General features: G+C 66.6%; 96 protein-coding genes and 2 pseudogenes (1 of these 98 running past the window's edge). 43 read left to right on the forward strand and 55 right to left on the reverse strand.

All coding sequences use genetic code 11. The features are described 5' to 3' along the window. Window positions 1-92 precede the first annotated feature (92 nt). From rpoD to U5805_RS05110, 3 genes are all read right to left on the reverse strand, one after another. A complete protein-coding gene (rpoD, locus tag U5805_RS05100; protein WP_322102364.1) occupies window positions 93-2,072 on the reverse strand; it encodes an RNA polymerase sigma factor RpoD in 1,980 nt (659 codons plus the stop codon). Window positions 2,073-2,765: 693 nt separating this feature from the next. Further along, complete coding sequence (locus U5805_RS05105) at window positions 2,766-3,212, reverse strand: GFA family protein (RefSeq protein WP_322102365.1); 447 nt, start codon at window positions 3,210-3,212, stop codon at window positions 2,766-2,768. Between the two features lie 274 nt (window positions 3,213-3,486). Next, the gene (locus U5805_RS05110) at window positions 3,487-3,840 is read right to left on the reverse strand and encodes an ArsR family transcriptional regulator (RefSeq protein ID WP_415914538.1); all 354 of its coding nucleotides are present in this window, start codon (window positions 3,838-3,840) and stop codon (window positions 3,487-3,489) included. A 79-nt stretch (window positions 3,841-3,919) separates the two neighbouring features. On the opposite strand from U5805_RS05110, the gene U5805_RS05115 reads away from it, so the two are divergent. From U5805_RS05115 to U5805_RS05125, 3 genes are all read left to right on the forward strand, one after another. After that, window positions 3,920-4,804 (forward strand): hypothetical protein, encoded by an 885-nt coding sequence (locus U5805_RS05115; protein ID WP_322102367.1) that lies wholly within the window; start codon window positions 3,920-3,922, stop codon window positions 4,802-4,804. Then, window positions 4,752-5,036, forward strand: a complete 285-nt coding sequence (locus tag U5805_RS05120; RefSeq protein ID WP_322102368.1) for a hypothetical protein — start codon at window positions 4,752-4,754, stop codon at window positions 5,034-5,036. The genes U5805_RS05115 and U5805_RS05120 overlap by 53 nt, the downstream gene beginning before the upstream one ends. A 192-nt stretch (window positions 5,037-5,228) precedes the next feature. Then, the gene (locus U5805_RS05125) at window positions 5,229-7,421 is read left to right on the forward strand and encodes a tetratricopeptide repeat protein (protein WP_322102369.1); all 2,193 of its coding nucleotides are present in this window, start codon (window positions 5,229-5,231) and stop codon (window positions 7,419-7,421) included. 67 nt (window positions 7,422-7,488) lie between these two features. Here the strand turns inward: U5805_RS05125 and U5805_RS05130 are convergent, their stop codons facing one another. After that, window positions 7,489-8,118 (reverse strand): TetR/AcrR family transcriptional regulator, encoded by a 630-nt coding sequence (locus U5805_RS05130; protein WP_322102370.1) that lies wholly within the window; start codon window positions 8,116-8,118, stop codon window positions 7,489-7,491. 424 nt (window positions 8,119-8,542) lie between these two features. Then, window positions 8,543-9,802 (reverse strand): LysR family transcriptional regulator, encoded by a 1,260-nt coding sequence (locus tag U5805_RS05135; protein ID WP_322102371.1) that lies wholly within the window; start codon window positions 9,800-9,802, stop codon window positions 8,543-8,545. A 192-nt stretch (window positions 9,803-9,994) separates the two neighbouring features. Here U5805_RS05135 and U5805_RS05140 point away from each other — a divergent pair, with 192 nt between their 5' ends. From U5805_RS05140 to U5805_RS05165, 6 genes are all read left to right on the forward strand, one after another. Continuing rightward, the gene (locus U5805_RS05140) at window positions 9,995-11,089 is read left to right on the forward strand and encodes an NAD(P)/FAD-dependent oxidoreductase (RefSeq protein WP_322102372.1); all 1,095 of its coding nucleotides are present in this window, start codon (window positions 9,995-9,997) and stop codon (window positions 11,087-11,089) included. Window positions 11,090-11,134: 45 nt separating this feature from the next. Further along, the gene (locus U5805_RS05145) at window positions 11,135-11,428 is read left to right on the forward strand and encodes an antibiotic biosynthesis monooxygenase (protein ID WP_322102373.1); all 294 of its coding nucleotides are present in this window, start codon (window positions 11,135-11,137) and stop codon (window positions 11,426-11,428) included. Between the two features lie 279 nt (window positions 11,429-11,707). Then, window positions 11,708-12,217, forward strand: coding sequence for a formaldehyde-activating enzyme (fae, locus tag U5805_RS05150; protein ID WP_322102374.1), 510 nt, complete (start codon window positions 11,708-11,710; stop codon window positions 12,215-12,217). A gap of 12 nt (window positions 12,218-12,229) precedes the next feature. Continuing rightward, on the forward strand, window positions 12,230-13,264 hold the full coding sequence (locus tag U5805_RS05155) for an aldo/keto reductase (RefSeq protein WP_322102375.1): 1,035 nt from the start codon (window positions 12,230-12,232) through the stop codon (window positions 13,262-13,264). Next, on the forward strand, window positions 13,261-14,700 hold the full coding sequence (locus U5805_RS05160; RefSeq protein ID WP_322102376.1) for an NAD-dependent succinate-semialdehyde dehydrogenase: 1,440 nt from the start codon (window positions 13,261-13,263) through the stop codon (window positions 14,698-14,700). The genes U5805_RS05155 and U5805_RS05160 overlap by 4 nt, the downstream gene beginning before the upstream one ends. A gap of 109 nt (window positions 14,701-14,809) precedes the next feature. Continuing rightward, complete coding sequence (locus tag U5805_RS05165) at window positions 14,810-16,216, forward strand: MFS transporter (RefSeq protein ID WP_322102377.1); 1,407 nt, start codon at window positions 14,810-14,812, stop codon at window positions 16,214-16,216. 157 nt (window positions 16,217-16,373) lie between these two features. Here U5805_RS05165 and U5805_RS05170 read toward each other — a convergent pair whose 3' ends face one another. The 7 genes from U5805_RS05170 to U5805_RS05200 form a co-directional block, all read right to left on the reverse strand. Continuing rightward, window positions 16,374-17,252: a LysR substrate-binding domain-containing protein gene (locus tag U5805_RS05170; RefSeq protein WP_322102624.1), complete on the reverse strand. Its 879-nt coding sequence runs from the start codon at window positions 17,250-17,252 to the stop codon at window positions 16,374-16,376. A 213-nt stretch (window positions 17,253-17,465) separates the two neighbouring features. Beyond that, a complete protein-coding gene (locus tag U5805_RS05175) occupies window positions 17,466-18,584 on the reverse strand; it encodes a CmpA/NrtA family ABC transporter substrate-binding protein (RefSeq protein ID WP_322102378.1) in 1,119 nt (372 codons plus the stop codon). 97 nt (window positions 18,585-18,681) lie between these two features. Beyond that, the gene (locus U5805_RS05180; RefSeq protein ID WP_322102379.1) at window positions 18,682-19,266 is read right to left on the reverse strand and encodes an ANTAR domain-containing response regulator; all 585 of its coding nucleotides are present in this window, start codon (window positions 19,264-19,266) and stop codon (window positions 18,682-18,684) included. A 427-nt stretch (window positions 19,267-19,693) separates the two neighbouring features. After that, a complete protein-coding gene (locus U5805_RS05185) occupies window positions 19,694-21,502 on the reverse strand; it encodes a chloride channel protein (RefSeq protein ID WP_322102380.1) in 1,809 nt (602 codons plus the stop codon). 3 nt (window positions 21,503-21,505) lie between these two features. After that, window positions 21,506-21,919: a helix-turn-helix domain-containing protein gene (locus tag U5805_RS05190; RefSeq protein ID WP_322102381.1), complete on the reverse strand. Its 414-nt coding sequence runs from the start codon at window positions 21,917-21,919 to the stop codon at window positions 21,506-21,508. Between the two features lie 107 nt (window positions 21,920-22,026). After that, window positions 22,027-23,202 (reverse strand): HPP family protein, encoded by a 1,176-nt coding sequence (locus tag U5805_RS05195; RefSeq protein ID WP_415914543.1) that lies wholly within the window; start codon window positions 23,200-23,202, stop codon window positions 22,027-22,029. 315 nt (window positions 23,203-23,517) lie between these two features. Further along, entirely contained in the window at window positions 23,518-24,228 is a 711-nt protein-coding gene (locus U5805_RS05200; protein ID WP_322102383.1) for a hypothetical protein, read from the reverse strand. Window positions 24,229-24,702: 474 nt separating this feature from the next. On the opposite strand from U5805_RS05200, the gene U5805_RS05205 reads away from it, so the two are divergent. Next, window positions 24,703-27,066: an EAL domain-containing protein gene (locus U5805_RS05205; protein WP_322102384.1), complete on the forward strand. Its 2,364-nt coding sequence runs from the start codon at window positions 24,703-24,705 to the stop codon at window positions 27,064-27,066. A 133-nt stretch (window positions 27,067-27,199) separates the two neighbouring features. After that, on the forward strand, window positions 27,200-28,165 hold the full coding sequence (locus U5805_RS05210; RefSeq protein ID WP_322102385.1) for a chemotaxis protein: 966 nt from the start codon (window positions 27,200-27,202) through the stop codon (window positions 28,163-28,165). Window positions 28,166-28,195: 30 nt separating this feature from the next. On the opposite strand, the gene U5805_RS05215 is transcribed toward U5805_RS05210, so the two are convergent. From U5805_RS05215 to U5805_RS05245, 7 genes are read right to left on the reverse strand one after another with little or no spacing between them, the layout of a single operon-like run. Next, complete coding sequence (locus tag U5805_RS05215) at window positions 28,196-28,657, reverse strand: GNAT family N-acetyltransferase (protein ID WP_322102386.1); 462 nt, start codon at window positions 28,655-28,657, stop codon at window positions 28,196-28,198. A 55-nt stretch (window positions 28,658-28,712) separates the two neighbouring features. Next, on the reverse strand, window positions 28,713-30,290 hold the full coding sequence (locus U5805_RS05220; protein ID WP_322102387.1) for a response regulator: 1,578 nt from the start codon (window positions 30,288-30,290) through the stop codon (window positions 28,713-28,715). Beyond that, window positions 30,287-31,675, reverse strand: coding sequence for a sensor histidine kinase (locus U5805_RS05225; protein WP_322102388.1), 1,389 nt, complete (start codon window positions 31,673-31,675; stop codon window positions 30,287-30,289). Before U5805_RS05225 ends, U5805_RS05220 begins: the two co-directional genes overlap by 4 nt. Then, complete coding sequence (locus U5805_RS05230; RefSeq protein WP_322102389.1) at window positions 31,644-32,813, reverse strand: ATP-binding protein; 1,170 nt, start codon at window positions 32,811-32,813, stop codon at window positions 31,644-31,646. The genes U5805_RS05225 and U5805_RS05230 overlap by 32 nt, the downstream gene beginning before the upstream one ends. Further along, complete coding sequence (locus U5805_RS05235; protein WP_322102625.1) at window positions 32,798-33,223, reverse strand: anti-sigma regulatory factor; 426 nt, start codon at window positions 33,221-33,223, stop codon at window positions 32,798-32,800. Before U5805_RS05235 ends, U5805_RS05230 begins: the two co-directional genes overlap by 16 nt. Window positions 33,224-33,243: 20 nt before the next feature. After that, window positions 33,244-33,606: an STAS domain-containing protein gene (locus tag U5805_RS05240; RefSeq protein ID WP_322102390.1), complete on the reverse strand. Its 363-nt coding sequence runs from the start codon at window positions 33,604-33,606 to the stop codon at window positions 33,244-33,246. 19 nt (window positions 33,607-33,625) lie between these two features. Further along, the gene (locus U5805_RS05245) at window positions 33,626-34,492 is read right to left on the reverse strand and encodes an STAS domain-containing protein (protein ID WP_322102391.1); all 867 of its coding nucleotides are present in this window, start codon (window positions 34,490-34,492) and stop codon (window positions 33,626-33,628) included. Between the two features lie 350 nt (window positions 34,493-34,842). Here U5805_RS05245 and U5805_RS05250 point away from each other — a divergent pair, with 350 nt between their 5' ends. The 5 genes from U5805_RS05250 to U5805_RS05270 all read left to right on the forward strand — a co-directional run bounded on the left by U5805_RS05250 (window position 34,843) and on the right by U5805_RS05270 (window position 39,794). Continuing rightward, window positions 34,843-35,091 (forward strand): hypothetical protein, encoded by a 249-nt coding sequence (locus U5805_RS05250; RefSeq protein ID WP_322102392.1) that lies wholly within the window; start codon window positions 34,843-34,845, stop codon window positions 35,089-35,091. Between the two features lie 137 nt (window positions 35,092-35,228). Next, complete coding sequence (locus U5805_RS05255; RefSeq protein ID WP_322102626.1) at window positions 35,229-35,876, forward strand: ABC transporter substrate-binding protein; 648 nt, start codon at window positions 35,229-35,231, stop codon at window positions 35,874-35,876. A 249-nt stretch (window positions 35,877-36,125) separates the two neighbouring features. Continuing rightward, the gene (locus U5805_RS05260; protein ID WP_322102393.1) at window positions 36,126-38,273 is read left to right on the forward strand and encodes an AI-2E family transporter; all 2,148 of its coding nucleotides are present in this window, start codon (window positions 36,126-36,128) and stop codon (window positions 38,271-38,273) included. A gap of 83 nt (window positions 38,274-38,356) precedes the next feature. Next, window positions 38,357-38,605, forward strand: a complete 249-nt coding sequence (locus tag U5805_RS05265; RefSeq protein WP_322102394.1) for a hypothetical protein — start codon at window positions 38,357-38,359, stop codon at window positions 38,603-38,605. Window positions 38,606-39,053: 448 nt separating this feature from the next. Continuing rightward, window positions 39,054-39,794 carry a 3-ketoacyl-ACP reductase gene (locus tag U5805_RS05270; RefSeq protein ID WP_322102395.1) on the forward strand — a complete coding sequence of 247 codons (741 nt, stop codon included), beginning with the start codon at window positions 39,054-39,056 and terminating at the stop codon, window positions 39,792-39,794. A gap of 514 nt (window positions 39,795-40,308) precedes the next feature. Here U5805_RS05270 and U5805_RS05275 read toward each other — a convergent pair. Beyond that, window positions 40,309-41,307: a LysR substrate-binding domain-containing protein gene (locus tag U5805_RS05275; protein ID WP_322102627.1), complete on the reverse strand. Its 999-nt coding sequence runs from the start codon at window positions 41,305-41,307 to the stop codon at window positions 40,309-40,311. A 132-nt stretch (window positions 41,308-41,439) separates the two neighbouring features. Between U5805_RS05275 and U5805_RS05280 the strand changes: the two genes are divergently transcribed. From U5805_RS05280 to araH, 7 genes are all read left to right on the forward strand, one after another. Next, the gene (locus tag U5805_RS05280; RefSeq protein WP_322102396.1) at window positions 41,440-43,191 is read left to right on the forward strand and encodes an IlvD/Edd family dehydratase; all 1,752 of its coding nucleotides are present in this window, start codon (window positions 41,440-41,442) and stop codon (window positions 43,189-43,191) included. 64 nt (window positions 43,192-43,255) lie between these two features. Then, complete coding sequence (locus tag U5805_RS05285; RefSeq protein WP_415914539.1) at window positions 43,256-44,710, forward strand: MFS transporter; 1,455 nt, start codon at window positions 43,256-43,258, stop codon at window positions 44,708-44,710. Window positions 44,711-44,765: 55 nt separating this feature from the next. Continuing rightward, window positions 44,766-45,695, forward strand: a complete 930-nt coding sequence (locus tag U5805_RS05290) for a dihydrodipicolinate synthase family protein (protein ID WP_322102397.1) — start codon at window positions 44,766-44,768, stop codon at window positions 45,693-45,695. Window positions 45,696-45,715: 20 nt separating this feature from the next. Next, window positions 45,716-46,645: a Gfo/Idh/MocA family oxidoreductase gene (locus U5805_RS05295; RefSeq protein WP_322102398.1), complete on the forward strand. Its 930-nt coding sequence runs from the start codon at window positions 45,716-45,718 to the stop codon at window positions 46,643-46,645. Window positions 46,646-46,703: 58 nt separating this feature from the next. Beyond that, complete coding sequence (locus U5805_RS05300; protein WP_322102399.1) at window positions 46,704-47,708, forward strand: arabinose ABC transporter substrate-binding protein; 1,005 nt, start codon at window positions 46,704-46,706, stop codon at window positions 47,706-47,708. A 43-nt stretch (window positions 47,709-47,751) separates the two neighbouring features. Next, window positions 47,752-49,344: an L-arabinose ABC transporter ATP-binding protein AraG gene (gene araG, locus U5805_RS05305; RefSeq protein ID WP_322102400.1), complete on the forward strand. Its 1,593-nt coding sequence runs from the start codon at window positions 47,752-47,754 to the stop codon at window positions 49,342-49,344. Window positions 49,345-49,411: 67 nt separating this feature from the next. After that, a complete protein-coding gene (gene araH / locus U5805_RS05310) occupies window positions 49,412-50,431 on the forward strand; it encodes an L-arabinose ABC transporter permease AraH (protein WP_322102401.1) in 1,020 nt (339 codons plus the stop codon). A gap of 43 nt (window positions 50,432-50,474) precedes the next feature. On the opposite strand, the gene U5805_RS05315 is transcribed toward araH, so the two are convergent. From U5805_RS05315 to U5805_RS05350, 8 genes are all read right to left on the reverse strand, one after another. Then, window positions 50,475-51,200 (reverse strand): FadR/GntR family transcriptional regulator, encoded by a 726-nt coding sequence (locus U5805_RS05315; protein WP_322102402.1) that lies wholly within the window; start codon window positions 51,198-51,200, stop codon window positions 50,475-50,477. Window positions 51,201-51,271: 71 nt separating this feature from the next. Beyond that, window positions 51,272-52,087: an ATP-binding cassette domain-containing protein gene (locus tag U5805_RS05320; RefSeq protein ID WP_322102403.1), complete on the reverse strand. Its 816-nt coding sequence runs from the start codon at window positions 52,085-52,087 to the stop codon at window positions 51,272-51,274. After that, window positions 52,087-53,097, reverse strand: coding sequence for an ABC transporter permease (locus tag U5805_RS05325; RefSeq protein WP_322102404.1), 1,011 nt, complete (start codon window positions 53,095-53,097; stop codon window positions 52,087-52,089). Before U5805_RS05325 ends, U5805_RS05320 begins: the two co-directional genes overlap by 1 nt. Before the next feature lie 50 nt (window positions 53,098-53,147). Beyond that, window positions 53,148-54,251 carry a sugar ABC transporter substrate-binding protein gene (locus tag U5805_RS05330; RefSeq protein WP_322102405.1) on the reverse strand — a complete coding sequence of 368 codons (1,104 nt, stop codon included), beginning with the start codon at window positions 54,249-54,251 and terminating at the stop codon, window positions 53,148-53,150. Window positions 54,252-54,567: 316 nt separating this feature from the next. Then, complete coding sequence (yjfF, locus tag U5805_RS05335) at window positions 54,568-55,710, reverse strand: galactofuranose ABC transporter, permease protein YjfF (RefSeq protein ID WP_322102406.1); 1,143 nt, start codon at window positions 55,708-55,710, stop codon at window positions 54,568-54,570. Window positions 55,711-55,731: 21 nt separating this feature from the next. Then, window positions 55,732-56,778 carry an ABC transporter permease gene (locus tag U5805_RS05340; RefSeq protein ID WP_322102407.1) on the reverse strand — a complete coding sequence of 349 codons (1,047 nt, stop codon included), beginning with the start codon at window positions 56,776-56,778 and terminating at the stop codon, window positions 55,732-55,734. Then, on the reverse strand, window positions 56,775-58,292 hold the full coding sequence (locus tag U5805_RS05345; RefSeq protein ID WP_322102408.1) for a sugar ABC transporter ATP-binding protein: 1,518 nt from the start codon (window positions 58,290-58,292) through the stop codon (window positions 56,775-56,777). Before U5805_RS05345 ends, U5805_RS05340 begins: the two co-directional genes overlap by 4 nt. 85 nt (window positions 58,293-58,377) lie before the next feature. Beyond that, window positions 58,378-59,346 (reverse strand): ABC transporter substrate-binding protein, encoded by a 969-nt coding sequence (locus U5805_RS05350; protein ID WP_322102409.1) that lies wholly within the window; start codon window positions 59,344-59,346, stop codon window positions 58,378-58,380. Window positions 59,347-59,613: 267 nt separating this feature from the next. Between U5805_RS05350 and U5805_RS05355 the strand changes: the two genes are divergently transcribed. Beyond that, window positions 59,614-61,353 carry an IlvD/Edd family dehydratase gene (locus tag U5805_RS05355; protein ID WP_322102410.1) on the forward strand — a complete coding sequence of 580 codons (1,740 nt, stop codon included), beginning with the start codon at window positions 59,614-59,616 and terminating at the stop codon, window positions 61,351-61,353. A gap of 294 nt (window positions 61,354-61,647) precedes the next feature. After that, window positions 61,648-62,403: a peptidoglycan DD-metalloendopeptidase family protein gene (locus tag U5805_RS05360; protein ID WP_322102411.1), complete on the forward strand. Its 756-nt coding sequence runs from the start codon at window positions 61,648-61,650 to the stop codon at window positions 62,401-62,403. Between the two features lie 369 nt (window positions 62,404-62,772). On the opposite strand, the gene U5805_RS05365 is transcribed toward U5805_RS05360, so the two are convergent. The 5 genes and pseudogenes from U5805_RS05365 to U5805_RS05385 all read right to left on the reverse strand — a co-directional run bounded on the left by U5805_RS05365 (window position 62,773) and on the right by U5805_RS05385 (window position 68,214). Then, window positions 62,773-63,774, reverse strand: a complete 1,002-nt coding sequence (locus U5805_RS05365; protein ID WP_322102412.1) for a response regulator — start codon at window positions 63,772-63,774, stop codon at window positions 62,773-62,775. Window positions 63,775-63,812: 38 nt separating this feature from the next. Beyond that, window positions 63,813-64,211 (reverse strand): annotated as a pseudogene (locus tag U5805_RS05370) (response regulator); the annotation flags it as partial. Window positions 64,212-64,219: 8 nt separating this feature from the next. Continuing rightward, window positions 64,220-65,554 carry a sensor histidine kinase gene (locus tag U5805_RS05375; RefSeq protein ID WP_322102413.1) on the reverse strand — a complete coding sequence of 445 codons (1,335 nt, stop codon included), beginning with the start codon at window positions 65,552-65,554 and terminating at the stop codon, window positions 64,220-64,222. Between the two features lie 21 nt (window positions 65,555-65,575). Further along, window positions 65,576-66,964 carry a class I SAM-dependent methyltransferase gene (locus U5805_RS05380; protein ID WP_322102414.1) on the reverse strand — a complete coding sequence of 463 codons (1,389 nt, stop codon included), beginning with the start codon at window positions 66,962-66,964 and terminating at the stop codon, window positions 65,576-65,578. Window positions 66,965-67,290: 326 nt separating this feature from the next. Next, a complete protein-coding gene (locus U5805_RS05385) occupies window positions 67,291-68,214 on the reverse strand; it encodes a LysR family transcriptional regulator (RefSeq protein WP_322102415.1) in 924 nt (307 codons plus the stop codon). Between the two features lie 139 nt (window positions 68,215-68,353). Between U5805_RS05385 and U5805_RS05390 the strand changes: the two genes are divergently transcribed. Continuing rightward, entirely contained in the window at window positions 68,354-69,073 is a 720-nt protein-coding gene (locus U5805_RS05390; protein ID WP_322102416.1) for an SDR family NAD(P)-dependent oxidoreductase, read from the forward strand. Between the two features lie 42 nt (window positions 69,074-69,115). On the opposite strand, the gene U5805_RS05395 is transcribed toward U5805_RS05390, so the two are convergent. From U5805_RS05395 to U5805_RS05410, 4 genes are all read right to left on the reverse strand, one after another. Continuing rightward, window positions 69,116-70,528 carry a serine hydrolase gene (locus U5805_RS05395; RefSeq protein ID WP_322102417.1) on the reverse strand — a complete coding sequence of 471 codons (1,413 nt, stop codon included), beginning with the start codon at window positions 70,526-70,528 and terminating at the stop codon, window positions 69,116-69,118. 367 nt (window positions 70,529-70,895) lie between these two features. Beyond that, the gene (locus tag U5805_RS05400; RefSeq protein WP_322102418.1) at window positions 70,896-71,768 is read right to left on the reverse strand and encodes a helix-turn-helix transcriptional regulator; all 873 of its coding nucleotides are present in this window, start codon (window positions 71,766-71,768) and stop codon (window positions 70,896-70,898) included. A 30-nt stretch (window positions 71,769-71,798) separates the two neighbouring features. Then, the gene (locus U5805_RS05405) at window positions 71,799-72,281 is read right to left on the reverse strand and encodes an OsmC family protein (RefSeq protein ID WP_322102419.1); all 483 of its coding nucleotides are present in this window, start codon (window positions 72,279-72,281) and stop codon (window positions 71,799-71,801) included. Window positions 72,282-72,428: 147 nt separating this feature from the next. Then, window positions 72,429-73,070 (reverse strand): HD domain-containing protein, encoded by a 642-nt coding sequence (locus tag U5805_RS05410; protein ID WP_322102420.1) that lies wholly within the window; start codon window positions 73,068-73,070, stop codon window positions 72,429-72,431. A 194-nt stretch (window positions 73,071-73,264) separates the two neighbouring features. Here U5805_RS05410 and U5805_RS05415 point away from each other — a divergent pair, with 194 nt between their 5' ends. Beyond that, window positions 73,265-74,257: a GlxA family transcriptional regulator gene (locus U5805_RS05415; RefSeq protein WP_322102421.1), complete on the forward strand. Its 993-nt coding sequence runs from the start codon at window positions 73,265-73,267 to the stop codon at window positions 74,255-74,257. A gap of 4 nt (window positions 74,258-74,261) precedes the next feature. Here U5805_RS05415 and U5805_RS05420 read toward each other — a convergent pair whose 3' ends face one another. Continuing rightward, window positions 74,262-74,570 carry a hypothetical protein gene (locus U5805_RS05420; protein ID WP_322102422.1) on the reverse strand — a complete coding sequence of 103 codons (309 nt, stop codon included), beginning with the start codon at window positions 74,568-74,570 and terminating at the stop codon, window positions 74,262-74,264. Between U5805_RS05420 and U5805_RS05425 the strand changes: the two genes are divergently transcribed. Continuing rightward, window positions 74,569-76,038, forward strand: coding sequence for an ATP-binding protein (locus U5805_RS05425; protein ID WP_322102423.1), 1,470 nt, complete (start codon window positions 74,569-74,571; stop codon window positions 76,036-76,038). The genes U5805_RS05420 and U5805_RS05425 overlap by 2 nt on opposite strands. A gap of 78 nt (window positions 76,039-76,116) precedes the next feature. On the opposite strand, the gene U5805_RS05430 is transcribed toward U5805_RS05425, so the two are convergent. After that, window positions 76,117-76,614 (reverse strand): acyl-CoA thioesterase, encoded by a 498-nt coding sequence (locus U5805_RS05430; RefSeq protein WP_322102424.1) that lies wholly within the window; start codon window positions 76,612-76,614, stop codon window positions 76,117-76,119. A 432-nt stretch (window positions 76,615-77,046) separates the two neighbouring features. Between U5805_RS05430 and U5805_RS05435 the strand changes: the two genes are divergently transcribed. Both U5805_RS05435 and U5805_RS05440 read left to right on the forward strand, forming a co-directional pair. Next, the gene (locus U5805_RS05435; RefSeq protein WP_322102425.1) at window positions 77,047-78,030 is read left to right on the forward strand and encodes a response regulator; all 984 of its coding nucleotides are present in this window, start codon (window positions 77,047-77,049) and stop codon (window positions 78,028-78,030) included. Between the two features lie 193 nt (window positions 78,031-78,223). Continuing rightward, entirely contained in the window at window positions 78,224-79,012 is a 789-nt protein-coding gene (locus U5805_RS05440) for an FRG domain-containing protein (protein WP_322102426.1), read from the forward strand. Window positions 79,013-79,034: 22 nt separating this feature from the next. Here U5805_RS05440 and U5805_RS05445 read toward each other — a convergent pair whose 3' ends face one another. Both U5805_RS05445 and U5805_RS05450 read right to left on the reverse strand, forming a co-directional pair. After that, on the reverse strand, window positions 79,035-79,331 hold the full coding sequence (locus U5805_RS05445) for a YciI family protein (RefSeq protein WP_322102427.1): 297 nt from the start codon (window positions 79,329-79,331) through the stop codon (window positions 79,035-79,037). Between the two features lie 67 nt (window positions 79,332-79,398). Continuing rightward, the gene (locus tag U5805_RS05450) at window positions 79,399-79,980 is read right to left on the reverse strand and encodes an NUDIX domain-containing protein (RefSeq protein ID WP_322102428.1); all 582 of its coding nucleotides are present in this window, start codon (window positions 79,978-79,980) and stop codon (window positions 79,399-79,401) included. 121 nt (window positions 79,981-80,101) lie between these two features. Between U5805_RS05450 and U5805_RS05455 the strand changes: the two genes are divergently transcribed. From U5805_RS05455 to ligK, 3 genes are all read left to right on the forward strand, one after another. Further along, window positions 80,102-80,857, forward strand: coding sequence for a DeoR/GlpR family DNA-binding transcription regulator (locus U5805_RS05455; protein ID WP_322102429.1), 756 nt, complete (start codon window positions 80,102-80,104; stop codon window positions 80,855-80,857). 310 nt (window positions 80,858-81,167) lie between these two features. Next, entirely contained in the window at window positions 81,168-82,193 is a 1,026-nt protein-coding gene (locus U5805_RS05460; protein WP_322102430.1) for an amidohydrolase family protein, read from the forward strand. Window positions 82,194-82,195: 2 nt separating this feature from the next. After that, window positions 82,196-82,879, forward strand: coding sequence for a 4-carboxy-4-hydroxy-2-oxoadipate aldolase/oxaloacetate decarboxylase (gene ligK / locus U5805_RS05465; protein WP_322102431.1), 684 nt, complete (start codon window positions 82,196-82,198; stop codon window positions 82,877-82,879). A 464-nt stretch (window positions 82,880-83,343) separates the two neighbouring features. Here ligK and U5805_RS05470 read toward each other — a convergent pair whose 3' ends face one another. After that, a complete protein-coding gene (locus U5805_RS05470) occupies window positions 83,344-83,796 on the reverse strand; it encodes a PRC-barrel domain-containing protein (protein WP_322102628.1) in 453 nt (150 codons plus the stop codon). Between the two features lie 1,099 nt (window positions 83,797-84,895). Between U5805_RS05470 and U5805_RS05475 the strand changes: the two genes are divergently transcribed. The 3 genes from U5805_RS05475 to U5805_RS05485 all read left to right on the forward strand — a co-directional run bounded on the left by U5805_RS05475 (window position 84,896) and on the right by U5805_RS05485 (window position 89,808). Next, complete coding sequence (locus U5805_RS05475) at window positions 84,896-86,800, forward strand: PAS domain S-box protein (protein ID WP_322102432.1); 1,905 nt, start codon at window positions 84,896-84,898, stop codon at window positions 86,798-86,800. A gap of 531 nt (window positions 86,801-87,331) precedes the next feature. Further along, window positions 87,332-88,081: a biliverdin-producing heme oxygenase gene (locus tag U5805_RS05480; RefSeq protein ID WP_322102433.1), complete on the forward strand. Its 750-nt coding sequence runs from the start codon at window positions 87,332-87,334 to the stop codon at window positions 88,079-88,081. A 14-nt stretch (window positions 88,082-88,095) separates the two neighbouring features. After that, window positions 88,096-89,808: a sensor histidine kinase gene (locus U5805_RS05485; protein WP_322102434.1), complete on the forward strand. Its 1,713-nt coding sequence runs from the start codon at window positions 88,096-88,098 to the stop codon at window positions 89,806-89,808. Between the two features lie 114 nt (window positions 89,809-89,922). Here the strand turns inward: U5805_RS05485 and U5805_RS05490 are convergent, their stop codons facing one another. The 8 genes from U5805_RS05490 to U5805_RS05525 all read right to left on the reverse strand — a co-directional run bounded on the left by U5805_RS05490 (window position 89,923) and on the right by U5805_RS05525 (window position 99,795). Next, window positions 89,923-90,360, reverse strand: a complete 438-nt coding sequence (locus tag U5805_RS05490; protein ID WP_322102435.1) for a response regulator — start codon at window positions 90,358-90,360, stop codon at window positions 89,923-89,925. Between the two features lie 32 nt (window positions 90,361-90,392). Further along, window positions 90,393-92,816 (reverse strand): ATP-binding protein, encoded by a 2,424-nt coding sequence (locus U5805_RS05495; RefSeq protein ID WP_322102436.1) that lies wholly within the window; start codon window positions 92,814-92,816, stop codon window positions 90,393-90,395. 405 nt (window positions 92,817-93,221) lie between these two features. Further along, entirely contained in the window at window positions 93,222-95,399 is a 2,178-nt protein-coding gene (glgX, locus tag U5805_RS05500) for a glycogen debranching protein GlgX (protein ID WP_322102437.1), read from the reverse strand. Window positions 95,400-95,801: 402 nt separating this feature from the next. Continuing rightward, window positions 95,802-96,122, reverse strand: a complete 321-nt coding sequence (locus U5805_RS05505) for an antibiotic biosynthesis monooxygenase (protein WP_322102438.1) — start codon at window positions 96,120-96,122, stop codon at window positions 95,802-95,804. A 201-nt stretch (window positions 96,123-96,323) separates the two neighbouring features. Then, window positions 96,324-97,505: an ABC transporter ATP-binding protein gene (locus U5805_RS05510; protein ID WP_322102439.1), complete on the reverse strand. Its 1,182-nt coding sequence runs from the start codon at window positions 97,503-97,505 to the stop codon at window positions 96,324-96,326. Next, window positions 97,502-98,155, reverse strand: coding sequence for an ABC transporter permease (locus U5805_RS05515; RefSeq protein ID WP_322102440.1), 654 nt, complete (start codon window positions 98,153-98,155; stop codon window positions 97,502-97,504). Before U5805_RS05515 ends, U5805_RS05510 begins: the two co-directional genes overlap by 4 nt. Before the next feature lie 9 nt (window positions 98,156-98,164). After that, window positions 98,165-99,079, reverse strand: coding sequence for a glycine betaine ABC transporter substrate-binding protein (locus U5805_RS05520; RefSeq protein ID WP_322102629.1), 915 nt, complete (start codon window positions 99,077-99,079; stop codon window positions 98,165-98,167). After that, window positions 99,079-99,795: an ABC transporter permease gene (locus tag U5805_RS05525; protein ID WP_322102441.1), complete on the reverse strand. Its 717-nt coding sequence runs from the start codon at window positions 99,793-99,795 to the stop codon at window positions 99,079-99,081. Before U5805_RS05525 ends, U5805_RS05520 begins: the two co-directional genes overlap by 1 nt. Window positions 99,796-100,597: 802 nt before the next feature. Between U5805_RS05525 and U5805_RS05530 the strand changes: the two genes are divergently transcribed. The 4 genes and pseudogenes from U5805_RS05530 (at window position 100,598) to eutC (ending at window position 104,425) form a co-directional block, all read left to right on the forward strand. Continuing rightward, window positions 100,598-101,692, forward strand: a complete 1,095-nt coding sequence (locus tag U5805_RS05530; protein WP_322102442.1) for a peptidoglycan DD-metalloendopeptidase family protein — start codon at window positions 100,598-100,600, stop codon at window positions 101,690-101,692. Window positions 101,693-101,696: 4 nt separating this feature from the next. Then, window positions 101,697-102,223 (forward strand): annotated as a pseudogene (locus U5805_RS05535) (ethanolamine permease); the annotation flags it as partial. 22 nt (window positions 102,224-102,245) lie between these two features. Then, window positions 102,246-103,643 carry an ethanolamine ammonia-lyase subunit EutB gene (locus tag U5805_RS05540; RefSeq protein WP_322102443.1) on the forward strand — a complete coding sequence of 466 codons (1,398 nt, stop codon included), beginning with the start codon at window positions 102,246-102,248 and terminating at the stop codon, window positions 103,641-103,643. Next, entirely contained in the window at window positions 103,640-104,425 is a 786-nt protein-coding gene (gene eutC / locus U5805_RS05545) for an ethanolamine ammonia-lyase subunit EutC (protein WP_322102444.1), read from the forward strand. The genes U5805_RS05540 and eutC overlap by 4 nt, the downstream gene beginning before the upstream one ends. Window positions 104,426-104,656: 231 nt before the next feature. Here eutC and U5805_RS05550 read toward each other — a convergent pair whose 3' ends face one another. Both U5805_RS05550 and U5805_RS05555 read right to left on the reverse strand, forming a co-directional pair. Beyond that, window positions 104,657-105,226, reverse strand: coding sequence for a GNAT family N-acetyltransferase (locus tag U5805_RS05550; protein WP_322102445.1), 570 nt, complete (start codon window positions 105,224-105,226; stop codon window positions 104,657-104,659). 13 nt (window positions 105,227-105,239) lie between these two features. After that, a complete protein-coding gene (locus tag U5805_RS05555) occupies window positions 105,240-105,812 on the reverse strand; it encodes an XRE family transcriptional regulator (RefSeq protein ID WP_322102446.1) in 573 nt (190 codons plus the stop codon). Window positions 105,813-106,091: 279 nt separating this feature from the next. Here U5805_RS05555 and U5805_RS05560 point away from each other — a divergent pair, with 279 nt between their 5' ends. The 3 genes from U5805_RS05560 (at window position 106,092) to U5805_RS05570 (ending at window position 110,897) form a co-directional block, all read left to right on the forward strand. After that, window positions 106,092-108,629, forward strand: coding sequence for an EAL domain-containing protein (locus U5805_RS05560; RefSeq protein WP_322102447.1), 2,538 nt, complete (start codon window positions 106,092-106,094; stop codon window positions 108,627-108,629). Between the two features lie 68 nt (window positions 108,630-108,697). Further along, the gene (locus U5805_RS05565) at window positions 108,698-109,030 is read left to right on the forward strand and encodes a hypothetical protein (protein ID WP_322102448.1); all 333 of its coding nucleotides are present in this window, start codon (window positions 108,698-108,700) and stop codon (window positions 109,028-109,030) included. Between the two features lie 13 nt (window positions 109,031-109,043). Continuing rightward, entirely contained in the window at window positions 109,044-110,897 is a 1,854-nt protein-coding gene (locus U5805_RS05570; RefSeq protein ID WP_322102449.1) for a methyl-accepting chemotaxis protein, read from the forward strand. A 437-nt stretch (window positions 110,898-111,334) separates the two neighbouring features. Here the strand turns inward: U5805_RS05570 and U5805_RS05575 are convergent, their stop codons facing one another. The 3 genes from U5805_RS05575 to U5805_RS05585 form a co-directional block, all read right to left on the reverse strand. Then, window positions 111,335-112,777, reverse strand: a complete 1,443-nt coding sequence (locus U5805_RS05575; protein ID WP_322102450.1) for a cytochrome-c peroxidase — start codon at window positions 112,775-112,777, stop codon at window positions 111,335-111,337. A 174-nt stretch (window positions 112,778-112,951) separates the two neighbouring features. Continuing rightward, the gene (locus U5805_RS05580; protein ID WP_322102451.1) at window positions 112,952-114,820 is read right to left on the reverse strand and encodes an alkaline phosphatase family protein; all 1,869 of its coding nucleotides are present in this window, start codon (window positions 114,818-114,820) and stop codon (window positions 112,952-112,954) included. Between the two features lie 411 nt (window positions 114,821-115,231). After that, a protein-coding gene (locus tag U5805_RS05585; protein WP_322102452.1) for a hypothetical protein crosses the window boundary here: on the reverse strand, window positions 115,232-115,343 show its final stretch. Its footprint extends 248 nt past the window's final position; only the last 112 of its 360 coding nucleotides appear in the window; its start codon lies off the right edge, out of view; its stop codon occupies window positions 115,232-115,234.

A 115,343-nucleotide genomic window follows, 5' to 3' on the forward strand; every position in this document is an offset into this window, starting at 1 on the left:
TCATCGAATAAGCGCACATAAAAAAACAGCCGCCCCTTAGGGCGGCTGTTCCAAAACCAAGGCTGCACAAAACTGCGTGCAATCCGCGCGAATCAACGCTCCAGGAACGGCCGCAGCTTGTCGGCGCGACTCGGGTGCATCAGCTTGCGCATTGCCTTGCTTTCGATCTGGCGAATACGTTCGCGCGTCACGTCGAACTGCTTGCCCACTTCTTCAAGCGTATGGTCCGAAGTCGTGTCGATGCCGTAACGCATGCGCAGCACCTTCGCCTCGCGCGGCGAAAGCGCCTTGAGCGCCTCGTCGATCGCGGCGCGCATGTTCGCATGGATTGCCGCGTCGGCCGGCGACGCCGAACCCGCGTCCTCGATCATGTCGCCGAGCGTCGCGTCACCGTCGTCGCCCACCGGGCTTTCGAGCGAAACCGGCTGCTTGGCGATCTTGAGGATGCCGCGCACTTTCTCTTCGGTCATGCCCATGCGCGCGGCGAGATCGGCCGGGTGCGCTTCCATGCCCGTCTGTTGCAGAATCTCGCGCGAAATGCGGTTGAGCTTGTTGATCGTTTCGATCATGTGTACCGGCACGCGAATCGTGCGCGCCTGGTCGGCGAGCGCCCGCGTCACGGCCTGACGCACCCACCACGTCGCATACGTCGAGAACTTCCAGCCACGGCGATATTCGAACTTGTCCACCGCCTTCATCAGGCCGATGTTGCCTTCCTGGATCAGGTCGAGGAACTGCATGCCGCGGTTCACGTACTTCTTCGCGATCGAAATCACAAGACGCAGGTTGGCCTTGACCATCTCGCCCTTCGCCTGGCGCATCTTCGATTCGGCGACGGTCATGCGGCGGTTGATCGCCTTGATCTGCTGTAGGGAAAGCGAAGCGGCCGCTTCGATTTCGGCGAGCTTGCGCTGCTCGGCTTGAACCGCCGGCAACGCGCGCTCGAGCGACGCACCGTATTTGTTCGACGCGGCGGCGGCGCGCACGCCCCATTCGAGGTCCGTTTCGTGGCCCGGGAACTGTTCGACGAACGCTTCGCGCGGCATGCCGCAGCGGTCCACGACGATGTGCAGCACGTTGCGCTCAATCGCGCGAATCTGCGTGACCTGCTCGTGCAGCAGCGAGCACAGGCGGTCAATCGTGCGAGCCGTGAAGCGGATCGGCGCGAGTTCCTTCTGGATTTCCGCGCAAATCTTCATTTCGGCGGCCGAGGCGCGCGCGTTGTCGTCCGTTATGCACGACATCTGTTCGAACAGCGTGCGCACGCGCGCGAAGATCCCGAGGCTATCCGCCTTGAGCTGCGCGAGCAGCGCTTCGTTCGCCTTGCTGTTGTCGCCGTCGCTGTCTTCGTCGTCGTCCGATTCGTCGTCGTCCGATTCGTCCGAGGCTTGCGCTTCGACTTCTTCGCTTGCGTCGGCGTCGGCCAGCGCGGGTTCCTGCGCGGCTTCGTCGCTGCCGATGCCATCGACGAGTTCGTCGATGCGCATTTCGTCGGCGGCAACGCGGTCGGCGTCGGCGAGAATGGTCGCGACGATCGACGGGCACGCCGCGATCGCCTGGATCATTTCCTGGAGGCCGTCTTCGATGCGCTTGGCAACTTCGATTTCGCCGGCGCGCGTGAGCAGCTCGCTCGAACCCATTTCGCGCATATACATGCGCACGGGGTCGGTCGTACGGCCGAATTCCGAGTCGACGGTCGAGAGCGCGACTTCGACTTCCTCGTCGGCTTCGTCGTCGGCTTGCTGGTCGGCGCGGGAATCTTCGTTCAGCAGCAGCGTGTCGGCGTCGGGCGCCTGCTCGTACACCTGCACGCCCATGTCGTTGAACGTCGCGACGATGGTTTCGAGCGCGGCCGTCTGCGCGAAGTTGTCGGGCAGATGGTCGTTAATGTCGGCGTGCGTCAAATAGCCGCGTTCACGGCCGAGCTTGATCAGCGCGCGCATTTGATGCTGGCGCTTTTCGAGTTGCGAGCTTGCGTCCATTGGAGTCGCATCGCTGCTCTTGTCTTTCGCCGAGCGGCGTGCGGGGCGGGCAGACGAGGTCACCGTGTCGTCCCGGTCATGGCTTGTCAATACAATCTCCTCGAAGGGATAGCCCGACAAGGGCAAAAAGGGTCACGCGCCAGCGGCGTGGCGTCCTGGCGATGACGAAATTGCAGGGGAGTGGGCGGGGGCGCATGCCGGTCCCGCCAAGCGAGCGCCGCACGAGCGGCAGCCTGGATTTTCGTGCAATGCAGAAAGATCGCGTATGGTAGTGCGTTACGGCATGAGAGGCAACCCGAATCGTGGTGTTTGCGGCACATTGGCGCCCTTATTGGCGCCTTCCCAGGGTCGGACCATACCGAAAAGACGCATAAGCCGTTCGCGAATTTTCTGTGAGGCCAATTGGACGTTTCACGCTTGCGATGGTTCGCGTAAAACCTGTCTTTTTCGATATGGTGACGATGGCCTCGTATTCAATTGTTCCCCGTCGTGAATGCGGCGCTGGTGCGCTCCGCATCGCAATTGCATATCCGTTGAACGCACCGCGTCGACGCCGCGTTGACGGCACCCGCGCGCAAAGCTTGCGTGCTGCGTTTCGGCGGACCGGTCGCTAGCGCTGGGACTTGAACCGGGGCGCAAACGCGCTACAAAGCAGCCCAGCCCCGTCGCGCGCCATTTTCAGCCCTCGTGCGTCAGTCAGACGCAGCACGCCGCCGCAATGGCCGGAGCGCGGACCAGGCCCGATTCTTTGTGCAAAGTCGCCGAACCGAACCGGCGAGGGCGTTACGGCGGAAATTCATCGTATTGCGGCAACGTATCGGTGATCTCGAACCACGCCGCTTTCGAGCCGACGAAGATGTGCGCCGTCGGCCGGATGCCGGGCGTATCGACGAGCGTGCCGAGCGTCACATGCACCCACTTGCCTTCACGCACTACGGAATAAAGGCGCGAGCCGCATCGGCCGCAAATCGCGTCGTGCGCCGCCATTGGATCGCCATAAAGCCGTAATTCGGCTTCGCCTTGCGTGAGTCGCAACGCGTCGCGCTCGATGCCGGCCAGAGGCTTGAACGCGGAACCCGTGGCCCGGCGGCAGTTCGAGCAGTGGCAATTGAACGAATAGCGAAACGCGTTCTTGACGGCGTAGCGCACGGCGCCGCACAGGCATTGTCCGCGCAGCACAGCGGCCGACGGTGCGGGAGGGTCAGAAGCGGCGTGAAGATCGGCGGTCATGGTCGGGAGGAGCCAATGTAAAACTTCGCGACGCGACGGCCGGAGCGCCAGGCGTCATCGCATATTTCCTCTGGATTCGCCCATCTTACGCAAGCGCTGCGGGTGCCGCCGCGAGAGTCGAAGGTGAAATTCAAAGGTCACCGTTTATGGGGATTTCGCGTTCTTCTTGCGCCGTCCGACGCGCTTCGGCGCGCTCGCAGGCCGCTACAGGCCGTCCCGGCGCAGAGTCGGTCCCATAAGCGGTTACCTTTTGCGCTTTTTTTCCCGCTACGGGTTACCCCGGCCGCTCCCGCAATTCCTTCAAGCCGTTGATGACGACGAGCAGCGCGCGCCCGTGTTCCTCCGATCCGTCCCACGCCTCGACGATCGCATTGCGCAGCAATTCGTTATAGGCGGTTGCCGGCCGCGCCGCCGCAGGCGCCCTCACACCGTAGAAATTGCATAGCTTATTGAATGACGCGCTGCGTCTCACGCGTTTCCCGCTGGACGCACGCAGACGCGAAACCGTGGGTTGACTCACCCCGGCGAGACGCGCTATTTCACTGGCAGAGCGCGAATCGTCCGCGAGCTGCCGCAGCAGTTCCTGGACCGGAAAACGCGCTGATAAAGAAGTGTCTGGGGCTTCCATGTCATGCATTATACCTATACAGTAACGGTTATTGAATTGCTCGCGAATGGAGCGAGCGGCAGCAACTCCGAGGAAGTCGATGGCACTGAAACACCTACCGCCCACGTTTTGCTGGTCCCGTATCGGGGCCGAGGCAGGCGCTGATCTCCCCACCCTCGTCCTGCGCAAGGAGTGGGAGCGCCGGCTGGGCGGCGGGCGTTTTCTGTGGGGGATCGGTCAGTCGCTCGGCAGCAGCGCGCAGGTCGCGGCGCTGCGCACCGGTTCGCTGCTCGCGCTTTTCTCGGCGGCGGCCGGCCGCCCGCGCAGGGAAGCCGGCAAGCGCGCACCGCAGCCGGACGCGCTGGTCTGGAACGCCTGGGTGGACGCGGGCGGCCAGGTGCGCCAGCTTCCCCGCCACGTATTCGTCACGAGTTCGGCCACGTTGCCGTCGGGCGCCCCGCGCGAGCATTACTACGCGCTCGTATGCGTTTCGCCCACGGAGTTGAGCGTCGGCAGTTCGCTGCGCGTGCATCCGGAGCGGCTGCGCAGCGTGAACACGGGCAAGGCGCCCAGCCCGTCGCAAGGCACGGTCGTGGTCGACTGCATCGAGCGCGACGGCGAGGCGGGCGGCAAGCGTCATCCGCTCGTGTTTTCGGCGGAGCTGGAAGCGCCGTATTTCGTGCGCCTCACGCAGCCCTCGCTCGTCACGGCGCGGGAACTTGCGGCCATTCACGAGGCGTCGCGCATGGGCGACTTCGACACTTATGCCGATCTCACCCGGCGCCTGCGCACCCGGCCGCCGGCGCAGCAAGGGCGCGGTTACACGCAAGATCTGTTCGATGTGCCGCCGGCCGACCACGCCTCGGCGCGGCATGGCGTGCGCAAGGTTTCCCTCGCGGGAGACTGGACCCAGCTCACGATGGAACTGCTCCATGGCGATACACACCCGTTCGCGCGAAGCCGAGGCTGCGCAACGCTTTTTTGAGGCCAGCCGCAATGTCGACCGCGCCTTTCGCGCGCTGCGCGGGGACGCCGGCGCGGGTTCCGGTTCCAGTGCGATTTCGGCCGCCTCCACGCACGGCGCGGCGCAATCCCGGCTCGATCGCGCGCTCGACGAACTCGCGCGGGCGCAGGCCTGGTTCGATTCGGTGACGTTCGGTGATCGCGCGGTGGCGTGTCTGAAATCGCGCTGGGGCGCCGACCATAAGGATCACTAACGCCCTGGTTGCGCCCTGGTTGCGCCCCGGTGGCGTCCCGGTTGCGCGCCCGACGGCCCTCGCCGGCCGCCGCGCTGAGGCGGCTCGCGCACGTTTCGATCCGCGCTTTTGAGACGCGGCGATAATCGGCTGTTATGCGTTTATCGCTCCTCCGTGCGCGGCTCGATGGCGCGAGCGGAAGCGTTTCCGATCATGTCCACTCCCCCCAACATCGACGGCGCGCAAGCGTCGTTCGCCGCCGCCGAGGCGGCCTGGCAGCGCGGTGACACGGCAACGGCCCGCGCGCTGTGCGAGCGCCTTATCGCCGTCAATCCCGATCACGCCGAAGCGCTGAATCTCGCGGGTCTCGTCGAACTCGCGCGCGACCGACAGGCCGCCCGCGCGCTCATTACGCGTGCGCTCTCGGTGCGCGAAGATCCGTCGTTTCTCATGAATTTCGCGATGACCTGCGAGGCCGCCGATCGCGATCTCGCCATTCGCGCGCTACGTCGCGCCGTCGAGTTGCAGCCCGATTCCCCGATCGCGCTCAACAACCTCGGCCATCTCCATGGCGAAGCGGGAGATTGCGAACAGGCGACGCTCTGCTTCGAACGCGCGATCGCGCTGGCGCCGGCGCACGCGGCCATCCACTTCAACTTCGGCACCATGTTGTACAAGGCGGGCGAATTCGCGCGCGCGGAAGCCGTGCTGCGCCATACGCTCGAACTCGCGCCTGGCCACGCGGGCGCCTGCAACAATCTCGCGCAGGTGCTGCTCGCCACGCGTCGCGACGCCGAAGCGCTCGCCATGCTCGAACACGCGCGCACGCTCGCGCCCGATTCCGCGGAGGTGCTCACGAATCTCGGTTGCGTGCTGCTGGGCGCCGGCCGTATCGACGAGGCACAGGCGGCGCTCGAACGCGCGCTCGCGCGCGAACCCGGCCGCGTGTCGGCGTGGAACAACCTCGGCAATCTGAAGATGCAGTTGGGCCGTATCGACGAAGCGCGCGCCGCGTTCCTGCGCGCCATCGAACTGAAGCCCGATTTTGCCGATGCGCTCCTCAATCTCGGCAACGCAAGCAGCAAGGCCGGCCGCATCGAAGAAGCCATCGCGTGCTACCGGCGGGCGATGGCGGCGAATCCCGCGCATCTCGGCGCGCACAGCAATCTGCTCTGGTCGCTGATGTTCGCCACCGACGACGGTCACGCGCTGCGCGCCGAAGCCGAGCAATTCGCGGCGCGCCACGAGCAGGCGCTGCTGACCGCGAGCGTCGCGCGGCGCCACGACAACGCGTGCGAGCCCGAACGGCGGCTGCGCATCGGCTACGTGTCGCCGGATTTTCGCAATCACTGCCAGTCGCTGTTTACCACGCCGCTGCTGAGCCATCACGATCACGCGGCGTTCGAGATCGTCTGCTATTCGCTCGGCGCGCAGACCGACGACGTGACGGCGCAGCTCAAGCGTCACGCCGACCTCTGGCGCGACGCGCACCAACTAGACGACGAACGCCTCGCGCAGCAGATTCGCGACGATCGCATCGACGTGCTCGTCGATCTCACGATGCACATGGACGGTGCGCGGCGCCTGCTGTTCGCGCGCCGCCCCGCGCCCGTGCAGCTTGCATGGCTCGCGTATCCGGGCACGACCGGCAGCCCGTCGATCGGCTGGCGTCTCACGGACCCGTGGATCGATCCCGTGGACGTGCCGCATATCGACGATCAATACACCGAGCGTTCGCTGCGCCTGCCCGACACGTTCTGGTGTTACGACTCGCTGGCGCAGGACATGCCGGTGAATGCGCTCCCCGCGCTTCGCGCCGGGCACATAACGTTCGGATGCCTGAATAATCCCTGCAAGTTGACCGACGCCACGCTGGCGCTATGGTCCGGCGTATTTGCCGCGTTGCCCGATGCGCAACTTCTGCTGATGGCGCCCGAAGGCACGGCGCGCGAGCACCTGACGCAGCGTTTCGCGGCGCACGGCGTCGATGCCGCACGCTTGCGCTTCGTGGGTTTTCAGGCGCGCGCCGATTATCTGCGTACTTATGGGCAGATCGACATCGCGCTCGACACGTTTCCGGCCAACGGCCACACCACGAGCCTCGACGCGTTGTGGATGGGCGTGCCCGTACCCACGCGCTACGGGCGTTCGGCGGTGAGCCGCGCCGGGCTTTGCCTGCTCGCGAATCTCGGCTTGCCGGAACTGGCGGCGCAAAGTGACGCGAGCTACGTTGCCGCCACGACCGCGCTCGCGCGCGACTTGCCGCGCCTTGCCGCGTTGCGCGCCGGTTTGCGCGCGCGCATGGAAAGCTCCGCGCTCATGGACGGCGCGCGTTTCGCGCGCAACATGGAAGCCGCGTATCGGCACATGTGGAAGACGTGGTGCGCCGAGTCCGCGTCAGCATGACGCCATGTCATGCTAAGGATGCCGAAGCAATGAGCCGGTTTCCTCGGCTTGCCTTATTGCATTCGAATTACGCCGATAAATCGACAAGACGCGCCACGGCCTCGCGCGCTTTCGCGGCGACTTCGGCCATGTCGGGCGCTTCGCGATAGCTGCTGATGGCCGCGATCAGATGCGTGCCGATCACGGCGCCGAACAGCATGTCGGCGGTGCGATCGACGTTGATCGGCGCGATGCGCCGTTGCGCGACCAACGCCTCAAGGCGCGCTTCGAGCCACAGCTTGCTGCGGTGAATGCCTTGCTCGTAGTAGTGCTCACGAATCTCGGGAAAGAGATTCGACTCGGCGATCACGAGACGGCACACCGTGACATGACGCTCGCGCAGCACGTAATGAGCGATGGCCTTGAGCGCGGCTTCGAGCGTGTCGTGCGCGCTCGCATTGCCGTTGGTTTCGTCTGATGTTTCGGGCGACGTTTTGTCCGATGTTTCCTCGACAGTCGCCGGGAACGATTCCACGTCGGCAACCAGCGCGCGAAAAAGCGCTTCCTTGGTGGCGAAAACTTCGTAGAGCGTGCGCTTCGAGGTTTCGCACGCGCGCGCGATGTCGGCCATGCTCGTGTTCGCATAACCCGCCTGCCTGAAGAGACGTTCCGCGGCTTTGAGAATCTGGCAGCGGCGTGCCTCGCGCGAAATCGTCACCGGACGGCCACGTCCGCGCGGGGTGGGAACGTCATTGCGCGCTGCGTTGGACGCGCTGTCTGGATCGTTTTCTGGATCGGGAGCGTCGGACGTAGAGGAAACCAAGGAGCACCTTGTGATGGAATCGACCGTTCGCGCGGCTACGCCGGAATGCATGGCGGCGCATGCCACGAGGAAATGTCAGCGAACGCATACTATCAAACTATGCGGATTGCATAAATCAGGGTGCGCGATGGCTGCATCGCCGCGGGGCGCGCGGCGACAAAAGAAAAGCCCGGCGTGAAACTGCCGGGCCCGGCTCATGGCGATGCAACAGGTCGATTCCGCAGGCGAAACGTCGGACTGAAACGTCGAATCGAAACGTCGAGAACGAGTCGGAGGCGTGCCGAATCAGCCGCCGACCCTCGTCACGAATCTCGTCCGCTCAGTGCGTGCGTCCGCTTTCGATCACGCGTGTCGCGGGCGCGACGTCGGCGACCGCGAGGCGCAGCGCGTCGATCAACGCGCGCGCGGCCGGCGAGGGCGTGCCTTGCGCGCGCAGCGTGAGACCGATGTCGCGCCGCGTGTGCTGCAACGGCACGTCGAGGATCGCGAGCTGGCCCGATTCGATCTCGTAATGCAATTGCTGCGCGGAAAGCGCGGCGACCATGTCGGTGCCGAGCAGCAGGCCGCGAATCACGGCGAGATCGGCGGTTTCCACGGTCGGCATCGGCGGCTTGAGCTTGAAGCGCCGGAATTGCGCCTCGAGCAGCCCGCGCTGGGGCGAGTGCGCGCGCGAGAGTATCCACTGCGCGTCGCGCAAGTCGTTCAGCGTGAGGTCGCGCGCGTTCGCGAGAGGATGATCGCGCCGCGCGAGCACGACCATGTCCTCCGACATCAACCGCTCGTTGGCGAGGCCGCTTGCGGCGTCGTTTTCGCGCAGCGCGCCGAGCACGAAGTCGATGTCGCCCGCGCGCAAACCGGCCACGAGCAATTCATAGGCGCTTTCGTCGGTCACGACGCGCACGCCGGGATGCCGCGCCGAAAGCCGCGCGATGGCGGCGGGCAGAATCAGCGTGCGGCCGAGCGGCAGCGCGCCCACCGTCACCGCGCCCTGGATATTGCCGTGCAGCGCGGCGATATCGTCGGGAATATGGCGCAGTTCGTTGAGCGCGCGGCGTACGTGCAGCAAAAAGGTTTCGCCTTCGGCCGTGAGCAGCACGCCGCGCGGCCCGCGATGGAACAGCGTGATGCCCGAGCCGCTTTCGAGCACGCGCATCGCGCTGCTCACGGCGGGCTGGCTGATGCCGAACGCGTTGGCCGTGCTCGGCATGTGACGGTGCCGCGCGAGCGCGACGAACAGTTGCAGCCGCCGCGTGTTGAGCAGATACGCGGGCAGCGTGCCTTCGCCGAGCGCGCGCCGCCGCGCCTGGCGCGCCGCGCACCACTGGGCCAGTTCCTCGAGTTCGCCGAAGATGCGCGCGCAGCGGTCGAGCACGACGCGGCCCACGGCCGTCGGCAGCATGCCCGAAGGCTTGCGCTCGAACAGCGGCGCGCCGAGCGCGGTTTCGAGTTCCTGCACCGAGCGCGTGACGGCCGATTGCGCGCGATACAGGGCCGACGCGGCGCGGGTGGCGCTGCCGGTGTCGGCCACGAGGCGAAAGGCGCGCAAATGCGCGAGGTTCAGAAGTTCGGGCTGGCTCACGGCTCGATGATGTCGTTATGGTGTGAAATCGCTCCGGCTCTCAGTGCCGGCTCGTGTGCTGCCATCGCGCGGTCGATTGCGCAAGTCGATCATGGGTTCGATCACGCAGTCGATCATACGACGCGCGCGGCGCGACACGGCACAATATCGCCATCGACAACACGACTCGCGCGGGCGGGAAAGGGGCAAGGCATGACGGACACGATCGATTGCGTCGTGATCGGCGCGGGCGTGGTCGGTCTCGCGGTGGCGCGCGCGTGCGCCCGGCAAGGCTGGGAAACCGTGCTCGTGGAGGCCGAAAACGCCATCGGCACGGGCACCAGTTCGCGCAACAGCGAAGTGATCCACGCGGGCATCTACTACGCGAGGGATTCGCTGAAAGCGCGCCTGTGCGTGGAAGGCAAACGCAAGCTGTACGCGTACTGCGAGGAAAAAGGCGTGGCGTATCGCCGATGCGGCAAGCTCATCGTCGCGACCGGCGAATCGCAGCTCGACGCACTGCGGGCGATTCGCGCGGCGGCCGCGGCCAACGGCGTCGACGACCTCGCGTGGCTCACGCGCGAGGAAGCGCTCGCGAAGGAGCCCGCGCTGGATTGCGTGGCCGCGCTCGAATCGCCGTCGACAGGCATTGTGGACAGCCACGGCCTCATGCTCGCGCTGCAAGGCGACTTCGAGGCGGCGGGCGGCATGATCGCGTTCTGCTCGCCGGTCGTGGGCGGCGCGGTTCGAGCCGGCCAGCCGATCTTGCTCGAGGTGGGCGGCGCCGAGCCCACGCAACTGCTCGCCACGCGCGTGGTGAACAGCGCGGGCCTCTACGCGCAGCAGGTCGCGCAAACCCTTCGCGGCATTCGCGCCGCGTCGATCCTGCCGTGGCGCTATGCGAAGGGCAACTACTATTCGCTCGCGGGCGCGGCGCCGTTTTCGCGGCTGGTGTATCCCGTGCCGGAGCCGGGCGGCCTGGGCGTGCATCTCACGCTCGACCTGGGCGGCCAGGCGCGCTTCGGCCCGGATGTCGAATGGATCGACGCCATCGACTACACCGTCGACCCGCGCCGCGCCGAGCATTTCTACGCCGCGATCCGCAACTACTGGCCCGCGCTGCCTGACGGCGCGCTCCTGCCGGGTTATGCTGGCATCCGCCCGAAGTTGGCGCAGTCCGGCGACTTTGTGATCCAGGACGCCGGCGAGCATGGCGCGAACGGGCTCGTGAACCTGTACGGTATCGAATCGCCGGGGCTGACCGCCTCGCTCGCCATCGCCGACGAAGTGGTCGAGCGGCTCCGGTGAGCCGCCCGGCAAGCTCAACGTTTAACCGATCGAAAGGATATGCAGATGGTCTACGAAATGGCGCACATCACCGTGAGCGCGGGCAAGAACGCCGAATTCGAGGCGAACGTCGCCAAAGCGCTGCCGCTGTTCCATCGCGCGCGCGGCTGCCGCGCCGTGGAATTGCAGCGCAGCGTGGAGGAGCCGAATCAGTACGTGCTCGTCGTGCAATGGGATAGCGTGGAAGACCACATGGTCCACTTCCGCGAATCGCCCGACTTCCAGGAATGGCGCGCGCTGGTCGGCCCGTTCTTCGAGAAGCCGCCCGCCGTCGGGCATACGGAAGTCGTGGTGAAGTAAGGCGCAATCCAGCGCCGTAACCCCAGGCCGTAACCAACGCCGTAACCGAAGGCCGCACCGAAGGCCGCACCGCAGGCCGAAAAAAGCCTCGATCCAGCGCCGCCGCTCGCCGCCGCCCTTGCGCCGCCAGGGCGCGCGGCGAGCGCTCCCATCAGCAATAACCCGGATATGAGTTAATCTCACGCCCCGCCGAGAAATCATCGATTCATCCGCCGCGCGGCGCCCGCGCACAATCCGTCCACGATTTTTCCTCAAGAAAGACAGGACAGGAGCAGACGGATGGACAAGCAGCTTTTCATCGGCGAAGGTTTCGAAGGCCCGGGCGTCAATCTCGCTCATATCAACGTGCTGGTCGGCCCGCGCAACGGCCCGGCCGGTCAGGCGTTCGCCACCGCGCTCGCCACGCCCTCGGCCGGTCACGCGCCGTTCGTCGTGATCGCGCAGCCGGGCGTGCCGACCAAGCCGCTCACGCTTTACGTGAACAAGGCGCAGATCGAAGGCGACTTCCACGGCAACGCCACCTGGGGCGCCTCGCAGGCCGGCATCGCCAAGGCCGTTGCCGAATCGCTCGAAAACGGCACGCTGCCGCCCGAAGCCGAGAACGACTGGGTGGTCGTGTCCGCGAACTGGGTCAACCCCAGGACCGACGACCTCGACGCCGTGTTCGAGAACAACTACCGCGCCTGCAAGAACGCCATCGTCGCCGCAATGGAAGGGCTGCCGCGCAAGGCGGACGTGTTCGCCGCCGCGCGCGACGTCTCGAACCCGTTCTACACGCCGAAAAAGTAAGGAGACCGCCAAATGGAATACGTGCGTCTCGGCCAGTCGGGCCTGAAGGTTTCGCGTTTGTGCCTCGGCACGATGAACATGGGCACGCCGGACTGGAAGCCCTGGATTTTCGACGAAGCGCAGAGCGAGCCGATCGTGCGCCACGCGCTCGAAGCGGGCGTGAACTTCATTGATCTCGCCGACTTTTATTCGACCGGCGTGGGCGAGGAGGTCGTCGGCCGCATTCTCAAGCGCCTTGCGCGCCGCGAGGAAATTGTCGTGACCACCAAGGTGGGCTACGACATGGGCGCGTACCAGAACGCGGGCGGCCATTCGCGCAAGCACGTGATGGACGGCATCGACGGTTCGCTCAAGCGCCTCGGCATGGATTACGTCGACATCTTCATGCTCCATTACTTCGACGTGAACACGCCCGTCGAAGAAACCATGGGCGCGCTCGACGACATCGTGCGCTCGGGCAAGGCGCGCTACGTGGGCGTTTCGACCATGTACACGTGGCAGTTCGCGAAGATCATGCAGGCCTGCGAGAAGAACGGCTGGCACAAGCCGATCAACATGCAGTTGCAACTGAACGCCGCGTATCGCGAGGAGGAGCGCGAAATGATTCCGTACTGCGTGGATCAAGGCGTGGGCGTTTCGGTGTTCAGCCCGCTGGCGCGCGGTTTGTTGTCGAGCGATCCGAACTCGACGCGCAACCAGACCGACTTCTTCACCGCGCAGATGTACGGCGATACGGCTTCGCGCGAGATCGCCGCTTCGGTGGCGCGCGTGGCGCGTGCGCGCGGCGTGACGCCCGCGCAGATCGCGCAGGCGTGGGTGCTGGAGCGCGCGGGCGTGTCGAGCATGCTGGTGGGCGCGGATTCGCCGGCGCAGTTCGACAGCGCGCTCGCCGCGCTCGCAACTAAGCTCACCGACGAAGAACACTACGAGATCGACCGCAACTACACGCCGTGCGATCTCATCAACGACTACACGGCGGGCCGCCGCGTGCCGCGCGAGCCGCGCCCGGCGCAGTCGCTCGCGGAACTCGGCCAGGAGGCGGCATGAGCGATTTTCTGCGCACCGGCCATTACATCGACGGCGCCTGGCGCACGGGCGCGGCCACCTACGCGGTTCGCAATCCGGCCACGGGCGAGGTGATCGCGCAGGTCGCGAAGGGCGGCGCGGAAGAAACGAGCGAAGCCATCGCCGCCGCCCAGCGCGCCTTTCCGGCCTGGCGCACGCTCACGGCCAAGGAGCGCGGCGCGCGCGTGAAGCGCTGGGGCGAGCTGATGCTCCAGCATCGCGACGCGCTCGCGGAACTGCTCTCGCGCGAACAAGGCAAGCCGCTCGCCGAAGCGCGCGGCGAAGTGGCCTACGCGGCCAGCTTTCTCGAATGGTTCGCCGAAGAAGCGAAGCGCAGCTACGGCGACGTGATTCCGAGCCCGAAGCCCCATTCGCGCATCGTCGTGACGCGCGAGCCCGTGGGCGTGGTCGCCGCCATCACGCCGTGGAATTTCCCGCTCGCGATGATCACGCGTAAAGCCGGCCCGGCGCTGGCGGCCGGTTGCACGATGGTGCTCAAGCCGTCGGAGGAAACGCCGTTGAGCGCGTTCGCGCTCGCCGTGCTGGCGGAACAGGCCGGCGTGCCCGCGGGCGTGTTCAACGTCGTGTCGGGCGACGCGGTGGCGATCGGCAACGCGCTCACCGAGTCGCCGGTCGTGCGCAAGCTCTCGTTCACAGGCTCGACGCGCGTGGGCAAGCTGCTCGCGCGCCAGTCGGCGGACACGCTCAAGAAGCTCTCGCTCGAACTGGGCGGCAACGCGCCGTTCATCGTGTTCGACGACGCCGATCTCGAAGCGGCCGTGCAAGGCGCCATCGCCTCGAAGTTCCGCAACACCGGGCAGACCTGCGTGTGCGTCAACCGCTTCTACGTGCAGGACGGCATTTACGACGCGTTCACGCAGGCGCTCACGAAAGCCGTGCGCGAACTGCGCGTGGGCAACGCGCTCAAGGGCGAATTCGATCAGGGGCCGCTCATCAACGAGGCCGCGCTCGCCAAGGTCGAAGCGCACGTCGCCGACGCCCAGCGCCACGGCGCGCAAGTGCTCACGGGCGGCAAGCGTCACGCGCTCGGCGGCACGTTCTACGAGCCCACGGTGATCGGCGGCGCGACGCGCGAGATGCTGGTCGCCGACGAGGAAACCTTCGGCCCGGTGGCCGCGTGCTTCCGCTTCGGCACGGAACAGGAAGTGATCGCGCTCGCCAACGACACGCCCTACGGTTTGTCGGCGTACTTCTACACGCGCGATCTCGGCCGCGCGTGGCGCGTCTCCGAGGCGCTGGAGTCGGGCATGGTCGGCGTCAACGACGGCATCATCTCGACCGAGGTCGCGCCGTTCGGCGGCGTGAAGCAGTCGGGCCTCGGCCGCGAAGGCTCGAAGTACGGTCTCGACGAATACCTCGAACTCAAGTACGTGCTGATGGCCGGCCTCGACCGCTAGCCGTCGCGCGCGCCGCCCGCCGCGCCGCCGGCGCGTGCGGCGGCGCGCTTTCATCGATTACGGCCCGGGCTCTCGCGCGCGGCCGACAAGAACATGGCAGGGAGACAGCATGAGCCAACCACAGATCCTTCCGTCCACGCTCGACGAAACGAGCGCCGACGCGCCGCCGCGCGAGCCGGTGCATGAAGCCGGGCGCGCGCACGGCCCGCAGCGCATTGCCTTCGACGACATTCCCGTCAACCGTTTCCACATCAAGATCGCGGGCCTGACTTTCGGCGCGCACTTCACGGAAGGCTATGCGCTCGGCACGATCGGCTACGCGCTCGCGTCGCTCAACCGGCAGATGCCGCTCGACACGTTCTGGACCGGCATGGTGGGCAGCGCCGCGCTGATCGGCGTGTTCCTCGGCAGCCTCGTGTTCGGCCGGCTTTCGGACCGCATGGGGCGCCAGCGCATTTTCATGCTGAGCTTTCTCATCATCACCGTGGCGGCGTTCGCGCAGTTCTACGTGAATTCGCCGGCGATGCTGTGCGCGCTGCGCGTGCTGATCGGCATCGGCATGGGCGGCGACTTCGCCGTGGGCCACACATTCCTCGCCGAATTCTCGCCGCGCAAGCATCGCGGCACGCTGCTCGGTTCGTTCAGCGTGATCTGGACGATCGGCTATGTGGTCGCGAGCGTGCTGGGCATTTATTACGCCGATGCCGCGCCCGACGCGTGGCGCTGGCTGCTCGCCTCGGCCGGCGTGCCCGCGCTTGCCGTGTTGGTCGCGCGCATGGGCACGCCCGAGTCGCCGCGCTGGCTGCAAAACCAGGGGCGCCACGCCGAAGCGAACGCGATCGTGCTCAAGTATTTCGGCCCGAACGCGGTGCTCGACGTGCCCGCGGACACGCCGAAGCACGCCAACGACGGCTTCGCGCGCCTCTTCAGGCCCGACATGCTGCGCCGCACGCTGTTCAACTGCACGTTCTTCGTGTGCCTCGTGATTCCGTATTTCGCGATCTACACGTTCCTGCCGTCCGTGCTGAAAGCCGTGCATCTGAACGAAGGCTCGGGCGCCGACTTCCTGCTCAACGGCTTCCTGATCTTCGGCGCGCTGCTCGGCATCTGGCTGATGGTGCGTCTGCCGCGGCGCACGTTCCTGATCGGCTCGTTCGCGATCTGCGCGGGCTCGCTCGCGATGCTGAGCTGGCTGCCGGACTCCGCGCGCCTCGGCATGATCGTGGCGTTCGCGGTGTTCACGGTGACGATGTCGGCGTTCTCGAATCTCGTGGGCGTGTATCCGCCCGAGTGTTTTCCGACTTCGGTGCGCGCCTGCGGCGTGGGCGTGGCGATCGCGTGCAGCCGGCTCGGCTCGGCCATTGGCACGTTCCTGCTGCCGCTCGGCATCGCGCAGCTCGGCTTTCACGCAACCATGATGGCGCTCGCGGCCGTGTTGATCGTCGGCATGATCGTGTCGATCATGTGGGCGCCGGAAACGAAGCATCTCACGCTCAACCAGGCGAGCCACGGTTAAGCCGCGCTGTTTTCCGGCGCGCTGTTTCGGGCGACAGGAAAGCGCCGCCTCGCGAATGCGGGCGGCGCTTTTTTTTTTCGTCGCCCGCGGTTGTGCCGAGGCGTTTTCTGCGCGTAGTCAGCGCGTTTTCAGCGCGTGCTGCCTCGATCCCGAAGCGTTATTCGGCGACCAGAATCTGCTGCCGCAGCCAGTCGGCGAACGCCTGAACGTGCGCGAGTTGCACGTCCTCGCGCGCGATGTCGAGCCAGTAGCCGTAGGGGCCGTCCACCTGCACGTCGGAGAATGCCACGAGCGTGCCTTCGGCCAGTTCCTCCGTGATCATGTTGCGATCGACGATGGCGAGGCCCGCGCCCTTGCGCGCGGCGTGAATCGCCTGTTCGAGCGTGGAGAATTCGATGCCCTCGCGCGCTTCGTCGTCGTCGAACGGGATGCCCGCGCTCGCGAGCCAGTCGGGCCAGAGATTGAGGCGCTCGCCGTCGTGCAGCACGTGCAGGCGCGGCAGCGTGCGCAGCAGCGTCTCGAGCGGCGCGCCCGCGAGCTTGGGCGCGCCCACGAGCGTGTGGCGCTCCACCGCCATCAGTTCGGAATATGCGCCCGAGAGCGGTTCGCGGCCGAAGCGGATCGTGCAGTCGGCGTCGGCGTGCGGCGCGGTGCGCACCGAAAGATCGGCGTCGGGCAGCGCGGCCGAAAGCAGCGGCAGGCGCGGCGAGAACCATTGCGTGGCGAAGGTGGGCGGCAGCGCGAGCACGAGCCGCCTGCGCGTTTTCTGCGCCGAAGAAAACGCGCGCGTGCCGCGCTCCAGCGTGTCGAACGCCTCCTTCACGCACGGCAGGAGGCGCGCGCCCGCCGCCGTGAGCTTGATGCCGCGATGATCGCGCTCGAACAGCTTTTCGCCGAGCGATTCCTCGAGAATGCGGATCTGGCGGCTCACGGCGCCTTGGGTCACGCACAGCGACGCGGCGGCGCGGTTGAAACTCAGGTGTTGCGCGGTTTCTTCGAAGAAACGCAGCGCAATCAGGGAAGGAAGACGTCGCATAGGCATCACACGCTCAATGCCGGCGCCGCAGGCGCCCTCACGGGGCGCGGCGAGGCTGCGCGCCGGCGACGCGCAACGTACGCCGGAAGCCGGTCAGCGTCAAGCTGCGCGTAGCCCTAAGGCGATTCCGGCCGGGTGCGCCGCGCGCGCCGGGTCGCCATCGCGCGCGTGCCGAGCGGGGGATCGAGCGGAATCAAGCGTGATCAAGCGGCCTCAGGCGCGCACGTCGAAGCCGTCTACGTAGCGCGCGGCGTCGCCGCCGTCCCAGACGCGGCCGTCGACGAAAGGCCGGGCGGCGGCGGCCGGCGGCACCGCGACGTGAATCCGCGCCGCCGCCTCGCGATAGAGCGCCGTCTGGTTGAGCGCCTGCGCGATCTCGCGGTAGTCGCCGCGGCGCGCGAGCATGCCCCATCTTTCGAATTGTGTCAGAAACCAGACGCCTTCCGACTCGTGCGGATAGTTCACGCGCCCCGCCTCGAAGAACTGCATCGAGGCCGGCAAACCGGCGCTCAACCCGCCGGCGATCAGCGCGGCATCGACGTCGAGCATTTCCGGCCGCGCGAGCCATTGCGCGATTTCGTCGCGATTGCCCGCGCCGTCGAGCCAGCGGCACGCTTCGAGCATCGCGCGCACGAGCGCGCGCGCCGTGTTCGGATAACGCGCGACGAAATCGCGCCGGCAGGCGAGCACTTTTTCGGGGTGATCGGGCCAGATTTCGCCGCTGCGGATCGCGGTGCGGCCCACGCCGCGCGCCTGTGCGAGCGACGGCCACGGTTCGCCGGCGCACAGGCCGTCGAGCTTGCCTTCGGCAAGCGCGGCCGCCATTTGCGGCGGCGGAATCACGACGCTTTCGATGTCGCGCAACGGATGCACGCCTTGCGACGCGAGCCAATAGTACAGCCACATCGCATGCGTGCCGGTCGGGAAGGTCTGCGCGAACACGGGCTTGCCGCCGAGCGCGGCGAGCGCGCGCGGCAGCGTGCCGTGCTCGGCGAGCGCCGCGGAAAGACGGTTGGAAAGCGAGATGGCCTGGCCGTTGCGGTTGAGCACCATCAGCACGGCCATGTCGGTTTGCGGCGCGCCGAGGCCGAGCTGCACGCCGTAGACCAGCCCGTAAAGCGAATGCGCGGCGTCGATCTCGCCCGTGATGAGCTTGTCGCGCAACGCGGCCCACGAGGGCTGGCGCGAGAGTTCGAGCGTGAGGCCGTGCGCGTGGCCGAATTCGAGCAGCTTGGCGGCGACGAGCGGCGCGGCGTCGGCGAGCGGCACGAAGCCGATCTTTAGATGCGTCTTTTCGGGCGCGGCGGTTTGCGGTGTGGTGGTGGCGTTCATGGGCGGCTCTCGATGCTGCGCGTTCCCTGGCGTGCGTGCGCTTGCGCATGCTCGCGCGTGCCGCGCGCGGCGGCGTTTCCGTTTCCGTTCGCGTTCGTCATGCGTCGCGCGGCGGCGCCTCGGCCGCGGCGACGATCTGGCGCGCGACTTCGGCGAGCTTCAGGCTCTGGTTCATCGCGCGCTTGCGCAGATGCGCGTAAGCGGCGGGCTCGGTCATTTTCTGCTGCTCCATCAGAATGCGTTTCGCGCGGTCGATCAGCTTGCGTTCGGCGAGTTCGTTTTCGGCCTGCGTGAGACGTTCGCGCAGTTGCGCTTCCTGCGCGAAACGCGCGAGCGCGACTTCGAGAATCGGCGCGATGCGCTCGCCCGCGAGACCTTCCACGAGATACGCCGTCACGCCCGCGCTCACGGCCGAGCGGATCAGTTGCTGATTGGCGTCGTGGCTGAACATCAGCACGGGGCGCGGCGCCGTGGCGTTCATCACCGCGAGCTGTTCGAGCGTGTCGCGCGAGGGCGATTCGGTGTCGATGATGATGACGTCGGGCCGCTCGCGCTCGACGACGCGATGCAGCGCCTGCGGCGTGGCGGGCTCGGGCAGCATGTCGTAGCCGAGTCTGGCGAGCGCGTCGCGCAGGTCGCCGATCGGCTTGTCGGTGTCGGTTACGAGCAGTACGCGCAGCATGGAAATTCTTCGGTCGACGGCATGACGTCTTCGACGGTTATCGGTATCGGTTCGCGGCAGCGGACAAACGGTGCGGCGCGCGTCAGCGTGAACGCAAACGGTATCTGCAAGGTGCGTGCCAGTGCGGTGTGCGAGCGCGCGGCGGCGTGGGCAGGGAAAAGGCGGGGAAAAACGCGGAAAACGCGGGAAAACGCGCGGTATATACGGCCAATACGCGGCCAATACGCGGCCAATGCGCAAGAGCGCGCGACGCAGGCGGCGCAAGGCGCGAGCGGGACGCCGCGTGATGCACTGCAACAGTGCGGGCGAATCGTGACCGCACCAGCGTGGCGCAAGCAGTTGCAAGTCACGCGGAGAAAGTCACGCGGAGAGACAGCGCCGCCGCGCGCCGCGCGCGCAGCGCTGCCTTAGCCGGATCGCGCAAGCCTCAGCCCGCTTTGCGCACCGGCGGAAAACGCCGCTTGTTGCCGCCGCCGATCGCGATGCGCCGAAAGCGCTCCTTCTTGTGCTCTTCCTCGAAATGCGAGAGCGAGAGCTTCACGAGATCGCTGCGCGAGACGATGCCCACGAGCCGCCGCGTCTCGCGATCGGTGACGACGGGCAGGCGCTCCAGCCCGTGGACCGCGAGACGCGTGGCGATCTGGCGGCAGGTCTCCTCGGGCAGCGCCACGTCGGGCGAGCGCTGCGCGAGCAGCGCGCCGAGCGGCGTGTCCAGCGCTTCGGCGGCGCCGCTCGCGCGCGCGGCGTCGAGCAGCGCGCGGTCGACCATGCCCAGCACCGCGCCGTCGTCGCGCACCACGGGCCACGCGCGATGCCGCTGCGCCGGGCCGAAATGGCGCGCGAGCGCGTCGCGCACGCTCACGTCGGCGCCGATGGTGTCGACGTCGGCCGTCATCACTTCGTCGACATAATGGCGCTCCAGCGGATCGACGCCATATTCGCGATAAATGTGATAACCGCGCCGCGCGATCTTCTCCGTCATGATCGAGCGCTTCATGACGATGGTCGCGAAGCCGTGCGCGACCAGCGTGGCCGCGAGCAGCGGCAGCAACGCGTTGCTGTCGTGCGTGAGGCCGAACGCGAACACGATGGCCGTGAGCGGCGCGCCGAGCGTGGCGCCCAGCGTGGCGGCCATGCACACGAGCGGCCACAGCGCGGGGTCGCTGCCGGGCAGCACGTGGCTCAGCACGCAGCCCAGTCCCGCGCCGAGCATCAGCAGCGGCGCGAGCACGCCGCCCGACGTGCCCGAGCCGAGCGCGACGACCCAGATCACGGCTTTCACCACGAGAATGGCGAGCGCCGCCTGCAAGACGATGTGTTGATGCAGCAAGTCGCCGATCACGTCGTAGCCCACGCCGAGCGCGCGCGGCTCGATCAGGCCGCCGACGCCCACCACGAGACCGCCGAGCGCGGGCCACCACGACCAGTGCAGCGGCAAATGGCCGAACAGATCCTCGACCTTGTAGAGCGCGGCCGACAAGCCCGCGGCGAGCGCCCCCGAAAGCAGTCCGGCGATAAGGCACGAAACCAGCGCCAGCGCGTGCGGCGTGCCGGTTTGCAGCGCGAACAACGGCTCGGTGCCGAAGAAGATCGCGCGCGCGAAACCGGCCACGGCGCATGCAAGCGCGACCGGCAGAAAGCTGCGCGGCCGCCATTCGAACAGCAGCAATTCCACCGCGAGCAGCACGGCCGCGACCGGCGTGCCGAACACGGCCGTCATGCCCGCCGCCGCGCCCGCGACGAGCAGCGTCTTGCGCTCGGCCGAAGTGAGGCGCACGCACTGCGCGATCAGCGAGCCGATGGCGCCGCCCGTCATGATGATCGGGCCTTCCGCGCCGAACGGGCCGCCGCTGCCGATCACGATGCCCGACGAGAGCGGCTTGAGCACCGCCACTTTCGGCGACATCCTGCTCTTGCCGAACAGGATCGCTTCGATGGCTTCGGGAATGCCGTGGCCGCGAATTTTTTCGGAGCCGAAGCGCGCCATCATTCCGACGATCAAGCCGCCCGCCACGGGCACGACGATCACCCACGCGCCGAGCGTGTTGAGCGCCGGCGAATGATCGGCGAACGAAAGCCGGCCGAAGAAGAACAGATTCGTGAACCCGTGAATGAGGCTCAGCAGCACGAACGCGGCGAGCGTGGCGAGCGCGCCGATCGCCGCCGCGAGCGCGCTGATGCCGGGCAGCCGCGCCTTGGCGGAGAAGTCGCGTTTGTGTGAATCGTCGGAATGCATGGTCTAGAGATCGATTTGCGGAATGGTGAACGCGCCGTCGAGCGACCTGAGTTCGGCGCGATGCAGTTCGGCGAGGCGCGCAAGCAGCTTTTCCCCGGCGGCGAGCAAATGCACTTCCACCTGGCGGCGGTCGCGCTCGCTCACGCGGCGCTCCACGAGTTCGAGCGCCTCGCAGCGCGAAACCAGCGCCACCACGCCGTGATGCTGCGCTTGCAGGCGTTCGGCCAGCTCGCCGATGGTCGCCCACTCGCGCTTGGGATACCCCTTGATATGCAGCAGCAGCAGATATTGCAGCGGCGTGATGCCTTCGCCTTGCGCGGCCTGTTCGGAAAAGCGCTCGAAACGCCGCATCTGATAGCGGAATTCGGAAAGCTGCTCGAAGTCGGCTTTCACGAGGTTGCGCGCGGGTTTTTTCATCGGAAGTCCAGGATTCGTTTCAGTCTCCTAATATATCACGACATGATATTTATGGCCGTGAAAGCGCGTGGGGCGGCGTTTCCATCCGGCGTGTCGTTACGTCTTTCCTACGCGCTCGCGCGTTGCGGCGGGCGCGCGCGCTGATACAGGCCCGAGATCAGATCGGCTTGCGTGACGATGCCCGCGAGGCGGCGCTCGCGGTCGATGACGGGAACGTGGTGGTGCCCGCGCCCCGCGAAAATGCGCACGAGTTCGACCACGGGCGTGGCGGCTTCCACCGTGCGCACCTGCGTGGTCATCAGCAGCGAAACCTTCACGCCGCCGGCGTGCGGGCGCAGCGTCGGCAACAGCGCGTGCAGCGCCGCGCGCAGCGGATGGCGGTGCGCGCCCTGGTCGGCGAGATCGGCGCGCGTGACGATGCCTTTGACGTGACGCTGCGCGTCCACCACGGGCAGCGCCTTGACGTCGTGCCGCCTGAGAAGCGCGCGCGCTTGTTCCACCGTGGTGGCCGGCGTGATGCTGACGACGTCGCCCGACATCACGTCGGCGCAGGTCAGCTCGCCGAAGCCACGCGCGTAGGCGCGAATTTCGGCGTCGCGCAGGATGGTTTCGAGATCGTCGGTGTCGATGTCGAGCAGTTCGTCGCGATCGCGCAGCACGGCTTCGAGATCGGCGCGCGAGAAGCCGGCTTGCGTGGGCGCGCCGTCGGCGCTGCTGGCGTTTTTGGCGCTCGCGGCTTTCGGCGCGCGCGCCGCGTGCGGATAGCGATGGCCGCTCACGGCGTGCCAGACGAGCGCGCTGCCGAGCAGCAGGAACGACTGCAACGCGACCGGCGCGAGCACGAAGCGGTAGCCGAGCGCATGCACGGCGGGGCCGCCCAGCACGGCCGTGAGCGCGACCGCGCCCGAAGGCGGATGCGCGCAGCGCAGCGTGAACATGGCGCAAATGGCCACGCCCACCGCCACGGCGGCGGCCGTAACGGGATCGGCGATCCACGTGGCGGCGGCCACGCCGACCGTCGCCGAAACCAGATTGCCGCCGATGATGGACCACGGTTGCGCGAGCGGGCTGGACGGCACGCCGAACAGCAGCACGGCGGAAGCGCCCATCGGCGCGATCAGGAACGGCGCGCTGGACGCGCCCGGCAGCCGGTGCGCGACGAAGCCCGTCACCGCGATGCCGGCGAGCGCGCCCAGCCCCGCGCGCACGCGCTCGCGCCAGGTGACGGTGATGCGCGAGGGCACGAAACGGCTGAGCCAGCGGAGCGCCTGGAAACGGGACACGGTCATGCGGTCTGGTATGCGGTCGTCAGGATAGGGTCGTCAGGATAGGTCGATGCGCGGAAGCCGCGATTATATCGCAACGTGATATATATCGCGTCAATATGTCGCGCGCCGCGCAGGGCGGGGCTTTCGAGCCGATGCGGCTGGGTGGCGCAGCGGACGGACGGGGCGCGGCGCCGGACGCGCGCGCCCGGCGGAGTGTGATGTCGATGCCGGGCTATCCGGCGTTAATGCGGGCGTTAATTGGCGCGTTAATGCGGGGCATTAATGCAGGGCGTTAGTGCGGGGCGTTAGTGCGGACCCTTAAACCGGGCGTTAACCCGCATGCGGCGGCGAGCCCGCGAAACGCGGCGAGCCGGGCACGGCGGGAAGCGATCCAGGATGCGATTCAGGATGGCGATGTACGTTGGCGCTGGCGGCGCGCATCGGCGCGGGACCGCCGCGCCGGGCGCCGTCGTGCGCGTCGCGGGCCGCATGGACTTCGCGGGCAGCATGGGTCTTATGGGTCTCATGCACCGCATGAACCTCGTGCGCCGCCTGCTGCGCTCGCGCGCCATGCGGCGGCGTGCCGTGCGCCTGCATCGTCACGTGTACGCGCGGGCCGGGCGGCGTCATGCGCGCATGTTGCATCGGCAAATGGCCGTCGTTGCGCGCCATCACCGTGCGCAGTTCCGCGCGCCGATGCAGGACTTCGCCGCGCAGATCGCCGCGGCCATAAAGATGCCGATGACGATGCCCGTCGGCGTCCGCGATCCACAGATACGTGTAGCCGCCCACGTACACCACGTCGCGATCGAGCACGACCGACACGTAGGCGTCGTTTTGCTGCGGCACGTAGGCCGGTTGCTCGACGATCACGGGCGGCGCGGGCGGCGGCGCGACCACCACGGTCGCGGGGCGCGCGGGCGCGGCAGCGACGCGGGCGTTGGCGGCGCAGCCGGAGAGAAACACCGCGCCCGTAAGCGCGGTGAGAGCGAATGCCGAAGCGAGGATGGGGTGCGGCGCGCGGGTGGTCGCGTTTTTCAAGCGGGCTCCGTCTTGGGTGGCGTGGGTCGGTTGTCCACCGCGTTAACGGCGCGCGCATATTGGGGCTTGAGTCGGAGCTTGAAACGGGGCTTGAAACGGAGCTTGAGTCGGGGCTTGAAAGGGGGCTTGAAACGGGGACTCGAATCGGAGCTTGAGCGGCAAACGCCGGTCTCGTCGGGCCGCACGGCGCATAGCGCCGCGAACACGCACCATCGACACGAGAGGCGCGCGAATCCCGCGCTAACGCCGTGTTTGCATGACGCGGGATCGCGCCGGCCGCCGCATCCCCTTGCGCTTCAGAACCCTCGTCCCTTGCCGTTAACGCGAGGACATACCCAGGGAAATTCGCAGTGAAATTCGCGGTGAAGTACGAAGCGCAGCACGAAGTGAAGCACGCAGGGATATCGACCACACATGCGATCCAACCGCCACGGGCGCGGCACGCGCGCCGTGGCGACAAGAGGGGACGAGAGTATGGCCTGGTCCGAAGCGACGGATGACATCGGCGCAGCGGGATCGCGGGGCGGTCAGGCCGCTTCGCCGCGCGCGAACGGCACGCACGGAACGGACGAAGCGCTAGCCTCCGAGCGCAGCGTATTGCGGCTCGTGTCGCGCAGCATGCCGTTGCCCGAGCTGCTGGCGGAGCTTTGCCGGCGCGCGGAGCGCCTGCTCGGCGCGGGCGCGACCTGCTCCATCCTGCTGCTCGAGAGCGACGCGCGCCATCTGCGCATCGGCAGCGCGCCGTCGTTGCCGGCGCGCTATCACGCGGCCGTGGACGGCACGCCGGTCGGTCCCGGCACGAGCCCGTCGGGCACCGCGATTCACGGGCGGCACACGGTGCTGGTCGAGGACTTCGAGCGCCAGCGCGAGTGGGGCGAATACCGCCGCATCGCGCTGGAAAACGGACTGCGCGCGTGCTGGACCACGCCGCTCCACGACGAGGCCGGCGGCGTGCTCGGCGTGCTGGCCGTGTACCAGGACCGGCCGTGGCGGCCGAATGGCGCCGAAGAAGCGCTGCTTCGCGACATCGCGCTGAGCGTCGCGGCGCTCCTGAACCAGAACACCATCGCCGCCCGGCTTGCGCTCAGCGAGGAGCATCACCGGCTCGTCGTCGATCATCTCAACGAGGGCATCGTGATGCAGGCGCGCGACGGCACCGTGCTCGCCTGCAACCGCAGCGCGCAGCGTATCCTGCGGCTGCCCGACGACGCCGTGGGCCGCGACATCCTGAGCGTGATTCCGTTCGTGCTGGACGAAAACGGCGCGCCGCTGCCGCTGTCGAAGCGGCCCAGCATCGTCTCGCTGGAGACGGGCCAGCCCGTGATCGGCCAGAGCGTCGGGCTCGAACTCGCCGACGGCGGCGTGGTCTGGGTCAGCGAAAACGTGCTGCCGATCTTCCGGCCCGGCGAGAGCGTGGCCGTTTCCGTGGTCGTGTCGTTCACCGACATCGGCCCGGTGCGCGAAGCGCAGCAGCAGTTGCGCTACCTCGCCACGCGCGATGCGCTCACGGGTCTCTACAACCGCACCTTTCTCGCCGACCGCATGCGCGCGCTGCTCGAAAGCGCGAGCGGCGCCGGGCGGCCCGCGCTGCTGTTCGTGGACCTCGACGGCTTCAAGAAGGTCAACGACACGGGCGGCCACGAAGCCGGCGACTCGCTGCTGCGCGACGTGGGCCGCCGCCTCGCCGCCTGCGTGGGCGAGGGCGACACGCTCGCGCGCGTGGGCGGCGACGAATTCGTGATCGTCGTGTGCCACTTTCGGGACGAGAACGAATTGCGCGCGCTCGCGCAGCGCGTGCTGGACGCCATCGGCGCGCCGTTCGCCGTGGCGGGCAACGAGTATTACCTCGGCGCCTCGATCGGCATCGCGGTTTATCCGGACGACGGCCGCAGCGCCGCCGCGCTCATGCGCAACGCCGACTCGGCCATGTACGCGGCCAAGCAGCGCGGCACCAATCACTTCCAGTTCTTCACGAGCGAATTGCGCCAGCGGCTGCAACGGCGCTTCCAGGTCGAGCGCGGGTTGCGCCGCGCGCTCGCCGCGGGCGAATTGCGGCTCGTGTACCAGCCGATCGTCGAAGGCGCGAGCGGTCTCATGATCGGCGCGGAAGCCCTGCTGCGCTGGGAAAGCGAGGAACTGGGCGCGGTTTCGCCGGTCGAGTTCATTCCCGTGGCCGAGGACACCGGCATGATCGTGCCGATGGGCCAATGGGTGCTCGAACACGCGTGCCGCCAGGCCGCGCAATGGCGGCGCCTCTTCGCGCCCGACTTCGTGATGGCCGTGAACTTCTCGCCGCGCCAGATCGGCGAAGGTCTCGTGGAGTGCATCGTGAACTGCCTCGCGCGCACGGGCCTCGCGCCCGACGCGCTCGAAGTCGAAATCACCGAAGGCATTCTCATGAGCGACAGCCAGAGCGTCCTGCCGATCCTGCGCGCGCTCGACGAGATCGGCGTGCGCATTTCCGTCGACGATTTCGGCACCGGCTATTCGTCGCTGTCTTATCTCACGCGCTTTCCGCTGCGTCATTTGAAGGTCGACCGCACCTTCGTCGCGGGTTTGCCCGGCAATCGCGACTGCGTGGCGATCACGCAGGCCGTGGTGGCGATGGCGCATTCGCTCGGCATGCGCGTGACGGCCGAGGGCGTGGAGACGCCCGAGCAGTCGTCGTTCTTGCGCTCGCTCGACTGCGAGCGCCAGCAGGGTTATCTGTTCGGCAAGCCCGTGAGCGCGCAGGCGTGCGCGGCGATGCTGCGCGAGCGCACGCCGCGCTGGTCGTCCGACTGGCCGTCCGACTGGCCGTCCGACTGGCCGTCCAACTGGCCGTCCGACGTCGGCTGACGCGCCGAACCTGCCGAAAGCGCTGACTCAAGATTTTCCGCGCCGCGCCGTAGAACCTTGCGGGGACGGGCGCGGCGCGCCCAGGCATCACCGATCACTTCACCACATCTAACGAAAGCGGCACGAGGAAATCATGGAAAGCGGATTCGCAATCGACGAACGAACCCGCCTCACGAGCACGAACCAGTTCGAGTTGCTGCTGTTCCGGCTGGGCGCGGCGCCGGGGAGCAGTGTCGGTGAAGCGTTCGGCATCAACGTATTCAAGGTGCGTGAGATTCTGAGCATGCCGCCGATCACGCCGATCGCGGCGTCGTCGGAATACGTGCTGGGCGCGGCCAATATTCGCGGCCAGGTGATGCCCGTCATCAACCTGCCGAAGCTCATGGGCTGCGAGCCGGCCACGGGGCTGAACATCCTGCTCGTCACCGAATTCGCGCGCTCCACGCAGGGCTTCGCGCTCGAAAGCGTGGACGAGATCGTGCGGCTCGAATGGAGCCAGGTGCTTACCGCCGACGTCACGCTCGGCAACCGCGTGACCAGCATCGCGCGGCTCGAAGCCGACCCGGAAAGCAAGCAACTCGTGCAGGTCGTGGACGTCGAACAGGTGCTGCGCGACGTGTTCCCGGCGCAGCACAAGGGCGTGCAACCCGACGAAGTGGGCGAGCGCGCGGTGCTGCCCGAAGGCGCGAAGGTGCTCGCCGCCGACGACTCGGGCTTCGCGCGCGAGCTGATCAGCCAGAGCCTCACGGCGCTCGGCGTCGAATACTCGATGGCGAAAACGGGCCTCGACGCCTGGAATCAACTGGACGCCATCGCCAAACTCGCCGAACGCGACGGCGTGCGCGCGAAAGACCGCGTGGCGCTCGTGCTGACCGACCTCGAAATGCCGGAAATGGACGGCTTCACGCTCACGCGCAAGATCAAGGCGGACCCGCGCATGTCGGACATTCCCGTGGTGATTCATTCGTCGCTTTCGGGCTCGGCGAACGAGGCGCATGTGAAGAACGCCGGCGCGAGCGGCTACGTGGCGAAATTCGCGGCCGGAGACCTCGCGGGCGCGATCCGCAAGGCGCTGGCGGGCAAGTCCGCGTACGCGTGAACTAGCGGCGCGAAGCCGGGCGGTGAGGGATCAGGGGCGCGGCACGATGCGCGCCATTTCCGTCGTGCCGCGCCAGCCGAGCGCTTCGTAGAGCGGCCGGCCCTGCGCGGTCGCGTGCAGGATCGCATAGGTCACGCCGCACCGCGCGAATTCCGCGTCGGCGCGTTGCATGAGCGCGTGCGCGAGGCCGCGCCGGCGCGCGCCCGGCTCCACATAGACATTGAGCACATAGCCGCGCCGATCTGTTTCGGGGTGCGAAGGATGCGGCGGCCAGTCGAGCAGCATGAGCCCGATGCCGGCGACGACGGCTTCGCGCTCGCTCGCCAGATAGCCGAAGTAGGTGCCGTCGGTAAGACGCGGCGCGAGCCACGCGCGAAAGTGCGCGGTCATCGTGCGCAGCGTGGCCTCGTCGCGGCCCGCTTCGCGAAACATCGCTTCGCGGTGGCGGCAGACGACGTCGAGGTCGTTCGGGCACAGCGGGCGCACATCCATGCGGTTTTCCTCGGGCGAGGCGCCCAGCTCGGCGCACGAACGGTTTCGAGCGGCGTTAGCCGAGCGGCGCGCTGTCGATTTCCCGCAAGATTTCGTCGAACGGCGCGGGCTTCACGAGATGGCGGTCGAAGCCCGCTTCGCTCGTTGCCTGGCGGTCGCGTTCCTGGCCGTAACCCGTGAGCGCGATGAGTTGCGCATGCGCCGTGTCCGGCTGCGCGCGCAGCGCCTTGGCGACGGCGTGGCCGTCCATGCCCGGCAAGCCGATGTCGAGAATCGCCACATGCGGCAGGAATTCGCGCGCGAGCGCGAGCGCGCTCGGGCCGTCGTGAGCCACGCGCACGTCGTGGCCTTCGAGTTCCAGCAGCATCAGCAGCGAAGCCGCCGAATCCACGTTGTCGTCGGCGATCAGCACGCGGCGGCGCGGCGCGGCGGCCGGCGGTGCCGCCGGCGTGGCCGCTTCGCCTGCGCTTTCGCCCGCACTTTCGGGCGCGCTTTCGGGCACGGGTGAGGCCGGCGCCTCGTTTCGCGGCTGCGGCGTTTGCGCGACCGGCAGGCGCACCGTGAACTCCGAGCCGCGTTCCAGCCCGTCCGAATGCGCGCCCACGGTGCCGCCGTGCAGTTCGGCAAGCTCGCGCACGAGCGCGAGACCGATGCCGAGGCCGCCGTCCGCGCGCTTGATCGCCTCGCGCGACTGCATGAAGAGATCGAACACGTAAGGCAGTTCGTCGGGCGCGATGCCGATGCCGTTGTCGCGCACGCGAATCGACACTTCGCGCGCGTCCGATTCGAGCCGCAGCGCGATCTCGCCGCCTTCGGCCGTGTACTTCGCGGCGTTCGAAAGCAGGTTGCTGATGATCTGCGCGACGCGAATCGCGTCGCCGACCACGTGGCACGGCTCGCACTCGATCTCGACCGCGAGATGCTGCGCCTTCGCTTCGAGGAACGGCCGGCTCGTTTCCACGGCCATTTCGACGATCTGGCGCAGATCGAGCGTGTTCATCTGGAGCGCGATCTTGCCGTGCGAGATGCGCGAGACGTCGAGCAGATCGTCGACGAGACGCCCCAGATGCTCGACCTGGCGGCTTGCGATCTGGCGCGCGTCGGCGCGAATATGGTCGTTCGCGCCGTGACGCGGATCGAGCAGCTCGATGGCGTTGCGGATCGGCGCGAGCGGATTGCGCAATTCGTGCGCGAGCGTGGCGAGAAAGCGGTCCTTGCGGCGGTCGGCGTCGCGCAGCGCTTTTTCGGCGGTGTAAAGGCGCAGCAGCGCACGCACGTTCGCGAGCAGTTCGGCGGGTTCGACGGGCTCGGTGAGATAGCTGTCCGCGCCGCCGTCGAGCGCGAGAATCTTGTCGCGCGTTTCCACGGCCGCGGCCGAGGTTTGCAGCACGAGCGTGGAATTGGTTTGCGCGTCGCCCTTGATGATGCGGCACACTTCGATGCCGCTGATGTCGGGCAGCTTCACGTCGAGCAGCACGAGCGCGGGCTCGTGTTCGCGCACCGCGTCGAGCGCGCCCTGGCCCGTGGCCGCCTCGATCACGGCGAAACCGGCGTGACGCAGCACGCGCGATTTCACGTATCGCGCGCCTTCGTTGTCGTCGACATTGAGAATGAGGGTGGCGACCGCGCTCATGAGGTGGCGTCTCCCGGGGTCGCGCGCGCGTCGATGTCATCGTCGGCCAAACGTACCGGTATGTTCAGGCGAAACGTCGAGCCCACGCCCAACTCGCTTTCCACGCCCACTTCGCCGCCAAGCAGCGTGGCGAGCTTGCGGCACAACGGCAGGCCGAGGCCGGTGCCCTTCACGCGCTGCTGCAATCGGTTCTGCACCTGGCCGAACTCCTCGAAAACAATCTGGTGGTGCTCGGCAGCAATTCCGATGCCTGTATCCGCGACGAAAAACGTGATGCGCTCGCCGCCCGCGTCGCATTGCGCGCCCACGCGAATGTGGCCGCGCTCCGTGTACTTGAGTGCGTTCGAGACGAAGTTGCGCAGGATTTGCGTGAGCTTCGGCTCGTCGGTGTAAAGACGCGGCAAGTGCGCCGTGGACGCGAATTCGAGCGACACGTGCGGCGTGGTGAGCAGCGGCGTGAGCATCGTGCGCAGCGCCGCGAACAGGTCGGCGGGATCGAACCACGCAGGCACGACGTCGGTTTTGCCCGCTTCGATCTTGGCGAGATCGAGCAGATCGTCCACCGTTTCGCCGAGCGTTTCCGCCGACGAAAGGATCAGCTTGACCTGGCGTTCCTGCTCGCCGCTCAGGTCGCCGTCCAGACGATTGAGCAGCAGGTTCGCGAGCGCGCGGATCGAACTGAGCGGCGTGCGCAGCTCGTGGCTCATGTTCGAGAGGAAGCGCGTTTTCATGAGGTCGGCGCGGCGCAGTTCCTCGGCGCGTTCGTCGAGTTCGGCGTACAGCGCCACCACGCCGCGATTGGTCGCCTCCAGTTCCTGCGTGAGCCGCGCGAGTTCGTCCTGGCGCTCGCGCAATTCCTCCAGCGTGGAAAGCAGTTCGCGATTCTGCTGCTGCACTTCGTCGAGCGAATCGGACTGCGAGTTGCGCGCGGCCAGCTCGCTCACGATGCGCTCGATTTCGGGGCCGCGCAGCTCGCCGCGCTCGCTCGGCAAATGGCGCGCCATCGTGACCGTGGTGCCCTCGTTCGTCGACTCGATCTCGAAGCGGTCCATCAGGCGGCGGCTGCCCGTGATGCCCACGCCCATGCCGTGCGGCGAGCGGTAGAGGCCGTCGAGCACGTCTTGCAGATTGCGCACGCCGGGGCCGCGGTCGCGCACTTGGACGGCCAGCGCGAGGCGCGGCCGTTCGCCCTGGAGCGCGAACGTGACTTCGCCGCCGTGGGCGTATTCGTAGGCATTGCGGGCGATTTCGGACACCGCGCTCGCGATGCGCGTCTGGTCGAGCCGCGAGAAGCCGAAACCGGCCGCCAGCTCGCGCGCGCGGCGCCGGGCGATGACGACGTCTTCGGTGATCTCAAGCCGGATGCGCAGCAGTGGGGTATTCATGGTTCAACTGTACTCCCGGTCGCGCGCGCACGACGACGACGGTGGCGTCGTCGCGGCGTCGCGCGAAGTCGCGGTAAAGCACGGCCGCGATGATCGCGGCGGGCTGATTGGCGAGGCCCGGCCACGCGGAGAGATCCCAGCGCGTGCCGATGCCGTCCGAGTGCAGGATGAGGAGCGCGTCGGCGTTCCATTTCAGCTCGAATTCCTGGGCGCCGCGCATGGTGTGGCCGACAATGCCGTTGCGCGAGACGATCTGGTAGCTGTCGCGCTCGGGTTGCGCCTGCGCGGCCTCGGCTTGCCGCGAGGCGATTGCTGGGGACGCCGCCGCGGTCGCTGTCGGGTTGGGCCTGCCCACGCCGAACGCGACCGCCGAAATGTTGCCGGTGCCGCAGAACGTGAGCGCGTTGCGCGCGAGGTCGAGGCGCACGAGCGCGAGCGCCGCGCCGCGGGTGGCGCGCAAGGCCGCGTGCGAGAGTTCCATGAGTTCGGCGGGCGCGAGGCCCGCGCGGCGGCGCAGCACGTCGAGCGCGGCCACGGCGGCCGTGTGGGCTTCGGCGCCGTGGCCCAGCCCGTCGGCGACGGCGAGCGAAATGCCTTTCGCGTCGGCTTGCGCGCGCCAGCCGTCGCCCGAGACTTCCTCGCCGGGATAGGGCACGCACACGCCGCCGATCTCGGGGCCGGCCGGCGCCGCGACGCCCGCGCCGTAATTCGCGCCGCCCTTTTGCACGAGCGCGCGCAGCACGGTGCCCGCGCCCGGCTGCGAGTAGATCGCCACCTGGTTCGAGAGCCGCCGGATCGCGCCGAGTCCCGTGCCGGTCGTGCCGGCGGTGGAGTGGCCGTCGGCGAGCGCCGCGCGCACGTCGGCGATGCCGGGGCCGCGATCGAGCGCGATGATTTCCACGCCGCCGTCGAGCGGGCGCACCAGCAGTTCGCCGTGGCCCGCGTGCTTGAGAATGTTGGTGGCGGCTTCGGTCAGCACGATCGCGACGCGGCCCGCGTCGGTTTCGTTGAGCGCGGCCGCGCGCGCCGCCTCGGCCGCGCCGCGCCGTGCGTAGGCCACACTGCTCGTGTCGCCGATCTCGAACGACCGGTGTGCGCCGCCGGCCGAGCCGGTGGCGCCGTCTAGCGAACTTTCCATTTCGTGATAGTGACTGTGGTGCCGCTGCCCGGCGCCGATTCGATCGTGAATTCGTCGCACAGGCGCCTTGAACCGCCGAGGCCGAGACCGAGACCGTTGCCGCTCGTGAAGCCGTCCGTGAGCGCGCGTTCGATATCGGGAATGCCGGGCCCCTGGTCGATAAACGCGAGCCGCAGGCCCACGCGCACACCGCTCGTGAGCACTTCGAGCCGCGCGTCGCCGCCGCCGCCGTACAGAAGCGTGTTGCGCGCAAGCTCGCTCGCGGCCGTCACGAACTTCGTCTGCTCGATCAGCGAAAAGCCTTGCGCGATGGCGGCGTCGCGTACGATCTGCCGCAACCGGACGATCTCTTCGTCGGAGCGCAGGCTCACTTGCGCCGCGAGCCGCCCTGTCGTGTCGTAGCTATTCATCATTGAATGCAAGCACCGTGCTAACGCAGGCGCGGGCGCTGGTTGAGCAGCGCCATGCCTTTTTCGACGTTCAGCGCGGTGCGCACGCCGTCGAGCGTGAGCCCGAGTTCGACGAGCGTGATCGCCACGGAAGGCTGCATGCCGACGACCACCGTGTGCGCGTCGAGCACCATCGCCATCGCGGCCGTGTTGCTGATCATGCGGCCGATGAACGAGTCGACCACGTCAAGCGCCGAAATGTCGATCAGCACGCCCTTCGCCGACTCCTTGACGATGCGCTCCGTGAGATCGTCCTGTAGCGCGATCGCGAGCCGGTCGTGCATGTCCACCTGGATCGTGACGATCAGGCAGTCGCCGAGACGCAGAATCGGAATGCGTTCCATCGTGCGCGGTCCCCGTTGCTTAAGCCGTAATCTTCGGCGCGACGATGCTCGCGCCGATGCGTTGCAGCGCGATCACGAAGGCGTCGGCGAGCGTGGCCTTCGTGGTGACGTTGGTGAGATCGACGCCCAGATGCACGATGGTCTGCGCGATCTGCGGACGAATGCCGCTGATGATGCAGTCCGCGCCCATCAGGCGCGCGGCAGCCACCGTTTTGAGCAGATGCTGCGCGACCAGCGTGTCGACGGTCGGCACGCCCGTGATGTCGATGATCGCGAGGCCCGCGCCCGTATCCACGATCTTTTGCAGCAGGCTTTCCATCACCACTTGCGTGCGCGCGGAGTCGAGCGTGCCGATGAGCGGCAGCGCGAGAATGCCTTCCCACAACTGCACGACCGGCGTCGAGAGTTCGAGCAGTTCTTCCTGCTGGCGCGCGATGATCGCTTCGCGGCTTCGCTGGAACACCTCGGTCGTGTAGAGGCCGAGGCCGTCGAGCAGCAGGTTGGTTTGCCAGCTCACCTGGCTGAGCGTGGTGGGGTCGCTGGCGAACGCCTCGCGCAGGCGAGAGTAGAGCGGCTCCTTCAGCGAAAACACGAACGTGGCCGTTTCTGCGGGCGTGAAGCCCTGACGCGCACGATGCGCCGACATTTCCGCGAGAAATGCGCGCACCGCCTCCCACTCGGGACGGGTGGCGTCGAACGTATCGGACTTGTTGAGCGTGTCGAGAAAGACGTTGAGGAAAGCCGTGAACTGTTCGCGAATTTCGCCTTCCATTGCAAGACCGCGGCGCAGTGCGATGGGCAGATGCAGGCGCAGCCATTCGGTGAGCAACGTGTCGCGATGCTGGCCGAGGACTTCCACGAGGCGGGCCTGTTCGGGTGTTTTCATGCGATCTCCTGAGCGTGTGGCGCATCCCTTTTCGAGATGAACCGTGGCACCTTACACCATCGCCTTGATTGAAGCTATTACCAAGGTGAAAAAAAGTTTGCGATTGCGCGGGCTCCAGGGACGCGTGAACGATGCGCTCGCGATCGCCGTAAAGCCCCATGCTCACGGCTTTCCAACTTTTTCATGGTGGGCTTGTAATTTTTATACGGTGACGTGCGTTCGAAGCGCGTCGAGCGGGTTCGCCGTTACGTGGGCAAGCGCACAGAAGGATGGCCGAACGGGGTGGTACAGACTTTGCTGTAATGCGTGCGCCAATAACAACGGTGACAAAAAACCGGGGAGATCCAACGATGAAGTCCACTGCCACACGTGCCGCGCGCGCCGCAACGCGCGCCGCTTTTCCGCCGCAAGACCCGACGCTGAATGCAGGCGGCGCATTCGCCGCTCCCGAGCCGTCGCAAGACGAAGCCGGCGCCTGGAGCGCCGCGGTGCTTTCGCGCCTGTCGTTCTGCATTGCCTGGCTGTTCGGCCTGGAGGCGTTCTTCGCCGACTCAGCCAGCGCGGACACGCGCAGCCGCATGCGTGCGCCGCGCCGCTGAATGCCGCAGAGCCGCGCTTTCAGGCCGCGCCGCCGCGCCTTGCCGTCGCGGCGCAACCAGGCCGCAAGCCCGGCTGCAAACCACGCCGCATCACGAAGGCGCGCGCTCACCGGAACACACAGGATAGATAGATGACGATGAAGAAGCTCATCCGCTCGGCTGCGCTTACCGCGTTGGCCGCGTGCAGCCTTGCGTTCGTGCCGGCCACGGGGGCGTTGGCCGCGAACGTCGATCAGTCGGACCCGCAGGCGCTCATCAAGGGCGCCACGCAGCAGGTGCTCGACGAAGTGCGCGCGAAGTCGATCGCGCCCGACGACATTCCGCGCATTCGCGATATCGTCGATCGCGACATCCTGCCTTATGTCGATTTTCGCCGCACCACGCAACTCGCGATGGGCCGCCACTGGCGCACCGCGACGCCCGCGCAGCAACAGCAGATCGAGCAGCAGTTCCAGTTGCTGCTGATCCACCTGTATTCGGGCGCGCTCGCGCAACTCAAGCCCGACCAGCAGATCGACTATCAGCCGATGCGCAACCAGCCCGGCGACACCGACGTGGTGGTGCGCACGCTCGCGCAGACGAGCGGCAAGCCGGTCGAGATCGACTACCGGCTCTACAAGACGGCGCAGGGCTGGCGGCTCTACGACCTCAACGTGCTGGGCGCGTGGCTGATCCAGACCTACCGGCAGCAATTCAACGAAAAGATCCAGGAAGGCGGCGTGGACGGCCTGATCCAGTTTCTCTCCGCGCGCAATCAGGAACTCACGGCGCCGCGACCGCAGTAAGCGCCGCAAGGCAGCGTTGCCTAAAGCCACGTTGAAGCGAACATTGAAAACCGGCGTTGAAACAAGCGCGCACGGCACGAGACCGAGAATCGTCGCACGAGGAAGCATTCCGTTACACGTGTGACTTTTCTTGCGGCTTTTCCACGCCGCGCGCGCTGTAACATTTCCGGGCGCGTTCCCTGCAAGGAATGCTGCGTTGTCCGGCGTCCGCGCTCGTGCGGCTTCCCTCTCTTTTTTGCGATCATCGACATGAATTTCCTGCCGCCGCAGGGCCGCCGCAACCGGGTGTTCGCGCCCGCACCGCCCACGCTGCACAGCCTTGCCTCGATCATCACGGGCGTGATCGTCGTGAGCGGGCTGTACTTTGGCCGCGCGGTGCTCATTCCCATCACGCTTTCGGTGCTGCTGAGCTTTTTGCTCGCGCCGCTCGTGACCACGCTGCGGCGTATTCACGTGCCGCAGTTTCTGGCGATTTGCGTGGCCGTGCTCGCCGCCGTGCTCGCGCTCGCGGGCGTGGGCGCGCTGATCGCCGCGCAGGTCTATCAGCTTTCGGCGGATTTGCCGCAGTATCAGCAGGAAATCGAGCAGAAAGTGCAGACGGTGCAGCAAAAAACCGTGGGCCGCGCCGATTCGCTGATGACGCGCGCCGCCACCGCCTTGCAGCGCGTGACGCCCACCGCGCCGCCCGCGCCGCCGCCGCCGCGCGGCCGCGCGGCGCGCAACCAGCCGCAGCCGCCGATGCCCGTGGAAGTCCACACGCCCGCGCCCACGCCGCTGCAACTCGCGCAGCGCGCGCTCGCGCCGGCCGTCGCGCCGCTCGAAACCGGCTTCATCGTGCTCGTGGTGACGATCTTCATCCTGTTCCAGCGCGAGGATTTGCGCGACCGGCTCATCAGCGTGTTCGGCTCCGACGATCTGCACCGCACGACCACGGCCATCAACGACGCTTCCGAACGGCTCTCGCGCTATTTCGTCGCGCAACTGGGCGTGAACGTGACCGTGGGCGCGGTGATCGCCGTGGGGCTCGCGGGCATCGGCGTGCCCGGCGCGCTGCTGTTCGGCGCGGTGGCGGCGCTCATGCGCTTCGTGCCGTACATCGGCATCTGGATCGCCGCGATCATGGCCACCCTGCTCGCCGCCGCGATCCAGCCGCAGTGGACCATGGCCGTGTGGACGCTGATTTTCTTCATCGTCGTGGACGTGGTGGCGGGCCAGTTCGCCGAGCCGATGCTGTACGGCCGCCGCTCGGGTCTTTCGCCGCTCGCCGTGGTGGTGGCCGCCATCTTCTGGAGCTGGCTCTGGGGACCGATCGGCCTCGTGCTTTCCACGCCGCTCACGCTGTGCATGGTCACGCTCGGGCGTTACGTGGACCGATTGAATTTTTTGACCATCCTGCTCGGCGACCAGCCCGCGCTCACGCCCGCGCAAACCTGCTATCAGCGCCTGCTCGCCGACGACCCGCACGAAGCGCTGCTGCAAGCCGACCGGCTGCTCACGGAGATGCCGCTCATCGACTATTACGAGCAGGTGGTGTTCGAGGGGCTGCGTTTCGCGCGCAACGACGCGCTGCGCGGCGTGCTGCCCGCCGAGCAGATCGCGCGCATCAACCAGGCGCTGCTCGATATCGTCGAAGACCTCGAATCCGTCGACGATTCGCGCCACGCCGCGCGCGAGGACGAAGAAGCGCGCAAGGCCGCGCAAGCGGAAGCCGCCGACGCGGCCCGCGAAAGGCGCGCCGACGCGGCGGCCAACGCCGGCCACGACTCGGTGGGCGAGCGGGTGCGCGGCGCGGTGGGCGACGCGGTCGGCGACATCGTTCGCGGCGCGGGGGACGCCGTGCGCGGAGCCGGCGACGCGGTTCGCAACGTAGTGGGCGAGCGCGCGCCCGAAGGCAGCCGCGCCTTGGCGCCGCCCGCCGCTTTCGAACTCTCGCCCGACGCGGGCGAAGTGCTGTGCATACCGGGGCGCGGCGCGTTCGACGAAGTGGCGGTGGCGATCGTCGGGCAACTGCTCGCGCGCCACAACATTCCGTGCAGCGCCACGACCTACGAGGAAGTGCGCGCGACGCGCGCGGGCATGGTCCATGCTCATCGCTCGCCGGCTCTCTGCGTGGTGTCGCTCGACGCGCCCGAATCGCCGCCGTATCTGCGCAATCTGGTGCGGCGGCTGCGCGAGCGCGCGGCGGACGCGACGATCGTGGTGGGCGTGGGCGCGGCGGAACGCGACGATGGCGCGGGTATCGCCGACGACCCCGAAACGCAATTTCCGGCTTCGCTGCGAGACCTCGTGGAGGCGTGCGGTACGGCGCTCGCCGCGGCGAGCGGCGCGAGCACGCCAAGACCCGAAGTCACGCGCGGGCAGATTTCCGGCCAAACCCGGGCTCGGGTGAAACTGTGACCGTCACGACGGCGTCACACTGGCGCGCCAGGATATGCGCCCCAAGCCCCTGGTTGCGGCATTCCGAGTTACTGGGAGACAACGTGCTAAGCCCCCATGAATTTGCCACATTGATGCTGGTCCGTCATTCGCCGGACCAGATCGACATGAATCGCGAAGAACTCGACACGCTGTTCGAGCGCCAGCTCGTCGCGCTCGAACAATGGAAGGAAGGCCATCGCAAGCTCGCGCTCACGACGGCGGGACGCTCGCTGCTCGAAGCGGTAGGGCGGCTCGACTTCGGCGCGGGCTTGCCCGATTCGTTCGGCGGCGACCGGCTCGCGGTCGGCTGACCGAAAAAAGGAACCGCCCGGCTCGTTGCGTTCGGGCGCGCGGCATCGTCCGCAGGATTACACCGGCAAAGCGGCCCGCTTCGTGCGATGCGGGCCGTTTCTTTTTTGGCCCGACCTCAGCCGGGATTGCTGCCGCGCGGCTTTCTCTCAGCTTGCTTCGCGCGTTCGATTCGCAGCCGGGTGAAAGCCTCGCGTCATGCAGGCGGCATGGTCTTGTTCGACGATTTATTGAGTTATGCCAACTACTTGCCGATGCGGGCATCTTGCCTATGCACGATGGGTGCGGTCGCCTTGTGCCATTTCCGGCCCGCTGCTACGCTCCCACGTTCCAGCAGCCGCAAAACGTTAAGGGTTAATCCCCATCGCTGCGCCTGTTGGCGGTCGTCAAACTGACTCATCCTCCAGAGTCCCGCATCTCCCTACCCCTTCCAAGCAAACAGGAGGATTTATGGCAAAGCGTATTGCTTACGTGACCGGCGGCATGGGCGGCATCGGAACGGCAATCTGCCAGCGTCTTTGCAAAGACGGCTTTACCGTGGTCGCGGGCTGCGGCCCGAACTCGCAGCGCCGCGCGCGCTGGCTCGACGAGCAGAAAGCGCTCGGCCACGAATTCATCGCGTCGGAAGGCAACGTCGCGGACTGGGATTCCACGGCGGCCGCGTTCGAGAAGGTCAAGAAGGAAGTCGGCGAGATCGACGTGCTGGTCAACAACGCGGGCATCACGCGCGACGTCGTGTTCCGCAAGATGACGCACGAAGACTGGACGGCCGTGATCGACACCAATCTCACGAGTCTCTTCAACGTCACCAAGCAGGTGATCGACGGCATGATCGAGCGCGGCTGGGGGCGCGTGATCAATATTTCGTCGGTGAACGGGCAGAAGGGGCAGTTTGGTCAGACGAATTACTCCACCGCCAAGGCCGGCATTCACGGCTTCACGATGGCGCTCGCACAGGAAGTGGCCACCAAGGGCGTGACCGTCAACACGGTGTCGCCGGGGTATATCGGCACGGACATGGTGAAGGCCGTGAAGCCCGAAGTGCTCTCGAAGATCGTCGACAGCATTCCGGTGCGGCGTTTGGGCGAGCCGTACGAGATTGCCTCCATCGTCGCGTGGCTGGCTTCGGACGAAGCCGGTTTCTCCACCGGCGCCGACTTCTCGCTCAACGGCGGCCTGCATATGAGCTGATCGTCGCGCCAGGTGCGTCGCGGCGACGATTGCGCGCGCAACGAACCTGAGCCGCGCGCGAGCGCACCAAAGCGCATGAAAGCGCACGAAGGCGCATGAAAGCGCACTAAAGCGAAACCCAGGCGCGGGAGCGCGGCACGATGCCGGCTCCCGCGTTTTTCATGAGCGCTCGAAAAGCGCGGCCACACCCTTTGCGCGGCAAAAGAAAAATGCGCCGGAAAGCACGCTTTCCGGCGCTCAAGTTCGACTCTGCGTGGTCCCTGCAATGAGGGACAGGGTATGGCGCGCGGCGGCGCATCCGCAAGTCGTCTGGAACTCGCCGCCGTGCTCCATGATTATGTTTACGGCGGAAAAAGCGATTCGTTGAGTGCGGAAAACCCGCGTTTTCGCGGGAATTTTGCGGCGCTGTTGCCCGCCGTTCACCGGCCCGTCACCATTCGATGCGATGGCGCTGCCCGGTTTCGCTGTGGCGGCGGTCGTCGTCGCCGTGAAGATATCGTGTAGACGGCTGCGATTATCGCGCCGCCGCCGACGCCGCCGCGACGGTCTCGCGCTGCCCGCCGTAGATTTGCGCGCTCACCTCGCGCAGCGCGGCGATCATCGCGCTCGCGGCGGGCGTGAGCAAACGGTCCGCGCGCGTGATGATGCCGAAGTCGTCCATCTGGCAATCCATCGGCACCGGCAGGATCGCCACCATGCCGTGCGCCGCGTAATAGCGCGCCACGTCCTCGGTGAGCACCGCGATCATGTCGCTTTGCTCCAGCACGCGCGTGATGAAGAGTAGCGCGGGCGTTTCCACCACGTTCGAGGGCGGCGCGAGGCTCGCGCGCTGGAACATCAGCTCGAAGCGATGGCGCAGCACGCTGCCCACGGGCGGCACGACCCAGGTGGCGCGCGCGACGTCGGCGAGCGCGATGGTTCCGGCGGCGGTTTTGGCGTCGGCGAGCATCGGGTGGCCGGGCCGCACCACGGCGCACACGGGCTCGCCCGCGAGCGGCGCGTAGCTCAACTGAAGCTTGTCGTGTTCGGCGGAAAGCCGGCCCAGCACGATGTCGAGCTTGTCTTGCGCGAGATGTTCGAGCAGCACGTTGCTCGCGTCGATCTCCACGCTCACGCGCAGGTTCGCATGCGTGCGCTTGAGCGCCGCCACGGCGGCGGGCAGCACGCGCACGCCCGGCGAAGTGATCGCGCCCACGCCCACGTGGCCGAGCCGCCCGGCCTTGAGCGCCGTGAGTTCTTCCTGCGCCTGATCGAGACTGCCGAGCACGGCGCGCGCGTGGCGGATCAGCGCGTCGCCGTACAGCGTGGGCCGCATGCCGCGCGGCATGCGCTCGAACAGCACCGCGCCCAGCATCTCTTCGAGTTCGCGCAACAGCTTCGACGCGGCGGGCTGCGTCATGTTGAGCGCCGCCGCCGCGCGATGAATGTTGCCTTCTTCCGCCAGCGCGGCCACCAGCAGCAACTGCCGCGTTTTCAGCCGTGTGCGCACGTACCGGGGGCTTGTCTCGAGCATCATTTCCCAAATAGTTCTAAGCGTTTATACCAATGCCGATTTCGATATTGGAAGCATCCATTTTTTCATTAGAAGGTTATCAGAGATGTCCCTAGACTGTGCCCGAACTCTCGCTCTCCCAGAACGGACACGATGTCGGCAATCAAACCCAAACTGCGCTCGCAACAGTGGTTCGGCACCACGGACAAGAACGGCTTCATGTACCGAAGCTGGATGAAGAATCAGGGCATTCCCGATCACGAATTCGACGGCCGGCCGATCATCGGCATCTGCAACACCTGGTCGGAACTCACGCCGTGCAACGCGCATTTTCGTAAGCTCGCGGAGCACGTGAAGCGCGGCATCTATGAAGCGGGCGGCTTTCCCGTCGAGTTTCCGGTGTTTTCCAACGGCGAATCGAACCTGCGTCCCTCGGCGATGCTCACGCGCAATCTCGCCTCGATGGACGTGGAAGAAGCGATTCGCGGCAATCCGATCGACGCCGTCGTGCTGCTGTGCGGCTGCGACAAGACCACGCCCGCATTGTTGATGGGCGCGGCGAGCGTGGACGTGCCCGCCATCGTCGTGACCGGCGGCCCGATGCTCAACGGCAAGCTCGAAGGCCGCGACATCGGCTCGGGCACGGCGGTCTGGCAACTGCATGAGTCGCTGAAGGCGGGCGAGATCGACCTGCATCATTTTCTTTCGGCCGAGGCGGGCATGTCGCGTTCGGCGGGAACGTGCAACACCATGGGCACCGCCTCGACGATGGCGTGCATGGCCGAGTCGCTGGGCGTTTCGCTGCCGCACAACGCGGCCATTCCGGCCGTGGACGCGCGCCGCTACGTGCTCGCGCACATGTCGGGCATGCGCATCGTGCAGATGGCGCTGGAGGACCTGACGCTCTCGAAGATCCTCACGCGCGAGGCGTTCGAAAACGCCATTCGCACCAACGCGGCCATTGGCGGTTCGACCAACGCCGTGATCCATTTGAAGGCGATCGCGGGGCGCATCGGCGTGCCGCTCGAACTCGAGGACTGGCAGCGCATTGGCCGCGGCACGCCCACGCTCGTCGACTTGCAGCCGTCGGGCCGCTTCCTGATGGAAGAGTTCTACTACGCGGGCGGCTTGCCGGCGGTGCTGCGGCGCCTTGGCGAAGCGAATCTGCTGCCGCACCCGAACGCGCTCACCGTCAACGGCAAGTCGATCTGGGACAACGTGCGCGAAGCGCCGAACTACAACGACGAAGTGATTCGCCGGATCGACAATCCGCTGATCGCGGACGGCGGCATCTGCATCCTGCGCGGCAATCTCGCGCCGCGCGGCGCGGTGCTCAAACCGTCCGCGGCCACGCCCGAACTGCTCAAGCATCGCGGCCGCGCCGTGGTGTTCGAGAACTTCGACCACTACAAGGCCACCATCAACGACGAAGCGCTCGACGTCGACAAGGACTCGATCCTCGTGATGAAGAACTGCGGCCCGCGCGGCTATCCCGGCATGGCCGAAGTGGGCAACATGGGCTTGCCGCCCAAGCTGCTGCGCCAGGGCGTGAAGGACATGGTGCGCATTTCGGACGCGCGCATGAGCGGCACGGCGTACGGCACGGTGGTGCTGCACGTCGCGCCCGAGGCGGCGGCGGGCGGCCCGCTCGCGGCAGTGCGCAACGGCGACTGGATCGAGCTGGACTGCGCGAGCGGCCGCTTGCATCTCGACATCGGCGAGGACGAACTCAAGCGCCGTTTGAGCGACGTCGATCCGGCCGCGGCGCCGGGCGTGGCCGAGCAACGCGGCAAGGGTGGCTACGCGCGGCTGTATGTCGATCACGTATTGCAAGCCGACGAAGGCTGCGACCTCGACTTTCTCGTGGGCAAGCGCGGCGCGGCGGTGCCGAGGCATTCGCACTGAAGCGACGCAGGCCGGAGCACGGGACGTGGCGCTTCGGCAAAAAATAAACAGGAGACGAGACACGATGACGAACCCGCAAGCGCCGGCTCGCGACGCATCGCCGGGCCGCAGCGAAGCCGGCGAGGCCGGCGAGGCCGGCGAGGAAGCGCGCATCGTCGGCCATCTCGCGCGCCGGCTCGTGCCGTTTCTTGCGCTGATCTACGTGGTCGCGTATGTGGACCGCACCGTGGTCGGTTTCGCGAAGCTGCACATGAACGCGGCCATCGGGCTTTCGGACGCCGCCTACGGGCTGGGCGCGGGCCTTTTCTTCGTCGGCTATTTTCTTTGCGAAGTGCCATCCAATCTCGCGCTTTCGCGCTTCGGCGCACGCGTGTGGTTCGCGCGCATCCTGTTCACGTGGGGCGCGATCACCATGGCGACGGCGTTCGTGAGCGGCCCGAGGAGCTTCTACGTCCTGCGCTTTTTGCTGGGCGCGGCCGAAGCCGGGCTGTATCCCGGCATTCTGTATTTCCTCACGCACTGGTTTCCCCTGCGCCATCGCGCGCGCGTGATCGGCCTGCTCGTGCTCGCGCAGCCGGTCGCGGGCATCGTGACCGGCCCGATCGCGGGCGCGCTGCTGGAAACGCGCGGCGTGTTCGGCCTCTCGAACTGGCAGACGCTGTTCGTGGCGAGCGGGCTGCCCGCCGTGCTGCTGTGCCTGCCCACGCTGCGCCTGTTGCCCGAAACACCCGCGCACGCGAAGTGGCTTGGCGAAACCGAGCGCCGCTGGATCGAACGCGAACTCGCGAGCGACCGGCGCGCTTACCGGCTCGACGCGCATCGGCATCCGTTCGGCGCGCTCAAGGATCGGCGCGTGCTGCTGCTCGCGCTGCTATTTCTGCCGTTTCCGCTGTGCATCTATGGTTTGTCGCTCTGGTTGCCTACCATTATCAAGGCGTTCGGCGTGAGCGATGCCACGGCGGGCCTGCTTTCCGCGGTGCCGTATCTGTTCGCGGTCGCGGGCCTGCTGATCGTGCCGCGCCATTCGGACAAGCATCGCGAGCGTTACGGCCACATCGTCGTGGTTTCCGCGCTGGGTGCGCTGACGATGGCCGCGAGCGCATGGGTCCACGCGCCGGCGCTGCAATTGCTGTTCATCTGCCTCACCGCATTCTCGATTTACTCGATCCAGGCGGTGGTCTGGGCGCTGCCCGGCGAATTCCTCACGGGCGCGAGCGCGGCCGTGGGCATCGCGACGATCAACTCGCTCGCGAACCTCGGCGGCTATCTCGGCCCGTACGGCATCGGGATCATCAAGGACGCGACGGGCAGCCTCGCAGCCGGTCTCGACTTTCTCGCGGCCACGCTCGTGTTCGCGGCGCTCGTGACGTTCGCGGTGCGCGCGGCCTTGCGCACACCGCCGCGCGCGACGGACGCGGCGGATACGGCTGATGCGACGGATACGGCGGACGTGGCGCATGCGGCGAACGTGGCGCATGCGGCTGATGCGCAGGGCGACCTCGCGGGCGAAGCACGCTGAGCAAGGACGCACGACCAAGGCCGGGCCTCAACCTTTTCGAAGCAGGACTGACGACATGACGACGAGCAGCACGCCCCGCTATCGGGGCATTTTCCCGGTGGTGCCCACCACCTTCACCGAGACCGGCGAACTCGACCTCGCCAGCCAGAAGCGCGCCGTCGACTTCATGATCGACGCGGGCTCGGACGGCCTGTGCATTCTCGCGAACTTCTCCGAGCAGTTCTCGCTCACCGACGACGAACGCGAAGTCATCACGCGCACCGTGCTCGAACACGTGGCGGGCCGCGTGCCCGTGATCGTGACCACCACGCATTACGGCACGCAGGTGGCCGCCGCGCGCAGCAAGCGTGCGCAGGAGCAGGGCGCGGCCATGGTCATGCTGATGCCGCCTTATCACGGCGCAACGTTCCGCGTGCCGGAGCCGGCCATCTACGAGTTTTATGCGCGCGTGTCGGACGCCATCGGCATTCCCATCATGATCCAGGACGCGCCCGCGAGCGGCACGGTGCTTTGCGCCGCGTTGCTCGCCCGCATGGCGCGCGAAATCGAACAGGTCTCGTACTTCAAGATCGAAACGCCGGGCGCGGCGAACAAGCTGCGCGAGTTGATCCGCCTCGCGGGCGACGCCGCCGAAGGTCCGTGGGACGGCGAGGAAGGCATCACGCTGCTCGCCGATCTCAACGCGGGCGCGACCGGCTCCATGACGGGCGGCGGTTTTCCCGACGGCATTCGCCCGATCATCGAAGCGCATCGCGAAGGCCGCGCCGACGAGGCCTTCGCGCGCTATCAGCAATGGCTGCCGCTCATCAATCACGAGAATCGCCAGGCCGGCTTGCTCGCGTGCAAGGCGCTGATGCAGGAAGGCGGCGTGATCGCGTGCGAGAAGCCGCGCCATCCGTTGCCCGCGATGCACCCCGACACGCGCGCCGAACTGATCGGCATCGCGCGCCGTCTCGATCCGCTCGTGCTGCGCTGGGGCAAGTGAACCGTCCGGGGAGAAACCACATGAACGCATCCTATACATTGGGTATCGCCGGCGTGGGCAAGATCGCGCGCGACCAGCATCTGCCGGCCATCGCGGCCAATCCCGGTTTCGAACTCGTGGCGAGCGCGAGCCGCAACGCGCAGGTGGATCACGTGCGCAATTACAAGGACATCGACAGCCTGCTCGCGGCCGAATCGGACCTCGACGCCGTGTCGCTGTGCGCGCCGCCGCAGGTGCGCTACGCGCAGGCGCGCGCCGCGCTCGAAGCGGGCAAGCACGTGATGCTCGAAAAGCCGCCGGGCGCGAGCCTGAGCGAAGTGGAAGCGCTGCGCGAACTCGCGCAGCAGCGCGGCCGCACCTTGTTCGCGACGTGGCATTCGCGCTGCGCGAGCGCCGTCGAGCCCGCGCGCGCGTGGCTCGCCGAACGCACCATTCGCGCCGTGCATGTGCGCTGGAAAGAGGACGTGCGCCGCTGGCATCCCGGCCAGCAATGGATCTGGGAGCCGGGCGGCCTGGGCGTGTTCGATCCGGGCATCAACGCGCTTTCCATCGTCACGCGCATCCTGCCGCGCGAAGTGCTGCTGCAAGGCGCGACGCTGCACGTGCCGGCCGATTGCGCGACGCCCATCGCGGCCGAACTCGATTGCATCGACACCGACGGCGTGCCCGTGCGCGCCGAATTCGACTGGCGGCACGGCCCGGTCGAGCAATGGGAGATCGACGTGGAAACCACGGACGGCCTGCTCGCGCTCGCCGAAGGCGGCAAGAAGCTGAGCATTGCGGGCGAACCGGTGACGCTTGGCGCCGAGCGCGAATACGCGGCGCTTTACGAGCGCTTCCACTGGCTGATCGCGCACGGCACCGACGACGTGGACGTGCGCCCGCTGCGCCTTGTCGCCGACGCGTTTTTTCTCGGCCGGCACGTGCAAGTCGAGGCTTTCGGGCGCTAGGCCCACGTCCGGCAACGCATCAACCCAGCAACACCCACACCACTGAGGAGACCAGAGCATGACCAGCAAGATTCGCCGCCTGACCCTTCGCGCCGCGTTCGCGGCGATGTGCATCGCCCCGCTCGGCATGAACGTGGCGGCGCACGCCGACTCGCCCGTGAAGATCGGCTTCCTCGTGAAAATGCCGGAACAGGCATGGTTCATCAACGAGCAGAAGGCCGCGACGGCGCTCGGCCAGAAGGAGAACTTCTCGGTGGTGAACATCGGCACGCCGGACGGCGAGAAGGTGCTCGCCGCCATCGACAATCTGGGCGCGCAAGGCGCGCAGGGCTTCGTGATCTGCGCGCCCGACGTGCGCCTCGGACCGGCCATTCAGGCGCGCGCGAAGCGCTACAACATGAAGTTCGTGACCGTGGACGACCAGCTCGTGGATTCCTCGGGCAAGCCGCTCGGCAACGTGCCGCACCTCGGCATGTCGGCGTTCAAGATCGGCAATCAGGTCGGCCAGGCGATCAGCGACGAAATGAAGCGCCGCGGCTGGAAGCCGGAGGAAGTGGGCGCGCTGCGTATTACGGACTACGAACTGCCCACGGCCAAACTACGCACCGACGGCGCCACGCAGTCGCTGCTCGCGGGCGGCTTCAAGAAGGAAAACATCTTCGACGCGCCGCAAAAGACCACCGACGACGAAGGCGGCTTCAACGCGGCTTCGCCCGTGCTCGCGCAGCATCCGAACATCAAGAAGTGGGTGGTGTTCGCGCTCAACGAGGAAAGCGTGCTGGGCGCCGTGCGCGCGACCGAGCAACTGCACATTCCTTCGGCCGACGTGATCGGCGTGGGCATCAACGGCGCGGGCGAGGCGTTCGCCGAATTCCAGAAGAAGCAGCCCACGGGCTTCTACGGCACCATCGCCGTCAGCTCGACGAACCACGGCAAGGACAGCGCCGAGAATCTCGTCGACTGGATTCGCAACGGCAAGCAGCCGCCCGCCGACACGCAAACCACGGGCAAGCTGATGACGCGCGACAACTGGACCGCCGTGCGCAGCGAGCTGGGTATTTAAGGATCGCTGATCGGTTCGACGCGAGGCAAAGGGCAGGGATGCAATGACTGAAACGACGATGCAGGCGAACGCGCGGCACACGGCGCACACCGATGCGCACGCCGCGGCGCACGCGAACACGAGCGCGGATGGGCAGGCACGACAGGGGACGCGCGCGTATCTGGAACTCGACGGCATTACCGTGAGTTTTCCGGGCGTGCGCGCGCTCGACCGCGTTTCGCTCGACGTGCGCGCGGGCGAGGTACACGGCCTGATGGGCGAGAACGGCGCGGGCAAGTCCACGCTGCTCAAGGTGCTCTCGGGCGTGAACCAGCCGCAGGAAGGCACGCTCAGGCTCGATGGCGCGGAGCATCGCTTCGCGACCACCAAGGCGGCGCTGGAAGCGGGCATCGCCATCATCTATCAGGAGCTGCATCTCGTGCCCGAGCTGACGGTGGCGGAAAACCTGATGCTCGGGCAGTTGCCCAATCGCTTCGGCGTGCTCGACGAGTCCACGCTCGTGCGGAGCGCGATGGACGAGTTGAAGCGCCTCGGCGAACGCATCGACCCGCGCACGCCGGTGAAGAATCTGTCGATCGGCCAGCGCCAGATGATCGAAATCGGCAAGGCGCTGATGCGCGACGCGCGCGTGATCGCCTTCGACGAACCCACCAGTTCGCTGTCCGCGCGCGAAACCGAAAACCTCTTTCGCATCATCGACGCGCTGCGGGCCGACGGCCGCGCGATCGTCTACGTCACGCACCGCATGGACGAAGTCGATGCGCTCTGCGACCGCGTGACGGTGTTTCGCGACGGCAAGCGCATCGAAACCTTCGACTCCGTCGCGGACCTCGACCGCAACCGCCTGATCGCCGCGATGGTCGGGCGCTCGATCGAGGACGTGTACGGCTATCGTGCGCGCGAAGCGGGCGAGGTGCTGCTCGAAGCGAAGGGCCTGCTCGGGCCGGGGCTCGCGGAACCGGTGTCGTTTTCGGCGCGGCGCGGCGAGATCGTGGGCTTTTTCGGGCTCGTGGGCGCGGGGCGCTCCGAGTTGATGAAGCTGATTTACGGCGCGACGCGCGCGAGCGCGGGTCACGTCGAACTCGACGGCAAGCGCGTGAATTTCGCCAGCCCGCGCGACGCGGTGCGCGCGGGCGTGGCGCTGTGCCCCGAAGATCGCAAGCAGGAAGGCATCGTCGCGATCGCCTCGGTGGCCGACAACCTCAACATCAGCGCGCGCCGCCATTTCAGCCCCGCGCGCTTTCTGCTGGACGCGCGGCGCGAGCGCGCTCTCGCGCAGGACTACATCAGGAAACTCGCGATCAAGACGCGCAACGGCGAGACGGCCATCGGCACGCTTTCGGGCGGCAATCAGCAGAAGGTGATCCTGTCGCGCTGGCTCGCGGAACGCATCGAGGTGTTTCTGATGGACGAACCCACGCGCGGCATCGACGTGGGCGCGCGCGCCGAAATCTACAACCTGCTGTACGAACTGGCCGAGGCGGGCAAGACCGTCATCATGGTGTCGAGCGATCTGGCCGAAGTGATCGGCGTATCGGACCGCATCGTCGTGATGCGCGAGGGGCGCATTGCGGGCAGCGTGCCGAAAGCCGAAGCCTCGCCCGACCAGTTGATCAAGATGGCGCTGCCGCGCTGACGCCCTTTTGTGTTGTGCGGCCGCGTTCGCGCGAGCGAAGCGGCCGATCCGTAACGACGAACCAGAGATGAGTGAAGCCATGCAGCCCATGCAACCACCAGGCACGCCTACCGTGAACGAAGCCGCCGCGCCCATGACGCCCCAGCGAGCGCGCGCGTGGGACATGATCAACAAGTCGGGCATCGTGGTGGTGTTCGTGGTGCTGTTCGCGGTGCTTTCCGCAACGGTGCCCGACTTCCTCACGACCCGCAACATTCAGGGCCTGCTGCTCTCGGTCACGCTGATCGGCTCGATTGCCGTGACGATGATGTTCGTGCTCGCGCTCGGCGAAGTCGACCTTTCGGTCGCCTCGATCGTGGCGTTTTCGGGCGTGGTGGCGTCCACCGTCATCACGCAGTCGCATAGCGTGCTGCTCGGCATCGGCGCGGGCGTGCTCGCGGGCGGGGCGGTCGGGCTCGTGAACGGCGTGCTGATCGCGCGCTTCAAGATCAACTCGCTGATCGCCACGCTCGCGATGATGGAAGGCGTGCGCGGACTCGCGTTCCTCACTTCGAACGGCGACGCCGTGATGATCTCGGAAGAACGCTTCTTCGATCTGGGCGGCGGCTCGTTCCTCGGCATTTCGTACCCGATCTGGAGCAACATCGTCGGCTTCGTCGTGTTCGGCTTCCTGCTCAAGAAAACCGTGTTCGGCAAGAACGTGCTGGCGGTGGGCGGCAACAGCGAGGCGGCGCGGCTCGCGGGCCTGCCGGTCACGCGCATCAAGATCACGGTGTTCGTGCTGCAAGGGCTCATCACGGGCTTTGCGGGCGTGATGCTCGCCTCGCGCATGAGTCTTGGCGATCCGAAAACCTCGGTCGGTCTCGAACTGGGCGTGATTTCGGCGTGCGTGCTGGGCGGCGTGTCGCTCACGGGCGGCGTGGCGACCATCTCCGGCGTGCTGGTGGGCGTGCTCATCATGGGCGCCGTGCAGGACGCCATGAGCCTCATGAACGTGCCCACGTTCTATCAGTACCTGATTCGCGGCGGCATTCTGCTGCTGGCGGTGCTGTTCGACCAGTTTCGAAGAAGCAAGCGGGCGGTGTGAGGGTGTGCGCGCGGCAAGCCGGTTCGCGCTTGCCGCGCGTTTTTTACGTTTCCAGCGCCGCGCCGCCCAGAATGGAATTCGCGTCCGCCTTCGCGTTGTCGAGTTGCACCACGCTCGCCTGGCGCGCGGCCAGCGCGTCGCGATGCGCGATGGCCGTGAAGATCGCCTTGTGGCGCGGCAGCGAAAGCGCGTGCGTGTTCGGGTGCCGGCTCGTGAGCTTGATCGACTCGGAAAGCGCGAGCGAGAGCATGTTGCCGATATACGCGAGCATGTCGTTGTGGGTGGCCCCCATGATCGCGCGGTGGAATTCGAGGTCGGGTTCGAGCAGCGCCTGCGCGGTTTTCGCTTCTTCCATGCGCGAGTACGCGGCGCCGATGCGGGCGATGTCCTCGTCGGTGGCGGCAATCGCGGCGAGCGCGGCGGCGGCCGGCTCGATGATCTGGCGCACCGTCATGAGCGAGCGGAAGAATTCGCCTTCGGGCAGGCTGTTGACGGTCCAGAACAGCACGTCGGGGTCGAGCATGTGCCAGTCCTCGCGCGCTCGCACGACGCTGCCCACGCGCGGCTTCGACACCACGAGTCCCTTGGCCACGAGCACGCGCGTGGCTTCGCGCAGCACCGGGCGGCTCACGCCGTAGGTCTCGCACAGCGTGGGCTCGGGCGGCAGGCGCTGGCCGGGCGCGAGCGATCCGCCCACGATCCGCATGCCAAGCTCCTGCACGATGCGCGCGTGCATGCTCTTGCGTTTCTCTAGATTGCGGTAATCCATGATGATCCGGCTGGGAGACGCCTCGCGAAAACGCGGCGCTCCGGTTGTTCGGGCGCGCCCGGCCGCAAACGCTAGTTTGCGCCGGCGGCGCGCATCGCCCGATATTCCCGCCGCACGATGTCCATGAGCTCCGCCACCGAAGTGTTGGCGCTGCGCTGCTCGTAGGTCACGCGGCCACGCTGCATCAACATGATGCGATCCGCGATATCGAGCGTCTGCGCATAGTTGTGCATGATCATGATAATGGATAGCCCGCCCTTTTCCTTCAACCGCATCACGAGGTCGATGATGAGGCCCGCTTCGCGCGCGCCCATGGCCGCGAGCGGTTCGTCGAGCAGGAGGATTTTCGCGTTCGAATGCACCGCGCGCGCCACCGCGATGGCCTGGCGCTGGCCGCCGGAAAGCCGCTCGACGGGCAAGTCCACGGAAGGCACGTGGACGCCGATGTCCTCGAGCAGTTGCGCCGCGCGCTCGCGCATCTGCCGGTGGTCGACCAGCATGCGCAGCGGCCCGCGCCGCACGATCTCGCGGTTCAGAAACATGTTGTGGTAGATCGACAGCGAGTTGGCGAGCGCGAGATCCTGATAAACGCATTCGATGCCGAGCGCGCGCGCGTGATCGACGGATTTGAGCAGCGTCGGCTCGCCGTCGATGCTCAGCGTGCCGCTCGTCTGCTGATGAAAGCCCGTGAGGATTTTCACGAGCGTCGATTTGCCCGCGCCGTTGTCGCCGAGAATGCCGAGAATTTCGCCGCGCCCGAGCGTGAGCGACACGCCGTCGAGCGCCGTGACCGCGCCGAAGCGCTTGACGAGATTCTCGCCGCGCAGCGCGAGCGGCGCGTCGGCGGCGGTGGCGGCGCCCGCGGAAGAAGCTTGCGATTCGTCCATCAGCGGCTCCCCCGGCGGCGAATGCGCCCCACGTGAATGTTGAAAACCATCGCGGCGAGAATGGCGGCGCCCAGGATGATGTTGAAGGTGAACGCGTTGATGCCGATGAGCGTGAAGCCGTCGTTGAGAATGCCGAGCACCGCCGCGCCGATCAGTCCGCCCACGATGGTGCCCGAGCCGCCCGTGAGCGGCGTGCCGCCGATCACGGCCGCCGCCACCGCGAGGAACATGATCTGGTTGCCGCCCGCCTGCGGGTCGATCGAGGTGATGCGAAAACCTTCGAGTATGCCGGTGAGGCCCGCGAGCACGGCGGCAAGCACGAAATTGCCGAGCCGCAGCCGGTTCACGTGTATGCCCGCCTCGCTCGCGCCGAGCGGATTGGCGCCCGCCGCCTGCGTATGCAGGCCCCAGCGCGTGTCGCGCAGCAAGACGTGCATGACGGCGGCGAGCGCCACGGTCCAGACGATCTCGCTGTAACCCCACGCGCCCATCACGGCCGCGAATTCGGGCGAGCCGGGCGTGGCGGCCGGCGTGCCGCGCGAGACCGTGAGCGTGATGCCGTTGATGAGAAAGAGCGTGCCGAGCGTGGTGACGAACGAGGGCAGCCGCAGCCACACCGTCACCGCGCCGTTCACGAAGCCGATCACGGCGGCGGCCACGAGCCCGGCGATCACGGCGAGCCACATCGGCGCGCCGGCGTCGTTCGCGAACACCATCATGAACGGCGCGAACGCGAACACCATGCCCGCCGAAAGGTCGATGTCGCCGCCGATCATCAGCATGATTTCGCCGAACGCAATGATCGCCACCGGCGCGATGAACTGCGAGAGATTGACGAGGCTCGCGCTGGTGAGCAGGAAGTCGTGATTGAGAATCTCGAAGTAGGCGGCGAGCAGCACCGCCACGAGCAGAATGCGCAACTCGGGCGCCCACGCGGAAAGCCATTGCCCGCGCGGGCGCCTGGCCCGCGCGGCAACCTCTGCCTTGCTGGTTTCGTTCACTGTGTTCATGACGCCCGGTTGGTGAAGCGGGTTGGTGAAGCCTGGTTAGTTAGCGGTGCTCAGGACTTGATCGCGCCTTTCATCGGCACGATCTGCGGCTTGGTGGTCTTGCCCTCGTAACGCGTGGACGTGTTCAGATACGGCTCGACCGTGTCCTTCGTCACGAACTTCAGACCCGTGTTGATGTTGGCCGGCCCGACCAGACCGCCCGAGGCGAGGAAGGTGAACGCCTCCACCACGGTATAAAAGCCCTGCACGTAGGGCTGCTGGTCGATGGTGAAGTCCAGGAAGCCCTCGTGAATGAGCTGGATCGTTTGCGGCAACAGGTCGAAGCCGCCGCCATGCACGCCCTTGGAAGGCAGGTTCGATTCCTTCATCACCTGCGCGACGCCCTGCGTGCTGCCCGCGTCCACGGCGAACATGCCCTTCAGATCCTGATGGCCCAGATAGAACGACTTGATCTTCGAAAGTTCTTCGTTGACGGTCGCGCCCGTGGCCACGGTTTGAATGTCGATTTTCTTGCCCGACTTCTTGATGGCGTCGCTCGCGCCGTCGAGGCGCGGCTGGATGTTGAGCTGGCCCGGCGTGGCGATGAAAAGCGCCACCATGCCGCTGTCGATCAGGCTCACGATGCGCTCGCCCATCTGATAGCCCGATAGATACAGGTCCTGGCCGATATAGGCGAGGCGCGGGCTGGTCTTGCCGCGCGGCGCGTCGGCGTTGTAGGCGAACACGGGAATGCCCGCGTCCAGCGCGGCCTGAATGGGCTTGTCGAACGCGGTGGGATCGACGATCGGCACGGCGATGGCGTCGGCTTTCGCGGCAATCGCGGCGTTCACGGCGCGCACCATCTCGCCCGCGTCGGAAGTGGCCGAGCCGGTCCACTGATAGTCCATGCCGAACAGCGAGCAGGCGTCCTGAATGCCGTATTGCGTGGGCACGAAGAACGGATTCGTGGTGACGTGGTTCACGAACACGATCTTCCACTTCTTGTGCGCGGGGAACGCGGCTTCGGCCGCCTGCGCCTGCGAAATCAGCCCGCCGCCGCCCACGCTGCCCAGCAGCGAGAGCGCGGCGCCTAGACCCGCGCCCTGCATGAGGCCGCGCCGGCCTGTGTCGATCAAGCTCTTGTTGTCTTTTGCGTCATCCCGATCCTGCGCCATGTCTTCCTCCGGTCTTCTCTTCGTGGTCGATGGGTGCGGCTTGAACATCGAAGCGTGGGTGCCGCGTTGTGCAGATAGTGGACAGTACCGGTGAAGGGCGAGCGAGCGAACACCTGGCGCCTGAGCGGTACCGCAAAAATCTTAGTGCAGGGTGTTCAGGGCTCCTAATCCATGTATACCCGTAACGAATCCGCCGCTTTCTTCCCGTTGTTGCGGCGATGACAACGGCCTTACTGTTTGGGGTGCCGTTCATTCAGGCCGCAAGCCGGCGGGTGCGTCGTCGCGGGGCCTTACCGTCGCTGCGCCTTACAGTTGTCTACGCGCCTTTTGCTTCGTGCATGCCGGGCGGCGGCGAGGCGAGCTTCGTTTCGTCGATGGGCGCGGCGGCGCTGCGCGGCATGCGCTGCGCGCGCGGCGCGCCGCGTCCGGTGCCCGTGGATTTGCGCCGCGCCGCGTGGCGCTCGGTGGCGCGCTGCATGAGACAGAACGCGCAGAGCAGCGCGCCGATCACGATGCGCGTCCACCACGAACTGAGCGTGCCGTCGAAAGTGATGAGCGTCTGGATCGTGCCGAGTATGCCCACGCCGAACACCGAACCGATCACGTAGCCCACGCCGCCCGTGAGCAGCGTGCCGCCGATCACGGTGGCGGCGATCGCGTCGAGTTCCATGCCTTGCGCCTGCAAACCGTAGCCCGACAGCACGTAGAGCGTGAACACCACGCCGCCGAGCGCCGAGCAGAATCCGGAAAGCGCATACACGCCGATCTTCGTGCGCGCGACCGGCAAGCCCATCAGCAGCGCGGAGCGCTCGTTGCCGCCGATCGCATAGACGTTGCGGCCGAAACGCGTGAAATGCGCGATCACGATGCCCGCGGCCAGCATGGCGACGGCCGTGAGCGAGCCGGTGGTGAGCGAGCCGCTGCCCACGGCAATGTTGAATTCGGAGAGCGCGTGAAAACCCGCGTCGTTGATCTGTATGGATTCGGTGGTGATGAGAAAGCACGTGCCGCGCGCGAGGAACATGCCCGCGAGCGTGATGATGAAAGGCTGCAAGCGGAAGAAGTGGATCAATGCGCCCATTGCCGCGCCGTAGAGCGCGCCGCACAGCAGCACGAGCGGCACGACCGCGTAGACGGGCCAGTGCAGTTTTTCCGTGCCGACCGCGCACAGGATGGTGGTGAGCGCGACCACGGCGCCCACCGAAAGGTCGATGCCGCCGGAAATGATCACGAACGTCATGCCGATGGCGACGATCAGCAGGAACGCGTTGTCGACGAGCAGGCCGAACAGCACTTGAAGCGAGAAGAATCCGCGGTACATCACGGAGCCGAAGCCGAACAGCGCGGCGAACAGCACGATCGTCACGACAATGGGCAGCACGCGCGGATCGACGAAACGCGCGAAGCTTCGCCGCAAGGCGGCGAGCGTGCCGGAAGAGGAAAGCGCAGGATCAGTCATGCCCGATTCCCGTTGACGAGGTTAAGCCCGCGCGCGGCGCGCGAGCGCGAGGCGCTTCAACCGCGCGAACGCGAACGCGCGCGCGGCCGGCGACTGGATCAGGCACACGAGCAGCACGACCACCGCCTTCACGACAAGCGTGGCCTCGGGCGGCACGCCGATCGAGTACGTGGTGTAGGTGAGCGTCTGGATGATGAGCGCGCCGAGCACCGTGCCCGCAAGGCTGAAGCGCCCGCCGAGCAGCGAGGTGCCGCCGAGCGTCACCGCGAGAATCGCGTCGAGTTCGAGCAGGAGGCCCGCGTTGTTGCCGTCGGCGCTGCGCACGTTCGAGCTGATGAGAATGCCCGCGACGGCGGCCGTCACGCCGCAAAACACGTAGGCGCCGAACACCACCGCTTGCGACGACAAGCCCGCGAGCCGCGCGGCCACCGGATTCACGCCGATCGAGCGGATGAAAAGCCCGAGCGCCGTGCGGTTGACGATGAGCGCGGTGAGCAGCGTGACGGCGAGCGCGATCCACACGGCGCAGGGCACGAGCGCGAAATAGCCGCCGCCCGCGAACAGATAGCCTTGCGCGCCGATCGGAATGATTTGCCCGCCCGTGAGCAATTGCGCCACGCCGCGCCCGGCCACCATCAGAATGAGCGTGGCGATGATGGGCTGCATGCCGACGAACGCCACCAGCAAGCCGTTCCACGCGCCCGCGAGCAGACCCACGGCGAGCGCCGCGCCGAACGCGAGGCCCACGCGCGAGGGATCGTCGGCGAGCACGGTGGCGGCCGCGGCTCCCGCGATGGCGACCACGGCGCCCACCGAAATGTCGATGCCGCGCGTGGCGATCACGAGCGTCATGCCGAGCGACACCACCACGAGCGGCGCGGCGCGCATCAGGATGTCGATGGGCGCGCCGAACAGATGGCCGCCGAGCAGCGTGATCGACAGAAAATTCGTGCGATGCGCAACGTCCACGGCGAACAGCACGACGAGCGTGAGCGCAGGCCACACGAGCGGATGCCGGACGACGAGCGCGAGCCACGCGGGCAGCGCGTTGAGGTTGGGCCGGTTCATCGGCGGTCTCCGGCAATGAGGTCGTAGACTTCGTGCTCGCTGCGCGCCGCGCCGCTGAGTTCGGCCACCTTGCGCCGGTCGCGCAGCACGGCGATGCGGTCGCTCACGCGCACCACCTCGCTGATCTCCGACGAAATGAACAGAATGCCGAGCCCCTTCGCGCAGAGCGCGCGCACGCGGTCCATGATCTCGAACTTCGCCGCCACGTCGATGCCGCGCGTGGGTTCGTCGAGTATCAGAAGGCGCGGTTGGGTCGCCAGCCAGCGCGCGAGCAGCACTTTCTGCTGATTGCCGCCCGAGAGCAGGCCAATGGGTTGTTCGGCGTCGCGCGCCTTGATGCCCAGTTGCCCGATGTACTCGTTCGCGAGTTCGCGCTGGCGCGCGCGCCGGATCATGCGCCACCAGCCAAGCTGCGCCTGCAACGCCAGCACGATGTTCTCGCGTATGGAAAGCTCCGCGACGATGCCTTCCTTCTTGCGGTCCTCGGGGCAATAAGCCATGCCGTGCCGCACGGCGTCGCGCGGCGAGGCGAGCTTCACGGTCCTGCCGTTGATGCGCAGCGCGCCTTCGTCGGCACGATCCGCGCCGAACAGCAAACGCGCCGTTTCCGTGCGGCCCGAGCCGAGCAAGCCCGCGAGACCGAGAATCTGGCCGGGCCGCACGTCGAGATCGAGCGGATTGAGCACGCCGCGCCGCGCCACGCCTTGCGCGCTTAAAAATGGTTCGGCATCCGAAACGTCTGCGCAATGCCGTGCCGCGTCGGGTTGCTCGAAACGCTCGCCCGCGTTCTGCAAGCCGACCATCTTCGCCACGAGCGTTTGCACGGGCAGTTCGGCGGCAAGGTATTCGCCTTCGCGCTCGCCGTTGCGCATGACCGTGATGCGGTCGGAGATCGCATAGGTTTGCTCGAGAAAGTGCGTGACGAACAGGATCGCGATACCCGAAGCCTTGAGCTTGCGCAGCACGTCGAAGAGGCGCGCGACTTCGCCTTCGTCGAGACTGGAGGTGGGCTCGTCGAGAATGAGGATGCGCGCGTCCACGGACACGGCGCGCGCGATCGCCACCATCTGCTGCATCGCGATCGGGTAGGTGTCCAGCGACTGCGTGACGTCGAGCGAAAGATTGAGCTGCGCGAGCGCTTCTTCGGCGCGGCGATGAATCGTTTTCCAGTCGATCAGGCCGCGCTTTCGCGGCTGGCGGCCCGCGAAAATATTCTCGGCCACCGAAAGGTTCGGGCAGAGATTGACTTCCTGATAGAGCGTTTGAATGCCGGCCGCTTCGGCGTCTTGCGGCGTCGAGAATTGCACGGCTTCGCCCGCGAGGCGGATCTCGCCCGCCTCGGGCGCATGCACGCCGGTGAGCACGTTGATGAGCGTCGATTTGCCCGCGCCGTTCTGGCCCATCAGCGTATGCACTTCGCCGGGGAACAGACGAAAATCGACCCGGTCGAGCGCGCGCACGCCGGGAAAGGTTCGGCACAAACCAACGGTTTCGAGTAAGGGAGCAGCGCTCATGAGCAACCGTGAAAGTAGCGCACCGCCCGCATTCCCGTCAGTCGTAAGGAATGCGCAACAGTGCGCGGCCGGGAGCGAAACGAACCTAGTACTTGCGCGACGGCAGCGTTTGCGCCGCCACGTCCATCGGGAACACAGTCTCGTTGGTCACGATGCGCTTGGGCAACGGCTTGCCCGCGACCACGTCCTTCACCGCGGTCATGAGCTGCGGCCCGAGCAGCGGGCTGCATTCCACGTCCACGTTCATCTTGCCCGCGATCATCGCCTCGAAGCCGCCCTTGGTGGCGTCGAACGACACCACGCTCACGTCCTTGCCCGGCTTCATGCCCGCTTCCTCCATGGCCTGGATCGCGCCGAGCGCCATGTCGTCGTTATGCGCGTAGACCACGTTGATCTTGTTGCCGTACGTCTTGGCGAAGGCTTCCATCACCTGCTTGCCGCCCGCGAGCGTGAAGTCGCCGCTTTGCGACGCGATGATCTTGAACTTCGGATCGTTCTTGATCACTTCCATCAGGCCGCCGTGGCGGTCGTTGGCGGGTGCGGAGCCCACGGTGCCTTGCAGCTCGACGATGTTGATGGGGCCGGGGTTGTTCTTGTAGTGATCTTCGAGCCATTTGCCCGCGCGGCGGCCTTCTTCGAGAAAGTCGGAGCCGATCATCGTCACGTAAAGCGACTTGTCTTTTACGTCGATATTGCGGTCGGTGAGAATCACGGGAATTTTCGCGCGCTTTGCTTCCTGAAGCACCGGTTCCCAGCCCGATTCCACCACCGGCGAGAACGCGATCACGTCCACGCGCTGCGCGATGTACGAGCGGATCGCCTTGATCTGGTTCTCCTGCTTTTGCTGCGCGTCCGAGAACTTGAGGTTGATGCCGGCGTCCTTGGCCGCCGATTTCACGGACACCGTATTGGCCGTGCGCCAGGCGCTTTCCGCGCCCACTTGGGCGAAGCCGAGGGTGATTTGCTTGTCGTCGGCGTGTGCGACGCCCGCGGCCAGGGAAAATGCGGCCGCGGCGGCGGCGAGCCCGCCTACCATGCGAGTTGACAGTTTCATGCGTGTCTCCGATGTCGCTATGCGCGTTGTATTTCTTTAATTCACGGCGCTAGACTCGCGTCCATCACGGCCGGACAGTATCACGAGAATTCGCGCCATCCTCGGGTTCGCGTCGTACCTCTCCGTACGCGTCGAACCGGTGCCTGCTGACTTCAATAGCCAAACTATATGCAAGCGTTCGCGCCGCATCGATTAGCGTTTTCCCGATCATTGCGGTGTTAATAGTCATGCTATTTATTAGTCTTTCTCACTAAGTGGGCAAACGCCATGAACACCCGCAAGAGGCTTCGCTCGGCAGCGTGGTTTGGCACCACGGACAAGAACGGCTTCATGTACCGAAGCTGGATGAAGAATCAGGGCATTCCCGATCACGAATTCGCGGGCAAGCCGATCATCGGCATCTGCAATACGTGGTCGGAACTCACGCCGTGCAACGCGCATTTCCGCAAGCTCGCCGACCATGTGAAGCGCGGCGTGTTCGAGGCGGGCGGGTTTCCGGTCGAATTTCCCGTGTTTTCCAACGGCGAGTCGAACCTGCGGCCCACGGCCATGTTCACGCGCAACCTCGCTTCGATGGATGTTGAGGAATCCATACGAGGCAATCCTGTCGATGCCGTGGTGCTGCTCGTGGGCTGCGACAAGACCACGCCCGCGTTGCTGATGGGCGCGGCAAGCTGCGACGTGCCCGCCATCGTCGTGACGGGCGGCCCGATGCTCAACGGCAAGCACGAAGGCCGCGACATCGGCTCGGGCACCGTGGTATGGCAACTGAGCGAGCAGGTGAAGGCGGGCAAGATTTCGATCCACGAATTCATGTCGGCGGAAGCGGGCATGTCGCGTTCGGCGGGAACGTGCAACACCATGGGCACGGCCTCGACCATGGCGTGCATGGCCGAGTCGCTGGGCGTTTCGCTGCCGCACAACGCCGCCATTCCGGCCGTGGATGCGCGCCGCTACGTGCTCGCGCACCTGTCGGGCATGCGCATCGTGGAAATGGCGCTCGACGACGTGAAGCTCTCGAAGATCCTCACGCGCGCGGCGTTCGAAAACGCGATTCGCACCAATGCGGCGATAGGCGGCTCGACCAACGCAGCGATCCATTTGAAGGCGATCGCGGGGCGCATGGGCGTGCCGCTCGAACTCGACGACTGGACGCGCATCGGGCGCGGCACGCCCACGCTCGTCGACTTGCAGCCTTCAGGCCGTTTTCTGATGGAGGAGTTCTATTACGCGGGCGGCTTGCCGGCCGTGCTGCGGCGCCTTGGCGAAGCGAATCTGCTGCCGCATCCCGACGCGCTCACCGTCAACGGCAAGACGCTTTGGGAGAACGTGCGCGAGGCGCCCATTCACGACGCGCAGGTGATTCGCCCGCTCGACGCGCCGCTCGTCGCGGACGGCGCGCTGTGCGTGCTGCGCGGCAATCTCGCGCCCAACGGCGCGGTGCTGAAACCGTCCGCGGCCACGCCGGCACTGCTCAAGCATCGCGGCCGCGCCGTGGTATTCGAGAATTTCGACGACTACAAGGCGCGCATCGGCGACCCCGATCTGGACGTGACCGCCGACTCCGTGCTCGTGATGAAGAACTGCGGGCCGAAGGGTTATCCGGGCATGGCCGAAGTCGGCAACATGGGTTTGCCGCCCAAGCTGCTGCGCGAAGGCGTGACCGACATGGTGCGCATTTCGGACGCGCGCATGAGCGGCACGGCGTACGGCACGGTGGTGCTGCACGTCGCGCCCGAGGCGCGCGCGGGCGGCCCGCTGGCGATCGTGCGCGACGGCGACTGGATCGAACTCGATTGCGCGGGCGGCACGCTGCATCTCGATATCGGCGACGACGAAATCCGCGCGCGCCTCGACGCGTGGCAAGCGGCGCAACAGGCGATTCCCGCCGATCAAAGCGGCTATCGCAAGCTCTATGTCGACCACGTGCTGCAAGCCGACGAAGGCTGCGATTTCGATTTTCTCGTCGGTTGCCGGGGCGCGGACGTGCCGAGCCATTCGCACTGAATCTGCCGGATCGCGCGGCGAAAGCGAATTTTTCCTACGCCCGCGTTCGTGAAGGTTTGCAGACGGCTTCGCGCGAAGCTCAGGGGTGTGTCAAGCATTGTCAGGGCGCTCATGCGGCGGTCAACCCGCGCGAGCGGACCGCGTTAAGCGGGTTTTGCCAGCGGCCAGGCTGGCAGCCGACCCCTTCGATCGCGGAGATTCGCCATGAAACGACACAGCACGCCCACCGTTCTTCGCCCGCGGCAGCGGTGCGTTCGCGCGTTTGGCACGGTTGGCGCGTTTGGCGCGTTTGGCGTGAGCGGTGCGTTGGCGCTCGCGCTGAGCGGTTGCGTCAGCGACAAGGCGTTCGATCTGCCGACCTACGAAGCGCATGCGTGCGTGAGCGCATCGGCCGGCTATTACTGCGTGCAGCCCGGCGACACGCTCGAAAGCGTGGCAAAGGCGTTCGGCCGCCGTAAGGAGGACGTCGCGCAATGGAACGGCGTGAAGCTTTCCGATTCGCTGACGGGCGGCGAGATGCTGCGCGTGGGGCCGATCGCGGGCACGCGGGCCGCCGTGGTGGTGGAAGCGGGCGCGCCGGCTTCGGCTTCGGGCAAGGCCGCCGCTCGCGCGACGGGTGCGAAAAGCGCGAAAAATACGAAAAATGCGCAGGACGCGGCCGTGGCGTCCACCCGCTTCATCTGGCCCGTGAGCGGCACCGTGGTGCGCGAATTCGACAGCGACGGCTCGCGCGGCATCGAGATCGCGGCGCCGGCGGGCACGCCGGTCAAGGCCGTCGCGAGCGGCCGTGTGGTCTACGCGGGCGACAAGATCAAGGACTACGGCCTGATGGTGATCGTCAAGCACGACGATCACTTCGTGACGGCCTACGGCAACAACCGCCGCCTGACGGTCGCCGAGGGCGCGATGGTGCCGCGTGGCGCGACCATCGCCGAAACGGGCGAGACCGCGAACGGCGAGGCGGTGCTTCAGTTCGAGATGCGCGAGAATGGCCGCGCCGTCGATCCGCTCGCGTATCTGCCCGCGGATTCCGGGCCCGTTATGCCGTGACGGCCGTGGCTTCGGCGTCGGTATCGTAAGTCGAGCGGCGGTGGCCTAGGCGAGCGGGGCAGGTCGGCGTCGCTTCGATTACGTCGATTAAGTCGATTAGGTCGATTAAGTCGATCGCTTCGATCGCATCGTGCGGCTGCAATTTATGCGTGCGGCTCGCTCGTGCCGTTGCGCGCGAATCGTCATTGGCGTGTCCGCCTGCGTGTTTGCTACGCCGCCAGAGCAAGCGTCGCCGTTATTGATCGCAACACGCCGGGCGCCAGACCGGGCGAACACCGTCAGTCAAAAACATCGCGCGAAAAAAATGGCCGCTTCGCAACGAAGCGGCCATCGCGGCTCGAACCAACGCGCGAACGCGTTTGCGCATGCCTAGAACTGCTCGATCCAGGTTGCGAGGCGGTCGGCGGGAAAGCCGGTCTGGTGCTGCGTGGGAAGAAACGCGACGGCGTCGCCCTTGCGCACCGGTTCGAGCGCGAAGTCGTGGCTGTCGAGCCAGAGCAGCGCGGCGAACCACACCGCGTGCGGCACCGAAACCGACTGGCTGGCGGGCTCGGCGAGAAATTCGCCGAACGTGGCGCGGTCCTCGAGCACGAGGCCGTCGCCTTCGCGGCGCACCGCGAGCCCGGCCGCTTCGAGCGTGTCCGCCATGGACGCCACCGCGTTGCCGACCGTCGCGCTCACGTGGCGGTTGCGCAGCGCCGCGAGATTTTCCGCCACCAGATGCCCGAAGGTGCCGCTGCGCGAACTTTCGGCCGCGACCAGATCGGAATAGTCGAGCACCAGCCAGTCGGGCTCGGTGCCGTGAACGTCGGCGAGCACGGCGGCGGCGAGGTAGGTTTCCACGGGCTGGAAGCGCTCCGGGCCGATCAGCGCGGCCGCCAGCGTGCGCACGAGGCCGATGCGCGTGGCGAGCATCTGCTTTTGCAGCACGCCCAGCTTTTCGCGCAGCAACTGGTCGCGTTCCTTGCGCAGGTCGGCGAGTTCGAGCGCCTGCTTGAGCTCCATGCGCAGCGCCGTGATGTCCCACGGCTTCTTGATGTAGCGATGGATGTGGCCGAGGTTCACGGCCGCCACGGTCTGGTCGATTTCCGAATAGGCCGTGGTGAGAATGCGCACGACATGCGGATAACGCTCGCTCGCATAGCGCAGCAATTCATTGCCGAATTCGCCGGGCATGCGCTGGTCGGACACGAGCACGCCCACGGTGTCGCCGTGCGCGTCCAGCAGCGCCTTGCCTTCCTCCACCGAGCTGGCCGTCAGGACCGGTGCCAGGCTTCCGATGGCGCGCTGGAAGTATTTCACGGCCGTGGCCTCGTCATCGACGAAGATGATCGCCGGTGCCGACTCCTGGGTGGCTTTCGCTTCGTTCATCAACAACTCCTGTGGGTTTGAGCTTGGGTAGGCGGGAATTCGTGATAGCGCGCGAACGCCTGTTGCAGCGTATCGCGCACGCAAGCCGGCCTGAGCGGCTTTTCGAGGATGCGGAACACCGCACCGTTATGTATTTTTCGTTGCAGCACGTCTATGTCGGTGTAGGCGGTCACGAGAATGCGCACGATGCGCGGGTAGTCCTGCGCGACCTGTTGCAGCAGGTCGCCGCCGTCGCGGCCGGGCATGCGAAAGTCCGTGAGCAGCACGGCGATGCGGTCGTGCTCGCGCAGCACCGCGAGCGCTTCGTCGCAGCTCTGCGCGAGCAGCACGTCGTAGTCGGCGCCGACCGCGCGCGCGAAATATTTGCCCGCCAGCGCTTCGTCGTCGACGTAGAGCACGCTCGGGCGTGATGCGCTGATTTCGTCGATGTGCGTCATCGCAATCCTCAGGTCGCGCGCGGCAAATCGAAGCTGAATGCGGCCCAGCTTCCCAGTTCGCTTTCGGCGAACAGCAGGCCGCCGTGACGCTCGATCACCGCATAGCTGATCGACAGGCCGAGGCCGAGGCCCTGGCCCACGTCGCGCGTGGTGAAGAACGGCTCGAACACGCGCGCGAGATGTTCGGCGGCGATGCCCGGCCCGTTGTCGCGCACGGTGACGTGCAGGCGCTCCTGCAACCACCGCACGGCGATGTGCAGCGCGGGCGCCGGCGTGCCCGCATTGCGCATCGCCAGCACGGCGTTCGAAAGCAGGTTGATCAGCACGCCGATGATGGCCGCCTCGTCGCCGAGCACGAGCGTGTCGTCGGGCAATTCGCGCGTGACCGTCACGCCGCGCAATTCGTGCCCGACGAGCCGGATGGCCGAATCGAGCGCTTTCTCGAACAGGAACGGCGTGCCCACTTCGGCGTCCGCGCCGGGCTTGCGATAGGCGAAAGTCTTGAGGTCGGAGACGATATGCTGAATGCGCTGCATGCCCTGGCGCGCGTCGACGAGACACTCTTGCAGCCCCGCTTCCGTTTTCGCGGCCGGTTCCTCCATCGCCACCTCGATCGCCATCAGGCAGAAGTTGACGGGGTTGTTGACCTCGTGCAGCAGGCCCGCCGCCAAAGTGCCGACGGCCGCCATCTTTTCCTGTTGCAGCAACTGGCCCTTGATATCGAGCAGCTTGTGGTTGATTTCCTCGAGTTCGGCGTTCTTGGCCGAGACTTCCGCCTTCAGGCGAAACAGCATGAAGCGCACCCGCTCGTTGAAGAACGTGTAGACGGCGCTGGCGGCGGCCGCGAACAGCAACAGCAGCAGGTTGACGGTCATCGTGCCGACCGAGGCGATGCCGCCCACGTGCAGCGCGCACGCGAGCAGATAGAAAAAGCACGAGAGCACGCCGAACACGAGGTTTTGCCACAAGCCGAACGGCAGCGCGATGCCCGAGGCGAAAATGGCCAGATTCAGGCCCATATAGTAGGGCGAGAGCACGCCGTCGGTTTTCCAGATCATCCACGAGATCATGACCTGCGGCAGCAGCAGCCAGGTGAGCGTGAGCCAGGGCGCATGGCGGCGGCCCGAGGCGCGGCCGAGCATGACCACGATCACGCCGATCAGCACCGAAACCAGCAGTCGCGCCGCGGCGAACGGCGTGAGCAGTTGCGGATACTGCGCGTAATCGAGCCCCACGCCGGCCAGCACGAGCACGATGGCGGTGTACGCGCCGCCGCGGCTGAACGTGACGCGGAAGTCCGCCAGCTCGGTTTGATAGCCTGACTGTAGTTGACTCGTACTCATGGATGCCTGGGCGTCGGCGTTTTAGATGATGGTGGCTTCTGCGAACACGTTGACCCCGGTCTCGTCGACATAGAGCTTCTGTTCGGTGGCGTTGGCGGGCAGCAGCGATTGCATGCCGCTTTCGTCGCGGTAAATCAGATACCACTCGAGCAGATGCTCCATGCCGAACTTCTCGGGGTTCGACGAATGGACGTTGGTGACGAGCAAATGACCGTTCGGCTTCGTGCGCGCGGCGAAGTAGCTCAAGAGGCGCGTGCAGACCTTGTCCGAGAGATAGTCGAAGAGGCCCGCGCAATAGACGGCGTCGAATTCGCGCATCGACGGGTCGTTGCTGATGCGGCGCTTGAGCAGATCGTGGACCGATTGATGCACCGTCTGCACCTTCGCCTCGTGGCCGTTTTCCGCCGCCGCCTTTTCGATGGCGGCCTTCGTGAAGGCGAGCGTTTCCTCGCTGAAATCGACCAGTTCGAATTCGAGCAGTTCGGGCTGCGCATACTCGCGCATGAAGCGCTGGATCTCGAAGGCCGGCCCGCAGCCCACGTTGAGAATGCGGAACGGCCGTCCGGCGGCGCGCGCGGCTTCGGCCTGGCGCGTGAGGAAGTCGATCAGCAGCGTGATGCGGTTGCGGTGCGCCGTGGCCACGGCCGCCTTGAGAAACGCGGTGTTGACGATCTGGAAGTAGGTGGTGGGGCCTTGCTGCGGATCGCTCAGGATCTGGTTGACCATCTCGTAGTCGCCCGCGTAGCCGAGCGGCTTGGTGAAGGTGCGGTAGACGAACGGCGCGCGCAGCAGCAGCGGATGCAGCGCCGCCTGCGCATAGGTGCGATGCACGGGCGCGATTTCCGGGTCCACGCGCGCGGCTTCGTCCTCCAGCCGCACGAGATAGGACTTCGTCTTGTGCATGATGGGCGTGGCGAGTTCGTAGAACAGATCCTCGCGCAGCCGTCCCTCGTTCTTCGGCAGACTTTCGGTGAGGTCGACCTGCTCGACCCAGCGCGACACCTCGGAGAGAAACGCGCGCATTTCGTTCACGACGATCTGGTAGTCGCGGCGAATGTTGAAGCGCGCGTCCCAGTCGCTGACAAAGAGTTCGGCCTCGCGGCCGACCGAGCGCGGCTCGTTGGGCAGCACGCTCAGCTCGCGCCATTCGTCGATCAGCGCGAGCGACACGACGGCGGTGAGGCCGGTGTTCACGAGGCTCACGACCACCGCCTTGCCCAGATAAGCGTGCTTCGTGCCCATGCGCACGCTCAACTCGCTCAACACCTCACTGACCTGCACGATGGAGTACGGGTTGTACACCTCCATCACGAGGGACTTTCTCTGGAGATTGATGATGGTTCCGCGCACGTGTTCGCGCTGCGAGTTGCGGAAGCTGATGACCGGGTCGATTTGCGTTTGAGAGTACACGGTTTAGGAACCTGAGGAATCCGGAAAACGCAGTTGGGCGCTGGATGGCGTCCAGTGGAGGGCACGCCGCGCGCGCGGCTTCGCAAACGAACACGAATCATGAACGTGGCGCCTGCACGCGTGGCGCTGGGAACACCGAAAGCCTTGGCCAGAACGGCTCCGGCGCGTTGCAGTGTAACATCAACATGGTTAATTCTGACGTGCGCCGAATACAGGAGGAAGCACTCAGGAGAATCGCGCTGTCAGCATGGATATGCTGCGGAACCCGGATTTCCCGCCGAAATATTTTTCTGCCAGGCGCGCCGCTTCATCGCGCGGCGGCGCGGCTAGAGCGGCAGCTTTTCGCGGCACACCGCGAGCACCGTCTGGCGCAGCCAGCGGTGTACCGCGTCGGCGTCCAGGCGCGGGTGCCACATCTGCGAAACGGTGATGCCGTGCGTGCTCACGGGCAGCTCGAAGGCATGCGTTTGCGCGTGGGCCGCGCCGTTGCCCAGCAGGTACGAGGCCGGCACGAGCGCGATCAGGTCGGAGGCGCGCGCCACGGCGAGCGCGGCCGGAAAGCTCGGCACCACGGCGACCACGGTGCGCTCGAGTCCCATGACGGCGAGCGCTTCGTCGACAGGGCCGCGCGCGCGCCCGCTGCGCGACGCGACCACGTGGCCGAACGCCGCATAACGCGCCGCGTCGATTTCGCCTGCGGCCGCGAGCGCGTGCCCCGCGCGCACCACGCCCACGAAGCGGTCGCGAAACAGCGCCTGCACGCGAATTTCCGGTCCCGACTGGTCGGGTGCATCGAGCACGCCGATCTCCAGGTCGGCCGCGCCCTCGCGCAAATGCGCGGCGGACTTTTCCAGCTTCGGCATGAATTGCAGGCGCACGTGCGGCGCGACGGCCGTGATCGCGGCGATGAGCGGTGCGCCGAACGCCTCGACAAAGCCGTCGTTGGCGCGAATCGCGAAGCCGCGCCGCAGCGCGGGGAAATCGGGTGGCGCGACGAGGGGGCTCAGCACCGCGCGCGCCTCGTGCATCGCGCCGTGCGCGCGCTTGCGCAGCGCCTGCGCGTGCGGCGTGAGCACCATGCGGCGGCCGGCGCGCACCAGCAGCGGGTCGCCGGTCGCCTCGCGCAGCCGCGTGAGCGTGCGGCTCATGGCCGAGGCGCTCAAGCCGAGCCGGCGCGCGGCGGCGGCCACGCTCGCGTGCGCGAGCAAGGCGTCGAGCGCGACGAGCAGGTTCAGATCGGGTTCGGACATCGCGCGATGCTAGCACGCGGGTTTTTCAGGCATGGCGCGCCGCGCAGCTTATCCATGCAGACGGCGCGCCTTCCGCCGCGCGGGCGGCGGCGATATCGTCGGACCATCGGCCTCACGGTCGCACGCAAGGGAAAGCATCATGCAGAAAACCGTCGTTTTGGTCGGCGCTTCGCGCGGTTTGGGTTTCGCGATGGTCGAGGAATATCTGAAGCGCGGCTGGCGCGTGATCGCCACCGCGCGGCAGGACTCGGCGCAACGGCTGCGGCAACTCGCCGATGCCGCGGGCGGCGCGCTCGAAGTCGAGATCGTCGACATCAACCTGGCGGAGCAGGTCGCGGCGTTGCGCGCCCGTTTGCTGGCGCGCTTGCCGGCAGGCGGCGGCAAATCCGGCATCGACGTGCTGTTCGTGAACGCGGGCGTCAAGAACGACGACCGCGAAACCATCGCCGACGTCTCCACCGAGGAATTCGTGCGCGTCATGGTGACGAACGCGCTAAGTCCGATGCGCGTCGTGGAGGCGTTGCAGGATTGCGTGGCGCCGGACGGCACGATTGGCGTGATGTCGTCGGGGCAGGGCAGCGTCGCGAACAATCTCAACGGCCATTACGAGGTGTATCGCGGCAGCAAGGCGGCGCTCAACATGTTCATGCGCAGCTTCGCGGCGCGCCATCGCGACGACGCGCCCGCCAAAACCCTGCTGCTGATGGCGCCCGGCTGGGTGCGCACCGACATGGGCGGGCCGCAGGCGCGTCTGGGTATCGACGAAAGCATTCCGGGCCTCGTGAGCACGATCGAGGCCCATGCGGGGCGCGGCGGGCTGCATTACGTCGATTACCTCGGGCGCGTGGTGCCCTGGTGAACGCGCCGTGGCGAAGCGGCCGCGCCGACACGATGCAAACGCTCAGCGCAGCGAGCAGTTCAGCCAGTGCGCGATGCGCACGCCGTCGAGCCGCGAGCCTTCGGGCGTCGCGCTGCCGAGCATCGTCACGATCACGGGGCGGCGGCCGTGCACCATCACGCGCATCACCATGTTGTGGCCGGACTCGTTGATGAAGCCGGTTTTTTGCACGCTGGCGCGCACCTGGCCGTAACGCACGAGGCGGTTGCTGTTCACGTACTGCAACTGGCCCAAGCCGGTCGATACGCGGTCCTGGTGATCGACGGAGTAGCGGCGGATCAGCGGATAGCCGTTGGCCGCGCGCACGAGACTCGCGAGTTCGCGCGCCGTGGAAACGTTGTGCGGCGAAAGTCCCGTGCCGTTGACGAAGCGCGTGTGCGTCATGCCGAGGCGCCGCGCCTTGGCGTTCATCGCCGCGACGAACGCCGGACGCCCGCCCGGATAGTCGCGGCTCAGCGCGGCGGCCGCGCGGTTCTCCGACGACATCAGCGCGATATGCAGCATGTTCGCGCGCGTGACGCGCGACCCCACGCCCAGCCGCGAATGCGTGAACTTGAGCGTGTCGAGGTCGGCGCGGGTGACTGCGAGGCGGCGCGCGAGCGGCGCGTGCGCGCTGTCGAGCCAGACCATGGCTGTCATCAGCTTGGAAACGGACGCGATGGGCGCCACGGCGTCGGCGTTGCGCGCGTAGAGCGGCGTGTGGGTGTTTTCGTCGACGACATACACCGCGTGCGAGAACAACTGCCGCCGCGACGCGGACGTGAAGCCGCAGCGCGCGAGCAGGCGCGGCGCGTTGGGCTGTGCATGCGCTTGCGCGGCCGGCGCGCGGTGCGCCGTTCGCGCCGTTTGAGACGTATTTGCAGCGTGCGCGGTGTGCGTGGTGGGCGCGGTGTGCCTGATGGACGTGACGGGCGCGGCGTGTGTCGTGCGAGGCGCGGGTGCCGCGTGCGCTGCATGCGCCGTATGCGGCTTATGAGCGGCATGCGTTTCGTGCTTCGTCGCATGCGTATGCGCGGGATCGTGCCGCACGCGTGCGCGCTTTCCGCGGCGCTTCGCGGTGCCGGCTCGCGCGGAAGGCGCGTCGGCGGGCGTCGAGCGATGCACGGGCCTGGCCTTGCGCGCGGTCTTTTTCTTGCGCGGCTTCTTGAGCGGCGCGTGCGGGCGCGGTTTTGCGGCGCTGGGCTGCGCGGCGGCGTGTACAGAGGCATGCGCGGCGGCGGGCGCGGCGCCGAGCGTGAATCCGGCAACGATCAGAGCGAACAGTCCGGGCAACAGGCGTGGTCGGGAAAGCGGGATCATCGGCGGGAATGGTGTAGCGAAGGTGGCGAAATAGCGGTGATGGCGCGCCCCGGCCGCGAACGCGCGCCGCACGTCGGTCAGCAGCGAAGCGGATCGCGCACCGGAAAGCGCAAGCACGAATGACGCCGCGAATGACGCCGCGAGCCGCTTGGCGAACGCCGTTAAAGAGCGATTCGAATGCGCTCGCAACGCGGTAAAAACGGCTGGGGTAGGAATAAATGGTATCAGACGGGGAAAGTCGTCAACGAGAGTTTCTTGCCGTCCGCCCGTCCGCGTTTGCGCAACGGGACGGTTTTGTGCCGCGAACGCGCCCATGAAAAACGCGGCGCGATCGCGTGCGAAGCGCCGAGCAAGCCGTCATGCGCAACCGATGCGCGAGGCAACGCGCGGCGTCCCGATTCCCGCTCGCGCACCGGCGATTTAGCGAAAGAGGACGTGCGCGCACCGGCGCCGCCCACGGTTCAGGCGGCGTTTCAATGCGCCGTCAACGGGCTTTTTGCGCGCGCCGCTGCTGGATCAGCGCTTCGATCGAGCGTGCGTCCGCGGGCGTGACGGGCGTGAACACGATCATGGTGAGCGCGTTGGAGTCGGCCACGGCGAACGCGGAATAGTCGAGCTGGATCGGCCCCGCGATCTCGTGCATGAGCCGCTTCGTGCCCGAGCCGTGGTAGCGCACCTCGCTTTCGGACCAGATGCGCATGAAGTCGGCATTGCTCGCCTGGAGTTCGGCCGTGAGCGCGGCGGCTTCGGGCGAGGGGCCCGCGCGCGCGATGTCGATGCGAAACACGGCGATGGCCCAACGCACGATCTGCTCCCAGTCGGGCAGCGCCTCGCGCACGGCCGGATCGCTGAAAAGCCGCCGCAGGATATTGCGCTGTTCGGGCGCGGCGGCTTCGTAGTCGGCGAGCACGGCGCTCGCGGCCTCGTTCCACGCCACGATGTCCCATGCGGGCGTCTTGACGATGGCCGGATGGCCAGGCTGACCGTCCAGCACGCTTTGCAGCGCGCGCGGCACCTCGAACGGCGTGCCGGTTGCCGCATTCGCCGGCGCGGGCACGAGCGGCGGCGGGCGCTGCTGGCCGAGCAGGAACAGCATCTCGCGCCCGGCCGCGTCGAGTTCGAGCGCGCGAGCGAGGCGTTCGAGCACGTCGGCGGAAGGCGGCCCGCCGCGATTCTGTTCGAGCCACGTGTACCACCCGACGCTCACATTCGCGCGCGCCGCGACTTCCTCGCGGCGCAGTCCCGGCGTGCGCCGGCGGCTCGCGCCTTCGGCGGGTGCGGGTTGCAGCCGCGAGCGGCGTTCGCGCAGGAAACTGCCGAGCGTTTCGACCGGCTCCTGAAGAAGGCTTGCTGACATGAGCGTCGATATGCCGTTTCGGTTTTCGCTTCAGGCGCCGGACCTGGCGAGTTCGACGGCGGGCTCGCAGAGAATCGGAAAATTCACCGAATTGGCGATATAGCACTGCGCATGCGCCATGTGGTGAAGCTGGAGCGCGAGGTCGCGGTCGTCGGTGGCGCGGATCGTCACGCGCGGGTGCAGCACGATCTGCGTGAACGCGGCGCGCTCGGGCGTGTCGGCCATGGTGCCTTCGGCTTCGTCGGCATAGTCGAGCACGGCGATGCCGGCGTCGGCGCACAAATGCAGATACCAGAGCTTGTGACACGCCGAAGCCGAAGCCACGAGCAGTTCCTCGGGATTCCAGCGCGCGGCGTCGCCGCGAAAGGCCGGGTCGGACGATCCGGCAATGTCGGGCTTGCCGCGCGCACGGATCAAATGGTCGCGGTCGTAGTCGCGGTATCCCGACGTGCCGCTGCCGCGATTGCCGATCCACTGCACGGTCACGCGGTAAGTGTGTTCGCCATGCGCCATGTCGATTCTCCGATGTCCAGATCGACATTATGACAGCGTGCCGCGCGGCGGTTGGCTCGCTCGCTTCCTGCCGCCGCCTTTTGCCTGCCACGACCTTGCCGCCGACTTACCGACTCGCGCGGCGTCGCGCTTCGGGAACCGCGGCGCTCAACCGCGCCAGGCGGACTGGCGAATCACGCTGCAAAAATTGCCGGCGTGGAAGTGCGGGTCCTTGTCGGCGAGCACGTCGGCCTTGACGTTGCCGAAGGTGGTGCCGGGCTTGTGCTTGATGCCGTCGTAGAAGGCCTGGATGATGTCCTCCTTGAAATGCTCGCTGCGCGGGTGCGCGCGCACCACGGCCTCGCGCTCCGCCTCGCTGTATTGCCGGTAGGTGAGGCCGAGCACGTCCATCTCCACGCCCGCCGTCACGAGCGCGATCACCGGATGCATATGCTCAGGAATGCCAGGCGTCGTGTGCAGCGCGATGGCGGTCCACACGAGGTCGATGTCGTGCTGCGCGATGCCGCGGCTGCGCAGGAAGTCTCGCGCGGCGTTCGCGCCGTCCACTTCGAAGCGTTCGCGCTCGCTGCTGTGCGCGTGCGTGAGGCCCATGTCATGAAACATGGCGCCCGCGTAAAGCAGCTCGCGGTCGAACGGGATGCCGCGCTTGTGGCCCGCGAGCGCGCCGAAGTAATAGACGCGGCTCGAATGATGGAAAAGCAGCGGCGATTCGGTGTCGCGCACGAATTCGGTGATTTCGCGCGCGAGCGTGCTGTCGGGAATCGCAACATCGGTGAGATCGAAAGTCACTGGGGTGCTCCGTCGGGTGGGAATGGCTTTCATTCTGGGCCGTGCTAGCATTGTCCTCAATCGACGCAAACCGTCGTTTTCTGCCATTTAGCGCGCGATGCGGACACCGCTTCCAGGTCAGTCCGCACGCGCTCGCCGGCGCTGATTACACTGGTTCCGCTTTTTCCCGTTCCTTCTGTTTCTTTTGTCTCGCCATGGCCCGAATCGTCGCTATTCTCGCGTTGCCCGGCGTGCAACTGCTCGACGTGAGCGGCCCGCTCGACGTGTTCGCGCAGGCCAATGCCGAAGCCGGCCGGCTCGTCTACGACCTGCGCGTGATCGCCACCCGCGCCGGACCGGTTCGCAGTTCCTCGGGCGTGCGCTTGTTGCCCGATGCCGTGGCGGGCAGCGCCGAATCCACCGGCGAGCGCATCGACACCCTGCTCGTGGCGGGCGCGCCCGACGCGGCCACGGCGCAATTGCCGCCGCGCGTGCGCGAATGGCTGCGCACGAGCGCGGCGCGCAGCCGTCGCTTCGGCTCGGTGTGTACGGGCGCGTTCGCGCTCGCGGCCAGCGGCTTGCTGAACGAGCGCCGCCTCACCACGCACTGGGCGGTCGTGGACGCGCTCGCGCAAGCCTGCCCCGGCGTGACGATCGAAGCCGATTCGCTCTACGTGCGCGACGGCAAACTGCGCACGGCCGCGGGCGTGACGGCGGGGCTCGACCTCGCGCTTTCGCTCGTGGAAGAGGACCTGGGCCGCGAACTGGCGATGCGCGTGGCGAGTCAGCTCGTGATGTTCTTCAAGCGTCCCGGCGGCCAGTTGCAGTTCAGCCGCAAGGGCGAGCCGGGGCCGGCGGGCCGCTCGGCGCTTCAGGAAGTGCAGCGCTGGGTGGCCGCGAACCCGGCGCAACGCCATCGCGTCAGCGAACTCGCGGCGCGCGTGGGTTTGAGCCCGCGCCATTTCGCGCGCCTGTTCCACTCGGAAGTGGGCGTGACGCCGGCGGCGTGGGTCGAAACGGTGCGCGTGGCGGCGGCGCGCAACCTGCTGGAAACCGCAAGCGAAGCGCCCAAGCGCGTGGCCTCGCGCTGCGGCTTCGCGAATGCCGACACGCTGCGGCGCGCGTTCATCAAGCACGTGGGCGTGACGCCCGCCGAATACCGCCGACGCTTCGCGCGCGAGAACGCGAACGCTGCGCCGGCGCGCTGAATCGCTACGATTCGTCGCGCATCATCTGCGGCGTCGTGCGCCAAAAGTTCGCCACAATCCGCCATTCGCGGCGATAATCGGCGAATTCGGTTCGATCGGCGGCGTTCGCGATGCGGCGCGCATGAACCGAAACCAGAATGTCAAGCATCGCTGGGCGACCGCGCGGGGAAGGTCCGATCGAGGCCATGCGAGTCGCCGCGAGCGCGGCCCTCACACGATCAACCTGTGCGCCGCGCCGCCAATGCGCAAACCGGCGGCCCGCGAAACGGGCGCGCGCACCAAAAAAACAATCAGCATCCACGCGACTGATCATGTATTCGATCCTGCCTGCGTTCGTGTCCGCGCAGTTCCTCGGATTCGGCGTGTACGTGTTGTTGACCGAAGGCTTCACGCGCCTCTCGGTGCCGTTCGCCCTGATGTGCGCGACCACCTTCATCTGGCAGGGCACGTGGGCGTTCCTGTTCCAGACCTCCGATCCCGAACTCGCGGGCGCGCTCGTCAAGCTCGGCTATCTGTTCATCCTGTTCCTGCCGACCACGTTCTATCACTTCGTCACGGAGGTGAGCGCGCGGCGCGGCGAACGCGTGCCGCTCATGCTCTCGTATGCGCTCAGCATCGCGCTCGCCACGCTGCTGCTCGTGAGCGACGAAGTGGTGAACGGTTACGGCACGTTCTTTTTCGGCCGCTATCCGAAGGCGGGCGCGCTGCATCCCGTACACGTCGTGCAGACGGTGCTGCTCACTGCCCGCAGCGCATGGCTGCTGATTGCCGCGCGGCGTCAGACGCATGCGCGCGACCGGCGCAGGCTGCTCGATCTCTGTCTCGTGAGCCTGTGCCTCTACGGGCTCGCGGCGAGCGATTACGCCGTCAATTACGGCGCCGCGTTCTATCCCGTGGGCGCGGTGTTCATTGCCGTCAGCCTCGGCATTCTCGCCGTCACCATCGTGCGTTTCGGCTTGATGCGGCCGTATTTGATCGCGGCCACGGTCGCGCACGAAGTCGCCACGCCGCTCGCCGCCATCGGCATGCATGCGGAGGAAATCGGCAACGTGCTGCCCGAACTCATGCGCGGCTATCAACTGGCCGTGCAGCACCAGCTTTGCGTGGACGGCCTGTATCCGGGCCAGTCCGAGCGGCTTTCCACGCTTGCCACGTCGATCCGGCGGCAGGTCGACAGCACCAGCACGGTCGTGGAAATGTCGCTGGCCTCGTTCACGCTCGACCGGCTCGACAGGCGCAGCTTCGAGAACTATCCGGTGCGCTCGTGGGTGAATGCGGCGCTCGAGCGCTTTCCGTTCCGCCCCGGCGAGCGCGAACGCGTACACGTCGCGCCCATCGACGCGCGGCTGTGTTTTTCGGGCTCGGATTCGCTCGTGGTGTTCGTGCTGTTCAATCTGCTCAAGAACGCGCTGTTCTCGCTCGAATCCGCGCGCAAGAACGCGGCGAAGGGGCGCGTCGATATCGGCGCGACCAGCGAGAACGGCTATTGCGTGCTGCGTTTCAGCGACAACGGCCCGGGCATTCACGCCGATATCCTGCCGCGTATTTTCGACCCGTTCTATTCGACGAAATCGCATGGGCGCGGCGCGGGCATGGGCCTCACGTTTTGCCGCCGCGTGGCCGAGGCGCTGGGCGGCACCATTGCGTGCGAATCGGCGCCCGGCGTGCGAACCACTTTCACGATTCGCCTGCCCGAGCCGGGTTCGAGCGCCGACCGCGCCTTGCACGAAGCGCCGGCGAAGCCCCGCCGCTGGTCGACGGGGCAGGACTACGCAGGCTGAGCGCGACGTGTGCCGGGCATGCCCGTCATGCCCGGCACGCCGAAGCGCGGGCGGCGCCGCAGACCCGCGCCGGCCGGCTTAGTTGGAACCCGACGGCAGGATCAGCTCATATTCCTTCACGCGTTCGATGATGCCGGGCGGAAAGCGTCGAATTCGCTTGTCGGTGCCCGCGAACAGAATCTGCTGATAGCCGAGCGAGACGGGCCGCCCGTCCACGCAAAAACGGAACACGAGATATGCCGAGCACTGGCGCACCTGCAACGTGTTGAGGTAGCAATCCACGCGCTGGAACGGAAAGGTCTCCTGCACATATTCCTGATGCGCGCGCTTCGTGACGAACACGCCGCCCGCCGCGAGCAGGTTGTTGTGAATGCATTCGTGAAACCAGCGCTCGCGGCAAATGCCTTGCCATTCGAAATACCGCGCGAAATACGTATTCATGAAGGCATTCGAGTCTTTCAAATAAATGTCGATGACGTGGTGAAACGTCTTGCTCGGCGTGGCTTCCATGATTTCGTCGGAGAATCCGGCGGTGCCACGGGAGAGGACGGCGGGAATGGATTCGCGTGCGTACATCAGATGACTCCAAAGTGAGGCTGCGTGCGGCAGCCGCGCATGTCGTCCGTAAAAAAGAGGACATGTCTGCATTCTCTTCGCGTTCCCCGCCGCCCAATACCGCGTACCCCACATAGGGGCGCCTCAATATGCGCCGCAAATACGATAACGTTTGCGCGCGCGGAAAAATGCAATCGACATGGCTTCGAAGTTGCTGCGGATCGCGTTCAAGCCGCATAATCGAAGGGTTTTCGCGAGCGCGGCGCGATCCGGGGCCAGGTGCGCGGCTTGATCGATGTCGATTCGTGGCGCTCGTGGCGCTCATGGCGCCATCCGGTCGCCGCGAATGAGTGACCTTTGCCGATGCCCGTCCGAACGGGACATTCCAGGCGCGTAAAATTTCACGAAGCCGCCGGCGGTCCGCCGGCGCGCGGCGCGCTTACCGAGACATTTATGAGTTCCATCGTCAGACAGCCGGTCTTTCATCCCGTCTCCGTCGTGTTCCTCGACGACAGCCCGGATTTTCTCTACGCGCTGCGCGGGCTGTTTCCCGGCGTGGGCACCGACCGCTATTTCACCCAGGCCGCCGAAGCGCTGGCGTACGTGCGCTCGCACGAGGAGCGCCAGCGCGCGCACAACCCGGCCGCGGGCGAGGCGTGGTCGGAGTTCGAGAAGAAGGGCGGCAACGCGCTGGGCCAGGACGTCATGACCGACACGGCGCGCTTCAATGACATCGCCGCGATCGTCGTGGATTACGAAATGCCGGAAATGAACGGCATCGAATTTCTCTCGGCCGTCAAAGACGTTGCGTGCGCACGCATCCTGCTCACGGCCACGGCGAACGAATCGCACGCGGTGGAGGCGTTCAACGCCGGTCTGATCGACTTTTACGTGAAGAAGTCCGACCCCGGCATGCCGCGCAAGCTGAGCGGCGCCATCGCCGACGCCAAACGCAAGTTCTGCGCGCGGCGCGGCCATATCGGCGTGCACGGCGTGGGCGCCGTCTACACGAACCGGCACGTGGCCGAGGCGCTGCACGAACTCGCGCAGCGTGAGCGCCTTGTCGAATATTACTGGCGGCCGGAACAGAACGCCGTGCTCACCTTCGACGCGCAGGGCAATGCGGGCGTGTTCCTCGCATGGGACCGCCACGACTGGGCCGCGCAATGCGACGTGGTGACCGACGAGGGCGGCCCCGCCGCGTTGCGCGAGGAAATGGCCGCGCGCCGCATCATGCCGGTGTACTGGCCGAACGAGGCGTACCGGCCCGGCATGTCGCGCGTGGAATTCGCCACGCCGCAGCCCGTGCCGGGGCTGGAAGGCGCGCACACGAGCTGGACGCGTATCGGCGACGCGGGGCTGCGGCCGGGCCTCGTCACGTTCGCGGACTGGCAGGCGGCGCAAGGCGCGAATGCGTTGTCGGACGATACGGCTTGAGCCGTTTCGCCAAACGGGCGGCGGCCCGTTCGAAAGCGCGGCCGTGCCCGCGTATTGCCTTTGCGCGGCCGGTTTCGCGTTTGGCGTCGTCAAAGGACGGGCGCGGCGGGTGGACCAGGCCGCTTCGCGATGCTGTCATTGCCGATGTGTTAGCGTGTTTGCCAGATAACGACGCTCATGCAACGGACCCACGATGCAGACCACGGCACTCTCCGACTGGCAACAGTTCATGGACCTCACGACGCGCCTCGACGGCTGGGCGTTTCGGGGTCAGCAAAACGCGCAATGGCATCTGGAAAGCTCGCTCACGCGCTACATGCGCGATTATGTGGGCGACCGGCTTCAGTGGCGCGCGCGCGAAGAACGCGCGATTCGCGTGTTTCGCCGCAAGGCGCACAACTTTCTCGCTCATCCCGATCTGCTCAAGGACGACTTGCGCTGCCTCGCGCTGATGCAGCACCACGGCGCACCCACGCGCTTGCTCGATTTCACGAAAAGCCCCTTCGTCGCGGCGTTTTTCGCTCTGGAACGCGCGACCGGCGACGCGGCCGTCTACGCGCTCAACACGCCCGCGCTCTGGAATAGCCGCGCCTTGCCGCGCGTGAATCCTTCGCTCACGCGCGACGTGATCGACCCGCGCGTGCGCGACAACTTCGAACATTATTTCTTTAGCAATACGAACGAAATTCTGTGGTCCGGCGAGCCGACGGAAATGGACGACCGGCTGGTGGCGCAGTCGGGCACGTTCGTGGTGCCCGGCGTGATCGACAAACCGCTCGGCGCGATTCTGGACGGCTACGAAAGCGACGAGGAACTGCTGCACAAGATCGTGCTGCCCGAGCGCATTCGCATGGACGCGATGAAGTGGCTTTACCGCATGAACATCACGAATGCGTCGCTGTTTCCGGGGCTGGACGGCCTTGCGCGCTCGATTGCGGTGGAACTGGAGATCGTCTGGTCGGGCATGGCGACGTCGAGCTAAGCGCGTGTTGCCGTGGCCGGCTTCACGGGGATTCGGGGCGCGGCAGGTTCAACCCCGGCGCGAGCCGGGTGGCCTTGAATTCGACCACCTCGTATTTCGCCACGCCCTGCTGCGCGAACGGATCGGCGGCCAGCAAGGCGTCGAGCGTATCGCGCGCCATATGCGAGGCGACGATCACGCCGCCGTCGCGCGGCAGCTTCGGTCCCGCCGCGACGAAATTGCCCGCCGCGAACTGTTCGTCCAGATACGCGCGATGCGCGGGCAAAGCGTCGTCGATGCGTTCGAGCGGGGCGGTGTAGATAAGCGAAACGATGTACATGGCGGGAAGCGGCAATGAGCAAGAGGTGAAAGCGGGTATCGTAACTCGAACTGGGTCCAACGTGCGCTCAAGCCCTGACGAGCGCCGCGTGCTGCAAGAGCATGATGGTCTTGCCGTCGACGATCTCGCCGCGCTCGATCATGCGCAGCGCCTCGCTCAAATGCACTTCGATCGTTTCGAGGTCCTCACCTTCTTCCGCCACGCCGCCGCCCGCGCCGGGGCGCTCGGCCGGATCGTATTCGCCCAGATAGAAGTAGAGCTTTTCCGTGACCGAGCCGGGACTCATGTACGCCTCGAACACCTTGCGCAGATTGCGCACGCGATAGCCCGTTTCCTCTTCCACCTCCGCGCGTATGCGTGCGTCGGGCGCGGCGTTGTCGAGCAGGCCCGCGGGCGCTTCGAGCATCATGCCGTCGTGGCCGTTGACGAACGCGGGCATGCGAAATTGCCGCGTGAGCACGACGTTGCCGCTCAGCGGGTCCAGCAGCAAAATGGTCGCGCCGTTGCCGCGATCGTAGGCCTCGCGGCTCTGGCGTTGCCAGGTGCCGTCGCTGCGGCAATAATCGAAAGTGATCTTCTTGAGCACATACCAGTCGTCAGACAGCACGGTGGTGTCGATCATTCGCACACGGTCTTTCGTAGCGGTCATGGCACACGTCGTCGGGTCAGTGTCGAGGATTCATGGTAACGTGCAGTTTCGTGCAAAATCAAGAAAATTCGTGCAACGGCCGCACGCCTTCGTGCGCCGGCATATGCGCTTCAGGAACCCAATGCTGACCGATCAACGAAAGAAAGCGATTCTCCAGGCGCTCAAGCACGACGGCCAGGTGCTCGCCGGCGAGCTGAGCGTGAAATTCGGCGTATCCGAAGACACCGTGCGGCGCGACCTGCGCGAACTTGCCGCCGAGGGTCTGCTGCAACGCGTGCATGGCGGCGCGCTGCCCGCTTCGCCCGCGGTGGCGCCCATCGCGCAGCGGCGCGGCATGGAAGTGGCGGCCAAGCGCCGGATCGCGCAACGCGCGGCCGCGATGATCGAGCCGGGGCAAGTGGTGATCGTCGATGGCGGAACGACTTCGGCGCTGCTGGTCGAATGCCTGCCCGAGACGCTCGCGGCCACCGTCGTCACGCACAGCCCGGCCATTGCGGTTGCGCTCGCGGAGCACGCGACGATCGAAGTCGTGCTGATCGGCGGGAAGCTTTACAAGCATTCGGTGGTCACGGTGGGCGCGGCGGCCGTGGAGGCCATCGCGCACCTACACGCGGACCTGTACTTCATGGGCGTGACCGGCGTGCATGCGCAGGCGGGGCTGAGCACGGGCGACTTCGAGGAGTCCTACGTGAAGCGCGCGCTCGCGGCGCGCGCGGCGGAAACGGTCGTGCTCGCTTCCTCCGCGAAGCTCAACGCGGCTTCGCCTTATCGCATCGGGCCTATCGGCATGGCGCAGACCATCGTGGTCGAACGCGCCACGGAGGCAAAGCGCATCAAGCCGATCGAGGCTGCGGGCGTGACGGTAATACGCGCGTAATACGCACGTAAGCCGCGCCCCGATTGCGGTGCGATTGCCGCGAATTGCCAGTGAAATCCAGGCCGGATCGCGGTGCAAAAGGCGCTTCGTCCGCCGTGATGCGCCTGTGCCTGAAAAGCCCGATTCGATTCCCTTCATAGTCCATCTAAAAAAGTTATCGACTCGTTTCGGCCCGGGTTTTTCGTCCATACTTTGACGCTGGTAACGGTATGCGGCTGGTTCGGAGGAGACGCCATCCATCAGCCCGTCAACGCGCGGCGCGGCAATGCGCAATTGCATGCGCCAATTGCATGCGCCATAAGAGGAAAGCATGATCATCGACATTCACGGTCACTATACGACCGCTCCCAAGGCGCTGGAAAACTGGCGCAATCGCCAGATCGCGGCCATCGGCAATGCGGCGGAAATGCCGAAAGTTTCCGAGCTGCAAATCAGCGACGACGAACTGCGCGAGTCGATCGAGCAGAACCAGCTTCGCCTGATGCGCGAGCGCGGTCTCGATCTCACCGTGTTCAGCCCGCGCGCGAGTTTCATGGCGCACCATATCGGCGACTTCAACGTTTCGAGCACGTGGGCCGCGATCTGCAACGAGTTGTGCTACCGCGTGAGCCAACTGTTTCCCGATCACTTCGTTCCGGCCGCCATGCTGCCGCAAAGCCCGGGCGTGGAAGCGGCCACCTGCATTCCCGAACTCGTGAAGTGCGTGGAGCAATACGGCAATGTCGCGATCAACCTGAATCCCGATCCCTCGGGCGGCCACTGGACGAGCCCGCCGCTCTCCGACCGCTACTGGTATCCGATCTACGAAAAGATGGTCGAATACGACATTCCGGCGATGGTTCACGTGAGCACGAGCTGCAACGCGTGCTTCCACACCACGGGCGCGCATTATCTGAACGCCGACACGACCGCGTTCATGCAATGCCTGACCTCGGACCTGTTCCGCGACTTCCCCACGCTCAAGTTCGTGATTCCGCACGGCGGCGGCGCGGTGCCGTATCACTGGGGCCGCTTCCGCGGTCTCGCGCAAGAGCTGAAAAAGCCCTTGCTGAAGGATCATTTGCTCAACAACATCTTCTTCGACACCTGCGTGTATCACCAGCCGGGCATCGACTTGCTCACGCGCGTGATTCCCGTCGACAACATCTTGTTCGCGAGCGAGATGATCGGCGCGGTGCGCGGCGTGGACCCCGAAACGGGCCACTATTTCGACGATACCAAGCGCTACGTGGAGGCCGCGAGCATCGATCCCGAACAGCGCTACAAGATTTACGAAGGCAACGCGCGGCGCGTGTATCCGCGCCTCGACGCGGCACTCAAGGCAAAAGGACGCTGATCATGTACGAACTCGGAGTGGTGTATCGCAACATCGTGCGCGCGGATTCGCGCGTGGCCGAACAACTGGGCGCGCTCGGCAGCGCGACGGTTCACGAGGCAATGGGCCGCGTGGGCCTCATGAAGCCGTATATGCGGCCGATTTATGCGGGCGCGCAGGCATCGGGCACGGCCGTGACGGTGCTGTTGCATCCCGGCGACAACTGGATGCTGCACGTAGCCGCCGAACAGATTCAACCGGGCGACGTGGTGGTGGCCGCCATCACCGCCGACTGCACCGACGGTTATTTCGGCGATCTGCTCGCGACCAGCTTCAAGGCGCGCGGCGCGCGTGCGCTCGTCATCGACGGTGGCGTGCGCGACGTGAGCGTGTTGCAGGACATGGGCTTTCCGGTGTGGAGCAAGGCCATTTCGTCGAAGGGCACGATCAAGGCGACGCTCGGCTCGGTGAACGTTCCCGTGGTGTGCGCGGGCGCGCTCGTGAATCCGGGCGACGTAGTGGTGGCCGACGGTGACGGCGTGGCGATCGTGCCGGCGGCCAGGGCGGCCGATACCCTGGAGAAGGCCAGCGCGCGCGAGTCGCTCGAAGCGGAAAAGCGCGCGAAGCTGGCGTCGGGCGTGCTGGGCCTCGACATGTACAAGATGCGCGAGCCGCTGGAAAAGCTCGGGCTTCGTTATATCGACTGAGGCGCTCGGCGCAGCGTCACGGCAATCGCGCAAAATCGAAGGCCCGGTCTCTCGCGAGACACGGGCCTTTGTGTTTTCAACACCAGACCACGCGATCGTAGGCCACGGTGCGCCGATAAACGTTCTTGCCGCGCCAGCTCGAAAATTCCATATACGCGCATTCCAGTACCAGAATCCAGTTCGTAATCCTCATTACCGTCCCTATCGCGTGTTCGCTCTTGATCCGTGCGGTTCGTGTCCGGTCGTCAGGCGGTATTGCGCTCCGCCTTGCGTTCGACTGCTGAACCGGTCAACTTCGCGCAGTCTATGGCGAAGTTTACGGTGCGCGCGGCGGCCTCAATCGAGTGAGCAGAACCCCGTAAGGCATCCAGTTCGGCCCTTGACCTCGAACAGCAGGCCGAGCGAAAGAAACGTGGCCCCAGGCGCGTGCCGGGCGCCTGGGGCCACGCGTGTTGTTGCCGGCATCAATGCAGATCGTCGCGCGCGGGCGTGACCGGTTCGACGGCGGCCCAATACGGCTCCGCGCCGTAATACTCGTGCAGCGTGCTGCCCCAGCGCGCGTCGGCCATGGCGGGCCAGCAGTCCTTGTCGAATCCGGGCGCCTCCTTCACGCGCTCCGACGACACATTGAGCAGGAAGCACTTGCGGCTCGTGTCCAGCACGAGCGCGTTCCAGGGAATGGCGAGCAACTTGTCGCCAATGCCGAGAAAGCCGCCCGTCGAAAGCACGGCGTAGGCAACACGGCCGCTTTGCACGTCGAGCATGATGTCCTTGATCTTGCCGACTTCCTGGCCGTCCGAACTAATCACGCGATCGCTGTCGAGCGTGCTGGCCGCCATCACGTTGGGTCCGGGACCGGCGGCGCTCACGGGGCCCTTGCCGATAATGCGCGCGCCGTGACTGGCCGACGTGGGCATCGGAGGAGGAGTGAAGGTAGGCATGATGGTCTCCTGGTGAGCTAGGGTAAGAGCGAAGCGCGGCGGGCGATGTCGCGGCGGCGTTGCGATGCCCGCTGCTTTGCACCAAAGTGATGCGCAAGCCGCGTGCCGTAGACGTGCGTGCGGACGGCAAGCCGGAGGCGGCGATGAAAGAAGCTGCGAAGGATTTGCCAGCGCCGCGCTTTTTCCGCGCGGGCGACGCGCAAAGGGACAAATCGCGCGCCGGGTTTTCGAGGCCGACGGGACGGCCTTGCGTGCCTGGCCTGGCGTCGGGCGCGGATTGCTCGGCACGAACATGCACGAGTCGTTTGCGAATGTCGTGGATTTGGCCGATTGATTCGGATAACGAAGCATATTGGCAAGCGGCGCCGGCATGTTTCGGTGTCCGTGCGTCGCTACAGGCGGCGCGTGCGCGACAACGCCGCAAGACGGCGCGCCCCGTAATGTCGCGAGGTGGCGGGGCGAGGAGCGGGCGCGGGCCTCGGCGGCGGCAAGCGGCGGCCGCGCGGCGCGGCGCTCGTGCGGGTGCCGGCGTCGCGCGCGGCCGTGGCGGTGCGATGCGCGATCAATCGCAGGGTTCGCGCAAGTGATCTCATGTGATTATCGAAGGCAGGTGAGCGTTGCCCGTTTTACGGCGGCGTCCGCGCATTGCTGAAGCCGAGCGCACGGTTTTTTTAGAGGCGAGAGCGCGCGGGCAGCGAGTCGCACGCGATCGACTTCGGCAAATCATCGGGATACCGAATTAACCGGAACATGAGTCGAGCCCGCCGCAATCGCGCCTAACCGTCCAGAAAACCGCAGGCAAGCCGCGAGAAACCGCGCGCGGGCGCAATGGCGCGCCAGGCGCTCGCGAACCGAGCGCCGCGCGCCGTCGCGCGACTGTGGAACGACCGTGCGCTTCGTTCGTGCGCGCTGCGGCCGATGCGCGCAGCGACCCCGGGACACGCGCGCGCCTCAGGTTTTGACCCGCATTGCCGTTAACCACTGAGGCGCGTCAGTGCGAAAGCGAGCTTGCATCGCGCCCAGTAAGCGCTTTGCAACCGATTCCGATCCGGCGACCCTGGCGAGACCACACGCAATGATCACTGCTCCGCTGCCTCTCGACGAGGACGCACGTCTGCGCGCGCTGCGACAGCTCGACATCCTCGACACCGGGCCGGAGGAGGCCTTCGACCGCATCGCGCGGCTCGCGGCCTTCGCGTTCGGCGTGCCGGTCGTGCTGATTTCGCTCGTCGACGAAAAACGCCAGTGGTTCAAGTCGCATCACGGCATCGCCGCATGCGAAACGCCGCGCAGCGTGTCGTTCTGCGCGCACGCGGTGCTCAGCAAGCGCATGCTGGTGGTGGAAAACGCGCTGGACGACAAGCGCTTCGCCGACAATCCGCTCGTGACGGGCGCGCCGCATATCCGCTTCTACGCGGGTTCGCCGCTGCGTCTCGCCGAAGGTCAGGTGGTGGGCACGCTGTGCCTGATCGACACCGCGCCGCGCACGTTCTCCGACACGCAGGCGGCCATGCTGGCCGAATTCGCGCAACTCGTGGAGCGCGAACTCGAAACGCGCCGCCAGCTTTTGCGCTCGCGCTCCGAACACGAGCGCGACCGCCGCTCGCTCGCGATCAGCGAGGCGCGCTTTCGCACCGTGTTCGAACTGACGCCGATCGGCAAGGCCGTGGTCGATCTCGACGGCCGCTTTCTCGACGTGAATCGCAAGTTCACGGAAATCGTCGGCTATGACGAAGCGGCGCTGCGGCAGCGCACGTTCGCCTCGGTTACGCATCCCGCCGACGTGGCCGGCGACGTGGCGCTCGCGGCGGAACTGCTCGCGGGCCGCCAGGCCACTTACACGATGGAAAAGCGTTATCTGCGGCCGGACGGCACGCCGGTTTGGGTGAGTCTCGCCGTTTCGCTCGTGCGCGACGTGACCGGTGCGCCGCTGCATTTCATCGCGGCGGTGCAGGACATCAGCAGCCGCAGGAAAAGCGAGGAGGCGCTGCGCAACTATCACGTCGAACTCGAGGAGCGCGTGCGCGAGCGCACGGCGGAACTGCGCCGCAGCCACGACGCGATGCAGACCATCACCGACAATCTGCCCGCGCTGATCGCCGTGGTGGACACCGACCTGCGCTATCAGTTCAACAACGCAACGTTTCGCCGCGTGTTTGCCGCCGATCCCGAGCGGCTGCGCGGCCGCGGCCTGCGCGAAACGCTCGGCGCCGAAACTTTCGAGTCGCTTCGGCCGTTCTTCGCGCGCGCGCTCGCGGGCGAACGCGTGACCTGCGAGAACGTGCGCTATGCGTCCGATCCCGAGCGCGTCTGGTGCGCGACCTATATTCCCGCGAAGCGCGAGGGCAAGGTCACGGGTTTCTACGTGATGTCGCACGACGTGACCGAGCAGCGCCGCACCGAACAGCGCCTGCGCGAAAGCGCGCTGCTCGACCCGCTCACGGGCCTCGCGAACCGGCGCGCGTTGCAGGAAACGCTCGGCACGCTGCGCGCGGGCAGCAAGCAGTACGCGCTGTTCTTCATCGACATGGACGGCTTCAAGGCCATCAACGACCGCTATGGCCACGACACCGGCGACGCCTTGCTGCGCGAAGTGGCGCGGCGGCTGGCCGCCACGGTGCGCGCCAACGACATGGTTTGCCGGCTGGGCGGCGACGAATTCGTGGTGGCGAGCCGCGGCGTGGACGACGCGCGCACGGCCGAGCGCATCGCGGCGGCGATCTGCCAGGCGGTGTCCAGGCCGCTCTCGATGGGCGGCCGCCTGATCGAAATGAGCGCGAGCGTGGGCGTCGTGCTCACGGGCCTGCGCGGCGCGGCCGGCGTGAGCGCCGCGAGCCTGGCCGCGCAAGCCGAAGGGCGCGCGCTCGCCGACGATCCGCTTGGTCTCGCCGATGCCGCCATGTACGAGGCCAAGCGCGCGGGACGCAACACGTGGCGCGTCGCGCCGCGCGCGCACATGCTCGCGGCGATGGACGCCTGAGCGTTGCGCCGGCTTCTCGTACCGGAAGGCGGCGCGTGGGGAATGCGCGCCGTTTTTTCGTGCGTCGGCTGGGTTACGCGCTTGTTTCCCTTCTGTATTCCCGCTTGATTCCTGCTTGACTCCCCTTGCTCCCGCTTCCCTTTGATTGCGCGCACAACATTCCAGAGGCATGCCAGGCACGCAACGTGCTGCCCTTTTACGGAGGCCGGTTTCCCCGGCCGTCTGCTTTTCTGTTCCGCTTTGCTGTCACTTCGAACTATGCGCCGCCGTCAAATAATCTGGCCGTGCGAGGGGCGGGGGCGACCCCACGCACGAACAAACCGCGTATTGTTCATGTCTGGCGACGGCTCGGGCGGGGCGCGAACGCAATCGACGGGAACCATCCCGCGCGCAACGAAGCCTGAGACGAAGAGAGCGCGGCGGCGCCGGCAACGGTCCCGTGAAAGGACCGCCGCGCGCTGCCTGTCGCACTGCCTGTCGCGCACTTGTCGCGCACTTGTCGTTTTGTTCCTCGGTTTACCCGGATCGCCCGTGACCAATTCATTGCCTGCCGCTTCATCGTTTGCTTCTACTGGCGACGCCCCGCATGCGCCTTCCGCGCCTGATGTGCTGGCCGCCTTGCGCGCCGCGACCGGCACGCGCCACGACGCCGTGGAGGGCGCGATGCCGCTTGCGGCCGAGTCGACGCTCGGCGCGTATCGGCGGCATCTGCTGCTGATTCGCGCGTGGCTCGCGCCATTCGAGCACGCGTTTGCCGAGTTCGACGACGGCCCGCAGGACGAAGCGCACGTTCGGCATTTTCCGAACTTCGCGCGCGTGGCGCGCCTGCCGCTCATCGAGCGCGATCTCGCGCATCCCACCCTGCGCGCTTTTCATGACCCTGTTGCCACCGGTTTCGCGCCGGCCGCGCCCGCGCTGCAAACCGACGCCGCGTGGCGCTGGGGCGCGTGTTATGTGATCGAAGGCTCGCAGCTCGGCGGCGCCGTGCTGCTGCGCCGCTTGCGCGAGCCGCTCGCGCCGCACCCGCTGCACTACCTGGGCGGCGAGGGCGCGGGGCCGGGGCCGCGCTGGCACGCGTTCGTCGCGGCGCTGCGCGCTGCCGTGCGCACGCCGCACGAGGTGGAACGCGCGTGCGCGGGCGCGTGCGACGCGTTCGATCGGCTGATCGCGGTGTTGAGTGCGCCGGACGCCCCGTCGAACGCCCCGTCGAACGCCATGCCGCCTGCGATGCCGGGCGCCGATCCGGCCGCGCGCGGCGTGCCCGACGAGCACGCCGCGTGAGCGAAGGGCGCCGCATGTCCAAGTCGATTTCCCGGGAGATGTCCGGGTCGACGTCGGATTCCGCCGCCACTGTCGCCGCCCAGCGGGCTGCGGCCGACCCGGCCGGGCTGTTCGACGCGCTGCCCGACGCGTGGCTCGTGCTCGACGCCGAAGCGAACGTGGTCGCCGTGAACCGCGCCTATCTGGCCCTCGTGGCGTCGGAGCGCGGCGAACTCGTCGGCCGGTCGGTCTACGAGATCAATCAGGTCGGCTCGGCTAGCCAGCGCAACGAGCGGCGCCGCTGGCTCGACGGCATGCTCGAAGGCATCGGCGCGGGCGAGCAGCGGCTGTCGCCCGTGATCCGCTACGACATCGCGCGCGACGGGAGCGGGCCGCCCGCGCCGCGCTACTGGCAGGCCAGCGTCACCGCCATGCGCACGGCGCGCGGCGAGCCGCTCATCGGCCTGTGCGTACACGACGTCACGCAGCGCCGCGAAGACGAGGCGCGCGGGCAGCGCGAGCGCGCCAAGCTGCGTTCGCAGGCGCGCTTGCGCCAGGTGCTGGTCGAAGAGGCCAACGAACAGTTGCGTCAGCAGCACGAACAGCTTCAGCATGCGCTCACGTTCGCGAGCGTCGGCGCGTGGGAGCTGGAACCGCATACACGCGAATTCATCTGCAACGACCAGTTCAAGACGCTGCTCGGCTTGCCCGCGGCGGCCACCATCACCGAAGGGCGCTTGTTCGACGAGCTGATCGACGTGGAGTATCGCGAGCGCGTGCGCGCCGCGTTCGAGGACGCGCGCGGCGCCGACACGCCTATCGAAGTCGATTTCCGCATCACCTGGCCCAATCGCCAGCGGCGCTGGATTCTGCTGCGCGCCACGCGCGTGCGCACCGGCGAGACAGGCGGCGCTCACGAGACGAACGGCGAGCCCACGGATGCCGACGACGACGCCTTGCCCATCATCGGCCTCGCGCTCGATATCTCCATGCGCAAGGAGTCCGAACTCGAGCATCAGGCCAACGCCGAAGCCGAACGCCGCGCGCGCGAACGCAGCGAAGAGGCCACGCGCGCGATGGATCACTTCGTCGCGGCGGTGAGCCACGAGTTGCGCTCGCCGCTCGGCGCCATTCAGTCGTGGGCGACGCTGTTGCAGCGTTCCGGCGACCTCGCGCACATGGCGCGCGCGGGCACGGTGATCGAGCGCAACGCGCGCCAGCTCGCGCTGATGGTGGACGATCTGCTCGACAGCGGCGCGATCGCCACCGGCAAACTGTCGATCGAACTCGCGCCCGTGGACCTGGGCGCGCTGGCGGGCAATATCGCCGAAGACATGCGCATGCGCATCGAGGAAAAGGGCGTGCGCCTCGTGGCCGACGACCTGAACTCGTGCATCGTCATGGCCGACGAAAAACGGCTGCGTCAGGTGATCTGGAATCTGCTGACGAACGCGCTCAAGTTCTGCGAACGAGGCATGATCGAAGTGAGCGTGCGCGTGGCGGGCGAACACGCCGAATTGCTGGTGCGCGACACGGGCCGCGGCATTGCGCCCGACGTGCTCGAACGCATTTTCGAGCGCTTTTACCAGGCGAGCGACGACGGCCTGAACCCGCGCGCGGCGGGTCTTGGGCTCGGGCTATGGCTCGCGCGCAGCATCGTGCGGCTGCACGGCGGCACGATTCGCGCGCAAAGCGCGGGCAAGGGGCAGGGCGCGACGTTCAGGGTGCAACTGCCGCGCTATCGTTGAAATGCTTGCTGAAATGCTGCGACGAAGTGCTGCGACGAAAAGTGCTGCGACGAAAATGCCGCGCAATGAAGTGCCGCGCAAGGGTCGCGCGTCGTGGCGGCGTTCGCCGGATTTTCACCGGTAAGGCGGCGGCGGTTCGTTGAGCACGGCCCAGAACACGCCGAGATCGTTGATCGCGTCCATGAAGTCGTCGAATTCCACCGGCTTGACCACGTAGGCGTTCACGCCCAGGTCGTAGCTGCGCAGCAGATCTTTCTCTTCGCGCGACGAGGTGAGCATCACGACCGGAATGCGCTTGAGCGCATCGCTTTCGCGCACGGCCTTGAGCACCTCGTGGCCGTCGATCTTCGGCAGCTTCTTGTCGAGCAGGATCACCGCCGGGTTTTCGGCCGGACGCTCCGACCACTGGCCCTCACGGCGCAGATAATCGAGCGCTTCGGCGCCGTCGCGCAGCGACACCACCGGATTCGCGAGCCGCGCTTTTTCGAGCGCGATCAGCGTAAGCTCGATGTCGTTGGGATTGTCTTCGACCAGCAAGATAGGTCTGAGCACGGCGATTCCTTCCTCCACTTACTTCCAGTCTGTCATTCGGATTTGCGCACGTTTCTGAACGGCTGCGCTTCCGGCGATACCGAGGCGAGCCGCGCGACGGCCGCGGCGGCGGTTTCGCCCGGCTGCGCGGGCGGCGCTTCCAGCGAGCGCGGAATCGTGAACGAGACGGTCGTGCCCGCGTCGAGCGCGCCTTCGGCCCATACGCGGCCGCCGTGACGCTCGACGATGCGCTTGACCGACGCAAGCCCGATGCCCGTGCCCTCGAATTCCTCAAAACGGTGCAGCCGCTGGAATACGCCAAACAGCTTGCCGACGTAGCGCCCGTCGAAACCGACGCCATTGTCGCGCACATAGACGATGTCGTGGTCGGCGAGATCGCCTTCGCCCGCGCGGCAGCCAACCTCGATTATCGCAGGGTCGGCGGCATCGGCATGATTACGCGTGAATTTCACGGCGTTGTCGATCAGATTGCGCAGGACGACGTGCAGCAGCACGGGGTCGGCGGTCAACGTGCAGAGCGCGCCCACGCGCCAGTCGATGTGCCGCTCGGGCGCGTCGCGCTGCTGGTCGGCGACCAGTTCGCTCACGAGGCGTTTCAGGTCGATGCGCTGCTTGTGAAGCGCCGCGCGGCCCATCTGCGAAAAAGCCAGCAAATCGTCCACGAGCTTGCCGCCGAAGCGCGCCGACGAAGCGATGCGCTCGACGAAATGGCGCCCGCGCGTGGAGAGATTGGGCGCGTCGGTCTGTGCGAGCAGATCGGCGAAGCCGGCAATATGCCGCAGCGGCGCGCGCAGATCGTGCGAGACGGTGTACGAAAAGCCTTCGAGTTCCTCGTTCGCGCGGCCCAGTTCGAGCGCGAGCTGCGCGAGTTCCTCGGCGCGGCGCAGCACGATGTCGAGCAGCGCGGCGCGAAATTCCATGGCGATTTCCAGTTCGGCGGGGCGCCACGGCAGCGAGCGCTCGCGCACGACTTCGGTCCACACGTCGAAGCTCGCGCGCGGCGAGAGCGAAGCGGCGAGCGACGCGAGCTTTTCGCGCGGGTTGCCCGCCCACTCTAGCGCGCGCACGACTTCGGGCCGGAACCAGATCACGTAATTGCGAAACAGCTTCGAGATGGAGACGGCGAGCATGCCCGCCGCGTCCTGATTGAAGCGCTCGCCGGTTTCCTGCGCGAGCGCTTCGGTCGCGTGGATTTCGCCGCGTTGCGCGTCGAGCCAGGTGAGCAGCGTTTCGAGCTGCGCGGGCTCGGGCGTCGTGCCCACGGTGACGATGCGTCCGTCGAACACGATGGCCGCGCCGCCCGCATCGGCGAGACCGAGCAGGTCGTGCGCTTCGTCGGTGAGCGCGCTCACGAAGTGATCGCTGTTGGCCATGGCCGCGAGCAGGCGCGACAGGCGGCGGCGCAGTTCCAGCCGGTATTCGGCTTCGGCGCGGTCCTCGCGCGCCTCGATCTGCAACGAGAGCATCTGCGCGATGTGCTCGCACGCGGCGCGCACTTCGAACGCGGGCAGCCGCGCCGTGGCGTGGTGGCACGAGATGAGGCCCCAGAGTTTGCCGCGCACCACGATCGACATCGACATGGACGACCAGGTGCCCATGTTCTTCATGTATTGCACGTGTACGGGCGAAACGCTGCGCAGCGAGGCCCACGTGAGGTCGGTCGGGCGGCCCGTGGCGGGGTGCAGCGGCGGCACGAGCGGCACGGCCGCGTAGTCGGCGTCGGCGATCAGACGGATGCGGTTTTGCAGATAGAGCGCGCGCGCCTGCGCCGGAATGTCGCTCGCGGGAAAGTGCTGGTGGAGATACGAGTGATAGCCTTCGTCCACGGCTTCGGCAATCACGCGGCCGTTGCCCGCCGCGTCGAAGTTGTAGACGAGCGTGCGGCCGTAGCCGGTGATGCGCCTGATTTCGTTCGCGGCGAGGCGTGCGAGGTCTTCCACGCTTTCGCTCTCCTGCAAGCCGCGCAAAAACGTGCGCACGAGCGGATAAAGCGAGGAAAACACGTCGGCCGCACCCAGCGCCGGTTCGAGTTCGACGATGGCGACGCCTTCGAAGCGATGCGCGACGATCGCGAGCGGCGCGTGCTGGCCCGCATGCGGGTGCAGCGGCAGATCGGGGCCGGCGGCCTGCGCGCTCGCGCCCGGCACGCGCGGGTCGCGCGGGTCGGCGACGGCGCCCACGAAGCGCGGCGTGCCGTCAGGGCTTGCCAGCGCCAGCGCGTCGAGCGCGGCGCGCGCCGCGGCTTCGCCCACGAGACGCGCGAGCGGCTCTCCGAGCAGAGCGTCCACGCTCACCCCGGCCAGCTCGCCGGCGTTCGCGCTCGCCTGCACGATGCAGCCGGCGTCGTCGAGACTCACGAGATAGCCATGCGGCTGGATGCTGCCGGGAACGTGAATCGGTTCCCTTGCGCAATCGGCCGGCGCGGCGGCCGCGTGAGCCTGGGCTTCATTCGTCATGCATCCTCCGGTGGCGGGGCAGACGCGAATTCTCGCACGTTTGCGAGACAGCCCGCCGGCGACGCCGCGAATTTTCCCGGCGCGCCTGCAATCCGCCGCAAGCTTTCGTCGCGCTTTCGCCCTGATTCGCGCGCCAATTCGAGCCCTGATGTGCTCACCGATGTGCGCCCTGATGCGCGCGCCGATTCGCGCGCTTGGCCTCGCATTTCTTCGGGATTCGCGCGCTTAGCCGCGAGTTCAGCCGCGAGTTCAGCCGCGTGTTCAGCCGATTCGACACGCGCGTGAAAGCGTTGCTCCAGGTAAGCCGAAGCCTTGGCCAACGCACAAGCGCGCGCCGCCGGGCCAGGCCGAACCAGACTCAGGCCGAACCGGCGAACGGCCCGCGAGCGCGCGGACCCGGCTTTCTCAGCTCGTGAGGTCCTCTTCGAGACGGTCCAGCACGCGCTGCGTCGCGCCGCGCGCATGCAGCGCGAACACCAGCAGCGAGCGGCCCGTCACCTGATACACGTCGCCGGCCTCGAACTCCGGCAGCTCGTCGCGCACGGGCATGTTGGTGTCGATCAGGCAATTCCACTGGTCGTTGCCGGGCACCGAAGGCAGCGTGAAATCCACCACGTCGTGATAGGCGTTGAGCACGATCAGAATGGTGGCGTCCGAGGCGAGGCGCATGATGCCGCTCGTCTGCGAACGGCCGTCGATCAGCATGCCGAAGCAGCGCATGGCCGGGTCGTCCCACTGGTCGCCGTGCAGCGGCACGCCCGCGGGCGAGATCCATTCGACGTCGGTCACGTCGAGCGTCTCGTTGTGTTCGCCGATCAGGAAGCGATTGCGCCGCAGCACGGGCAGCGCATGACGCAACGTGGTGAGGTTGCGCACGAATTCGGTGAGCGCGCGGCCCGCGTCGTCGATGTTGTCCCAGTCGATCCAGCTTATTTCGTTATCCTGACAATAAGCGTTGTTGTTGCCGCGCTGCGTGCGGCCGAATTCGTCGCCCGCGAGCAGCATCGGCGTGCCTTGCGAAAGCAACAGCGTCGCGAGGAAATTGCGCTTCTGGCGCTCGCGCAGCGCGATGATTTCCGCGTCGTCGGTCGGGCCTTCCGCGCCGCAGTTCCACGAGAGATTGTCGCCGTGGCCGTCGCGGTTCTCTTCGCCGTTCTCCTCGTTGTGGCGGTCGTTGTACGAAACGAGGTCGTTCAGCGTGAAGCCGTCGTGCGCGGTGACGAAGTTCACGCTCGACCACGGCCGGCGGCCGCGCCGGTTGAACTTGTCCCCCGAGGCGCACAGGCGCGTGGCCAGCTCGGCGGCCTTGGCTTCGTCGCCTTTCCACCAGGCGCGCACGGTGTCGCGAAAGCGGTCGTTCCACTCCGCCCAGCCCGGCGGGAAACCGCCCACCTGGTAGCCGCCGGGGCCGCAGTCCCACGGCTCGGCGATCAGCTTCACGCTGGAGAGAATCGGGTCCTGACGGCAACTGTCGAGAAAGCCGCCGCCTTCGTCGAAGCCGTAGGGCTCGCGGCCGAGGATCGTCGCGAGGTCGAAGCGAAAGCCGTCCACGCCCATTTCGAGCACCCAGTAGCGCAGGCTGTCCGTGACCATTTGCAGCACGCGCGGGTGCGAGAGATTGAGCGTGTTGCCCGTGCCCGTGTCGTTGATGTAATAGCGCGGGTCCTCGGGCAGACGGTAGTACGAAGCGTTGTCGATGCCGCGAAACGAGAGCGTCGGGCCCAGTTCGCTGCCTTCGGCCGTGTGGTTGTACACCACGTCGAGAATCACTTCGAGCCCGGCCTGGTGGAAGCGGTCCACCATGTTCTTGAATTCGTCGATGGAACCTTGCGCGCCCACCGAGTAGCGCGGATCGGGCGCGAAGAAGCCGATCGTGTTGTAGCCCCAGTAGTTCGTGAGGCCGCGCTCGAGCAGGTGCGAGTCGTTGACGAAGGTGTGGATCGGCAGCAGTTCCACCGAAGTGACGCCGAGCTTGCGGATGTAGTCGAGCACCGCCGTGTTGCCGAGGCCCGCGAAGGTGCCGCGTTCCCCTTCGGGCACTTGCGGATGCCGCATCGTGAAGCCGCGCACGTGCGTTTCGTAGATGACCGTGCGTTCGCGCGGCACGCGCTCGCGCATCGGGTGGTGCCAGCTAAAGGCCTGGTCGACTACGCGGCAGCGCGGCACGAAAGGCGCGCTGTCGCGCGTGTCGAACGAGAGATCGCCGTCGGGATGGCCGAGGGTGTAGCCAAACACGGCCGGGTCCCATTTGAGTTCGCCGACATGCGCCTTCGCGTACGGGTCGAGCAGCAGCTTGTTCGGATTGAAGCGATGCCCCGCCTGCGGTTCGTACGGGCCATGCACGCGATAGCCGTAAATCGCGCCGGGCTGAAGGTCGGGCACGAACACGTGCCAGACTTCGTCGGTGTATTCGGGCAGCACGATGCGTTCGACTTCGTGCTCGCCGGTTTCATCGAAAAGGCACAGTTCGACTTGCGTGGCGTTCGCCGAAAACAGGGCGAAGTTCACGCCGCGCCCGTTCCAGGTGGCGCCGAGCGGAAACGGCTGGCCTTCGGCGATGCGGGAAGCGACTTTTTTGTTCATGGCTCGACGGTATCAGAGTGGAAACGGCGGAAACGGCGGGAAACGGCGCAGGCCGCGTGAGCGAACGCTGGCGGTGCGGCGGACCGGGTGTGAGCGAGACAAGAGCAAGCTTCGGGCCTATGCGGCCAGGCATGTGGTCAGCGCGTGGCCAGGCATGTGGCCGGGCATGTGGCAAGCCACGGGCGACCGGCTGGACGCCGTGCGCCGGCGCGGCGAAAGCGGCGAGGGGCGTGCGCCGCGCGCAGGCGGCGAGGCGGCCGCGGGCGGTGCGAGGCGGCAGGCGCCATGAAAACGCCGCGCGGCAATGTAGCTTTTGGCGCGGCGCGCGTGGCAGTTTTACCGGGGCCTGCCGATGCGGTGTGCGGCCGTGGCCGATGCGCCGGCGAACCGGCAGGCACGGGGTTATTTGACCGTCTGCACGACTTCGAAGCCTTCGAACTCGGGATGGCTCAAGTACACGGGACGGTTTTCGCCGGCGTTGCCGGCGTTGCGGTGGGCGGCGCGAAACGCCTCGGAGCGCGTCCACGCCTCGAAATCGGCATGGCTTGCCCAGATCGTGTGGCTCGCATACAGCACGTGGTCGTCGCGCTGCGGCCCTTTGAGCAAATGAAACTCGATGAAGCCGGGCACTTCCTTGAGATGCGTGTCGCGTTTGGCCCAGACTTCCTCGAACGCGGGCTCCGAGCCCGGCGCGACCTTGAAGCGATTCATGGCGATATACATGCGGCGTTCCTCTTCGCGAGCGTGGATCTTGTCCGATGTTCCGATTCTTTGCGATTTTTCCGATTCTATAAGAGGCGCGCGAGTGGGTGCGAAACCGCGGCCGGCGGCCTTCGGCATCGTGAAAATTCCCGTTATAACGTAACGTTCACGCCGCGCGGACCGCGACCCGGCCGAGCGCCGCGCTGCGCGGCGGCCGGCGCGTCAGGCGTGCGCCGACGCCGGGTTCGCCGGGTGACTCGCGATGGCGCTCGGCGGCTGGCCCGTCTGCATGCGCGAGCGGCCCGAGCTGAGGTAGTCGGCGATCGAATCCTGCGTGATTTCGCCCACGTACGCGCCGTCCGCGTCGAGCACCGGCATCCACGAAGCGCGGAACTGGTACATCTTCGAAAGCACGACGCGCAGGTGATCGTCCACGCCGACGGTGGCCGGGAACGGCGTGATGCGCTCGGCGCACACGCCTTGCGCGCCGCGCGCCGCCCGCCGGGCCACGAAGCCGAGCGCGTGCTTCTCGCCGTCGAGCACGGTGAGGTAGCGCGAGTCGCTTTCGTCCATCGTCGCGAACGCCTGCGAAAGCGGTGTGTCGGGGCGCGCGGTTTCGGGCTGCGTGGCGGCGTCGCCGGCCTTCACGAGCAAAAGGCGTTTGAGCGTGCTGTCCTGGCCCACGAATTGGGCGACGAAGTCGTCCTTCGGGCGCGCGAGCAGCGTGTCGGGGTGATCGTATTGCACGAGCTTGCCGCGCCGGAACACGGCGATGCGGTCGCCGAGCTTGATGGCTTCGTCGATGTCGTGGCTCACCATGATGACGGTCTTCTTCAGTTGCCGCTGCATCTGGAAGAACTCGTTCTGGATGGATTCGCGATTGATCGGGTCGACGGCGCCGAACGGCTCGTCCATCAGCAGCACGGGCGGATCGGCGGCGAGCGCGCGAATCACGCCGATGCGCTGCTGTTGGCCGCCCGACAATTCACGCGGATAACGCTTCAAATACAGCTTCGGATCGAGCGCGACCATCGACATGAGTTCGGCCGCGCGCTCCGCGCAACGCTTCTTGTCCCAGCCGAGCAGACGCGGCACGACCGTGATGTTTTCCTCGATCGTCATGTTCGGAAAGAGGCCGATTTGCTGGATCACGTAGCCGATATGGCGGCGCAGATCCACTTCGTTCAGGCTCGTGGTGTCCTCGCCGTTGATGAGCACGCGGCCCGAAGTGGGCTGAATCAGCCGGTTGATCATCTTGAGCGTGGTGGTCTTGCCGCAGCCCGAAGGGCCGAGAAACACGCAGATTTCGCCTTCGGCCACGGAAAGGCTCACCGAATCCACGGCGCGCACGCTCTGGCCGTCTTTTTGCGTGAAAGTTTTCGTGAGCTGGTCGAGTTCGATCATGTCTTCTGCACTCCTTTCGGTGTCAATGCGCGTTGAAGCCACTGCAACAGCAGGTCCGCGACGATGGCGAGCACGCTCACGAGCACGGCGCCCACGAGCAGCTTCATCATGCTGCTCTGGCCGATCGCGCGAATGATGAGCGTGCCCAGCCCGCCCGCGCCGATCACGGCGGCGATCGTCATCACGCCGATGTTCATGACGACGGCGGTGCGCACGCCCGCGAGAATCACGGGCACGGCGAGCGGCAGCTCGACGAGGCGCAGCCGCTGCCAGGAAGTCATGCCGATGCCGGTGCCGGCTTCGCGAATACCGGCGTCGACGTTGCGCAACGCGAGGTAGGTGTTGCGCATGATCGGCAGGAGCGAATAGAGGAACACGGCCGTGATCGCCGGTACGGCGCCGATGCCTTCGCCGAAGCGCGAGAAGATCGGGATCATGAGTCCGAACAGTGCGATGGACGGCAGCGTGAGCACGATGGTCGCGATGCCGAGCAGCGGCGCGGCGAGCCATTCGTGACGGCTGATGAGAATGCCGAGCGGCACGCCCGCGATAATCGCGCAGCCCACCGCGATACCCACGAGATAGATGTGCTGCAACGTGAGTTGCAACAGTTCGGGCCAGCTCGCGGCGAGATAGTCGAATACGCTCATGCCGCCTCCTTATTGCAGATGATGCGAGCGCAGGAACGCGGTGGCCATGTCTTTCGGCGGCGTGCCGTCGAGGTCGACGGCCTTGTTCATGTCCTGGATCGCATCGTTGTCGAGCGCCGCCGAAAGCGCATTGAGCTGCGCGGCGAGCTTGGGGTTGCGCGCGAGCGCTTCCGCGCGCACCACGGGCGTGGCGTTGTACGGCGGGAAGAAGTGCTTGTCGTCTTCGAGCGGCGTGATGCCGAAGCCTTTCACGCGGCCGTCCGTGGTGTAGACGAGGCCGATCGTCAACTGGTTGTTGTGCAGCGCCGTGTACACGAGGCCGGGGTCCATCTGTTTCATCTGCGAACGGCGCAGCGTGATGCCGTAGGTTGCGAGCAGCGGTTTCAGGCCGTCGGGACGATTCGCGAATTCGGCGTCCATGCCGAACACGTAGCGCCTTGCCTTGGGATCGCTTTTCATTCTCGCGGCGAGTTCGGAAATCGTCTTGATGCCGGTTTCCTTCGCGAATTTGCTTGGCAATCCTAATGCATAGGTGTCGTTGAGCGGCGAGGCGTCGAGCCAGACGAGACCGCGCGGCGCGTCGAGCGCCTTCACGCGCTCGTACATCGCTTTCGGGTCGAGTTTCTCGTCGATCTTGTCGTAGACGAGCGCGGCCGTGCCCGTGTAATCCCAGACGAGATCGAACTGGCCGTTTTCGAGCGCGCTGCGCATGAGCGTGCTGCCCAGACCCGAGCGCACTTCGACGGTATAGCCGAGCGAACGGAGATACTGCGCGGTGACTTCGGCGAGCACGTATTGCTCAGTGAAGTTCTTCGCGCCGAGCACGAGCTTTTGTTGCGAGAAGGCGCTGGCGCTTGCCGCCATCAGCGTGACGCCGATCGCGAAGCGGCGCGCGAAACGTTTGAGCGAAGCGAGCAGCGTCATCATGCGAGCCCTCCGTGACGCGCCTGCCAGCGGCGGCTGCCCGCCGCCACGGCGCCGTCCAGCACGAGCGCGAGCGCCGCCGTGAACGCCGCGCCCAGCAGCAGCAAGGGCTGATCGTTGAGATAGATGCCGGGGAAGATCAGCGAGCCGAGACTGTCCGCGCCGATCAGATAAGCGAGCGGCGCCGTGCCCACGTTGATCGCGAGCGCGGTGCGCACGCCGCCCACGATGATCGGCACCGCGTGGGGCAGCTCCACGCGCGTGAGCGACTGCCAGCCCGTCATGCCGATGCCGCGCGCGGCTTCGCGCAAGGCGGCGGGCACGTGCTTCACGCCTTCGTAGGTGTTGCGCGTGATGGGCAGCAGCGAGGCGAGAAAGAGCGCGACGACGGCGGGAATGTCGCCGATGCCGAAGATGCCGAGCGCGATGGCGAGCACCGCGAGCGAGGGAATCGTGTTGCCCACGTTGAAGATCTGCATGAAACGTTCGGCCTGGCGCGCGAAACGCGGGCGGCTCAGCATCACGCCCGCCGGCACGCCGACGACAATGGCCAGCACCATCGAATAACCGACGAGCAGTAGATGTTGCGCGGTGTAGTACGCAAGGTCGCCCGCGTGCTGGTGCCAGGTGTCGGCGCCGATCGCGCGCGAGAGCAAGCCGGCAAGCACGATGAGTGCGATGAGGCTGCCCGCGAGAAGGGCAGAGCGTCGAGTCATGAAGGTACGCCTCCTTGGTTTCGAAGCTGCGAGCGCGAGGCCGTGCAGCGGGAGCGCCCGCGTGTACGTGCCGGGCGCCGCGAAAGCAGGTTCGTCTCCCGGCATGGCCGCGATAGAACTAACGAAAACAGTGTGCCGTGCCCATTCGTCGTGAAGGGCGGCAGTCGCATGAACGCCAGTGCGTTCGTGACGTTGTCGTGTTCAGCTCAACGATATCGGGCAAGCCGATACGCGCTGAAGCCTGGGCGCCGCGGTCAGGCGGCATGGATGCGCAAGCGGCTTTTAGGCCTTTGCGCAGGGGCTGAAAGCCCGCTCAAGGGAACGAATATGCAATGGCGCGATTTCGGTAAGCGCCGCGTATTCGCAGATGTTGCAATGACACGGAGTGCCTCGTTCAAAGAATCAAGGCTGAATCAGCATAACGCAATTGATTAGGAGTGTCTACCTTGGGGAGCGATCGCCGATGAACGCATGGGCAATGCTAATGCGGAAAAGTCATTTCTGGCAATTGATTAGGTATCCCGATTAATGGACGTCGGTAGCAATTTCCGCGATTAAAAAGTGCCATACAGGTGACCGTATTGGGTGCAATTGCCGTTTCAAGCAAGTGATGTTCCTGCATCGCGCGGCAATTTCTTCCTCTTCATTTTTTCGATTTAAGTTTCGTTTAAGGAAGCGTCATTATTTTCATTCGTTCCTTTCGTCGGCGCAGGTGTTTTGACCGCATTGCGCCGATACCATCCGCGAAGCTGCGCAGCACGGCTGCATGCGCTTCCTCTGCTCGACAAGCGGTATCTCATTCATGGCTTTACGTGCAATGGCGGCGTCCACGGGCTTCGCCGGAAAATGTCTTGTGGTGTGTGCAATCGGTTTGACTGGCGCGGCGTGGTACATGCATCGCGTCTCGCTTTCCGTCTCGCCTCCCGCGAGCGACGACGTGCTGGGCGAAGCGGCCATGAACGCTCCGGTCCGCGCTTCGGCGAGTGCGGCGGCTTCGCCTCCCGCTGCCGAACCGGTTGCCGCCGCGGCGTCCGCGCCCGCTTATCGCGTGCAAACGGCCGTGGTCGAGCACAGTTTCGCGGAGGCCGCGCAACGGCTCGGCCTCGACGCATCGACCACGGCGCGGCTCACGCGGGCATTCTCGGGACGGCTCGATTTTCGTCGCGATCTGCAACGCGGCAGCGAAGTGAGTTTCGTGTTTCGCAACGAGTCCGCGCCCGCCGGTGCTGCGAGCGACGTGTCGTCCGATGCGTCCGTGGTGACGTCCTCGCGCACGCCGCAGCAAACCGGCGATACGCAGCGGCCATTCGCTGCGCCTGTCGCCGTGCGCATCTCCACCGGCAAGGACTCGCACGATCTCTATCTTTATCGCAATCTCGCGGGCAAGGCGTTCTACTATTCCGCAGACGGCCACGCGGCCGCGCCGTCGTTTCTGCGCTATCCGCTGAAGTTCACGCGCATCTCGTCGCATTTCGCGCTGCGGCGGCTCGATCCGGTCACGCATCGCGTTCAGCCGCACGAAGGCGTCGATCTCGCGGCGCCCGCCGGCACGCCCGTGCATGCGACGGCGCGCGGCACCGTCACGTACGTCGGCTGGCAAACCGGCTATGGCAAGGTGGTGATGGTCAAGAACTTCGGCCCGTACGCCACGACCTTCGCGCATCTTTCTCGCTACGCGAAGCACCTGAAGGCCGGCGACGCCGTGCGGCAGGGCGAGGTGATCGGCTACGTGGGCGCGACGGGCTGGGCGACGGGGCCGCATCTGCATTACGAAGTGCATGTCGACGAGGTCGCGCAGGACCCGCTCACGGTGGACTTGCCGCATCGCGATCCGCTGCGCGGCGCGGACAAGCAGCGCTTCGCCCAGCAGGTCGAGCGGTTGGACGCGCTGCTGTGAGCGCACCTTCCACGGCATCGCTCCCGGCTATTCGCGGCAGATTTTCGCGCCGGCTCGCGAAGGCCAGGTGCGCGCGCGGCTCGCGAAGGTACACCCGCGCTTCAAGACGCCATACCGCGCCGTTATTGCAGGCGGCGCAGGCGGGCGCGGGCGGCGTGGTCGGCATCGCGGCCATCTCCATAGCGACGAATTGATCCGGTTCGGCGGTCAAACGCTCGCGGCCAACATCGTCACGCTGTCGGTGTTCGGCGGCATCGTGATGTACATTGTGAGCAGGGCCGCGCTGTTCAAGCTGCGCCGCACGCAGCGCGCCATGGAGCGCCCGTTCCGCGCGCCGTTGTATCCGCGCTTTCCGGCTTTTGCCCCGATCGCGGCGCGGGCCTGCCTTGGCGCGATGGTGTATTTCAATGCGCTTGTCGCGGGCGTGTTCGCCGTCATCGTCGCGCTCGGCTACGGCATTTCCTGGTCACGCGTTCGCGGCGCGAAGCCGCGCCCGGGCCGCTGGCCGCCGATGGATTGATCGAAGAGTGAACGCTTTGCAGGAGTGCCAGGCATGAACTATACGGAGTCGATCGGCGCGCGCACGTACCGCTTCGCGGACCTGAAAACGCTGCTCGCGAAGGCCAGCCCGCAGCGCTCGGGCGACCAGCTCGCGGGCCTCGCGGCGGGCAGCGAAGAGGAGCGCGTGGCGGCCAGGATGGCGCTGGCGGCGGTGCCGCTCAAGGCGTTTCTCTCCGACGCGCTCATTCCGTACGAAAGCGACGAAGTCACGCGCCTTATCGTCGACGATCACGACGCCGCGGCGTTCGCCGCCGTTTCTCATCTCACCGTGGGCGACTTTCGCGACTGGCTGTTGTCCGGCGCGGCGGACACCGAAGCGCTCGCACGCCTGGCGGCGGGCCTCACGCCGGAAATGGCCGCGGCGGTCTCCAAGCTCATGCGCAATCAGGATCTGATCGCGGTGGCGAAAAAGCGCCCCGTCGTCACGCGCTTTCGCAATACGGTCGGCTTGCCGGGCCGCCTGGCCGTGCGGCTGCAACCCAATCATCCCACGGACGACGTGAAGGGCGTCGCGGCTTCCATGCTCGACGGCCTGATGTACGGCAGCGGCGACGCGATGATCGGCATCAATCCTGCGAGCGACAGCCTTGCCGCCATCACGAAGCTGCTGGCGATGATCGACGGGTTCCGCGAGCGTTACCGCGTGCCCACGCAGTCGTGCGTGCTCACGCATGTGACCAACACCATTGCGGCCATCGAAAAAGGCGCGCCGGTGGATCTCGTGTTCCAGTCGATCGCGGGCACCGAAAAGGCCAATGCGAGCTTCGGCATTTCGCTCGCGTTATTGCGCGAGGCGCGCGAAGCGGCGCTCTCGCTCAAGCGCGGCACGGTCGGCAACAACCTCATGTACTTTGAAACGGGGCAGGGCAGCGCGCTTTCGGCCAACGCGCATCATGGCGTCGATCAGCAGACCTGCGAGGTGCGCGCCTATGCGGTCGCGCGCAAGTTCGAGCCGTTCCTCGTCAACACGGTGGTGGGCTTTATCGGCCCGGAATACCTCTACGACGGCAAGCAGATCATTCGCGCGGGTCTTGAGGACCATTTCTGCGGCAAGCTGCTCGGCGTGCCCATGGGTTGCGACATTTGCTACACGAACCACGCGGAAGCCGACCAGGACGACATGGACACGCTGCTCACGCTGCTGGGCGCGGCCGGCATCAATTTCATCATGGGCATTCCCGGTGCCGACGACGTCATGCTCAATTATCAAAGCACCTCGTTTCACGACGCGCTTTATCTGCGGGATTTGCTCGGCTTGCGGCGCGCGCCCGAGTTCGAGGCATGGCTCGAAACGATGGAAATCACCGACGCGAAGGGCGCGTTGCTCGGCGCTTCGCCGCGCGCGCCGCTGCTGGCGGGCGCGCACGAGTGGATGGGAATCGACGCATGAGCGACGCCGTCGAAAAAAATCCGTGGAGCGGGCTCAAGGCGTTCACCCACGCACGCATCGCGCTCGGCCGCGCCGGCAACGGCTTGCCGACGGCGCCGCTGCTGGCGTTCAATCTGGCGCATGCGCAGGCGCGCGACGCCGTGCATCGGCCGCTCGACACGGCGGCGCTGCGCGAGGCGCTCGAAGCCGAAGGCTTCGCCACGCTGGAAGTGGAGAGCGCGGCGCCCGACCGTCAGCATTATTTGCGGCGGCCCGACCTTGGGCGGCGCTTGTCGGCGGCGAGTCGCGCGGCGCTCGAAGCGCTGCCGCAAGGCGAGGCGCCGGAAGCCGTATTCGTGGTGGGCGACGGGCTGTCCGCTCTCGCCGCCGCGAAGCAGGCCGTGCCGCTGCTCAAGGCGGCGCGCGCGCGGTTGCCGGACTGGCGCATCGGCCCCGTGGTAGTGGCGCGTCAGGCGCGCGTGGCGCTCGGCGACGAAATCGGCGAATTGCTCGGCGCCTCGCTCGTGGCAATGCTGATCGGCGAGCGGCCCGGCCTCAGTTCGCCGGACAGCCTGGGCGTGTATCTCACGTGGGCGCCCAGGATCGGCTGTCATGACGCGCAGCGCAACTGCATTTCCAACGTGCGGCCGGAAGGCTTGCCCTACGAAGCGGCGGCGCACAAGCTCCATTACCTGTTGACGCAGGCACGGCGGCTCAAACTCACGGGCGTGGGCCTCAAGGACGACAGCGGCGCGTTGTCGAGCGAAGGCGCTGAAACTCCGCCACGCCTCGCGGGAACATGAGCGCGCAATCGGCGCAATCGGCGCAATCCGCGCAATCCATGCAGGCATGGAGCAGGTTCCTCAGCGCGTGTCGCGCATGAACGGCGCGGCGCGATTCGTCCACGCGCGGCCGGGTCCGTGCGGGAGCTGGCGGCCGCGCGGGGCTTCCGGCAGTTGTGCCCGTTTTCCGCCGGCGATCGACGCATGTTCGGCATGCGTCCTCCGGAGGCGCTGCGTTTATCGTGAGGCCGGTCAGGCGCGGTCGCGGTGTTCCAGTTGCTTGTGATAGAACGTCGTGCCGCAAAGGGCGCCGTCGGGCATGAGCGCGTAATTGGGCACGTCGCCCACGCGTTGCCAGCCCGCGCGCGCGTAGAGGCGCTCGGCCGCGCCGCCCGTCACGGTGTCGAGCACGAGCACCGTCTTGCCGGCCGCCCGCGCCGCCGCCTCCACGGCGTGCATGAGGCGCAGGCCCACGCCGTGCCCGCGCGCGTCGCGGCACACCAGCACTTTCGCCACATCGGCGCGATGCGGCTGGTTTTCGGGCTGCGCCAGCACGAGTTGCGCGGTGCCCACCATGCGCCCGGCGCCGTCTGCGGCCACGAGCAGGATGCGCTCGCCGCGCTTCACGCCGTGTGCCACGCCTCGCCAGAACGCAAGCGCCGTATCGCGCGAGATCGGCAACATGAAGCTGACGGAAGCGCCGCCTTGCACGCAGTCGATCAGCACGTCCGCGAGCGCGTTGGCGTGCGTTTCGGCTTCTTCGGCGCTTAGTGTGCGAACCTGCGTGTGAATTCGCGCGCGCGCCGCGATGTCGTCGGTCATGCGATTTCCCCCGTCAGTTGGCGGCGCCGCTCAGCGCCACGAGATAACGCGCGGGTTTGCGCGTCGGATTGCGATAGGCGATCGGGCGGTCGAGCCGCATCGCGAGGCAATCGCCGGTGTCGAGCCGCCACGTTCGGTCGCCCACGGTCATTTCCATCGCGCCTTCGATCACCCAGACTTGCTGATGAATTTCGGCGTCGCGCAGGCTCGTGTCGTAGGCTACGCGCTCGCCGGGCGGAAAGCGCACCTCCACGAGTTGAATCGGCGACCGCGCGGGCGGCGAGAGAGTGCGCCGCACGTAACCGGAAGCCGGATCGGTCCAAAGCGCCTGCTCGCGCGCGGCGACATGCGGCGAGGGTTCGGCTTGCGCCGCGTCGCCGGCGGTTTCGAATAGCGAAGCGAGCGGCACGCCCAGCGCCGTGGCGAGCTTGTCGAGCACGACGGCCGTGGGGCTGCTCTCGCCGCGCTCGATCAGCGAAATGTTCGAGCGGCTTACGGCGCTGCGCGAGGCGAGCGTTTCGAGCGACCAGCCTTTTGCGTCGCGCAGCTCGTGCAGCCGGCGCGCGATGTTGGCGTGAATGTCCATCGGATTCCAGTTTATTGGATGTTGATGTCCGGTAAACTAGAATCTCTGCGCGCCCGCGTCAAGCGCGAGGCATATTCGCCGGTGCGATGAAGCGTGCGCGCGCCGCCCGCACAGCCGGGATGGCCAACGCGATCCTGCCCCACGGTTTCGCAAACGATTGCGTCGCGCCAACGCCGCAAGACTTGATTTAAGTCAAGCGATTGGCGAGCGCGCACTGCTACGGTCTCGCTATCTCAAAAGTGATTGCAGTGCGAAAAGCAGTGCGGTTCGGGGCGCGACATGCAACACCACACGCTGGACCTTGAAATTGGTCAGCTTCTTTCGGGGCCGCCGCTCGCCTGCGGACCCGAAGTGCCGATCCGCGAAGCCGCGCGTCTGATGGCCGAGCGGCGCTACAGCGCCATCGTCGTCACGGAGATGGGCCGCCCGGTCGGCATCTGGACCGAACACGACGCGCTCGCGCTGAGCGACGACCACGAAGCGCTCGCGCGCCCGATTCGCACGGCGATGAGCCAGCCCGTGCGCGCGCTGCCCGCGAGCACGCCCTTGCGCGACGCCGCGCTGCGTTTCAAGCGCGAAGGCATTCGCCATTGCCTCGTCGTCGACGAGGACGGCCGCTCGCTCGGCATCGTCACGCAAACCGATCTCGTCATGAACCAGGGGCTCGAATGCTTTCTGCGGCTCAAGACGGTCGGCTCGGTGAACGCGGCCATGCCGCTCGTCGTGGAGGCGCGCACGCCCATGCGCGAGGCCATGCGCCGCATGCGCGCGCGGCGGCTCACGGCGCTCGTGGTCGCTTACCCGGAAGGCGATTACGGCATCGTGACCGAGCGCGACGTGGTGCGCCACGCGGCCGCGGGCGCGCTCGACGGCGGCGTGGGCGAGCGCGCGAGCCGGCCGCTGCGCTCGCTTTCGCATGCGAAAAGCCTATATGCGGCGCGGCAATATCTGATCGAGCATCACATGCGCCATGTGGGCGTGATCGGCGAGGAAGGGAGCCTTGTCGGCCTGCTCGATCTCTCGCACATCCTGCACGACATCGAGGACGAATTCGTGCGCGAACTGCAAATCGCGCTGCGCGAACGCGACGACGCGCTGCTCGCCTCGCGCGCGAATCTGCGGCTGGCCGATCAGGTGGTGGAATCGACGCTGGACGGCGTGATGATCACCAATCTCGAAGGCATCATCGAGCGCGTGAATCCCGCCTTCACGCGTTTGACCGGCTACACGGCGCAAGATGCCGTGGGCCGCAATGCGAATCTGCTGAGTTCGGGGCGGCAAGGGTCGGCGTTCTATCACGCGCTGTGGCGCAGCCTGTCCCAAACCGGCCACTGGAAAGGCGAAATCTGGAATCGCCGCAAGGACGGCACGCTCTACCTCGAATATCTGACCATTTCGAGCATTTGCGATCCGGCCGGCCAATGCACGCACTACGCGGCCATTTTCGCCGACATCACGCAGCGCCGCGAAACCGAGGAGCGCCTGAGCTATCTCGCCACGCACGACGCGCTCACGGGCCTGCCCAACCGCACGCTTTTCACCGAGCGCCTCTCGCTTTCGCTCGCGCGGGCGCGCCGCTCGGGCAAGCGCGTGGCCGTGATCTTTCTCGACCTCGACCGCTTCAAGCTCATCAACGACACGATGGGTCACGGCGTGGGCGACGAAGCGCTCACGGTGATCGCGCGGCGCTTGCAGGAAGCGGTGCGCGAGACCGATACGGTCGCGCGGCTCGGCGGCGACGAATTCACGCTGCTGATCGAGGATATCGAGGACATTCGCCATGTCGGGCAGATCGCGCAGTCGCTGCTCGCGCGCGTGGGCGCGGCCATGCATGTCGGCGAGCAATTGCTGTTCGTTACGCCGAGCATCGGCATCAGCATGTATCCCGACGATGCCGTGGACCCGCGCGCGCTGCTCATGCAGGCCGACCGCGCGATGTACGAGGCGAAGGACGCGGGCAAGAACAACTTCCGCTTTTTCGCCGCGCCCATGACGTCCTCGGCGATGGAGCGCATCGTGCTCGAAAGCGAGCTGCATCACGCGCTCGAAGCGGGCGAACTGGTGCTGCATTACCAGCCCGAATTCGACGTGGCGAGCGGCGCGCTCGTGAATATCGAGGCGCTCGTGCGCTGGCAGCACCCGCGCCGCGGAATCGTGCCGCCCGACCAGTTCATCCCGATCGCCGAGGAGTCCTCGTTGATCGTGCCGCTGGGCGCATGGGTGCTGAGCGAGGCATGCCGACAGGCGCGCGCGTGGCTCGACGAAGGCTTCGACTTCGGGCGCATCAGCGTGAATCTTTCGGCGCGGCAGTGCTTGCACGACGGCTTTCTGCATCAGCTCACGACCATCCTGAGCGAAACCTGCCTGCCCGCCGCGCGGCTGCAACTCGAACTCGTCGAAAGCATGGCGATGACGTCGGCGCGCGGCGGCATCGAAGCGCTGTTGCAGGAACTGGCCGCGCGCGGCATCAGTCTGGCCATCGACGATTTCGGCACCGGTTATTCGTCGTTCAAGTATCTGCAATCCTTGCCTGTGGACACGCTCAAGGTCGACCGTTCGTTCCTCGCGCAAATGCCGGAAACCTCCCCCGCCGACGACGCGCACGAGCAAACCGCGCGCGACCGCTCGATCGTGCGCGCGATCGTGGCGATGGCGCGTTCGCTCGGCGTGACGGTCGTCGCCGAAGGCGTGGAAACGCCGCGCCAGCTTGCGTTCCTGCGCGAGATCGGCTGCGACCGCGCGCAAGGCTTTCTGCTCGCGCGCCCCTCGCCGGCCGCCGTCATGCCGCGCGCGTTCGACCTGCTTGCGAACGCGTGACGCCCGTGCCGCCCCGTTTCGACTCTTATTCGACCCGCATGCGCCATGCGACTCTTCCGGAGAAGCCCGTGAACAACCACGACGAGATGCTGCTGCGCTCGATGACCGCGCTCGTGAGCGCCCATAGCAAGGCCATTTCGCGCTTCGGCGCGAACGTGGTCGTGATGACGAAGTTCGTCGAAGCCGTGCTGCCGCAGTTGTCGCGCGCGCAGATGGAACTGACCATGCAGACGTTTCGCGCGCAGATTGACGAGGCGATGGCGGCGGCGGACGCCGAAGCCGGCGCGGGCGTGCTGCCCGGCGAATATCGCGCGACGTTGATCGAACAGGCGGACGTGCTGCTTGCGCGGCTCGGCGGCGCGCGCGCGTCGCGTTCGCCGTGTTCGCCGTGTGCGAATTGAGGGGAGGCGGATCATGCGCAATCTGACGATACGGCGCGGGCTGCTGCTCGTGCTCGGCACGTTCGCGGCGATGCTGGTGGCGGGCGCGGCGGTGGGCGTCCTGATGATCGGCCGCGCCGACGACTCCGCGCGCTATGTCCACGAGGTCGCCCGCGAGGATGCGCTCGCGCTGGCATTGCGCGAGGACGCGGCGCTGGCGCAGACGGCGCTCGCGCGCGCGTATCAGGCCGCGAAGGAAAACGGCGACGCCGCCGCGCGGCAAGACGCGCGCGCCGCCGCGCTGGGCGAGGCGCGCACGCTGCTGGAGCAAAGCGCCGCGCACGCGGCCACGTTGCGCCGGAGCGCCGCCGCGGGGGCGTTCGATGCGCAGTCGCGCGCGCAACGCGACGCCTTGCTCGACGACGCGCTCGGGCTCGCGCAAACGCTGCAACGCGCGGCCGAGGCGCTCGAAAGCGGCGATGCGGCGGCGAGTGCGTCGGCAAATACGTCGGGAAATACGTCGGCAAATACAGCGGCAAATACAGCGGCAAATACAGCGGCAAATACAGCGGCAAATACAGCGGCAAATACAGCGGCAAATACAGCGGCAAATACAGCGGCGAATACCTCAACGAATACCTCCGCGTACGCGGCGCTCGTGAACGGCGACGTCGCGAGCGCGGAGCAGCGTTTCGCGGCCAGCGTCGCCGCGTTTCGCGCCAGCGCCGACGCCGCCACGCGCGCGGCGCTCGATCAAGGCCGCCGCGAGCATCAATGGGTGATGGCGATGGTGGCCGTGGGGCTGGCGGCCGCACTCGCGCTGGTCGTCGCCACGCATCTGGCGTTGCGGCGCGTGGTCACGGCGCCGCTTGCCGAAGCCGTGAACGTGCTCAACCAGATCGCCGCGAACGATCTCTCGGTACCGATTGGCGGCGGCGGGCGCAACGAAGTCGGCCAGTTGCTAGGCGCGATGCGGCGCATGCAGAGCGGGCTGTCGCATACGGTGCGCAGCGTGCGCGCGAGTTGCGACGCGATCAACACGGGCGCGCGCGAGATCGCGGCGGGCAATCTCGATCTGTCGAGCCGCACCGAGCAGCAGTCGGCGTCGCTCGAGCAAACCGCGTCGAGCATGGAGCAACTCACTTCGAGCGTGCGCCAGAATGCGCAGCACGCGAGCGACGCGAGCGGCCTCGCGAGCAATGCCGCCGAAGTCGCGCAGCGCGGCGGGCGCGTGGTCGAGCAGGTGATCGACACGATGGAGGCGATCAGCCGCAGCTCGGGCAAGATCGCGGACATCACGGGCATCATCGACGGCATTGCGTTTCAAACCAACATTCTCGCGCTCAACGCGTCGGTGGAAGCGGCGCGCGCGGGCGAGCAGGGGCGCGGCTTCGCCGTGGTCGCGGGCGAGGTGCGCAATCTCGCGCAGCGCAGCGCGGCGTCGGCGCGCGAGATCAAAACGCTGATCGACGCTTCCGTGCATGACGTGCGCAACGGCCGCGCGCTCGTGGGCGAGGCGGGCGCGACCATGGCGGAGATCGTCGCTTCGGTGGACAAGGTGTCGGGGCTCATGAAGGAGATCGCGTCGGCCACGGTCGAACAGAGCGCGGGCATCGAGCAGGTGGAAACGGCCGTGAGCCAGATGGATCAGGTGACTCAGCAAAACGCGGCGCTCGTGGAGCAAGCGGCCGCGGCGGCGGAATCGCTCGAACAGCAGGCGTGCCAGATGGCCGAGGCCGTGGCGACGTTCCGCTTGAGCGATGTCGATGTTGATGCCGATGCCGATAAAAGCGCCGATGCCGATGCCGATTCAAATGCCGACGCCGATGCCGGGCGCGAAAGCCGCGAGCCCGCGCTTACGCCGCCGGCCGCGCCTGCGTTCGCGTAATGCCTTCATAACGGCTGCTGCGCAGAGCACTCTGCGTAGCGCCTTCGAATCATGCGTTCGAATCATGCGTTCGAATCGAATCGCGCTTCGAATCGAATCGCGCTTCGAATCGAATCGCGAATCGAATCGCGCCTTCGCGTAGCACCTTCGCGCGGCGCTTTCCCGTAACGCTCGCGCCCTTGCCCGCGAAGCGCGGGTTGGTCCCTTCGGCCCGTTCGTGCGCTTCGTGCGCTTCGCGTGCTTCGTGAGCTTCGTGTGCTTCGTGTGCTTCGTCCGCTACTCGACGCACCCGGCGCCATGGCGCACGAATCATCGCGACCACGCCGCCGGGCAGCGCGATATAACCGGACGCGGCAATCGCCGGCGCGCCGTGTGCCGACGCCCAGTCGAAAACCGCGCCCGCGGCCGCCGTTCGGGTTGCCCGGCCGAACCGCCGCTCAGTTCGGCTTATAGCCGTCGTTCAACGTGCCCAGGAACGCAATGATGTCCTGAATGTCCCGATCCGACATGGCGGGCTGATCGGTCGGCTTGCGGTCGAACGGCGCATCGGCGAAGTCGATGTTCTTCTGGTACGCCTTCGGCAGGTCGTCGAACTGCTGCACCTTGCCCGAAGCGTCGCGCGGATAGATCTTCTCTGGGTTGGTGTTGCGCAGGTTGTAGAAGTCCATCACCTGTTTCAGGTCGTGGTACACGCCGTTGTGGAAGAACACGTGGCGCGTGGCCGTGTTGCGCAGCGTGGGCGTGAGGAACATGCCGCAATACTGCTTGAGGTCCGTCACGTCGGTGCGGAACGGGCCGCACACGCCCATGTCGTAGAACTTCGGGTCCTGGTTCACCGGCAGGTCGCGGTTGCGCGGCACGCCGAGCGCTTCGTACTGCGTGTCGGTGAAAAGCGGCGGCAGGCCGTCGGCCGAAGGCTTGCTCAGGTGGCAGCCCGCGCAGTTCGCCTTGTCGGGATCGTTGAAAAGGCGCAGGCCGTGCAATTCGGCTTGCGTCAGGCGCGCCTTGCCCTGGAGCCAGTAATCGTACTTGCTCGTGAAGGCGTGGAACGAACTGTCCTCGAACTCGTAGCGGCCGACCGCGAACATCGCTTCGTCCACGAGCAGCTCGGGCCGGTTCACGATCTGCTTGCCGAACAGCGCCTGGAACTGGCCGAGGTATTTCGTGGCGAGCAGCTTGTGCGCGACGTCGGCCGCATTGGCGTTGGCCATTTCCACCGGATTGAGCATCGGGCCGATTGCCTGGTCTTGCAGCGTGCTCGCGCGGCCGTCCCAGAACAGGCCGCCTTGCGGCACCATCGCGGGCGCGGCGGGCGCGACGCCGGCCGTCTTGACCGCGCGCGTCACGCCGGCGGCGCTGGCCGCGAGCGTTTGCAGCGAAATGGGCGCGGTGTCCATGTCGGCCTGATCGGGGCCGATGCTGAACGGCGCCTGGCGATACAGGTAGGCGAGCGAGGGCGGCGGGCGATAACCGGCCAGCGTGAGCTGCGGGCCGCCCATCTGCACGGAAAGACTGTTCGGCGGGCCGTAGGCGTGGTCGGGGCTATGGCACGACGCGCACGACTGCTTGCCCGAGGCGGACAGAGACGCATCGAAAAAAATCTGCCGGCCGAGCTGCGCGACGGCGCTCAGCGGCTGCTGCGGCGGCAGGAGCAGCGCGACCGGCTGCGGATTCGCGCCCGTGTAGTCTTCGACGATCGTGCCGACCGGCAATGGCATGCGCTCGGGATAGATCACGGCGTAGGCGGCAAGGGCGGCCGCCGCGGCGGCGGCGACGGCGACCGTCCAGCCGGCCACGCGCTTGAGCGTGCGCTTCGTGGCTTCGGGGTTCGCGTCTTTGCCCGCGGGCAGGGTGGGCGGCAGGGTGTTCGGAAGACTCATGGCGAGAATGGCAACGAGGGTTCAGGCAAAAAAAATGTCGAGCCGGCACGCGGGGCGCACGGGCTCGACACGGTTACGACAGACAGCGCTTCCCCTCGCGCGGCGGCGCGCAGGCCGGAGTCGGCGGTGCGGGGCACCGCGCGGGCGGGGAAGCGGGTTTCATCGCACGAACGCTTAGTTCGTCGGCGCCGCGGCCAGCTTCGTACCGAAGTTCTGGTCGAGGAACACGGCCGGCGAATCGCCCGTCGTGTTCAGCATGTTGCGGATGTCGCCGGCCGTCGCGTCGAACGAAGCGTTGCCTAGGCGCTGGCTGCCGAGCCAGTTGTCTTCGATGAAGCGCACGACCGATGCTTGCGTGATCTGCGTATGGTCGACGAAGTTGGCCTTCGCATACGGCGAGATCAGCAGGAACGGGGTACGCGTGCCGGGGCCGCAGCGGCCGTTCACGAGACCGCCGTTCACGCCTGCCGGCTGCTTCGCGTTCGGGCCGGTACATTGGCCGTTGCCGCTAAGCTGGTCGGCGCCCGTGAACGTGGCCGACTTCGTCGTGTTCGTCGAGATCTTGGTCGTCGCCGTGGTGTCGAACGACGAGTTCAGGATCGTCGGCGCCTGGTGGTCGTACCAGCCGTCCGAGTCGTCGTAGGCGATCACGACGGCCGTGTTTTTCCAGTCCGGCTGCTGCTGGAGGAAGTTCACGACCTTCACGACGAATTGCTGCTCGTCGAGCGGGTCCGAGTTGCCGGGGTGGCCGTCGCCGACCGAAGGCGCCTTCAGGAAGCTGACCGACGGGAAGTTGCCCGCCGAGACGGCCGTGAAGAAGTCATCCGTGTCGTACTGGTGGTGAACCGGCGTTGCCGTGTTGTCGAGCTGCGGATCGGTGAGGCCGATCATGGCCGTCGACGACGGACGCTGGTGCGTCAGGTTGGCGGTCGAGGGGAAATACTGGAACCACGCGTGATGCTGCACGTAGTCCGACGAAGCGGCGTTGAGCACCGACGAGAACGTCGAGCGCGAGCAGCCCGTCGTGCCGTTCGGGTTCACCGTCGACAGGTTGAAGCCGCCCATGAAGCCGCCCCACGTGATGTTCTTGGCGTTCAGCAGGTCGCCGATGTTCTTCACTTGCGGAGCGTATTGCGCGACCACCGAGCCCGTCGTGTCGAGCGTGTTCGTGCAGACGTCGCCGGCCGGGTCCAGGTCGCCGATCATCGTGAAGCCGCCCTGGCCGTCGGGGATGGCGTTGCCGCTCGGCGAGGTCGTGCCCGTGACCGCCGTGCCGAGCGACGTGCCCGAGGTGGCCGTGGTCGTGTACATCTGGATGCCGTTGTTCTGGCCGGACACCACTTCGACCGCGCCGGGCGTCGAGGGGCCGAACGTGTCGGTCCAGGCGTTGTCGTTCAGCGCGAAGTGCTGCGCGTAGTTCCACATTGCCGTGACGGTGTTGCCGTCGAAGTAGCCGAGCACCTGCGCGGCCGAGCCGAACGAGCCCGTGCTGCCGTTGGTCGTGCCGGTCGCGGACGTGAACAGCGGCGTGGCGTCCATCTTGCCGCCGTCGTCGCCGAGCTGCTCCGGCGTGTACGAGTGGTTCTGCGACTTCGTATTGGCCTGCGTGCGGTCGAGGCGGAACGGCTGCGCGAGCGTCGAGGTCAGCGTCACGCCGCCGATGTTCGGCGGCAGCGTGGCCACGCCGTTGATCGTCGAAGCCACGAGGTTCGGCGAGTTGGCCGCGCCGTTCGGGTTGTTCGGCGAAACGAGGCCGGCGTGAACCAGCGTGTTGATGTCCGTCTGCGTCGTGCCGACGGGCAGAACCTGCGGTTCGCCGGTCGGGTTCGTCGAGTTCGGGTAGGTCGCGAAGTAGTGGTCGAACGAAACGTTCTCACCGTAGATCACGACAAGGTGTTTGATCGGCGTGGCCGTTTGCAACGCGTCCTGGGCGGACACGGAAGCGGTCGGTGCCGGCGTGTTGTTGTTGCTGCTGCCGCAGGCCGCGATCACTGCCAGCGCGGCAGCGAACGGGATGGGCAACAGAGCTTTTTTCAAATGCATAGCGCGCGCTCCAGGTTTTGTAAGGCGCTTCCGTTTATTGATAAGAAGCCGGTCGGGGAACTTGCAAACTGTCTTTCCGAATTCTCGGGTTGCCTCTTCAGGCGGCGGAATTGCATCATTTCCATGTGAAAGTTTTATAAAGGATTCCGGCGAAACGCTTTCAATAACTTTTCGTTTTGCTTTTATGTGCGAAAGTGAAATGAAATTGTTTGGAGGACGATTGCGTAAATGAAAGGTGAGGTGCGGCGAAAATTGCCGCGAAGCTTACGTATGAAGGCCGAAGTGCGTGCTTCGCGTAGTGCGCGAAAAGGTACGAAAAGGCACGAAAAGGCGCGAAAATGCCCGATGAATCAGCACGAATGGCCGATTGCGCGAAGGAAATCCAGCTTTAAATAAATTAACGAAAATCTTTCAAAGCATGATACGGCCGACGATTTTTCTTTCGGCGAACGTGAGCGGATGCCAAGCTGAAACGCCGGGGAGCTTTTTTGCAATGAGCGAGCGAAACACCGCTTTCGTTTGC

The organism is Paraburkholderia sp. J41 (assembly GCF_905220235.1).
Classification (GTDB): domain Bacteria; phylum Pseudomonadota; class Gammaproteobacteria; order Burkholderiales; family Burkholderiaceae; genus Paraburkholderia.

Coding starts and splice junctions, on each gene's coding strand:
- U5805_RS05280 (WP_322102396.1), top strand. CDS start 41,440: ATGTCGGCAATCAAACCCAAACTGCGCTCGCAACAGTGGTTCGGCACC.
- U5805_RS05185 (WP_322102380.1), bottom strand. CDS start 21,502: ATGCATTCCGACGATTCACACAAACGCGACTTCTCCGCCAAGGCGCGG.
- U5805_RS05210 (WP_322102385.1), top strand. CDS start 27,200: ATGGAAAGCGGATTCGCAATCGACGAACGAACCCGCCTCACGAGCACG.
- U5805_RS05235 (WP_322102625.1), bottom strand. CDS start 33,223: ATGAATAGCTACGACACGACAGGGCGGCTCGCGGCGCAAGTGAGCCTG.
- araG (WP_322102400.1), top strand. CDS start 47,752: ATGACTGAAACGACGATGCAGGCGAACGCGCGGCACACGGCGCACACC.
- U5805_RS05215 (WP_322102386.1), bottom strand. CDS start 28,657: ATGGATGTGCGCCCGCTGTGCCCGAACGACCTCGACGTCGTCTGCCGC.
- U5805_RS05520 (WP_322102629.1), bottom strand. CDS start 99,079: ATGACGCTGCTCGCTTCGCTCAAACGTTTCGCGCGCCGCTTCGCGATC.
- U5805_RS05365 (WP_322102412.1), bottom strand. CDS start 63,774: ATGAACGAAGCGAAAGCCACCCAGGAGTCGGCACCGGCGATCATCTTC.
- U5805_RS05180 (WP_322102379.1), bottom strand. CDS start 19,266: ATGCTGCGCGTACTGCTCGTAACCGACACCGACAAGCCGATCGGCGAC.
- U5805_RS05355 (WP_322102410.1), top strand. CDS start 59,614: ATGAACACCCGCAAGAGGCTTCGCTCGGCAGCGTGGTTTGGCACCACG.
- U5805_RS05165 (WP_322102377.1), top strand. CDS start 14,810: ATGAGCCAACCACAGATCCTTCCGTCCACGCTCGACGAAACGAGCGCC.
- U5805_RS05315 (WP_322102402.1), bottom strand. CDS start 51,200: ATGGATTACCGCAATCTAGAGAAACGCAAGAGCATGCACGCGCGCATC.
- U5805_RS05295 (WP_322102398.1), top strand. CDS start 45,716: ATGAACGCATCCTATACATTGGGTATCGCCGGCGTGGGCAAGATCGCG.
- U5805_RS05160 (WP_322102376.1), top strand. CDS start 13,261: ATGAGCGATTTTCTGCGCACCGGCCATTACATCGACGGCGCCTGGCGC.
- U5805_RS05530 (WP_322102442.1), top strand. CDS start 100,598: ATGGCTTTACGTGCAATGGCGGCGTCCACGGGCTTCGCCGGAAAATGT.
- U5805_RS05145 (WP_322102373.1), top strand. CDS start 11,135: ATGGTCTACGAAATGGCGCACATCACCGTGAGCGCGGGCAAGAACGCC.
- U5805_RS05470 (WP_322102628.1), bottom strand. CDS start 83,796: ATGCCCACGTCGGCCAGTCACGGCGCGCGCATTATCGGCAAGGGCCCC.
- U5805_RS05505 (WP_322102438.1), bottom strand. CDS start 96,122: ATGTATATCGCCATGAATCGCTTCAAGGTCGCGCCGGGCTCGGAGCCC.
- U5805_RS05400 (WP_322102418.1), bottom strand. CDS start 71,768: ATGTCAGCAAGCCTTCTTCAGGAGCCGGTCGAAACGCTCGGCAGTTTC.
- U5805_RS05550 (WP_322102445.1), bottom strand. CDS start 105,226: ATGACCGACGACATCGCGGCGCGCGCGCGAATTCACACGCAGGTTCGC.
- U5805_RS05320 (WP_322102403.1), bottom strand. CDS start 52,087: ATGGACGAATCGCAAGCTTCTTCCGCGGGCGCCGCCACCGCCGCCGAC.
- U5805_RS05230 (WP_322102389.1), bottom strand. CDS start 32,813: ATGGAAAGTTCGCTAGACGGCGCCACCGGCTCGGCCGGCGGCGCACAC.
- eutC (WP_322102444.1), top strand. CDS start 103,640: ATGAGCGACGCCGTCGAAAAAAATCCGTGGAGCGGGCTCAAGGCGTTC.
- U5805_RS05170 (WP_322102624.1), bottom strand. CDS start 17,252: ATGCGACGTCTTCCTTCCCTGATTGCGCTGCGTTTCTTCGAAGAAACC.
- U5805_RS05575 (WP_322102450.1), bottom strand. CDS start 112,777: ATGAGTCTTCCGAACACCCTGCCGCCCACCCTGCCCGCGGGCAAAGAC.
- fae (WP_322102374.1), top strand. CDS start 11,708: ATGGACAAGCAGCTTTTCATCGGCGAAGGTTTCGAAGGCCCGGGCGTC.
- U5805_RS05120 (WP_322102368.1), top strand. CDS start 4,752: ATGGCGATACACACCCGTTCGCGCGAAGCCGAGGCTGCGCAACGCTTT.
- U5805_RS05345 (WP_322102408.1), bottom strand. CDS start 58,292: ATGAGCGCTGCTCCCTTACTCGAAACCGTTGGTTTGTGCCGAACCTTT.
- U5805_RS05190 (WP_322102381.1), bottom strand. CDS start 21,919: ATGAAAAAACCCGCGCGCAACCTCGTGAAAGCCGACTTCGAGCAGCTT.
- U5805_RS05245 (WP_322102391.1), bottom strand. CDS start 34,492: ATGAAAACACCCGAACAGGCCCGCCTCGTGGAAGTCCTCGGCCAGCAT.
- ligK (WP_322102431.1), top strand. CDS start 82,196: ATGTACGAACTCGGAGTGGTGTATCGCAACATCGTGCGCGCGGATTCG.
- U5805_RS05205 (WP_322102384.1), top strand. CDS start 24,703: ATGGCCTGGTCCGAAGCGACGGATGACATCGGCGCAGCGGGATCGCGG.
- U5805_RS05155 (WP_322102375.1), top strand. CDS start 12,230: ATGGAATACGTGCGTCTCGGCCAGTCGGGCCTGAAGGTTTCGCGTTTG.
- glgX (WP_322102437.1), bottom strand. CDS start 95,399: ATGAACAAAAAAGTCGCTTCCCGCATCGCCGAAGGCCAGCCGTTTCCG.
- U5805_RS05290 (WP_322102397.1), top strand. CDS start 44,766: ATGACGACGAGCAGCACGCCCCGCTATCGGGGCATTTTCCCGGTGGTG.
- U5805_RS05275 (WP_322102627.1), bottom strand. CDS start 41,307: ATGCTCGAGACAAGCCCCCGGTACGTGCGCACACGGCTGAAAACGCGG.
- U5805_RS05260 (WP_322102393.1), top strand. CDS start 36,126: ATGAATTTCCTGCCGCCGCAGGGCCGCCGCAACCGGGTGTTCGCGCCC.
- U5805_RS05110 (WP_415914538.1), bottom strand. CDS start 3,840: ATGGAAGCCCCAGACACTTCTTTATCAGCGCGTTTTCCGGTCCAGGAA.
- U5805_RS05125 (WP_322102369.1), top strand. CDS start 5,229: ATGTCCACTCCCCCCAACATCGACGGCGCGCAAGCGTCGTTCGCCGCC.
- U5805_RS05450 (WP_322102428.1), bottom strand. CDS start 79,980: ATGACCGCTACGAAAGACCGTGTGCGAATGATCGACACCACCGTGCTG.
- U5805_RS05390 (WP_322102416.1), top strand. CDS start 68,354: ATGCAGAAAACCGTCGTTTTGGTCGGCGCTTCGCGCGGTTTGGGTTTC.
- U5805_RS05140 (WP_322102372.1), top strand. CDS start 9,995: ATGACGGACACGATCGATTGCGTCGTGATCGGCGCGGGCGTGGTCGGT.
- U5805_RS05555 (WP_322102446.1), bottom strand. CDS start 105,812: ATGGACATTCACGCCAACATCGCGCGCCGGCTGCACGAGCTGCGCGAC.
- U5805_RS05115 (WP_322102367.1), top strand. CDS start 3,920: ATGGCACTGAAACACCTACCGCCCACGTTTTGCTGGTCCCGTATCGGG.
- U5805_RS05330 (WP_322102405.1), bottom strand. CDS start 54,251: ATGGCGCAGGATCGGGATGACGCAAAAGACAACAAGAGCTTGATCGAC.
- U5805_RS05580 (WP_322102451.1), bottom strand. CDS start 114,820: ATGCATTTGAAAAAAGCTCTGTTGCCCATCCCGTTCGCTGCCGCGCTG.
- yjfF (WP_322102406.1), bottom strand. CDS start 55,710: ATGACTGATCCTGCGCTTTCCTCTTCCGGCACGCTCGCCGCCTTGCGG.
- U5805_RS05510 (WP_322102439.1), bottom strand. CDS start 97,505: ATGATCGAACTCGACCAGCTCACGAAAACTTTCACGCAAAAAGACGGC.
- U5805_RS05300 (WP_322102399.1), top strand. CDS start 46,704: ATGACCAGCAAGATTCGCCGCCTGACCCTTCGCGCCGCGTTCGCGGCG.
- U5805_RS05460 (WP_322102430.1), top strand. CDS start 81,168: ATGATCATCGACATTCACGGTCACTATACGACCGCTCCCAAGGCGCTG.
- U5805_RS05425 (WP_322102423.1), top strand. CDS start 74,569: ATGTATTCGATCCTGCCTGCGTTCGTGTCCGCGCAGTTCCTCGGATTC.
- U5805_RS05220 (WP_322102387.1), bottom strand. CDS start 30,290: ATGAGCGCGGTCGCCACCCTCATTCTCAATGTCGACGACAACGAAGGC.
- U5805_RS05540 (WP_322102443.1), top strand. CDS start 102,246: ATGAACTATACGGAGTCGATCGGCGCGCGCACGTACCGCTTCGCGGAC.
- U5805_RS05270 (WP_322102395.1), top strand. CDS start 39,054: ATGGCAAAGCGTATTGCTTACGTGACCGGCGGCATGGGCGGCATCGGA.
- U5805_RS05440 (WP_322102426.1), top strand. CDS start 78,224: ATGCAGACCACGGCACTCTCCGACTGGCAACAGTTCATGGACCTCACG.
- U5805_RS05255 (WP_322102626.1), top strand. CDS start 35,229: ATGAAGAAGCTCATCCGCTCGGCTGCGCTTACCGCGTTGGCCGCGTGC.
- U5805_RS05485 (WP_322102434.1), top strand. CDS start 88,096: ATGTCCAAGTCGATTTCCCGGGAGATGTCCGGGTCGACGTCGGATTCC.
- araH (WP_322102401.1), top strand. CDS start 49,412: ATGAGTGAAGCCATGCAGCCCATGCAACCACCAGGCACGCCTACCGTG.
- U5805_RS05475 (WP_322102432.1), top strand. CDS start 84,896: ATGATCACTGCTCCGCTGCCTCTCGACGAGGACGCACGTCTGCGCGCG.
- U5805_RS05430 (WP_322102424.1), bottom strand. CDS start 76,614: ATGTACGCACGCGAATCCATTCCCGCCGTCCTCTCCCGTGGCACCGCC.
- U5805_RS05225 (WP_322102388.1), bottom strand. CDS start 31,675: ATGAATACCCCACTGCTGCGCATCCGGCTTGAGATCACCGAAGACGTC.
- U5805_RS05515 (WP_322102440.1), bottom strand. CDS start 98,155: ATGAGCGTATTCGACTATCTCGCCGCGAGCTGGCCCGAACTGTTGCAA.
- U5805_RS05350 (WP_322102409.1), bottom strand. CDS start 59,346: ATGAAACTGTCAACTCGCATGGTAGGCGGGCTCGCCGCCGCCGCGGCC.
- U5805_RS05435 (WP_322102425.1), top strand. CDS start 77,047: ATGAGTTCCATCGTCAGACAGCCGGTCTTTCATCCCGTCTCCGTCGTG.
- U5805_RS05405 (WP_322102419.1), bottom strand. CDS start 72,281: ATGGCGCATGGCGAACACACTTACCGCGTGACCGTGCAGTGGATCGGC.
- U5805_RS05560 (WP_322102447.1), top strand. CDS start 106,092: ATGCAACACCACACGCTGGACCTTGAAATTGGTCAGCTTCTTTCGGGG.
- U5805_RS05445 (WP_322102427.1), bottom strand. CDS start 79,331: ATGTACATCGTTTCGCTTATCTACACCGCCCCGCTCGAACGCATCGAC.
- U5805_RS05375 (WP_322102413.1), bottom strand. CDS start 65,554: ATGAGTACGAGTCAACTACAGTCAGGCTATCAAACCGAGCTGGCGGAC.
- U5805_RS05240 (WP_322102390.1), bottom strand. CDS start 33,606: ATGGAACGCATTCCGATTCTGCGTCTCGGCGACTGCCTGATCGTCACG.
- U5805_RS05325 (WP_322102404.1), bottom strand. CDS start 53,097: ATGAACACAGTGAACGAAACCAGCAAGGCAGAGGTTGCCGCGCGGGCC.
- U5805_RS05285 (WP_415914539.1), top strand. CDS start 43,256: ATGACGAACCCGCAAGCGCCGGCTCGCGACGCATCGCCGGGCCGCAGC.
- U5805_RS05420 (WP_322102422.1), bottom strand. CDS start 74,570: ATGATCAGTCGCGTGGATGCTGATTGTTTTTTTGGTGCGCGCGCCCGT.
- U5805_RS05455 (WP_322102429.1), top strand. CDS start 80,102: ATGCTGACCGATCAACGAAAGAAAGCGATTCTCCAGGCGCTCAAGCAC.
- U5805_RS05385 (WP_322102415.1), bottom strand. CDS start 68,214: ATGTCCGAACCCGATCTGAACCTGCTCGTCGCGCTCGACGCCTTGCTC.
- U5805_RS05175 (WP_322102378.1), bottom strand. CDS start 18,584: ATGAACGCCACCACCACACCGCAAACCGCCGCGCCCGAAAAGACGCAT.
- U5805_RS05105 (WP_322102365.1), bottom strand. CDS start 3,212: ATGACCGCCGATCTTCACGCCGCTTCTGACCCTCCCGCACCGTCGGCC.
- U5805_RS05525 (WP_322102441.1), bottom strand. CDS start 99,795: ATGACTCGACGCTCTGCCCTTCTCGCGGGCAGCCTCATCGCACTCATC.
- U5805_RS05570 (WP_322102449.1), top strand. CDS start 109,044: ATGCGCAATCTGACGATACGGCGCGGGCTGCTGCTCGTGCTCGGCACG.
- U5805_RS05495 (WP_322102436.1), bottom strand. CDS start 92,816: ATGACGAATGAAGCCCAGGCTCACGCGGCCGCCGCGCCGGCCGATTGC.
- U5805_RS05415 (WP_322102421.1), top strand. CDS start 73,265: ATGGCCCGAATCGTCGCTATTCTCGCGTTGCCCGGCGTGCAACTGCTC.
- U5805_RS05250 (WP_322102392.1), top strand. CDS start 34,843: ATGAAGTCCACTGCCACACGTGCCGCGCGCGCCGCAACGCGCGCCGCT.
- U5805_RS05340 (WP_322102407.1), bottom strand. CDS start 56,778: ATGAACCGGCCCAACCTCAACGCGCTGCCCGCGTGGCTCGCGCTCGTC.